Source organism: Apilactobacillus xinyiensis, assembly GCF_019656235.1.
In the GTDB taxonomy this organism is placed as follows: domain Bacteria; phylum Bacillota; class Bacilli; order Lactobacillales; family Lactobacillaceae; genus Apilactobacillus; species Apilactobacillus xinyiensis.
In genome coordinates this window covers 57,672-148,408 of the sequence record NZ_BPLL01000001.1, presented here as the reverse complement: position 1 = coordinate 148,408, position 90,737 = coordinate 57,672, and the positions used below count along the sequence as shown (strand labels likewise).

General features: G+C 30.5%; 85 protein-coding genes, 10 tRNA genes, 1 riboswitch and 3 other annotated features (1 of these 99 only partly in view). Of the genes, 81 read left to right on the top strand and 14 right to left on the bottom strand.

What is annotated here, in order from left to right:
- Position 1: 1 nt before the first annotated feature.
- From K5Q11_RS00770 to K5Q11_RS00725, 10 genes are all read left to right on the top strand, one after another.
- Positions 2-75, top strand: a tRNA-Asp gene (locus K5Q11_RS00770).
- A 56-nt stretch (positions 76-131) separates the two neighbouring features.
- Positions 132-204 (top strand) — tRNA-Phe (locus tag K5Q11_RS00765).
- A gap of 5 nt (positions 205-209) precedes the next feature.
- Positions 210-295: transfer RNA gene (locus K5Q11_RS00760), tRNA-Tyr, on the top strand.
- A 3-nt stretch (positions 296-298) separates the two neighbouring features.
- Positions 299-369 (top strand) — tRNA-Trp (locus K5Q11_RS00755).
- Positions 370-382: 13 nt separating this feature from the next.
- Positions 383-455 (top strand) — tRNA-His (locus K5Q11_RS00750).
- Between the two features lie 8 nt (positions 456-463).
- Positions 464-535, top strand: a tRNA-Gln gene (locus K5Q11_RS00745).
- Positions 536-556: 21 nt separating this feature from the next.
- Positions 557-627: transfer RNA gene (locus tag K5Q11_RS00740), tRNA-Cys, on the top strand.
- Between the two features lie 21 nt (positions 628-648).
- Positions 649-733 (top strand) — tRNA-Leu (locus K5Q11_RS00735).
- Positions 734-816: 83 nt separating this feature from the next.
- A riboswitch (SMK box riboswitch) is annotated at positions 817-899 on the top strand.
- The gene (gene metK, locus K5Q11_RS00730) at positions 897-2,090 is read left to right on the top strand and encodes a methionine adenosyltransferase (RefSeq protein WP_220750869.1); all 1,194 of its coding nucleotides are present in this window, start codon (positions 897-899) and stop codon (positions 2,088-2,090) included. Its footprint overlaps the riboswitch before it by 3 nt.
- Before the next feature lie 61 nt (positions 2,091-2,151).
- Positions 2,152-3,621 (top strand): MDR family MFS transporter, encoded by a 1,470-nt coding sequence (locus tag K5Q11_RS00725; protein ID WP_220750868.1) that lies wholly within the window; start codon positions 2,152-2,154, stop codon positions 3,619-3,621.
- Here the strand turns inward: K5Q11_RS00725 and mnmM are convergent.
- Complete coding sequence (mnmM, locus tag K5Q11_RS00720) at positions 3,618-4,196, bottom strand: tRNA 5-(aminomethyl)-2-thiouridylate-methyltransferase MnmM (protein WP_373311470.1); 579 nt, start codon at positions 4,194-4,196, stop codon at positions 3,618-3,620. The genes K5Q11_RS00725 and mnmM overlap by 4 nt on opposite strands.
- A gap of 106 nt (positions 4,197-4,302) precedes the next feature.
- Positions 4,303-4,513 (top strand) — a binding site (T-box leader).
- 61 nt (positions 4,514-4,574) lie between these two features.
- Here mnmM and leuS point away from each other — a divergent pair.
- Positions 4,575-6,992, top strand: coding sequence for a leucine--tRNA ligase (gene leuS, locus K5Q11_RS00715; protein WP_220750866.1), 2,418 nt, complete (start codon positions 4,575-4,577; stop codon positions 6,990-6,992).
- A gap of 125 nt (positions 6,993-7,117) precedes the next feature.
- Positions 7,118-8,782 (top strand): putative polysaccharide biosynthesis protein, encoded by a 1,665-nt coding sequence (locus tag K5Q11_RS00710; RefSeq protein WP_220750865.1) that lies wholly within the window; start codon positions 7,118-7,120, stop codon positions 8,780-8,782.
- 30 nt (positions 8,783-8,812) lie between these two features.
- Here K5Q11_RS00710 and K5Q11_RS00705 read toward each other — a convergent pair whose 3' ends face one another.
- Entirely contained in the window at positions 8,813-9,640 is an 828-nt protein-coding gene (locus tag K5Q11_RS00705; RefSeq protein ID WP_220750864.1) for an NAD(P)H-hydrate dehydratase, read from the bottom strand.
- A gap of 112 nt (positions 9,641-9,752) precedes the next feature.
- On the opposite strand from K5Q11_RS00705, the gene pepV reads away from it, so the two are divergent.
- Positions 9,753-11,159: a dipeptidase PepV gene (gene pepV / locus K5Q11_RS00700; RefSeq protein WP_220750863.1), complete on the top strand. Its 1,407-nt coding sequence runs from the start codon at positions 9,753-9,755 to the stop codon at positions 11,157-11,159.
- A 44-nt stretch (positions 11,160-11,203) separates the two neighbouring features.
- On the opposite strand, the gene K5Q11_RS00695 is transcribed toward pepV, so the two are convergent.
- Positions 11,204-11,839, bottom strand: a complete 636-nt coding sequence (locus K5Q11_RS00695; protein WP_220728977.1) for a deoxynucleoside kinase — start codon at positions 11,837-11,839, stop codon at positions 11,204-11,206.
- A gap of 102 nt (positions 11,840-11,941) precedes the next feature.
- Entirely contained in the window at positions 11,942-12,310 is a 369-nt protein-coding gene (gene mscL, locus K5Q11_RS00690) for a large-conductance mechanosensitive channel protein MscL (RefSeq protein ID WP_220728107.1), read from the bottom strand.
- A gap of 310 nt (positions 12,311-12,620) precedes the next feature.
- On the opposite strand from mscL, the gene K5Q11_RS00685 reads away from it, so the two are divergent.
- The 12 genes from K5Q11_RS00685 to purD all read left to right on the top strand — a co-directional run bounded on the left by K5Q11_RS00685 (position 12,621) and on the right by purD (position 25,952).
- Complete coding sequence (locus K5Q11_RS00685) at positions 12,621-14,426, top strand: S53 family peptidase (RefSeq protein WP_220750862.1); 1,806 nt, start codon at positions 12,621-12,623, stop codon at positions 14,424-14,426.
- A 164-nt stretch (positions 14,427-14,590) separates the two neighbouring features.
- Positions 14,591-15,073 carry a 5-(carboxyamino)imidazole ribonucleotide mutase gene (gene purE / locus K5Q11_RS00680; RefSeq protein WP_220728105.1) on the top strand — a complete coding sequence of 161 codons (483 nt, stop codon included), beginning with the start codon at positions 14,591-14,593 and terminating at the stop codon, positions 15,071-15,073.
- On the top strand, positions 15,057-16,178 hold the full coding sequence (purK, locus tag K5Q11_RS00675; RefSeq protein WP_220750861.1) for a 5-(carboxyamino)imidazole ribonucleotide synthase: 1,122 nt from the start codon (positions 15,057-15,059) through the stop codon (positions 16,176-16,178). The genes purE and purK overlap by 17 nt, the downstream gene beginning before the upstream one ends.
- An 18-nt stretch (positions 16,179-16,196) precedes the next feature.
- Positions 16,197-16,907: a phosphoribosylaminoimidazolesuccinocarboxamide synthase gene (gene purC, locus K5Q11_RS00670; protein ID WP_220728103.1), complete on the top strand. Its 711-nt coding sequence runs from the start codon at positions 16,197-16,199 to the stop codon at positions 16,905-16,907.
- A gap of 29 nt (positions 16,908-16,936) precedes the next feature.
- Complete coding sequence (purS, locus tag K5Q11_RS00665; protein WP_220728102.1) at positions 16,937-17,191, top strand: phosphoribosylformylglycinamidine synthase subunit PurS; 255 nt, start codon at positions 16,937-16,939, stop codon at positions 17,189-17,191.
- The gene (gene purQ / locus K5Q11_RS00660) at positions 17,191-17,874 is read left to right on the top strand and encodes a phosphoribosylformylglycinamidine synthase subunit PurQ (protein ID WP_285289036.1); all 684 of its coding nucleotides are present in this window, start codon (positions 17,191-17,193) and stop codon (positions 17,872-17,874) included. The genes purS and purQ overlap by 1 nt, the downstream gene beginning before the upstream one ends.
- The gene (purL, locus tag K5Q11_RS00655; RefSeq protein WP_220750860.1) at positions 17,867-20,077 is read left to right on the top strand and encodes a phosphoribosylformylglycinamidine synthase subunit PurL; all 2,211 of its coding nucleotides are present in this window, start codon (positions 17,867-17,869) and stop codon (positions 20,075-20,077) included. The genes purQ and purL overlap by 8 nt, the downstream gene beginning before the upstream one ends.
- Positions 20,062-21,543, top strand: coding sequence for an amidophosphoribosyltransferase (gene purF, locus K5Q11_RS00650; protein ID WP_220750859.1), 1,482 nt, complete (start codon positions 20,062-20,064; stop codon positions 21,541-21,543). Before purL ends, purF begins: the two co-directional genes overlap by 16 nt.
- Complete coding sequence (purM, locus tag K5Q11_RS00645; RefSeq protein ID WP_373311469.1) at positions 21,527-22,555, top strand: phosphoribosylformylglycinamidine cyclo-ligase; 1,029 nt, start codon at positions 21,527-21,529, stop codon at positions 22,553-22,555. The genes purF and purM overlap by 17 nt, the downstream gene beginning before the upstream one ends.
- Complete coding sequence (purN, locus tag K5Q11_RS00640) at positions 22,533-23,129, top strand: phosphoribosylglycinamide formyltransferase (protein WP_220750857.1); 597 nt, start codon at positions 22,533-22,535, stop codon at positions 23,127-23,129. The genes purM and purN overlap by 23 nt, the downstream gene beginning before the upstream one ends.
- Position 23,130: 1 nt before the next feature.
- Positions 23,131-24,660, top strand: coding sequence for a bifunctional phosphoribosylaminoimidazolecarboxamide formyltransferase/IMP cyclohydrolase (gene purH, locus K5Q11_RS00635; RefSeq protein ID WP_220750856.1), 1,530 nt, complete (start codon positions 23,131-23,133; stop codon positions 24,658-24,660).
- A gap of 20 nt (positions 24,661-24,680) precedes the next feature.
- Positions 24,681-25,952 carry a phosphoribosylamine--glycine ligase gene (gene purD, locus K5Q11_RS00630; RefSeq protein WP_220750855.1) on the top strand — a complete coding sequence of 424 codons (1,272 nt, stop codon included), beginning with the start codon at positions 24,681-24,683 and terminating at the stop codon, positions 25,950-25,952.
- A 41-nt stretch (positions 25,953-25,993) separates the two neighbouring features.
- Here the strand turns inward: purD and K5Q11_RS00625 are convergent, their stop codons facing one another.
- Positions 25,994-26,308, bottom strand: a complete 315-nt coding sequence (locus K5Q11_RS00625; RefSeq protein WP_220728095.1) for a hypothetical protein — start codon at positions 26,306-26,308, stop codon at positions 25,994-25,996.
- Positions 26,309-26,436: 128 nt separating this feature from the next.
- Between K5Q11_RS00625 and K5Q11_RS00620 the strand changes: the two genes are divergently transcribed.
- Entirely contained in the window at positions 26,437-28,689 is a 2,253-nt protein-coding gene (locus tag K5Q11_RS00620) for an ATP-binding cassette domain-containing protein (protein ID WP_220750854.1), read from the top strand.
- 84 nt (positions 28,690-28,773) lie between these two features.
- Here K5Q11_RS00620 and K5Q11_RS00615 read toward each other — a convergent pair.
- A tRNA-Leu gene (locus K5Q11_RS00615) sits at positions 28,774-28,857 on the bottom strand.
- Between the two features lie 174 nt (positions 28,858-29,031).
- On the opposite strand from K5Q11_RS00615, the gene asnB reads away from it, so the two are divergent.
- From asnB to K5Q11_RS00560, 11 genes are all read left to right on the top strand, one after another.
- Entirely contained in the window at positions 29,032-30,921 is a 1,890-nt protein-coding gene (gene asnB, locus K5Q11_RS00610) for an asparagine synthase (glutamine-hydrolyzing) (protein ID WP_220728093.1), read from the top strand.
- 12 nt (positions 30,922-30,933) lie between these two features.
- On the top strand, positions 30,934-32,466 hold the full coding sequence (locus K5Q11_RS00605; RefSeq protein ID WP_220750853.1) for a UDP-N-acetylmuramoyl-L-alanyl-D-glutamate--2,6-diaminopimelate ligase: 1,533 nt from the start codon (positions 30,934-30,936) through the stop codon (positions 32,464-32,466).
- A gap of 2 nt (positions 32,467-32,468) precedes the next feature.
- The gene (locus K5Q11_RS00600) at positions 32,469-33,722 is read left to right on the top strand and encodes a carboxylate--amine ligase (RefSeq protein WP_220750852.1); all 1,254 of its coding nucleotides are present in this window, start codon (positions 32,469-32,471) and stop codon (positions 33,720-33,722) included.
- 6 nt (positions 33,723-33,728) lie between these two features.
- Complete coding sequence (locus tag K5Q11_RS00595) at positions 33,729-34,439, top strand: aspartate/glutamate racemase family protein (RefSeq protein ID WP_220728090.1); 711 nt, start codon at positions 33,729-33,731, stop codon at positions 34,437-34,439.
- A 70-nt stretch (positions 34,440-34,509) separates the two neighbouring features.
- On the top strand, positions 34,510-35,442 hold the full coding sequence (locus K5Q11_RS00590; protein WP_220728089.1) for an L-lactate dehydrogenase: 933 nt from the start codon (positions 34,510-34,512) through the stop codon (positions 35,440-35,442).
- Positions 35,443-35,535: 93 nt separating this feature from the next.
- Entirely contained in the window at positions 35,536-35,748 is a 213-nt protein-coding gene (locus tag K5Q11_RS00585) for a DUF2187 domain-containing protein (protein WP_220728088.1), read from the top strand.
- A gap of 41 nt (positions 35,749-35,789) precedes the next feature.
- Positions 35,790-35,860: transfer RNA gene (locus tag K5Q11_RS00580), tRNA-Gly, on the top strand.
- Positions 35,861-36,110: 250 nt separating this feature from the next.
- On the top strand, positions 36,111-37,805 hold the full coding sequence (argS, locus tag K5Q11_RS00575) for an arginine--tRNA ligase (protein ID WP_220750851.1): 1,695 nt from the start codon (positions 36,111-36,113) through the stop codon (positions 37,803-37,805).
- 123 nt (positions 37,806-37,928) lie between these two features.
- The gene (locus tag K5Q11_RS00570) at positions 37,929-40,028 is read left to right on the top strand and encodes a transglycosylase domain-containing protein (protein ID WP_220750850.1); all 2,100 of its coding nucleotides are present in this window, start codon (positions 37,929-37,931) and stop codon (positions 40,026-40,028) included.
- A gap of 70 nt (positions 40,029-40,098) precedes the next feature.
- Positions 40,099-41,268: a metallophosphoesterase family protein gene (locus K5Q11_RS00565; protein WP_220750849.1), complete on the top strand. Its 1,170-nt coding sequence runs from the start codon at positions 40,099-40,101 to the stop codon at positions 41,266-41,268.
- Complete coding sequence (locus tag K5Q11_RS00560) at positions 41,269-43,812, top strand: ATP-binding protein (protein WP_220750848.1); 2,544 nt, start codon at positions 41,269-41,271, stop codon at positions 43,810-43,812. It begins immediately after the preceding gene.
- 50 nt (positions 43,813-43,862) lie between these two features.
- Here the strand turns inward: K5Q11_RS00560 and K5Q11_RS00555 are convergent, their stop codons facing one another.
- From K5Q11_RS00555 to K5Q11_RS00545, 3 genes are all read right to left on the bottom strand, one after another.
- Positions 43,863-44,744, bottom strand: coding sequence for a peptidylprolyl isomerase PrsA (locus K5Q11_RS00555; protein WP_220728083.1), 882 nt, complete (start codon positions 44,742-44,744; stop codon positions 43,863-43,865).
- Positions 44,745-44,857: 113 nt separating this feature from the next.
- The gene (locus K5Q11_RS00550) at positions 44,858-45,178 is read right to left on the bottom strand and encodes a hypothetical protein (RefSeq protein ID WP_220750847.1); all 321 of its coding nucleotides are present in this window, start codon (positions 45,176-45,178) and stop codon (positions 44,858-44,860) included.
- A gap of 2 nt (positions 45,179-45,180) precedes the next feature.
- Positions 45,181-45,612, bottom strand: coding sequence for an HIT family protein (locus tag K5Q11_RS00545; RefSeq protein ID WP_220750846.1), 432 nt, complete (start codon positions 45,610-45,612; stop codon positions 45,181-45,183).
- A 144-nt stretch (positions 45,613-45,756) separates the two neighbouring features.
- Here K5Q11_RS00545 and K5Q11_RS00540 point away from each other — a divergent pair, with 144 nt between their 5' ends.
- From K5Q11_RS00540 to trmB, 3 genes are all read left to right on the top strand, one after another.
- Positions 45,757-46,494, top strand: coding sequence for an ABC transporter ATP-binding protein (locus K5Q11_RS00540; RefSeq protein WP_220750845.1), 738 nt, complete (start codon positions 45,757-45,759; stop codon positions 46,492-46,494).
- Positions 46,491-47,702, top strand: coding sequence for an ABC transporter permease (locus K5Q11_RS00535; RefSeq protein WP_220750844.1), 1,212 nt, complete (start codon positions 46,491-46,493; stop codon positions 47,700-47,702). The genes K5Q11_RS00540 and K5Q11_RS00535 overlap by 4 nt, the downstream gene beginning before the upstream one ends.
- 147 nt (positions 47,703-47,849) lie before the next feature.
- A complete protein-coding gene (gene trmB, locus K5Q11_RS00530; RefSeq protein WP_220750843.1) occupies positions 47,850-48,503 on the top strand; it encodes a tRNA (guanosine(46)-N7)-methyltransferase TrmB in 654 nt (217 codons plus the stop codon).
- A 2-nt stretch (positions 48,504-48,505) separates the two neighbouring features.
- On the opposite strand, the gene K5Q11_RS00525 is transcribed toward trmB, so the two are convergent.
- Positions 48,506-48,769: a hypothetical protein gene (locus K5Q11_RS00525; protein WP_220750842.1), complete on the bottom strand. Its 264-nt coding sequence runs from the start codon at positions 48,767-48,769 to the stop codon at positions 48,506-48,508.
- Between the two features lie 125 nt (positions 48,770-48,894).
- Here K5Q11_RS00525 and K5Q11_RS00520 point away from each other — a divergent pair, with 125 nt between their 5' ends.
- The 25 genes from K5Q11_RS00520 (at position 48,895) to rpmF (ending at position 71,418) form a co-directional block, all read left to right on the top strand.
- A complete protein-coding gene (locus tag K5Q11_RS00520; protein ID WP_220750841.1) occupies positions 48,895-49,218 on the top strand; it encodes a thioredoxin family protein in 324 nt (107 codons plus the stop codon).
- Positions 49,219-49,239: 21 nt separating this feature from the next.
- Positions 49,240-49,878, top strand: a complete 639-nt coding sequence (gene ytpR, locus K5Q11_RS00515; protein ID WP_220750840.1) for a YtpR family tRNA-binding protein — start codon at positions 49,240-49,242, stop codon at positions 49,876-49,878.
- 69 nt (positions 49,879-49,947) lie between these two features.
- Positions 49,948-52,320, top strand: a complete 2,373-nt coding sequence (locus K5Q11_RS00510; RefSeq protein ID WP_220750839.1) for a DNA translocase FtsK — start codon at positions 49,948-49,950, stop codon at positions 52,318-52,320.
- A gap of 23 nt (positions 52,321-52,343) precedes the next feature.
- Positions 52,344-53,675 carry a UDP-N-acetylmuramate--L-alanine ligase gene (murC, locus tag K5Q11_RS00505; RefSeq protein WP_220728073.1) on the top strand — a complete coding sequence of 444 codons (1,332 nt, stop codon included), beginning with the start codon at positions 52,344-52,346 and terminating at the stop codon, positions 53,673-53,675.
- Between the two features lie 72 nt (positions 53,676-53,747).
- Entirely contained in the window at positions 53,748-54,446 is a 699-nt protein-coding gene (locus K5Q11_RS00500; protein ID WP_220750838.1) for a Bax inhibitor-1/YccA family protein, read from the top strand.
- Positions 54,447-54,537: 91 nt separating this feature from the next.
- Complete coding sequence (gene polA / locus K5Q11_RS00495) at positions 54,538-57,186, top strand: DNA polymerase I (RefSeq protein ID WP_220750837.1); 2,649 nt, start codon at positions 54,538-54,540, stop codon at positions 57,184-57,186.
- 20 nt (positions 57,187-57,206) lie between these two features.
- The gene (mutM, locus tag K5Q11_RS00490; protein WP_220750836.1) at positions 57,207-58,040 is read left to right on the top strand and encodes a DNA-formamidopyrimidine glycosylase; all 834 of its coding nucleotides are present in this window, start codon (positions 57,207-57,209) and stop codon (positions 58,038-58,040) included.
- Entirely contained in the window at positions 58,040-58,633 is a 594-nt protein-coding gene (gene coaE / locus K5Q11_RS00485; protein WP_220750835.1) for a dephospho-CoA kinase, read from the top strand. Before mutM ends, coaE begins: the two co-directional genes overlap by 1 nt.
- Positions 58,634-58,653: 20 nt before the next feature.
- A complete protein-coding gene (gene nrdR / locus K5Q11_RS00480; RefSeq protein WP_220750877.1) occupies positions 58,654-59,127 on the top strand; it encodes a transcriptional regulator NrdR in 474 nt (157 codons plus the stop codon).
- Positions 59,127-60,494, top strand: coding sequence for a DnaD domain protein (locus K5Q11_RS00475; RefSeq protein WP_220750834.1), 1,368 nt, complete (start codon positions 59,127-59,129; stop codon positions 60,492-60,494). The genes nrdR and K5Q11_RS00475 overlap by 1 nt, the downstream gene beginning before the upstream one ends.
- Before the next feature lie 19 nt (positions 60,495-60,513).
- Positions 60,514-61,446 carry a primosomal protein DnaI gene (gene dnaI / locus K5Q11_RS00470; protein ID WP_220750833.1) on the top strand — a complete coding sequence of 311 codons (933 nt, stop codon included), beginning with the start codon at positions 60,514-60,516 and terminating at the stop codon, positions 61,444-61,446.
- A 298-nt stretch (positions 61,447-61,744) separates the two neighbouring features.
- A complete protein-coding gene (gene thrS / locus K5Q11_RS00465) occupies positions 61,745-63,691 on the top strand; it encodes a threonine--tRNA ligase (RefSeq protein ID WP_220750832.1) in 1,947 nt (648 codons plus the stop codon).
- Positions 63,692-63,730: 39 nt separating this feature from the next.
- Positions 63,731-63,860 (top strand) — a sequence feature (ribosomal protein L20 leader region).
- A gap of 35 nt (positions 63,861-63,895) precedes the next feature.
- Positions 63,896-64,405, top strand: coding sequence for a translation initiation factor IF-3 (gene infC, locus K5Q11_RS00460; protein WP_220750831.1), 510 nt, complete (start codon positions 63,896-63,898; stop codon positions 64,403-64,405).
- A 33-nt stretch (positions 64,406-64,438) separates the two neighbouring features.
- Positions 64,439-64,633 carry a 50S ribosomal protein L35 gene (gene rpmI, locus K5Q11_RS00455; RefSeq protein ID WP_056966456.1) on the top strand — a complete coding sequence of 65 codons (195 nt, stop codon included), beginning with the start codon at positions 64,439-64,441 and terminating at the stop codon, positions 64,631-64,633.
- Between the two features lie 28 nt (positions 64,634-64,661).
- On the top strand, positions 64,662-65,018 hold the full coding sequence (gene rplT / locus K5Q11_RS00450; protein WP_220728063.1) for a 50S ribosomal protein L20: 357 nt from the start codon (positions 64,662-64,664) through the stop codon (positions 65,016-65,018).
- Positions 65,019-65,129: 111 nt separating this feature from the next.
- The gene (locus K5Q11_RS00445; protein WP_220750830.1) at positions 65,130-65,663 is read left to right on the top strand and encodes a YqeG family HAD IIIA-type phosphatase; all 534 of its coding nucleotides are present in this window, start codon (positions 65,130-65,132) and stop codon (positions 65,661-65,663) included.
- Positions 65,653-66,786: a ribosome biogenesis GTPase YqeH gene (yqeH, locus tag K5Q11_RS00440; RefSeq protein WP_220750829.1), complete on the top strand. Its 1,134-nt coding sequence runs from the start codon at positions 65,653-65,655 to the stop codon at positions 66,784-66,786. The genes K5Q11_RS00445 and yqeH overlap by 11 nt, the downstream gene beginning before the upstream one ends.
- Before the next feature lie 19 nt (positions 66,787-66,805).
- Positions 66,806-67,117, top strand: coding sequence for a ribosome assembly RNA-binding protein YhbY (gene yhbY, locus K5Q11_RS00435; protein WP_220750828.1), 312 nt, complete (start codon positions 66,806-66,808; stop codon positions 67,115-67,117).
- A 9-nt stretch (positions 67,118-67,126) separates the two neighbouring features.
- Positions 67,127-67,717, top strand: coding sequence for a nicotinate-nucleotide adenylyltransferase (locus tag K5Q11_RS00430; RefSeq protein ID WP_251067888.1), 591 nt, complete (start codon positions 67,127-67,129; stop codon positions 67,715-67,717).
- Positions 67,710-68,318 (top strand): bis(5'-nucleosyl)-tetraphosphatase (symmetrical) YqeK, encoded by a 609-nt coding sequence (gene yqeK / locus K5Q11_RS00425; RefSeq protein ID WP_220750876.1) that lies wholly within the window; start codon positions 67,710-67,712, stop codon positions 68,316-68,318. The genes K5Q11_RS00430 and yqeK overlap by 8 nt, the downstream gene beginning before the upstream one ends.
- A 16-nt stretch (positions 68,319-68,334) precedes the next feature.
- Positions 68,335-68,691, top strand: a complete 357-nt coding sequence (rsfS, locus tag K5Q11_RS00420; RefSeq protein WP_220728059.1) for a ribosome silencing factor — start codon at positions 68,335-68,337, stop codon at positions 68,689-68,691.
- The gene (locus tag K5Q11_RS00415; RefSeq protein ID WP_220750827.1) at positions 68,692-69,432 is read left to right on the top strand and encodes a class I SAM-dependent DNA methyltransferase; all 741 of its coding nucleotides are present in this window, start codon (positions 68,692-68,694) and stop codon (positions 69,430-69,432) included.
- Positions 69,433-70,554, top strand: a complete 1,122-nt coding sequence (locus tag K5Q11_RS00410; RefSeq protein WP_220750826.1) for a nucleotidyltransferase — start codon at positions 69,433-69,435, stop codon at positions 70,552-70,554. It abuts the gene before it with no gap.
- A 79-nt stretch (positions 70,555-70,633) separates the two neighbouring features.
- On the top strand, positions 70,634-71,170 hold the full coding sequence (locus K5Q11_RS00405; RefSeq protein WP_220728056.1) for a DUF177 domain-containing protein: 537 nt from the start codon (positions 70,634-70,636) through the stop codon (positions 71,168-71,170).
- A gap of 68 nt (positions 71,171-71,238) precedes the next feature.
- Positions 71,239-71,418: a 50S ribosomal protein L32 gene (gene rpmF / locus K5Q11_RS00400; RefSeq protein ID WP_054657201.1), complete on the top strand. Its 180-nt coding sequence runs from the start codon at positions 71,239-71,241 to the stop codon at positions 71,416-71,418.
- A gap of 76 nt (positions 71,419-71,494) precedes the next feature.
- Here rpmF and adhP read toward each other — a convergent pair whose 3' ends face one another.
- Positions 71,495-72,511, bottom strand: a complete 1,017-nt coding sequence (adhP, locus tag K5Q11_RS00395) for an alcohol dehydrogenase AdhP (protein WP_220750825.1) — start codon at positions 72,509-72,511, stop codon at positions 71,495-71,497.
- Positions 72,512-72,699: 188 nt separating this feature from the next.
- Here adhP and K5Q11_RS00390 point away from each other — a divergent pair, with 188 nt between their 5' ends.
- Both K5Q11_RS00390 and K5Q11_RS00385 read left to right on the top strand, forming a co-directional pair.
- A complete protein-coding gene (locus K5Q11_RS00390) occupies positions 72,700-73,386 on the top strand; it encodes a response regulator transcription factor (protein ID WP_220728054.1) in 687 nt (228 codons plus the stop codon).
- Positions 73,383-74,960, top strand: a complete 1,578-nt coding sequence (locus K5Q11_RS00385) for a HAMP domain-containing sensor histidine kinase (protein ID WP_251067887.1) — start codon at positions 73,383-73,385, stop codon at positions 74,958-74,960. Before K5Q11_RS00390 ends, K5Q11_RS00385 begins: the two co-directional genes overlap by 4 nt.
- 25 nt (positions 74,961-74,985) lie before the next feature.
- On the opposite strand, the gene yidC is transcribed toward K5Q11_RS00385, so the two are convergent.
- Both yidC and K5Q11_RS00375 read right to left on the bottom strand, forming a co-directional pair.
- On the bottom strand, positions 74,986-75,909 hold the full coding sequence (gene yidC, locus K5Q11_RS00380) for a membrane protein insertase YidC (protein ID WP_220750824.1): 924 nt from the start codon (positions 75,907-75,909) through the stop codon (positions 74,986-74,988).
- 73 nt (positions 75,910-75,982) lie between these two features.
- On the bottom strand, positions 75,983-76,264 hold the full coding sequence (locus tag K5Q11_RS00375) for an acylphosphatase (RefSeq protein WP_220750823.1): 282 nt from the start codon (positions 76,262-76,264) through the stop codon (positions 75,983-75,985).
- 80 nt (positions 76,265-76,344) lie between these two features.
- Between K5Q11_RS00375 and K5Q11_RS00370 the strand changes: the two genes are divergently transcribed.
- The 8 genes from K5Q11_RS00370 (at position 76,345) to greA (ending at position 84,117) form a co-directional block, all read left to right on the top strand.
- Positions 76,345-77,121 (top strand): TrmH family RNA methyltransferase, encoded by a 777-nt coding sequence (locus K5Q11_RS00370; protein WP_220750822.1) that lies wholly within the window; start codon positions 76,345-76,347, stop codon positions 77,119-77,121.
- Between the two features lie 84 nt (positions 77,122-77,205).
- Complete coding sequence (locus K5Q11_RS00365; RefSeq protein WP_220728050.1) at positions 77,206-77,694, top strand: HD domain-containing protein; 489 nt, start codon at positions 77,206-77,208, stop codon at positions 77,692-77,694.
- Positions 77,695-77,702: 8 nt separating this feature from the next.
- Positions 77,703-78,023, top strand: coding sequence for a winged helix-turn-helix transcriptional regulator (locus K5Q11_RS00360; RefSeq protein WP_251067886.1), 321 nt, complete (start codon positions 77,703-77,705; stop codon positions 78,021-78,023).
- Positions 78,024-78,064: 41 nt separating this feature from the next.
- Positions 78,065-78,273: a binding site (T-box leader), on the top strand.
- Positions 78,274-78,314: 41 nt separating this feature from the next.
- The gene (gene pheS, locus K5Q11_RS00355) at positions 78,315-79,355 is read left to right on the top strand and encodes a phenylalanine--tRNA ligase subunit alpha (RefSeq protein WP_220750821.1); all 1,041 of its coding nucleotides are present in this window, start codon (positions 78,315-78,317) and stop codon (positions 79,353-79,355) included.
- A gap of 16 nt (positions 79,356-79,371) precedes the next feature.
- Complete coding sequence (pheT, locus tag K5Q11_RS00350; protein WP_220750820.1) at positions 79,372-81,786, top strand: phenylalanine--tRNA ligase subunit beta; 2,415 nt, start codon at positions 79,372-79,374, stop codon at positions 81,784-81,786.
- A gap of 21 nt (positions 81,787-81,807) precedes the next feature.
- Entirely contained in the window at positions 81,808-82,884 is a 1,077-nt protein-coding gene (mltG, locus tag K5Q11_RS00345) for an endolytic transglycosylase MltG (protein ID WP_248702203.1), read from the top strand.
- Between the two features lie 56 nt (positions 82,885-82,940).
- The gene (gene udk, locus K5Q11_RS00340; protein WP_220728046.1) at positions 82,941-83,615 is read left to right on the top strand and encodes a uridine kinase; all 675 of its coding nucleotides are present in this window, start codon (positions 82,941-82,943) and stop codon (positions 83,613-83,615) included.
- Between the two features lie 25 nt (positions 83,616-83,640).
- Positions 83,641-84,117 (top strand): transcription elongation factor GreA, encoded by a 477-nt coding sequence (gene greA, locus K5Q11_RS00335; protein ID WP_220728045.1) that lies wholly within the window; start codon positions 83,641-83,643, stop codon positions 84,115-84,117.
- Positions 84,118-84,139: 22 nt separating this feature from the next.
- Here greA and K5Q11_RS00330 read toward each other — a convergent pair whose 3' ends face one another.
- Entirely contained in the window at positions 84,140-86,746 is a 2,607-nt protein-coding gene (locus K5Q11_RS00330; protein WP_220750818.1) for a YfhO family protein, read from the bottom strand.
- Between the two features lie 106 nt (positions 86,747-86,852).
- Here K5Q11_RS00330 and K5Q11_RS00325 point away from each other — a divergent pair, with 106 nt between their 5' ends.
- From K5Q11_RS00325 to K5Q11_RS00300, 6 genes are all read left to right on the top strand, one after another.
- The gene (locus tag K5Q11_RS00325; protein WP_220750817.1) at positions 86,853-88,892 is read left to right on the top strand and encodes a peptidoglycan D,D-transpeptidase FtsI family protein; all 2,040 of its coding nucleotides are present in this window, start codon (positions 86,853-86,855) and stop codon (positions 88,890-88,892) included.
- A gap of 139 nt (positions 88,893-89,031) precedes the next feature.
- Complete coding sequence (rpmG, locus tag K5Q11_RS00320) at positions 89,032-89,181, top strand: 50S ribosomal protein L33 (RefSeq protein WP_054657162.1); 150 nt, start codon at positions 89,032-89,034, stop codon at positions 89,179-89,181.
- A 55-nt stretch (positions 89,182-89,236) separates the two neighbouring features.
- Positions 89,237-89,770 (top strand): 5-formyltetrahydrofolate cyclo-ligase, encoded by a 534-nt coding sequence (locus tag K5Q11_RS00315; RefSeq protein WP_220750816.1) that lies wholly within the window; start codon positions 89,237-89,239, stop codon positions 89,768-89,770.
- A gap of 16 nt (positions 89,771-89,786) precedes the next feature.
- Entirely contained in the window at positions 89,787-90,464 is a 678-nt protein-coding gene (locus K5Q11_RS00310; protein WP_251067885.1) for a rhomboid family intramembrane serine protease, read from the top strand.
- A 36-nt stretch (positions 90,465-90,500) separates the two neighbouring features.
- Positions 90,501-90,728, top strand: a complete 228-nt coding sequence (locus K5Q11_RS00305) for a YqgQ family protein (protein ID WP_220750815.1) — start codon at positions 90,501-90,503, stop codon at positions 90,726-90,728.
- 2 nt (positions 90,729-90,730) lie between these two features.
- Positions 90,731-90,737: the 5' portion of an ROK family glucokinase gene (locus K5Q11_RS00300; RefSeq protein WP_220728041.1), read on the top strand. 959 nt of this gene lie beyond the right edge of the window; the window shows 7 of its 966 coding nt (coding positions 1-7); its start codon is at positions 90,731-90,733; its stop codon lies off the right edge, out of view.

The following is a 90,737-nucleotide window of genomic DNA, read 5'->3' as shown; positions in this document are numbered from 1 at the left end:
TGGTCCGTTGGTCTAGCTGGTTAGGACGCCTGCCTGTCACGCAGGAGATCACGAGTTCGAGTCTCGTACGGACCGTAGTTACATTTCATGTAACTTTTAATTTAATATTTATCTTATAGCATAAATGGTTTGGCTCGGTAGCTCAGTTGGTAGAGCAACGGATTGAAGCTCCGTGTGTCGGCAGTTCGATTCTGTCCCGCGCCATTTATGGAGGGGTAGCGAAGTCTGGCTAAACGCGGCGGACTGTAAATCCGCTCCTTCGGGTTCGGTGGTTCGAATCCACTCCCCTCCACCATATAGGGATATAGTTTAATGGTAGAACTACGGTCTCCAAAACCGTCGGTGTGGGTTCAACTCCTACTATCCCTGTTATAATGCTATGGCGGTATTGGTGAAGTGGTTAACACATCGGTTTGTGGATCCGACACGCGTGGGTTCGATTCCCACATACCGCCCTTTTGATTGGGTTATAGCCAAGTGGTAAGGCAATGGACTTTGACTCCATCATGCGCTGGTTCGAATCCAGCTAACCCAGTTAGCTGGATTCGTAATTGATGGCGGTATAGCCAAGTGGTAAGGCAGAGGTCTGCAAAACCTTTATCATCGGTTCAAATCCGATTACCGCCTTTATATTACATATATTAAAATGCCGGAGTGGCGGAATTGGCAGACGCGCTGGACTCAAAATCCAGTGACCGTTGAGGTCGTGTGGGTTCGAACCCCACCTCCGGTATAATTACTAAAACGATAACTATAAAAGTTATCGTTTTTTTATTTTAACAAACTTTAAAAAACTTTATAATTATGATATTATTATAAAGTTATGAGTGTATTCCCGATAGGATTCACCTTAGTGAAGATGCCTTGTAACCAAAAAGAGGGGGAATAGTATTAAAATGAGAGAAAAACATTTATTTACTTCTGAATCAGTTTCAGAAGGCCATCCTGATAAAATTGCTGATCAAATTAGTGATGCGATTTTGGATGAATTATTGAAACAAGATCCAGATTCTAGAGTAGCATGCGAATGCTCTGTTACAACTGGTTTAGTATTAGTTTTTGGTGAAATTACTACTAAAGCATATGTAAATATTCAAAAAATTGTCAGAAATACTATTGAAGAAATAGGATATGATAATGATAAGTATGGTTTTGATGGTAATACATGTGCTGTAATCGTTGCTATTGATGAACAATCACCAGACATAGCACAGGGAGTTAACGATTCTTTGGAAAATAAAGTTTCTAAAGAAGATGCTTTAAACCAAATTGGTGCAGGAGATCAAGGACTAATGTTTGGTTATGCTGTTAATGAAACTCCTGAATTAATGCCATTACCTATTTCTTTAAGTCATAAATTAATGCGTGAAATAGCTCGCTTAAGAAAAGATGGAGAAATTAGTTATCTAAGACCAGATGCCAAGGCTGAGGTTACTGTAGAGTATGATGATAACGAAAATCCAGTTAGGGTTGATACAATTGTTCTTAGTACTCAACACGACCCTAATGTAAAACTAGATCAAATAAAAAAAGATGTTATAAATAAGGTTGTTAAGAAAGTTATTCCAGATAAATTCTTAGATGACAAAACTAAATACTTTATAAATCCAACTGGACGTTTTGTAATTGGTGGTCCTCAGGGTGATGCTGGATTAACCGGTAGAAAAATAATTGTTGATACTTATGGTGGTTCTGCTCATCATGGTGGTGGTGCTTTTTCTGGTAAAGATGCTACTAAGGTTGATAGATCTGCCAGTTATGCTGCTAGATATATTGCTAAAAATATCGTAGCAGCAGATTTAGCTGATAAAATAGAAGTTCAGATAGCATACGCAATTGGAGTAGCTCAACCTGTTTCTATATCAGTTAATACTTTTGATACTGGTAAAGTTTCTGAAGAAAAATTAATTGAAGCCATTAGAAGTATTTTTGATCTAAGACCAGCTGGAATTATAAATATGTTAGATTTAAAACGTCCTATATATAAACAAACAGCTGCTTATGGACATTTTGGTAGAACTGATATTGATTTACCTTGGGAACATACCGATAAAGTTGATGCTTTAAAAGAATTTTTGAGTAATAAATAATTGAAATGCGGTATATGTGATTATTTCATATATTCCGTTTTTTTATTTTTAGGAGATATTTATGAATAGTAATTCTAGTAATGTAAAATTAACAACATTTGCATTAATGATCGCAACTTTTATGACAGCAATTGAGGGAACGATTGTTTCTACTGCAATGCCTACAATTGTCAGTGAGCTGCATGGTGTTTCCATAATGAATTGGGTTTTCTCTGTTTTTCTACTAACTAATGCTATATCCACACCAATATATGGTAAAATTGCTGATCAGTTTGGTAGAAAGAACATTTTTGTTTTAGGATTAGTTTTATTTACAATTTCATCTTTGTTTGCTGGTATGTCTAGTTCAATGATTGGTCTTATATTTTGGCGTGGTTTTCAAGGACTGGGAGCTGGTGCTATTATGCCAGTTTCTTATACTATAATTGCTGATATATATCCGTTAGAAAAAAGAGGTAGAATTTTAGGCTTAAATGGTGCTATTTGGGGCATTGCTTCTATAATTTCTCCAGTTTTGGGCGGAATTTTAGTTGATCATTTATCTTGGCACTGGATTTTTTTTATAAATATTCCTACTGGTATTTTAGCTATTTTAGCTATTTGTTTGTTTTTTAAAGAAAACTTTAGTGTTAAGAGTTATAAATTTGATTATTATGGAATGTTTCTTTTGTCGTTATTATTATTTTCAATTATTTACATTGTTAAAGTTTTGAGCAGTAGTTATTTTGATGGTATTGAATTAGCTATTTTTATTAATTTAGCTATTATAGCTTTTACCTTGTTTATTAGAAACGAAAATGTTGTTGAAAATCCAATCATTCCTACTAAATTATTTAGTAATAAAACTTTTTTAATTCAAAATATAGTTGCACTATTGGTTAGTGGTTTCATTATGGGACTTGAAGTTTATGTTCCGGACTGGACTCAAGGGATTATTGGCTTAGGTGCCTCAATGGCAGGTTTAGTAATAACTCCTGCTTCGTTATTTTGGATTTTAGGATCTTTTATTTCTGGATATTTAATAAAAAAAATTCATGTTTTTTATAGTTCATTAATAGGTTTAATGTTAATTCTATTTGCGTCGTTTTGGATAATTAGTTTACCGATTGAAACACATTATGTATACTTCTTTATCATCTCTGCTATTTGTGGAATTGGATTTGGAATTACTATTACTAACAGCACTTTAATTTCACAAAGATTAGTTGATAAATCAGACATAGGAGTAGCTACATCATTTAATACTTTGTGTAGAATTTTTGGTCAAACATTAATTATTTCTATTTTAGGAATTATTATGAATACTAAATTAAAGATTGAAATACTTAATACACCTAAAACTTCTTTAGACATGATTAATCATTTAATAAATCCTAAAGATGCTACTAATTTACCAATAAAATTATTACCAGTACTTAAAGAAGTATTGTTTAATTCTCTAAAATGGGTTTTTATATGCTTGCTTATTTTAATACTTTTGGCAATATGTATTAATATGTTTAATCAAAAAAAGAAAGATAAGATGGATTAAATCTTATCTTTCTTTTTTTGAATTGCAATTAAAATAGGGGGTTCATTAATTTGATTGATGAATTGATATTTTAAAACTGTAAATAATTTTTGATTTAATTTTTCAGCGAAATTAATTACATCATTTTTTTCTTCTTGACCTCCGGGGTGGCCATAATATAAAACTAAAATTATTATTCCATCTTTTTTTAATAGTTTAATGCAATCATTAATTGCTGGTAAAGTAGTTTTTGAATGCGTAATAATCGCTTTATTAGTAGTTGGACCAGGTAGATAGCCTAAATTAAAAATAGCACAACTTATTTTGTCTTTAACAATTCTATGAATGTTTTCATGTCCGCAATTATGCAATTCAACATTATCTATTATGTTATTTTCTGATAGTAATTTTTTAGTATTGTCGATAGCTTCTTTTTGTATATCGAAACTATAAACTTTACCATTTTTACCGACTATACTTGATAAGTATTTAGTATCATGACCATTACCTGCAGTTGCATCGATAACAGTATCTCCAGGTTGAACGATATCGCTAATTAATGTATGACTATAATATAATGATGGTTGTAGTTTCAATATAAAACCTCTTTTCATATAAATCAGTTTAAATTATAACATTTATTTTTGGTTATATTCTTGATTAAAAAAAATCGGTTTGTTATAATTATCGTAATTAAATTTAAATAATAAAATAAAAACGAACTAGTAGATTATATCATTCATACAGAAACTAAATGGTTGCTGAGAATTTAGGTTTGATGTATTTGAACTCATCGTTAAAATTGTTCTGCCGAAATCATTTAGTAAGTGGGAACGTTCATCGCGTTAAGATGTTAAGGGTTTTCAACTTGTTGAAAAAAATTAGGTGGTACCGCGGAATGTTCGTCCTATAAGATGCTTTTTCTTATAGGGCTTTTTATTTTATTATTTAAAAATTATTAGGGGGAATTGCTAATGCCTTATGATCATTTGAGTATAGAAAAAAAGTGGCAAAAATATTGGGATAAAAATAAAACCTTCAAAACTGGTGAAGATAATAATAAAGATAATTACTATGTATTAGATATGTTTCCTTATCCATCTGGACAAGGTTTACATGTTGGTCATCCAGAAGGTTATACTGCAACTGATATTATGGCTCGTATGAAACGTATGCAGGGCAAAAATGTTTTACATCCAATGGGATGGGATGCATTTGGATTACCAGCCGAACAATATGCTTTAAAAACTGGGAATCATCCAGGTAGTTTTACTGAAAAAAATATTGATCATTTTAGAGACCAAATTAAATCCTTAGGTTTGTCATATGACTGGGATCGAGAAATTAACACTACTGACCCTAAATATTACAAATGGACTCAATGGATTTTTGAAAAGTTATATGAAAAAGGTTTAGCATATGAAGATGAAATTGAAGTGAACTGGGCCCCTGATTTCATGGGTGGTGTAGTTGTATCTAATGAAGAAGTTAAGGATGGTAAAACTGAACGTGGTGGCTATCCGGTATATCGTGTTCCTATGAAGCAATGGGTTTTAAAAATTACTGCATATGCTGATCGATTAATTGATGACTTAAATGATGTTGATTGGCCAGAAAGTATTAAAGAAATGCAACGTAACTGGATTGGTCGTTCTGAAGGAGCCAGTGTATTTTTTGACGTTGATGGTTATGAAGATAAAGTTGAAGTATTTACGACAAGACCTGACACATTATTTGGAGCTTCTTACTTGGTACTTGCACCAGAACATGATTTAGTTGATAAGATTGTTACAGCTGACAACAAGTCTACGGTTGATGAATACAAAAAAGCAGTTTCTAAAAAGTCAGACCTAGAGCGTACTGATTTAAACAAAAATAAATCTGGTGTATTTACCGGAGCGTATGCTATTAATCCAATTAATGGTCAAAAGCTACCAATTTGGGTAGGAGATTACGTTCTTTCTAGTTATGGAACTGGTGCTATCATGGCTGTTCCAGCGCATGATCAAAGAGATTACGATTTTGCTAAAAAATTTGATTTGCCAATATTGCCGGTTATTGATGGTGGTAATGTTGCTGAAGAAGCTTATACAGGTGATGGAAAACATATTAATTCTGATTTCTTAAATGGTATGGGCAAAGATGAAGCTAAGACAGCAGCAATCGATTGGTTAAAAGAACACCATGCTGGTGATAAAAAAGTTAATTATAAATTACGTGATTGGATCTTTTCTCGTCAAAGATATTGGGGAGAACCAATTCCGGTTATTCATTGGGAAGATGGAACTACTTCATTGGTTCCAGAAGATGAATTACCATTAAGATTACCAAAAGTTGAAAACATTAAACCATCTGGTACGGGTGAATCACCTCTAGCTAATGTAGATAGTTGGGTGAATGTTGTAGATAAAAATGGTCGAAAAGGTAAACGTGAAACTAATACTATGCCTCAATGGGCTGGTAGTTCATGGTACTACTTGAGATATATTGATCCTAATAATGATAAGATGATTGCTGATCCGGAAAAACTAAAACAGTGGTTACCAGTTGATTTATACGTTGGTGGAGCAGAACATGCTGTATTACATTTATTATATGCTCGTTTCTGGCATAAAGTTCTTTATGATTTAGGAGTTGTACCAACTAAGGAACCTTTCCAAAAATTAGTTAATCAAGGTATGATTTTAGGTAACAACCATGAAAAAATGTCTAAGTCAAAAGGAAATGTTATTAATCCGGATGACATAGTATCAGAATATGGTGCTGATACTTTAAGATTATATGAAATGTTCATGGGACCATTGACTGAAGCTAAACCATGGAGCACTGAAGGGTTAAATGGTGCAAATCGTTGGATTAAACGTGTCTGGAGATTGTTTGTAGATGACAATAATCATCTAAGAGATCGTATTACTACAGTTAATACAGGTGCATTAGATAAGATTTACAATCAAACAGTAAAAGTTGTTAGCGATGATTTTGAACAAATGCACTTTAACGTAGCTATTTCACAAATGATGGTATTTATTAACGATTGTTACAAACAAGACAGTTTACCAGTGGAATATGTAGAAGGCTTTGTTAAAATGTTGGCACCAATTGCCCCACACATGTGTGAAGAACTTTGGCAAATGTTAGGTCACAATGATTCAATATCATATGCTGAATGGCCTAAATATGATGATTCTAAATTGGTTGATGATCAAGTAGAATACGTTGTTCAAGTTAATGGTAAAGTACGTGCACATATTAAAACTGAACGAGATGCTGAACGTCAAAAAGTAGAAGATATCGCTTTAGCTAATGAAAATGTTAAAGAATTTGTGGATGGTAAAAACATTAGAAAAGTTATTGTGGTTCCAAATAAAATTGTTAACATTGTTGCTAATTAATATCTTTAGTAGTGATAAATCTTTTATCACTACTTTTTTGATATGAAGTAAAATCAACATTGATTAGTTATTACTTTTTTATTAAAATAAATAAGTTAAACTAATTTTAAGGTAGGAAGTAAATTATGCAGGTTGAGGAAAAAAATAAAAAAAATGACCTAGATACATCAGGCCAAAGTAAGATGATACAAGGTTCTGCATGGATGACAGCAGGTAGTATTTTATCCCGGATTTTGGGCGCATTATACATTATTCCATGGCGTATGCTTTTTGGAGAAGCGCTGTTTTTACAAGCGAATGCCTTATATGTTCAGGGATATAATGTATATAGCTTATTTTTGATTATATCTATAGCTGGAATTCCTTCAGCAATAGCTAAGCAGGTAGCTCATTATAATGCTTTAAATGAGTATGGAGTCGGTATTAGGCTATATAAAAGAGGATTATTACTCTCAGCAATTATGGGAGTTGTATGTGCCTTAACACTGTATTTTGGAGCGCCCTTACTTGATGGCGGAAATCCTAATGTTATTCCAATAATGCATTCTTTAGCATGGGCTGTTTTAGTGATTCCTACAATGAGTTTGACCAGAGGATATTTTCAGGGCTATCAAGATATGGCACCTTCAGCAATTTCACAGTTTGCTGAGCAACTAATACGTGTTGTATACATGCTTTTAAGTGCTTTTCTGATATTAAAAGTTTTTCATGGAAGCTGGATTGATGCAGTTTCACAATCAACTTTTGCAGCTTTTATAGGTGCATTAGCTGGATTAGCGATTTTGGCTTTGTATTATTTTAAACGTAAAAAGTATTACGATTCTTTAATTGCTAACAGTGATAACAAAATTAAAATTAATACTAATCAATTATATGTAGAAATAATTTCACAAGCTGTACCATTTATTGTATTGGCTTCAGGAATTACAATTTTTCAATTAATTGATCAATACACGTTCTTTAAAATCATGCATTTAGCTACAAATTATTCTGATCAATATCTAAACGCTTTATATACAATTTTTGCTGGAAATGCTAACAAATTAATCATGATTACTATATCATTAGCTTCTGCAATGGCAATAACTGTAGTTCCATTGTTATCTGAAGCTTATACTCGCAAAAATAATGAAGCAATTAAAAAACAAATTTCCAATGGATTTGTATTATTCACATTTGTGATGTTACCTGCTTCATTAGGGATGGCAGCTGTTGCAGGCCCACTTAACAGAGTTTTTTATGGAACTAGTCAAGCTGCTTTATCAGCTAATGTGTTAGCTTTTTCATCAGTAATTGGCATTTCTTTTGGATTATTTACAGTCATTGCGGCAATGATGCAAGGAATATCACAAAATAAACGAGCTGTAAAATTCTTTGTTATCGGAACCATTGCTAAAATAATTACTCAATTTCCATTTGTATTTTTCTTTGGTATTTTTGGGCCTTTATTATCATCGGCATTTGGTTTTATAGTTGCTAACTATCTAATTATTAGATCATTAGATCGACAGTTTGGCATTGAGTATGATTTTATATCTGACAAAATCAATAAGATATTAGTATATTCTATTGCTACTTACATTACAGCCTTAATTGTTGTTCATTTATCTAATAAATTAGTAGGATTGTTTATGAATCAATATAGTAGTGTTGGTAGTTTCATTGTTGTCATTTTGGCAGCTATTGTTGGTGGATATTTATACATTTTACTTTCTTTAAAGAATCGTTTAGCTGATGATATTATAGGTAGTAAGATGGATTCACTTAGAAGAATTTTAAAAATTAAATAAAAATAAAGAAGCTTTGTTAACAAAGCTTCTTTATTTTTTTTCGTATTTTTTCATATAGTAGGGAATTTTTTGAATAATTTGATGTGGTAATACCACATATCGTTCTTTAGCTAATTCTTCAGCTATCTTACTATGCAAGTAAACAGCTGCGGCTACAGCTAAATCCAATTGATTAAACTGCGCTGAAAAGCCAGCTATCATGCCAGCTAAAGCGTCTCCCATACCACCAGTAGCCTGTGCTGGAGTACCGACAGTATTTTGAAAACAATTACTATTAGTATATATTTCTGTACGATGTGATTTAAGTACAATGGTGGATTTAAGTTCAGCTTGTTTTACTTTATTATTTGAATAATTTTGATCTTTTATATCTAATCCGGATAACCTTTGCCATTCCATTTGATGTGGTGTAAATACGATATTTGCTTTAGGTAATTGCAAATTATCATTAGCAATTAAAGTAATTGCTGAACCATCAATAATTAAAACCTGCTTTTTACCAATAATTTTAAATACTTGTTGTAATATATTTTTACTAGTTTGGCTAGTACCTAATCCAGGACCAATCAATACTACATCAGCAGTTTTAATTAAGTTAATATTATTATTTATTTTTTTATAGTTTACATACATTGCTTCAGGAATACTTTGATTTAAAGCCACTTTATTTGCTTTACTGGTCATAGTAGTGACTAAACCGGCACCGGAATATACGGCAGCAGAAGTAGCCATAATAATTGCACCAGCAAAATTTATGTTCCCGCCAATTATAACTACTCTACCAAACATTCCCTTATAGCTATTCTGGGGACGTTTATTTATAACGCTACTTAAAATTTTTTCATCTAATTTAATCATTTTATATCACCTATGATAATTATAGCATTGCTTAATCTGGATTGTGTTATGAAGAAACTTTAGTATGTGCTAAAATATTAATTAATATTTATAGGACAGGGTGATTTAAAAAATGAATTGGAAAGAAGAATCTAAAAAATATAAAGATGCTTATTTAGAAGATTTAAAAGCATTAATATCGATTGATAGTGAAAGAGACGATGAACATGGTAGTGAAGAATTTCCATTAGGTAAGGGCCCGGCAATGGCATTGAAAAAATACCTTGAATTTGGTCAACGTGATGGATTTAAAGTTAAAAATTTAGATAACATTGTTGGATATATTGAATATGGTGAAGGTGATCAAACCTTAGCCATTTTAGCACATGCTGATGTTATGCCAGCTGGTGAAGGATGGCATACAGATCCATTTAGTATGACTATTAAAGACGGTAAGGTTTATGGTCGTGGTGCTTCTGATGATAAGGGACCTGGACTAGCTGCATACTATGGATTGAAAATGCTAAAAGACAATAACATTAAACCCAATTGTAAAATTAGATTTATTATAGGTACTGATGAAGAATCAGAATGGACAGGGATGAAACATTATTTTGATGTTGAACCAGCGCCTGATTTTGGATTTTCTCCAGACGCAGAGTTTCCACTGATAAATGGTGAAAAAGGAAACACTAGTTTTACCATTAAATTCGATGGTATTAAAATTGATGATTCCAAACCGTCATTAACTAAATTTGAATCTGGATTAAGAGAAAACATGGTACCAAGAGATGCTTTTGCAACATTAACTGGTATTTCAGATGCCGATAAAATAATTGCTGATTTCGATAAATTTATATCTAATATGCCTGTAGAAGGTGACATTGCCTCTAAAAATGATAATTTAGATATTCATGTAGTTGGTAAGTCTGCGCATGGGATGGAACCTAAAAATGGTATTAATGGTGGAACTTATTTAGCTAACTTTATAAGTAACTATCAATTAGATAAACCATCTAGTCAATTTATAAAATTTATAAGCGAATATTTGCATGATGATTCTAGAGCTCACAAACTAGGCGTTAATTATGTAGATGATATAATGGGCGAATTAACCATGAACGTTGGAATTGTTAAATTTGATGCAGAAAGTGGCGGAGTTATTAATACTAACTTTAGATATCCTAAGGGTGTTTCAGTTGATGAAATTAACCATAATTTGCAATTATGTGCTGAAAAATTTGATGGTAGCGTAGAAAACATATCCAATATGAATCCACATTATGTTGATCCGTCTGATCCAATTGTAGATAAATTAATGTCAGTTTATCGTGATCAAACAGGTCGTACAGATTCTAATCCTGAAGTTGTCGGTGGTGGAACATATGGGCGCATGATGCCTAGAGGAGTAGCTTTTGGAGCCTTATTCCCTTGGACTGAAGATACTATGCATCAAGCAGATGAATTTCAACCAGTTGATGATTTAATCTTAGCAATGTCTATTTATGGTCAATCTATTTATAAATTATCTTGTGAATAAAGAATAATAAAAAAGCTGCAACGTAAATAATTGCAGCTTTTTTATTATTGTCTAATTTTTTTCAATTCTTGATCAATTTTATCTAAAATTAATTTTTCATTATTTGTATCTACTAAATCATATTTTTGTAGATCTATTTTCATTTTAGGGCTTTTATCGTAATCTTCATACCAATTCTTATAAGCTTTCCACATATGATAATAGTATTCTTTTAATTTAGGATCATTGTCAAATTGTTCATAATCTCTACCTCGTTTTTTAATTCTTTTTAGAATTGTTTCAAAATCAGTTTCTAGATATATCATTAAGTCAGGTGCTTTTTTAGGCAATGATTTTAATTCATTCATCATGTTTTCAATTAATTGTAAGTATATTTTAAATTCAGTATCTGAAATATTACCTTCAATATTATTTTGCCTAGTAAATAAAGCATCTTCATATATAGAACGATCTAAAATGTTATTATCATCCGATAAAGCTTGTTTAATCATAGCAAAACGTTTATTTAAAAAATAAATTTGTAGCAAAAATCCATATTGATCTGGATTTTTATAATATAAGGGTAAAACTGGATTATCACCAACGGGTTCGTAAAACGCTTTAGTCCCTAAATGATTTGATATTTTTTCTGTTAGGGTGGTTTTACCTACTCCAATCATTCCAGCTGTTATTATCACCATAAAATCTCCTCAGTAGTTAAAAATTAATATTAATAGTTTATCATATTTACGGTTATAAAATTAATTTAAATTAAATAAAAAAAGGTGCTAACTAGCACCTTTTTATTTTTGATTTTTAAGTAAATCTCTAATTTCTTCGAGCAATACTTCTGTTTTATTAACTTCGGGAGCAGCTTCTTCTTTCTTCTTAACGAAACTGTTAATAATTTTAATTAAAATAAATACCACAAATGCAATAATTAAGAAGTTAATAACGGAATTAATGAATGATCCGTATTTTAGTTGAGCACTACCAACTTTTAAGACTAGATTAGATAAATCAACTTTACCTAAAAAGATACCAATAATTGGATTTATTAAATCATCAGTCAATGATTTTACGATAGCCGTAAAAGCTGAACCAATAATTACCCCAACTGCTAAATCAATAACGTTTCCTCTTGATATAAAATTTTTGAATTCCTTAAACAAAACATTCACCTCCTTATTATATCCATGAGTTAAATTATATGACAATATAGCAATAATTGCGAATGTGTTATCATTAAATTGAAAGTTATTTTTATACTTAATAATACGGAGAAAAATTATAATGAAAAAAGCGTTTTACTTTATTCTTTTGTTTGTAGTTATATTTTTACTTTTTTGGGTAACCACTTTTTTTGATATTCCGCTAGTTTATTTATTAATCATATGGTTAATTTTATTAATAGCTATACAGAGTGTGCTAATATTTTTAATAATTAAACATCATAAATAATTAAAGGAGTGTTGTTGATATATGCATAATAAAAACAAAGCGATAATAAGTTGTTTATCTATTTTGATGGCAATAGCTAGTTTTAATTTTAACGTTAGTGCTAAAAATAATAAGTCTAAAAAAATAAAAGTAACTAATAAAGTTAAAATGGCTAAAAACCAAGGTAATAGTCAAAATTTAAGTTTTTCAATAATAATGAAAACTAAAGGAAACCTTGATGATTATATTTATAAAACTACTAATCATAATTCATCCTATTATCGTAAATATTTAACACCTAATCAATTTTCTTATAAATATGGTGCAAATAAAGCTCATCTAAATCAGTTTCAAAAATATTTACACAAATACAAAATTAAAACTAATTTCTATCCTGGTAACTTAGTTTTAAAAGTTAACGGTTCAGTTTCTAATCTACAAAAAGCTTTTAAATTTAAGCTAGTTAAAGCTAATGTTAATGGCGCTTACGCTTTAAAGCCTAACCATAAATTAACTTTTCCTAAAAGTGTTAAAAATAGTGTAATTGACTATGTTGGAATTGATAGTTCTACTCAGTTAAAGAGCAATTTAATTACGTCTAATGCTAGTACTAATTCCGAAAACAATATGCAAAATAATGGTCCGCAAAAATTTATTAAACGCTATAATGTTAGTCCTTTGTATAATAATGATAATAGAGGACAGGGACAATCAATTGATATAATCTCTTTTGCAGGTATTGATAAAAACGCTGCTAAAAGTTATTGGAATAGTATGGGAATAAAGTATAATCCAAATCGTATCCATATTTATAACACTGACGGTAAGCATATATATAACAATGATACATTAGAAACAACTATGGATGTTGAACAAGCGGGAGCAATTTCACCTAAAGCAAACATTAATGTTTATTTAGCACAGCCTTCAATTGAAGGGATGGTTTCTAATTTAGCAACGGCAATTAGTTCTAATAAATCTGGTAGTATTGCTATTAGTTGGGGTGAAAGTGAATCAGCATTAAAACATGATATGCAAGCTGGCTTAATCAGTAAAAAATATAACGATATATTGAATGCTCTGTTAAAACAAGCAGCTGCCCAAGGAATCAGTGTTTTTGCAGCATCTGGAGATTATGGTGCTTATGATGGTTTACCTAATGGTTATACTAATTTATCTGTTGATTCTCCATCGTCTTCTCCATATGTCACAGCTACAGGAGCTACGACTTTACCAAGTAGTACCTTTAATGTAAAAAATGAAAGAGCTTGGTCTAACGATTACTTATACAGTTATTTTAATAAAAATAAAGACATGTTTAAAAATCAATATGCTTGGATGAAAGCTTATTTTGCTGGAACTGGTGGTGGTTTTAGTATACTCAATGGTTTACCTAACTATCAAAACGTTAGCGGAGTTGGAAGTTATTCTGCCAATAAATTATGGGAATCTGATGGTAAGTACTTATATCAGCTAAAAGACGCTAAACGAGTTAGTGGCACTAACAGTGGTAGAAATGTACCAGATATTTCTGCTAATGGTGATCCATCGACTGGATATTCAATTTATAATGCTGGAGTTTGGCAAGTTGGTGGAGGGACTAGCGTGGTAGCTCCTCAAATAGCTGGAGTTAACGCTTTGATTAGTAGTAAAATAGGAAAAAGAGCTGGATTTTGGAACCCTCAAATTTATCGTTTTGCTAATGATTCAAATTCACCATTTACGCCTTTAAATTCAACTAATGATAATAGTAATATTTATTATACTGGTCAAAATGGCAAATTGTATAATCAAGCTACAGGTTTAGGAACGGTTAATTTCAACAGTTTATACGATAAAATGAAGTAAATTAAATATAAAAAATACCATACATATTTTGTATGGTATTTTTTATTCCTTTTATCAAACACGAACTATTAAGAATGAAAACTTTTTAATAGTTCGTATTTTTGTTGACTAGTTATAATATCTTTGATAATATATGGTCAATGAGAGAAAGGGGTATACGTTTTATGAAAGTTGCTTTAGTTATGGGCTCTATTTCTGATTGGCCAGTAGTTAAGCAAACTGCCGCGGTTTTAGATGAGCTAGGAATTGATTATGATAAAAAAATAATTTCAGCGCATAGAATGCCAGATCATTTACAGCAATTTGCTAAAAATGCAAAACACGAACATTATCAGGCGATAATAGCTGCTGCGGGTGGAGCTGCACATTTGCCAGGTATGTTAGCTGCTAACACTTTAGTTCCGGTGATTGGTATTCCTGTATTTACGAAATCTTTGAACGGCGTTGATTCATTATTATCGATAGTTCAAATGCCATTTGGAGTACCTGTGGCTACAGTTGCAGTAGGTAATTCTGGAGCAAAGAATGCTGCTTTGCTAGCTGCTCAAATGATGAGTATGAATGATGAAAATATTTATCATAAATTAGTTCAGTATCGTGCAAAACAATCTGAGGAGGCAATTAAGAGCAATGAGCAACTTAAATAAATCTATCTTACCGCCAGCAACGATTGGAATTATTGGTGGTGGACAACTTGGTCAAATGATGGCATTATCAGCTAAATCTATGGGATATAAAGTAGGAATTTTAGATCCGACACCTAATGCTCCTGCAGGCCAAGTTTCTGATTTCCAAATCGTTGCAGAATATTCTGACGAAGCCGCTCTACAACAACTAGCTGAACAATCAGATGTACTTACTTACGAGTTTGAGAATGTAGATCAGCATAATTTAGCAAAGGTTGAAAATATTACTTCAGTTCCACAAAAAATAGATGAATTGGTTATTACTAGTAATCGTTTAAGAGAAAAGAGCTTCTTATCAAGTAATGATATTCCAGTTACACCATATGCACGTGTTACCAATGAAAAAGAATTATATGATGCTGTAGAAAATATTGGTAGACCTGGCATTTTAAAAACTACTGAGGGTGGATACGATGGGCATGGTCAAATCGATATTAATGATGATTCGCTTTTATCAGTAGTTTCAAAAAGTTTAGGTAAAGCTGAATGGATTTATGAAAAGAAACAATCTTTTGTTAAAGAAGTTTCTATGATCGTTACTCGTGATTTTCATAACCACGTTTTAACTTTTCCACTAAGTGAAAATATTCATAGAGACCATATCTTACACACTAGTATTATTCCAGCTCGAGTAGATAATACAATTCATCAAAAAGCTAGTGCTATTGCAACCAAAATTGCTAGTTCACTAGAATTGTATGGAGTTTTGGGAATTGAGTTTTTTGTATTAAATAATGATGAATTATTAGTTAATGAACTAGCACCTAGACCACATAATTCTGGACATTATAGCATTGAAGCTTGTAATGTTTCTCAATTTGAAGCACATATTCGTAGTATTTGTGGATTAGAAATACCATCAATTCAACTATTGAATTCTTCAGTGATGGTAAATATGTTGGGTGATGAATTGACCACGGGAAGAAATAGTTTACCTAATCATCCAGAATGGCATTTTCATGACTATGGTAAAGCAGAAATTAGGCCCAAACGAAAGATGGGTCACATTACCGTAGTAGGAGATTCTGTAGAAAAATTACTTAAATCTGTAGAAAAATTTAGATAGTTATAGGAGATAAATAAAATGAATAAACTAATTGCTGAAGGTAAAACTAAACAAATCTTTACAACTGAAAATGAAAACATTGTTAAAATTCACTATACAAATCATACAACTGCATTGAATGGTAAACGTGAAGAAGATATTGATGAAAAGGGTTCATTAAATAATCGTATTTCTAGTTTGATTTTTACATATCTTGCTAAAAATGGTGTTAACACTTGTTTTTTAGAAAAACTTTCTGAAAATGAACAACTTGATAAAAAACTAACTATGATTCCACTAGAAGTGGTAGTTAGAAATTTTGCTTCAGGTAGTTTTCAACGTAAATTTAACACTGAATATTTAGCACCTTTGGCTAATCCAGTTCAAGAATTCTTTATGAAGAGCGATGAATTAGATGATCCGTTTATAAATAATGATCAAATTAAAGCATTAAACATTGTTGATGATAATCAAATTAAAACTATGCATGCAATGGCCTTGAAAATTAATGATTTATTAAGTGACTTATTTGATAAAGCTAATATCATGTTAGTTGATTTTAAAGTTGAATTTGGGGTAGATAGTGATGGAAACATTGTTTTAGGTGATGAAATTTCTCCAGATTCATGTCGATTAGTTGATAAATCAACTAAAAAATCACTTGATAAGGATGTATTTAGAAAAAACTTAGGTAATTTGGTTGATGGATATAAAACAGTTTTAGCTAGACTCGAAGCTGAAGCAAAATAAATTTATTATCTTTTGGAGGATTTAATACTATGTATTTGGCAAAAATATTCGTAACGCATAAGAAATCAATTTTAGATCCACAAGGTGAAGCTATTAAAAATGCTTTACATCGATTAGATTACGAAGCTGTAGAAAATGTATCGCAAGGTAAATATTTTGAAACTACTTTAAATTGTGATTCTGAAGATAAAGCCAAGCAGATTACTGATTCTATATGTGATTCTTTACTAGCAAATCCTAATATGGAAACATATCGATTTGAAATTGAAAAGGTGGGAGATTAATTTTGAAGTTTGCCGTTATTAGTTTTCCAGGTTCTAATTGCGATTATGATATGTATTACGCCATTAAAGACATTTTAAAAGAACCTGTAGAAATGGTTTCTTGTGATACAGAAAGTCTAGATGGCTTTGATGCGGTTTTAATTCCAGGTGGCTTTTCTTATGGTGATTATTTAAGAAGTGGTGCGATTGCTAAGTTTGCCAAAGTGATGCCGGCTTTAATTAAATTTGCTAATTTAGGTAAACCCGTTTTAGGGGTATGCAATGGTTTTCAAATTTTAACTGAAGTTGGATTATTGCCAGGTTCTCTACAAAATAACCGTGATATGCAATTCATTTCTGAATATGAACCTTTAATAGTTCAAAATAACAAAACCATTTTTACAAACGAGTATGAAAAAGCCGAATCTATTATGATTCCTATTGCTCATGGAGAAGGAAATTATTATTGTAATGAAACAGAACTAGAAAGCTTAAAACAAAACCATCAAATTATTTTTACTTATGAAAATAATCCCAATGGTAGTGTTAGCAATATAGCTGGTATTACTAATAAGAATGGTAACGTTATGGGAATGATGCCACATCCAGAAAGAGCAGTTGAAAAAATTTTAGGTAGTGAGGATGGGGTCAGACTCTTTACATCCATCTTAAAAAGCTTCAAGGGAGGAATATTAGTTGAGTAATGCAGAAATTTCACCACAAGAAATTAAAGATCGAAAGATTTATCAAGAATGGGGATTAACTGACTATGAATATAATTTGATTTCCCAAAAACTTTTGCAACGCTTACCTAATTATACTGAAACGGGTTTATATTCTGGAATGTGGAGTGAACACTGCTCTTACAAAAATTCTAAAGAAGTTTTAAAAAAATTTTGGACCGATGGTAGTAGGGTTTTACAGGGTCCAGGTGAAGGAGCTGGAGTTTTAGATATAGGTGATAATCAAGCCGTAGTATTTAAAGCTGAAAGCCATAATCATCCTAGTTTTGTTGAACCTTTTGAAGGAGCTGCTACAGGTGTTGGTGGCATAATCAGAGACATTTTTTCGATGGGAGCTAAACCAATTGCATCACTGGATAGCTTGAGATTTGGTGAATTGTCCAATCCAAAAAATAAATATTTATTAGAAAAAGTAGTTTCAGGAATTGCTCATTATGGTAACTGTATAGGAGTTCCTACTGTGGGTGGTGAAATTGCTTTTGATGAATCTTATGATGGTAATCCATTAGTAAACGTTATGTGTGTGGGCTTGATGAACCAAGATAACTTAGAATCAGGTTTAGCTCAGGGAAATGGTAATTCAATCATTTATGTAGGTGCAAAAACTGGTCGAGATGGAATTAATGGTGCTACTTTTGCTTCAAGTCAATTTAGTAATGATGAAGATGCTGACCGTTCAGCAGTACAAGTAGGTGATCCATTTATGGAAAAACTATTAGTAGATGCTTGTTTGGAAATTATCAATGGGCATTCAAATGCTTTAGTTGGAATTCAAGATATGGGTGCTTGTGGAATTGTTTCTTCATCAGCAGAAATGGCATCTAAAGCTAATAGTGGAATTCACATTAACTTAGATTTAGTTCCACAAAGAGAACCAGAAATGACACCTTATGAAATAATGCTTTCCGAATCTCAAGAAAGAATGCTACTTTGTGTTAAAAAAGGCAAAGAGCAAGAAGTTATTGATGTATTTAAAAAATATAACCTAGATGCAGTCACAATAGGAAATGTGAGTGATGATGGTCAATATGTACTCACGCAAAAAGGAAAAAAAGTTTGTGATATACCAACCAAAACATTAGTTGATGACGTTCCAAGATATCATCATGAAAGCAAAAGACCAGCTAGATTAGATAACATTACCAAAAATGAAATTACAGTAAAAGATCCTACTGATACTATGCTTAAACTATTATCCGCACCGACGATTGCATCTAAACACAGTATATATCGTCAGTATGATACTAGAGTACAAGCGAATACTGCAGTGGCTCCAGGTAGTGATGCAGCAATCGTTAGAATTCGTCACACTAATAAATCTTTAGCGATGACCACTGATTGTAATGCTAGATACATTTATTTAGATCCATATGTTGGAGGCCAAATTGCTATTAGTGAAGCAGCTAGAAATATCGTAGCATCTGGTGCAACACCAATCGGAATTACTGATTGTTTAAATTTTGGAAATCCTGATAACGCTGAAAGCTTTTATGAACTAGATCAATCCATACAAGGAATTTCCGAAGCTTGTAAGATGTTTGACACACCTGTCATCTCAGGAAATGTTTCACTTTATAATGAAACTGATAATAAAGCGATTTATCCTACTCCAATGATTGGCATGGTAGGTTTAGTTGAAGATAACAATCATATTACTACGCAAGCATTTAAACACAGTGATGATTTAGTTTATGTAGTGGGTAATACTTATGATGACTATAGTGGTTCTGAATTACAAAAGTTATTAAATCAAAAAATTGAAGGTAAAATTGAACACTTTAATTTAGATGTTGAAAGTAAAAATCAAAAATTAGTGCATCAAGCTATCATTAAAGGGTTGGTTTCTAGTGCTCATGATATTAGTGAAGGTGGCTTAGGAATTGCTTTGGCAGAGAGTTGTTTTGAAAATAATTTAGGTTTTGCTGGAATGTTGAACCTTAATGCTAATCAACTATTTTCAGAAACTCAAAGTCGTTTTGTTATTAGTATAAGTGCAGATAATCAAGATGCATTTGAAGAACTAATGGGAAGTAACGCCAAATTTATTGGTAAGGTTACTGATGATGATAGTTTTAACTTAAAACTTTTAGATAATCAAATTAACACCAAACTATCAGTTTTAAAGAGTGCTTGGGAGGATAGTTTAGAATGCTTAATGAAGTAAAGAGTTTGAATGAAGAATGTGGATTATTTGGCATCTGGGGTTCTAATGTTGATGAAACAGCTGGGTTAATTCATGATGGTTTGCATAGCTTACAGCATCGTGGCCAAGAAGGTGCTGGAATTGTAGTAACTGATGATGAGTATCATATTCATCGCCATCGAGGTTTAGGGTTAGTTTCACAAGTTTTTGCTGATAGTCATGTATTTGATGATTTAAAAGGGAATATTGGAATTGGGCATGTTAGATATGCGACTGCTGGAAGTCATGGAATAAAAAATATTCAACCATTCACATTTCATTTAGATGATTTTACAGATTTTTCATTAGCCCATAATGGTAATCTAACAAACGCCGATACTTTAAAAAGTATTTTGAAAGCTAAAGGAGCTAGTTTTAATTCAGACTCTGATAGTGAAATTTTAGGTCAATTAATCAAAATGAGCAAACAGGTTAAATTTATTGATCGTTTAAAAGAGGCTCTTCGTCAAATTAAGGGTGGTTTTGCTTTTATTCTATCGACAGGTAATGAACTTATTGCTGCTTTAGATCCAAATGGGTTTAGGCCATTAGTTATAGGTAGAAGAAATGATGGATCATACGTAGTCTGTAGTGAAACTTGTGCATTAGATCAAGTTAATGCCACCTATATTAGGGATGTTAAACCAGGTGAAGTAGTAATCATTAATCAAAATGGTATTACTAATGATTATTTTACAAAAGAAACCCATCTTTCTATATGTTCAATGGAATACATTTATTTTGCTCGTCCAGATTCAATTATTCATAACGTTTCTGTACATGAAGCACGTATGCGAATGGGTGCCTTATGTGCTAAAGAAAATCCTATAGCTGCAGATGTTGTAATTGGAGTTCCTAACTCTTCATTATCAGCAGCACTGGGATATTCACAAGGTAGTGGCATTCCTTATGATATGGGAATGATTAAAAGCCAATACGTTGCGAGAACTTTTATTGAACCTACACAAAAGAAACGTGAACGTGGTGTTTCTATGAAATTGTCGGTCGTTAGGTCAGTTGTAAAAGGGAAAAAAGTTGTTTTGGTTGATGATTCAATAGTTAGAGGAACCACTAGTAAATACATTGTTAGGTTATTAAAAGATGCTGGTGCTAAGGAAGTTCACGTTAGAATTGCATCTCCAGCTTTACGTTTCCCTTGCTTCTATGGAATTGATATTCAAACGACTGAGGAGTTAATCGCTGCTAATCATACTGTTAATGAAATTAAAGATATTATTGGTGCTGATTCATTAGGTTATTTAAGCGTTGCTAGTTTAGTAAAAGCAATTAATTTAAAAAATGATCATGGTGAGGGTAGCGGATTATGTACTTCATATTTTGATGGTCAATATCCAACTCCACTATATGATTATCAATCACAATTTGACAAAAGTGCTAAAAAATTAGGACTTTATGAGGAGGATAACTATATTGAACGATCAATATAAAGCTGCCGGTGTAAACATAGAAGCTGGAGCCGAAGCCGTAAATGATATTAAATCAGTAGTTAAATCAACTCAAGATTCTAATGTTTTATCTGGCATTGGAGGATTTGGTGCTGAATACGCAATTGGTTCGCTTGTTAAAAATATGAGCAATCCAGTTTTAGTTTCAGGTACTGATGGTGTGGGAACTAAGTTAATGCTAGCAATTCAAAATGATCGAAATGAACACATTGGAGTGGATTTAGTTGCAATGTGTGTAAATGATATTTTATCCCAAGGTGCAACTCCCATGTTCTTTTTAGATTATTTAAGTACTGGGGCACTAAAACCTGATCATGTTGCTAAGATAGTTCAAGGGATTGCTGAAGGTTGCAAACAAGGTCATTTATCATTAATTGGTGGAGAAATGGCTGAAATGCCAGGAATGTATCGCAATAAAGATTACGACTTATCAGGGTTTGCCGTTGGAATGGTTGATAAAGATAAAATGTTGGGAGCTCAAAAAGTGTCCAAAGGGGATATTTTAATAGGACTACCTTCTAGTGGAATTCATTCTAATGGCTATTCTTTAGTAAGAAAAATTATTAAAGACAATGATTTAAATATTGAAGAATACCGTGATGATTTAAAAGAGAGTATTTTAGATGCAGTAATGCGACCTACTAATATCTACTATAGTGATTTGAAGCCATTATTAGATAAAAATTTAGTTAATGCTGCTGCACATATTACTGGTGGTGGAATTTTAGATAACTTAGCTAGAATTATCCCTACAAATTTAACGGCAAATGTTTACGAAAAAGCATGGCATCGCCCAGCTATTTTTGACTTATTACAAAAATATGGAAATGTAAATCATCAAGAAATGCATTCTGTATTTAATATGGGAATTGGGATGATACTAGCTGTAAATCCTCAAAATCTAAACGTTGTTAAAAAGTATTTAGTTGATAAAGGATTAGAAATTGGCGAGGTGGTAGACCAACATGATAATGTCTCAGTCGCAATCTCTTAGAAATAATAGATTGAAAAAAGTAGCAATTTTTGCTTCTGGTAATGGAACCAATTTTGAAGCAATTGTAAATGCAGAGTTGCCAATAAAGGTTTCACTATTAGTTTGTGATCATAGCAATGCTAACGTAGTTCAAAGAGCTAAAAATCATGGAATTCCAGTACTATGTGTTAATTTCAGAGATTTTGATAGTAAAGCATCTGCAGAAAAGTTTATTTTAGATAAATTACTTTCTACAAAAATTGATTTTATAGTACTAGCAGGATATATGCGTATTGTTAGCCCAGTTTTGTTAGATGCTTATCCTAAGAAAATTTTAAACTTACATCCGGCCTTACTGCCTAAATTTCCAGGTAGACATGGGATTGAAGATGCTTACAATGCTGGTGTTGAAACAACCGGAGTAACGGTACATTTTGTGGATGCTGGTATTGATACAGGTAAAATTATTGCTCAACAATCAGTACCGAGATTAGCAGATGATAAGGTTGAAGATTTAGAAAATAGAATTCATAAAGTTGAACATGTTTTATATCCTAAAACCATTCTTGATTTAATAAATAGAGGAGAGATTTAAGTTGAAAAAATTAGCCTTACTTAGTGTTTCTGATAAAAGTGGAATTGTAGAATTTGCAAAAAGTTTGATTGAACAAGGATTCAGTATTATTTCAACCGGTGGAACTCTTAAAAAATTACAAGAAAATCAAGTTGAAGCTGAAGCTGTTGAAAATATTACCAATTTTAAAGAAATGCTAGATGGCCGTGTTAAGACTTTGCATCCTAGAATTCATGCTGGTATTTTGGCTAAGCGTGATAACAAGTTACATATGCAACAGTTGGAGGAAAATGAAATTAATCCAATTGATTTGGTTTGTGTTAATTTATATCCATTTAAGCAAACTATCCAAAAACCTGATGTTACAGACGAAGAAGCTATTGAAAATATTGATATTGGTGGACCATCAATGTTAAGAGCAGCAGCAAAGAATTATAAAGATGTGATTGTAATTACTGAACCTGGAGACTATGATGCTGTGATTCAGAGATTATCAGATAATAGTGTTGATGAAGAGTTCAAACGTCACTTAGCTGCCAAGGTTTTTAGAGATACTGCGGCTTATGATGCATTAATTGCTAAATATATGACTAAAGAAGAATTTCCGGAAAAACTTACTTTAACTTATGAAAAAGTTCAAGATATGCGATATGGTGAAAATAGTCATCAAAAAGCGGCTTATTACCGTGACTCTATTCCAGAAAAATATTCTTTAGCTAATTCACATCAACTTCATGGTAAAAAATTATCATATAATAATATTCGTGATGCTGATGCTGCTTTGAGAGTAGTAGCAGAATTTAATCAGCCAGCGGTAGTAGCTTTAAAACATATGAATCCATGTGGAATTGGTTTAGCTGATAATTTATTTGATGCTTGGAATAAGGCCTACAACGCTGATTCTATTTCTATTTTCGGTGGAATCATTGTTTTAAATCGAGAAGTTGATTTAAAAACTGCTGAAAAAATGCACGCAATTTTCCTTGAAATTGTAATTGCACCATCATTTACTGATGAAGCCTATGATGTTTTAGCTAAAAAGAAAAATATTCGTTTAATTACTTTAGACTTCGATAAAATTGATTCAGCACATAAAGATGAAGTTTCCGTATTAGGTGGAACTTTAATTCAAGAACCCGATTTAGCACATGAAACAGTAAGTGATTTTGAAGTAGTAACTAAGACACAACCATCTGATGAACAATTAAAAGCTTTAGAATTTGGTCAAACGGTTGTCAAACATGTTAAGAGTAATGCTGTTGTAATAACTACTGCTGATCAAACTTTAGGAATCGGTGCTGGACAAATGAATCGTATTGATTCTACCAAGATTGCAATCGAAAAAGCAGAAAATAAACCTGGATATGAAAAAGCCATTATGGCTTCGGATGCATTCTTCCCTATGGATGACTGCGTTGAATATGCAGCTAAACATAATATCAAAGCTATTGTTGAACCAGGTGGCAGCATCAAAGATAAAGATTCAATTGAAATGGCTGATAAATATGGTATTGCAATGGTCTTTTCTAAAAAACGTCATTTTAAACATTAATATTTAGGAGAATCCAAATAATGAGTAATTGGTTAGTTATAGGATCTGGTGGAAGAGAATATGTAATGGCTGAAACTTTAGCTAAAACCAATGATCGACATGTTTTTGTAGCACCGGGTAATCCAATGATGAATAAGTTAAAAAATGTTGAAACTATTAACATAGGTGAAATTGACTTTGTTAAGTTAGCTGAATTTGTTATAAAAAATAAAGTAGTATGTACAGTGGTGGGACCTGAAAAGCCATTATCTTTAGGAATAGTGGACTATTTTGCAGCTCGTAATCTAAAAATATTTGGTCCCTCTAAAGCTGCTGCCAAGTTGGAAAGTTCTAAATCTTTTGCTAAAAACATCATGAAAAAAGCTGGAGTACCGACGGCAAGATATCAAGAATTTACAGATACTCGTAAAGCAATCCACTATATAAATTCAAAGAGTTTGCCGATTGTTATCAAGGCTAATGGTCTAGCAGGTGGCAAAGGCGTAGTAGTTGCTAAGACTCAAATTCAAGCTGATGAAGCTGCCAAATCCCTGTTAAGTAGCAAAAATCAGTCAGCTATCCTAGTTGAAGACTACTTAGATGGTGAAGAATTTTCGTTGTTTGTAATGGCTAATGGGAATGATTTTATTACTATGCCAGTTTCACAAGACCACAAGAGATTGTTGAATAATGATGAAGGACCTAATACTGGAGGTATGGGTGCTTATAGTCCAGTTCCTCAGGTTAGTCAAGACTTAAAAAATCAAGCAATTGAAGATGTTATCAAGCCAGTTTTAAATCAGATGAATAAGGATAACAAAAAATTCACAGGATTTTTATATGCCGGATTAATTATGACTAAATCAGGAACTAAAGTTATTGAATTTAATGTAAGGATGGGAGATCCTGAGACACAGGTGGTGTTTCCACAGATGCAGTCTGATTTAGGTGAAGTGATTTTAAAACTATTAAATAATGAACCAGTTGATGTAAAATGGCAAACTAAAGATTATTATTTAGGTGCAGTAGTGGCTTCTAAAGGTTATCCATTAAAACCGATTGATAGTCAAAAGTTACCGAAAATTATTAATAATTCTGATTTATTAGTTAGTTACGCGGGAGTTAGCTATGACGATGATAATAAAGATTTTATAAGCTCCGGCGGTAGAATAATGATGTTAACGGTTAAATCGTCCTCACTATCAACTGCACAGCAGAAAGTAAACTCATATTTGGAAAATAATATTAATGAAAATTACGTTTATCGCAATGACATAGGTCAAAAGGGTATTAATTATTTGAACAAAAAATAAATAAAAGAAGCGTGAACAATTAGATGTTCACGCTTCTTTTATTACTTCATTTGATTTAATAAATCTTTGGCGATTGTCGCACGTCTGGCATGCTTTTGTAATTGCATTTCTTTTACTTTATTTAAAGCTGCTTCTTCAAAAGCAGCACTATAGTTAATTGATACGGTTTCAGATTGAGAGCTGGCAGGTTCTAGGAGTCGGTTCTTAAAATCTTTGACTTCATCATTATATGCTTTGTCTAAAGTTTTTAAACTTTCTTCGTAATCTTTTGACAAAATACTGGTAGCATATTTCAAATCACTACCTGTGTAATTGTTATAAACATAGATTGCAATATCTAACATTTTTTCATTCATTACTTACAACTCCTTATTAATAATCTATCTTAATTATATATCAAAATAATAAAAATTCATTTGAATGCATTTTTGATTTATTAATTTTATAATGAAAATTAATTATTGAATAATAAGGAGTTTAATTTATGACGAATGATTTTATTCATATAAACGATGCACATCAAAATAATTTACAAAATGTAAGTTTAAAAATACCTAAACATTTAATAACTGTTTTTACTGGCTTATCTGGGTCGGGAAAGTCTTCATTGGTCTTTGATACGTTAGCGGCTAACTCTAGACGTGAGTTGAATGAAACTTTTCCTAGTTTTACCCAACAATATTTACCTAAGTATGGTGCCCCACATGTAGGAAAAATTGATAACTTACCAGTGGCCATTGTTATTCAACAAAAAAAGGTTGGCAAAAATCCTAGATCAACTTTATCTACTTACACTGGAATCTATTCACTATTACGACTATTATTTTCTAGAGTTGGAAATCCTTGGGTTGGTTATTCGGATGCATTTTCTTTTAATTTACCACAGGGAATGTGTGATAAATGTCAAGGATTAGGTTATGTAGATGAAATTAATCCAGACAAAATTTTAGATTATAATAAATCACTTAACGAAGGAGCAATAACTTTTGTTAGTTTTGGGCCTGATACTTGGCGATGGAAAAGATATGCCTATACGGGATTATTTGACAATGATAAACCGCTAAGAGATTATTCAGAAGATGAATTAAATATGTTGTTGTATGCACCACAACAAAAATTAAAGGGTGCTCCTAAACAATGGAAAAATTCAATCCTTTATGAAGGCTTAATTCCTAGAATTAAGCGTTCCATTTTGGAAAGTCGAGAAGGTCAGCATCATAAAAAAGCAATTGCTGATACAGTTACTAGAAAAGTTTGCCCTAAATGTCATGGTAAAAAATTAAATAATGATATTTTGAAATGCAAAATTAATAACTGTAGCATAGCAGATGTTTTACAAATGAACTTAACACAAGTGCTAGATTTCTTAGGTAGGGTGCGTACTTCATTAGCTACTGAAGTTATTCGTGAACTGAAAGATAAGCTACAGGCATTGATTGACTTAGGATTAAATTATTTAACGCTTGATCGTAGTACGGATTCACTATCTGGTGGTGAAGTACAGAGAATAAAAATTGCTAAATTTATGAATAGTTCATTAGTGGATATGCTTTATATTTTAGATGAACCTAGTGTTGGATTACATCCTCAAGATATTGAGTTAATCAAAAAGGCGCTTTTAAAGTTGCGAGATAGTGGTAACACGGTCGTAATTGTTGAACATAATCCAGAACTGATTCCGGTGGCAGATTATGTATTTGAAATAGGTCCTGGCGCTGGAAAAAATGGTGGACAAGTTACTTTTTCTGGCACATATAATGATTTACTTCACTCTGATACGATAACCGGTAATATGTTAAGTAAGAAATTAACTTTTAACGATACACATAAAATTGATAAATATTTAAGTTTAAAAAATGTAAAAACACATAACTTACACTCAGTAAATGTAGATATTCCAATGCATGCAGAAACAGTTATTTCAGGAGTAGCTGGTTCGGGAAAGAGTTCACTAGTTAGTGCAATTAAAGAACATTTAGAAGAAAAATACATCGATCTATCACAAGATGCAGTAGGTGTTAATATTAGGGCAACTTCAGCAACATACTTGAATATTTTGGATTCTATTCGTAAGTTATTTAGTAATGCTAATGGAAAAGTATCTCGATCATTGTTTAGTTATAATGGTAAAGGTAAATGCCCAATGTGTAAGGGTAAAGGAGTTAATATTACTAATATGGCGTTTATGGATCCAGTAATTCAAGTTTGTGAAAAATGTAATGGCAAAAGATATAATGACGAAGCACTTAGTTATTCTTATAATGGAAAAAATATTAGTGAAGTCTTAGATATGTCCATTACTGATGCATACAACTTTTTTGATGGTATAGATGAAATTCATAATAAACTCTCTAATATGATAAAGGTTGGTTTAGGTTATCTTTCATTAGGACAATCATTAGATACATTGTCTGGTGGAGAAGTTCAACGACTTAAATTAGCTAATCAATTAGATAAAGAGGGAACGGTTTATATTCTTGATGAACCAACGGCTGGATTGCATATGCAAGATGTTAAAACCATTGAAAAATTATTTACTAACTTAGTTCATGCCGGAAATACGTTAATTATTGTTGAGCATAATTTGGAAATAATTAGTAAAGCAGATTGGATGATTGACGTTGGACCTGAAGCAGGTAGTAATGGTGGTCATATTTTATACCAAGGAGTTCCTAAAAATTCTAGGTTTGATGAGCAATCGATTACTGGAAGGTATTTAAAACAATATAGTGATTAGATAAAAAAAGAGTGATTTACTATCATAAGTAAATCACTCTTTTTTATGCTTAAAAATGTATATTTTGGTATATAATAAATAATATGCCCCAAGCAGGATTCGAACCTGTACTTGAAAAATCAAACAACGACCTGAACGTTGCGCGTCTGCCAGTTCCGCCATTGGGGCTTAGCAAATTAATTCTACATCTAATTGTAATATTTTGCACGAATAAAGTAGGCATGTCTAAGGTGATGAATGGTACTATAATATCAACTTTGTTACAATGTGAGCAGTATTAATAAAATAAAAAGCAATTAACAATAAAAATAACTTTGATATATCTTAAGAGGAGAAAATATTATGTGTGGATTTTGTGGATATGTTAATCAAAAAGACGTTCCTAATAAAACAATAGAAAAAATGGCTAATCGAATTAAACATCGTGGCCCAGATGATGAAAAATATTTCCAAAACGATAAAGTATCTATGGCTTTTAGAAGACTTTCTATTATTGATTTAGCTCATGGTGCTCAACCGCTATATAGTTCTGATAACAAAAAAGTTTTAACATTTAATGGTGAAATTTATAACTATAAAGAAATTAGATCAGAACTACAAAGTATGGGTTATGAATTTACTACAGATGTTGATTCTGAAGTTTTAATTCGTGGTTATGAAGCATGGGGTAAGGATTTACTTCAAAAATTACGTGGGATGTTTGCCTTTGTAATTTATGACAGTAACAAAAATCAATTATTTGGAGCTCGTGATCATTTTGGAATTAAACCATTGTATTACTATGACGATGGTGAAAGTTTTATGTATGGTTCTGAAATTAAATCATTCTTAGAAAATCCAGCGTTCAAGAAGGAATTAAATGAAAAATTACTACCAATCCATTTAAGTTTTGAATTTATTCCTTCCAAGGAAACTATGTTTAAAAATGTATTTAAAGTGATGCCAGGTAATTATTTCATTCACGATATTGATGCTAAAACGACTGAAATGAAACCATACTTTAAATTTAACTATGATCACATTGATGAAAATGAAACCATTGAAGGTAATGCTAAAAAAATTGAAGCTTTAGTTAAAGATTCAGTTAAAGCACATATGATTGCTGATGTAGAAGTTGGTAGTTTCTTATCTAGTGGTGTTGACTCAAGTTATGTTTTAAATGAAGCTTCTAAGTTAAAACCTATTCAATCATTTTCATTAGGATTTGATAATTCTAAATATAGTGAATTGGCTTGGTCAACTGATTTTGCTCAACAAATTGGTCAAAAAAATACACCAATTAAAATTACTGGTGATGACTACTTTAATTTCTTACCAACTATGATGTATTACATGGATGAACCATTATCTAATCCATCAGCTGTACAATTATTCTATTTAGCTCAAGGTACTAGAAAAAATGTAAAAGTAGCGTTGTCTGGTGAAGGTGCTGATGAATTCTTTGGTGGATATAATACTTATTTAGAAGCAATTCCATTTGAAAGATATCAAAAATTTGTACCACGCTTTGCTAGAAAAGCTTTAGCTAGTGTAGCTGAAAAAATGCCTAGATTCCATGGTCGTCGTTTCTTAATTCGAGGTGCACAACCATTAAGTGAACGTTATTACCGTGTTAACTATGTATTTAATTATGATGATCGTAATCGTGTATTGAAAAATCCATCAATTAATGTTGATTCAGGTGATTATTCCAAACATATTTTTGATGAAGTTAAAGGCAAGGATGAAATGACTCAAATGCAATATTTTGACATTAATACTTGGTTGCCATTTGATATTTTACAAAAAGCTGACCGTATGAGTATGGCTAACTCATTGGAAGTTAGAACTCCATTGGTTGATCGTGAAATAGCTAAGTTTGCGTCAACCATGCCAATTAAGACTCGTATTAATAAAGAAGGAACTAAAATTTCATTAAGAAAAGCAGCTGAATCCGCATTACCAGATAAAGTTGCAATGAAAGAAAAAATGGGCTTCCCTTCACCAATTGCTAGTTGGATGAATGAACCTAAGTACCACAAAAAATTAGTTAGAGCTTTTAATTCTGATGTAGCTGAAAAATTCTTCAACGTTGATGAACTTATGCGCTTATTAAAAGAACATGGTGAAGGTAAATCTAACATGCAAAAGATTTTCACTATTTATACATTTATTTTATGGTATGAAGTTTACTTCCCAGAAAATACTAGTGCTAAAACAATTGATGAAGTACACCTTACTCAAGCTTTATAGGGAGTTTTTAAATTGTCATTAAGACTTACAGAAATATTAACTATTTTAGAAGAGCATGATTTATTGATTAGTGTGGATTCTGATAAAGCATTAACATTTGAAAATGTTACTTATGATTCTAGACAAGTAACTGAAAAAACACTTTTCTTTTGTAAAGGTAATTTTAAGGAAGCATATTTAAAAAATGCCAAAGACTTAGGGGCAATAGCATATGTTTCTGAACATCGTTATGAAGCTGGTAATGGTTTATTAGCGATTCAAGTAAAAGATATTCAAAAGGCAATGTCATTAATTGGGGCTGCTTTTTATGATTATCCACAAAATGAATTATTTATTATTGCCTATACCGGAACTAAGGGTAAAACTACTTCGTCTTATTTCGCTCGCAGTATTTTACAAAATACGACCAATGATAAAGTAGCTCTGTTTTCTACTATCGATACAGTTTTGGGTAATAAACCCAAAGATTGCTTTAAATCACATCTAACAACTCCAGAATCTATTGATATATTTAAAAATATGCGTAAAGCAATCGATAATGGAATGACACATTTGGTGATGGAAGTATCTTCTCAAGCGTATAAGAAAAATCGTGTGTTTGGTTTGAAATTTGACGTGGGAATATTTTTAAATATTTCACCTGATCACATTGGTCCTAATGAACATCCAACATTTGCGGATTATTTACACTGTAAAGAACAGTTACTAGTTAACTCTAAAGTTTGTATAATAAATGCTGAAACAGATTATCTAAAAGATGTTTATTATGCTGCTAAAACTACATCTCAACCTGATGATATTTATTTATACAGTCGAAAGGGTATTAGTAATTCGATGAATTTACCTATTGATTGTGAATTTGAAGGCGTTACTGATAATTTAAACTCTAATATTATTAAGGTTAAGAGCATATCTGATAAATGCAAAAAATTATCTATCGCTGATGATTATCAATTGTCAGTAGTGGGTGATTATAATGAATCCAATGCAGCTTCGGCTATTATAGCTTCAGCTATTGCTGGATCACAAGTTTCTGATGCGCAAAAAGGACTTTCGTCTCTAGTAATACCAGGCAGAATGGAATCCTATCCAAGTGAAAATCATGGAACTATCTATGTTGATTATGCACATAATTATGCCAGTATGCATGCACTTTTAGGATTTTTAAAGAGCAATAGTCCAAAAGGAAAAGTGATTGTAGTAGTAGGAAGTACTGGTGATAAGGGTGTTGATCGCCGTGAAGGATTTGGTAAAGCACTTACAGAAAATGCTGATGAAGCATTTTTAACTACAGATGATCCAGGATTTGAAAACCCGCTAGACATTGCTAAAGAGATTGATTCTTATATTGATCATCAAAAAGTTAATGTTCATTTTGAATTAGATCGTAAAAAAGCAATTAAACAGGCAATCTTATGTGGTGATAAACATTCAATTATTGTAGTTGCTGGTAAGGGTCGTGATCCATATCAAAAAATTAATGGTGTAGACACACCTTATGAAACTGATTCAGTAGTTGTTAATAATATTTTGAAGGGATTATAAAAATGAATGATTTAAAAGAATTTACGCCAATCTTATTAGGTAGTGATTTTAATGTCTATGGAATGGCTAGATCATTATATGAAAAATATCATAAACCAGTAAAAGCTTATGCAGAAGTTCATCTAGCGCCTACTAGATATACAAAAATAGTTGATTTGACAACTATCCCAGGATTTAGTGAAGACCCTAAATGGATTGAAGAAATGCGTGAATTAAAAAAGGTTTACGCAAGTCATAAAGAACCAGTTATTCTTATTGGTTGTGGTGATGGATATGCTGAACTTATTTCTAAACATAAAGATGAGTTAAGTGACGTCTTTGTATGTCCATACGTTGGCTTTGATTTAATTAAGCAACTTAATAGTAAAGAAAACTTTTATCATATGTGTGACAAACATTCTTTACCTTATCCTAAGACCAAAATTATTACTAAAAATGATTTTGAAAATAATGATAAGATTGATCAACCCTTTGGTTATCCAGTAGCATTAAAGCCAACTAATAGTGTTGAATGGTTAGACATTCATTTTGAAGGTAGAAAAAAGGCTTTTGTAATTAAATCGGAAGAAGAATTTAATGATATCGTTGCCAAAGTTTATGAAAATGGCTACACTTCAGATTTAATTCTTCAAGATTTTATTCCTGGCGATGATAGTAACATGCGTGTGTTGAATGCTTATGTTGACAAAAATCACAAGGTAAAAATGATGTGCCTAGGACATCCGCTTTTAGAAGATCCTTCACCTTCGTCTATTGGTAACTATGTAGCTATTATTCCAGAATACAATCAAGCAATTTATGACATGATTCAAAAGTTCTTGGAAGACATTCAATTCACAGGGTATGCTAATTTTGATATGAAATATGATTCTCGTGATGGATCTTACAAGTTATTTGAAATAAACTTGAGACAAGGTCGTAGTAGTTTCTTTGTTACATTAGCTGGATATAATTTAGCTGATTGGGTTGTTCAAGACTATGTTTATGATAGTTTGAAGAACCAAGATACAGTTTATGGTAATAAAGACGTTAATAACTATAGTTTATGGCTTGGTGTTGGTAAAAACGTATTTAGAAAATATGCTAAAGAAAATGCTGAAAAAGATTTAGCAAATAAATTAATCAATGAAGGTAAATTTGGAACAACTTTCTGGTATAGTAAAGACCGTAATTTTAAACGCTGGTTACTAATTACATGGATGAAACATATTTATAAGAAGAATTTTGATCGTTACTTTTCAATTAATAAGGAATGATTTTTTATGAGAAACTTTTTCTCAATTATCGGTGGAATGGGAACCGAAGCTACAGAGAGCTACATTCATCTTTTAAATGAGCGTACTGATGCACACTACGATCAAGAATATTTAAATTACATTTTAGTTAATCATGCTACGATTCCTGATCGAACTGATTATATTCTAGATCACAGTAAACCAAATCCATTAACTGATTTGGTTGAAGATATAAAACAACAAAATTTATTAAAACCAGATTTTTATACATTACCATGTAATACAGCACATTATTTTTACGATGAATTACAATCTGTAGCAAATGCGCCAATTTTACACATGCCTAAGGAAGCAGTTAAGTCTATCAAGAATACATTCCCTAAATGTAAAAATGTTGGATTAATTGCTACGCAAGGAACTATTCATGACCATATCTATGATCATGAGATTAATTCAATGGGATATAATTTAATTAGTCCAACCGAACACATTCAAGCAGAAACAATGGAATTAATTTATAAATGGGTTAAAGAGAAAAATCAAGTTAATACTAAACTTTATCATCATATTCTCGATGAAATGATTAATGATCTAAAAAGTGATGTGGTTATTCTTGGATGTACTGAATTGTCAGTCGCTCAAGAACGTGCATCAGACCATAAATTTAATGTTGTTGATGCTCAGTCTGTTTTGGTAGATAGAACAATTGAAATGGCAAAAAACAAAAAAGAGCTATAAGCTCTTTTTTTATTTTTTCTTTATTAAATTAGAAAATAATGATAAAATTCTTAAAAAAGGAGTTGTTTTTATGTCTAGAAAAGTTGGTATTATTGGTGATGGACATGTAGGTTCTACAGTAGCTCATTATATTGTGGCTAATGGTTTTGTAGATGACTTAGTTTTAATTGATATTAATGAAAAAAAGGTAAATGCAGATGCGATTGATTTTGAAGAAGCTATGCCTAATTTGGAGTATCATACTAACATTATTGTTAATGATTATAGTGAATTGAAAGATGCAGATGTAATTATTTCAGCTTTAGGAAATATTGGTATTTTGGATACACCCGAAGCTAAAGGAAATCGTTTTGCTGAATTACCATTTAATCAAAGAAATGTTGTAGACGTTGCTAACAAAATAAAAGAATCAGGTTTTGATGGGATTTTAATAGCCATTACTAATCCAGTTGATGTTATTACATCCCTATATCAAAAATTTACTGGATTACCTAAAGAACACGTTATGGGAACTGGAACATTATTAGACTCTGCTAGGATGAAACGTGCAGTTGCTAAAAAAGTAGGTGTTGATTCTAGATCAGTTAATGGTTACAACCTAGGTGAACATGGTAATTCTCAGTTTACTGCTTGGTCTACTGTAGATGTTTTAGGACATTCTATTTATGATTTAGTAGATGAATATAATTTAGATTTAGATCAATTAGATAAAGATGCACGTGACGGTGGATTTACAGTGTTTAGCGGTAAAAAATATACTAGTTATGGTGTAGCAACCGCAGCAGTTAGATTAATGAATGTGGTATTAAATAATGCTATGACTGTACTTCCGGTATCTAACTATCGAGAAGAATATGGCGTTTATTTATCATATCCAGCAATTGTTGGACGCAATGGAATTGTTAAGCAATTAAAATTAGAACTTTCTAAAGAAGAATTAGATAAATTACAAAGTTCAGCTGACTATATTAAAAATAAATATGAAGAAGTTTTGAACAAATAAATCATTGAATTTTTAATTGTTTTAAGTCTTGATATGGCGGTTTTTATTTGGTAATATCATATCACGTTAATTCTATTAATTGAGGTGATAATGATGGCTGAAAAAGAACTAAAAATTGGTGATTATGTATCTGCACCAAAATTTGGTTATTTAAAACATGATTTCTTTGGAACGATTGAAAAAATATATGAAAATTCTGTAATGGTATTTATAACTGATAATGATAAAGAAGATTCAATAGTTGTTAATGAATATAACAAAAGAGCGATTGTAAGCAAGAAGAATGCAAAAATTACTAAAAAATAATTATACATGCATATGTTGATTATGTTATAATCATATCATATGCGGGTATAGTTTAGTGGTAAAATATAAGCTTCCCAAGCTTAAGTCGCGGGTCCGATTCCCGTTACCCGCTTTAGAAAATTTAATTATTTAATTTTCTTTTTGTTCAATTATAAAAGAATAGTAGATATACTTAAATTTGATAGCGAGCCTAGGATGATGAGAGCTGGGTAATTTGGTATTTCGAATCGCACTTTTTAGAACACATTTAAATAAATTATAAAGTGGATTTATATCAATTAGAGTGGTACCGCGGGAAAACTCGTCTCTTACAATTTAATAATTGTAAGAGACTTTTTATATTTTAGGAGGTAAAAATTATTATGGATTATAAACAACAAGTTTCACAAGCTGTAAACAAAGCCATTGACAACGAAATATCAGTTGAAGATATTTATAGTAAAATTGAAAGACCTAAAACATCTGAAATGGGAGACTTAGCTTTCCCAGCATTTGCTTTAGCTAAGGTGTTGCGTAAAGCACCACAACAAATTGCTTTGGATATTGTTGATAAAATTGAAAAAGATAGTTTTGAAAAAGTGGTTGCAGTAGGTCCATATGTAAACTTTTTCTTAGATAAGAGCTTATTTAGTAATAATGTTATTAAATCAGTATTAACAGATGGTAGCAATTATGGTGCTAATAACGATGGTAAAGCTGGCAATGTAACTATCGATATGTCATCACCTAACATTGCTAAACCAATTTCAATGGGACACTTAAGATCTACTGTTATTGGAAACTCAATTGCTAATATTTTAACTAAAAATGGTTACCATCCAATCAAGGATAACCATTTAGGTGATTGGGGTACTCAATTTGGTAAATTGATTACTGCTTATTTAAAATGGGGTAACGAAGAAGATGTTAAAAAAGACCCTATTAACTATTTAGTTAAGTACTATGTAAAATTCCATAAATTAGACAAAGAAAATCCAGAATTAGATGACATTGCTCGTGACTGGTTCAAAAAACTAGAAAACGGAAATGAAGAAGCAATTAAGTTATGGAAATGGTTCCGTGAAGTATCTATTGAAGCCTTCGATAAAATTTATGATAAATTAGGGGTTAAATTTGATACTTACAATGGTGAGGCATTTTACAATGATAAAATGCAAGAAGTTATCGATATTTTGAATGGCAAGGGACTTTTAAGTAAATCACAAGGTGCAACAATTGTTGACTTGGATAAATATGACTTAAACCCAGCACTTATCCTTAAGAGTGACGGAGCTTCACTATACATTACTCGTGATATAGCTACTGCCTTATATCGTGATCGTACTTATAATCCAGCTATGAACTTATATGTTGTAGGTTCAGAACAAACTTATTACTTTAAGCAATTGAAAGCAGTACTTAAAGAAATGGGAGTTCCTTCAGCTGAACATTTATACCATGTTCCATTTGGTTTGATTACAGTAAACGGTAAAAAACTATCAACTCGTTCTGGAAGAATTATTCTATTGGATGAAGTTCTAAATGATTCAATTGAGATTGCTAAAAAACAAATTGAAGAAAAGAATCCAAGTTTACCAAATAAAGAAGAAGTTGCTAATGAGGTTGGAGTTGGTGCAATCGTCTTTGGTGATTTGAAGAATGAAAAAATCAATAATATTGATTTTGTTTTAGAAGATCAATTACGTTTTGAAGGTGAAACTGGTCCTTACGTGCAATACTCTCATGCTCGTGCAGAAAGTATTTTGAGAAAAGCTGGTAAAACAGATTTCAGTGGTGATGAATCATACAAACTTAATGATGTAGAATCATGGGACACTAGTAAGTTACTAAATGATTTTCCAAATATTATTAAAATGGCATGTAAAGAATTAGAACCATCAGTTGTAGCTAAATATTCATTACGTTTAGCTAAATCATTCAACAAGTACTATGCTCATTCTAAAATTCTAGCTGATGACAGCGAATTAAATGCTCGATTAGCATTGGTTAAATCTGTTTCTATTGTGTTGAAAGAATCATTAAGATTGCTTGGTGTTAAAGCTCCAGACGCAATGTAATGAACTAAGTACATTTAACATTTTTGTTAAATGTACTTTTTTATTATGAATAATTATATTAATTTGTTGTAAAATAGTCATTGTTTAAAAGTAAAATTCCCTTATAAAAGGAGAACAATATTGATGGAAGAAAATAATAATTTTAGTTATTTTTTATCTAAAGTTAAATCATTTTGGCGAAGATATTTTATAACTAAATTTTTAATTATATTTGTACTTACTGCAATATTTATTATTAGCTCTTATTGCACTTATGTAGCTAAAACTATTGACGTTGGAACTTTACATTCTTCATTGGAAAAAACAACGAGAATATATGATTCTAATGATGATAAGGCAGGTAGTATTTATTCACAAAAGGGGACTTATGTAGGCTTTAAGCGAATATCCCCCAACATTCCAAATGCTATTTTATCTACTGAAGATCGTAATTTTTATCATGAACATGGCTTTTCAATTAAAGGAATTGGTAGAGCGATGTTATTAGTTGTTAAAAACAAATTGATGCATCGTGATTACATTAGTGGTGGTGGTAGTACTTTAACTCAACAACTAGTTAAAAATGCATATTTAACCCAAGAACAGACTTACAGTCGAAAACTTAAGGAGCTTTTCATATCCATTCAAGTGGAAAATGTTTACTCTAAGAATGCAATATTGTCTATGTATATGAATACAGCATATTTTGGTAATGGGGTTTATGGAGTGGAAGATGCGTCACAAAGATATTTTGGGATGCCAGCTAAAAATCTTTCAATTCAAGACTCGGCAGTTATTGCCGGAATGTTAACTAATCCAGGGAGATTTAATCCTATCGACCATCCTGATTTAGCTAAGGCTAGACGAAATGTGGTATTACAATTAATGGTGGAAAATAATAAGCTATCTCAAAGCAAGGCTAATTATTTAAAAACTTTACCGATTAATTTGAAAGATAACTATTCATATAAGGATAAATATAAGTACCCATATTATTTTGATGCAGTCATTGATGAGGCTGTTAATAAATACCATATATCTGAATCTGATATTATGAATAAAGGATACAAAATATACACTAATTTAAATCAACAACAGCAAACAGCTATGCAAAATTCATTTAATAATCCTAGTATGTTTCCTAATAATGCTGCTGACGGTACTAAAGTTCAAGCAGCTTCAGTCGCTGTTAATCCTAAAAATGGAGGCGTTATGGCTGTTGTAGGTGGTCGTGGAAGTCATATTTTTAGAGGCTATAATCGTGCCTATCAAATTAAACGACAACCTGGTTCAACTTTAAAACCAATCGCTGTTTATGCTCCAGCATTGGAAAATGGATATTCTTATGATTCTAGTCTAGTAAACAAGAAAAAATCATATGGATCTAATCACTATACACCTAAAAACTATAATGATCAGTATACAGGAACGATTCCAATGTATAAGGCTTTAGCCGATAGTATGAATGCACCAGCGGTTTGGCTTTTGAATAAAATTGGAACGGATGAGGGTTATGAATCAGTTAAGAAATTTGGTTTGCCAATTGGTAAAAGCGATAACAATTTAGCTTTAGCGCTAGGAGGTACCTCTAAGGGAGTTTCTCCACAAGAAATGGCAGGCGCATACACTGCTTTTGCTAATGGCGGAACCATGACTAAACCTAACTACATTAGAAAAATAGTAGATGCATCTGGTAATACAGTGGTTGATAACACAGATAATGGTAATCCTACTAAAGTTATGAGCAGCAAAGTAGCTGACGAAATGACTAGTATGATGCTTAACGTGTTTAATGAGGGAACTGGAGTAGATGCTAAGCCAGATGGATATCAAGTAGCTGGTAAAACTGGAAGTACCGAAGCTGATTATGCTGGTGATAGTAATGCTACTAGAGATAAATGGATAATAGGTTATACTCCAGATGTAGTGGTGGCTACTTGGGAAGGTTTTGATAATACTAATGCAACTCATCACTTAGAAAATTTAAGTGGAACAGGAGTTGGTCCGTTGTTTAAACAAGAAATGCAACAAATTATTCCAACCACTAAAAACAGTAGTTTTGACGTTAAAGATGCATCTTCTATGGTTCAAGAAAAAAATAAAACTTCTAGCGGATCTGATACTTGGGAAAACATAAAAAATGGTGTTTCTAAGTTTGGTTCTAGCATTAAAGATGGTTTTAACAATATAAAACAAAATACTGAAAATTGGATTGAAGATGCTAAAAAAATGATTGAAAAATAGAGCTTTTGACTATTGTAATTTAAAAGTCGTATCATAATTAAATGATACGACTTTTTTTAAGGAGAAATTTATGAAATTTATGCATGTTGCGGATTTACATCTTGAAAGTCCTTTTAAAGGAATGTTAGGTAATGATATACCTAATCAATTAAACAAAGACATTTTGAATTCAACATTCGATTCTTTTGCTAGTGTGGTTAAAGATGCAATTAATAAAAAAGTTGATTTTTTGTTAATTGTTGGAGATCTATTTGATAGCGATAACCCATCACCTAAAGCTAAACTATTTTTGCAGGAACAATTTGAAAAGTTAAATGAGTTTCATATACCCGTTTTTATGAGTTATGGGAATCATGATTATCATAGCAATGAGTTAGGAATATATCCCAAAAATGTATATGTTTTTCCCGATAAGGTTACTAATAAAATAGTTCAAATTAAAAATAAATCTGTTGGAATGTGTGGTTTTAGCTATACTGATAAATGGATAGATGCTATCAAAATAAATGATTATCCAATTAAAAGTAATGTAGATTACCAGATTGGTATGTTTCATGGAGACGATGCTACTGAATCTCATTATGCTAATTTTAGCGTCAATCAATTATTATCAAAGAATTATGATTATTGGGCCCTAGGACACATTCATAAAAGACAACAATTAAATGCTAATCCACCAATTTGGTATTCTGGAAATACTCAAGGTAGACATCAAAATGAATCCGGTGATAAGGGATATTTAATCATAGATACTGATACTAATAAAGTTCAATTTAACGCAACTTCTAAAATAAATTGGTCTAATCTTGAACTGCAATTAGACAATATGTCTGAAATGCAGTTAATACAGGTAATTCTTAATGCTATTATTAAGCAAGGCTTTAAGAAAATGAATTTATTGAAATTAGACATTTATTTTCAAAAATTACCACAATTAAGTAATGATGATTTATTAGAAATGTTACAAGATAATTTAAAAGATAAATATCAAGATTTAAACGCTTGGGTTTATAACATTAATTTTAGAAGTGTTAAAAATAACTTTAACTTAATTGGTGATAAATATTGGAAATTAACCCAAGATAAAGTTTTTAATACAGATAATATTTCTGATAGCGCTAGTTCACTATTTAAATATTCATTTATTAAAGAATATTTTTCTAAACATGATAATATTTTAGAATTAAATCAACTTTCTAAAAATATTTTGATGGGTGATGAAATGAAGGGGGATGAATAGATGCTAATTAAGCAGTTAAAAATATTTGGATATGGTAAATGGCAAGATGACGATATTATTTTAAAAAGCGATAAGTTAAACGTTATTTTTGGAAATAATGAATCTGGTAAGACGACTTTAGTTAGCTTTATAAAGGGTATATTATTTGGATTTAAAGATGGTCATAATACATATGAACAGTATATTCCTAAAAATACTAAATCATATGGAGGCGAATTATTAGTTGATATTGATGGTCAGTTATTTATATTGAAAAGAATAGCTGGTGCTCACGGTGGAGAACTATCAATAATAAAAAATGATTCTGGTGATAAAGTATCTAATGATTACTTAAAAAATATATTAGGTCCAATCAATCGTGATGCTTTTGACAATATTTTTTATTTTGGAAATTTTGATACAAAAGCTTTTTCTAAAGTTAGTGATGAGCAATTAGCCTATATTATTCAAAAAGTAGGGTTTGCTGGTAGTGAAAAATTTATTCAATTAAAAGATGATTTAGTAAAACGTAATAAAAAAATATATGCAAAAACTGGTAGGAAACCATTATTAAATAAAAAATTAAAAGAATATGAATCACTTTTGGATAGAATAAATCAAGCTAAATTAAAGCAAAATGATTATACTAATTTAGAAAATAGTTTAAATCATGTAAAACTAGAATATAATAGGGCAAATGATGAATTTAAGTCTATAAGTACTAACCTTAATCAATTACAAAATTTTAAAAATAATTGGAATTTATGTCAAAAGCTAAAAAAATATAATGATTTAAAAAAGATTAATTTACCATCTGGATTTGATGAAGAAGATAAGATTGTCTTAGATAATATCTATAATCAATTGAATAATTTAAATGACAAGATAAAAAATTTAGAAGATCAATTAAATGTAAATGATAATGTTAAACTTACAAAACAAAATAACGAGTTTAACAAAGCTTATGCCGATATTGAAAAATTTAAGTCACGATTAGATTTGATTGAAAAAAATATCATTGAATATAATTCAAATATTCATAACTTAAATTCTTTAAAAAAACAAATTGCAATTTATAAAAAATATTATTCACAAAATTTGAATTCTAAGCCATTAAATGATGTTCAAATTTCAGAAATAAAATCTCTATTAAAAAGCAAAAGTGATTTATTAACTCAAACTTCAAAAAAAGATCCTAAGTCTGTATTTACTTTAAAAAATAATTATTTATATTCACTGTTATTGATTTGTGCCATACTAATGATGGCAGCTGGATTATTTACAAATTTATTAATTTCTGCGATTGGGAGCGTTTTATTAGTTGTTTCAGGTTTTAAAATGCTTTACGATAATCACAATCGAAGTTTGCAAGCGGAACAGGAGTTATCTCAACAACTTAATGATATTAATATTAAACTTGAATTTTACAAAAAGCAGTTTAACTATGAAAGTGATAACCCAAATGATTGGATTATGCTACAACCCAACCTAAAAAACTATAACAAAATATTAACGAATTATAATCATTTGAAAATTGAGGTTGATACATTATTGAAAACGTTAAATACGTATTTTGATAATTTTAACAAAATTACTCATGTTACTGATTCAGAAGACAGCTATTCTGATAAATTACTAAAAGTAAAATCATATATTAATAAAAACGAACACGAAATCTATCTTTACCAAAATAATGCTAATCAAAATAATGCTTTAGTTTCCAAACAGAAGCAATTAACTTCTAAAATTACAGAAATTAAGCATACTTTAAATGCATTTTTTAAGAATCGTAATATTAAGAATCGCAATGAATTCAATGAAGAATATGCTCGTCAATTAAAAATTAAACAAGAGATGAATGACTTATCTCAAATTAATCAGCAGATTTCTGAAGAAGTATATTGTTCAATCAATAAATATGATAGTTTAACGACTCTGAATAATGAATATAGTGATGTTAATGCAAAATTAAATAGTTTACAAAAAAATATTTTGAATTTAACTAAACAAAAAACAGAGTTACAATCACAAATTTCTTTATTAAAAGCAGATGGAACTTATTTAGAACTAGTTCAACAAAAAGCTAATTTAGAATCAGAAATTATTCATCTAACTAAAAATTGGTTATCATTGGAATTATCAAATCAATGGATAGATAAAATGTTAGATTTAGCAACGGCTGATTTAATTCCTAACATTAAATCGAGAGCTCAAGAGTATTTTTCAATATTGACTAATGCCAACTATATAAACATTACTTACTATAAGAGTAAACTAAAATTAACTCGTTTTGATAAAATTAAATTTGATGTAGGTGAATTGTCGAGGGGAACTATGCAACAATTATATTTTGCAATTTTACTTTCTATGGCAGTTGGCTTTAGTCAAAAGTATAGTTTGCCTATTTTAATTGACGATGGTTTTTATGAGTATGATAATAATCGGTATAATCAAGCAATGAAACTAATTAATGAGGTTAGCAAGGATGTACAAGTTATATACTTGACGGCTGACAGTTCAGTTAAAGACTATTTTGATAGTCAATCTATCATTGAAATTAAGTAAATTAAAAAGACACTCTCTACTAATAGAGAATGCCTTTTTAATTTACTTAATTATTTTTTAGAATCGCTAGTTAGATATGAACTTAGAATGTTTTGTAAGTCTTTATCTTTAATTTCTACTCCACCATTCTTAAGTACCTTAGATACTACAGAACGAAGAGTTGTACTATCATTTAACTTGCTATCAACAATTTGGTCTTTAAGTTCATTAACGTGATCTTTGTAAGAACCTTTCTTAGGATGGTTAACCATTTGGATAATTTGGTAACCATATTGGGTCTTAACAGGTGTCTTGGTGTATTCACCATTTGATAGTTTGAAGGCAGCTTCTTTAAAGTTACTGTCTAAAGTAGTGTTAGTATTATCAAATGCATCTAAACGACCACCATTGTTTTTGTTAGATGAGTCTTTAGAGTATTTCTTAGCTAAGTCAGAGAATTTCTTACCATCTTTAAGTTGGCTAATTACTTTTTCAGCATCGCTCTTGCTTGATACTAAAATTTCATTAACAGTAACTTTTGGTTGGAAAGATTTAAATTGATTTTGTAAATCTTTGTCAGAAACTTTGGTGTTAGCTTTTACAGCTTCCTTAATCAAAAGATTTGACTTGATTTGGTCTTTTAATGAAGCTAATGTTAAACCTTGTTGTTGTAACATAGCGTCAAATTGTTTACCATATGTCTTTTTATAAGTATTTACTTGAGCGTTAATATCTGATTTAGATACTTTATCACCGTATTCTTTGTTCAATACTTTGTTTAAAATCATTTGTTGTAAAACAGCTTTACCGTTTGAAGTATCCTTCATACTGCTGTAGTATTCACTTTCAGTAATTTTACCACCGTTAGTAGTTGCAACAGTTTTGCTACCACAAGCAGCTAATGTACAACTTAATAAAACACCGGCAATTCCTACTGCCCATTTTTTATTCATAAATCTACACATCCATTCTTAAAATAATTACATTTTGTCGTTGGTTAAGCACCAACGTATTACTTCTAATATAACATAACATTATATTTTCTTATAGTAATTTAAAAAAATCTTTAATGAGAGAATTTATGGTTTAATTCATTTACTTTTTCATTTATTTTTTGGATATGAGGTTTAATTTTAAATTCAAATCTTTCAATGTCCTTATTAACTAAATTTAAAGTATTTTTAGATTTTAAAATCTCTTTGTTTAAATTTTTGACACTATCATTCAATTGCTGTTTTTTATCATTCCAATTTGAAATATCTGTAATAGTTTCATCCAGCGTATTTTTACTTCGATAGATGAATTCTTTAGGACTTTCTTTTTTTAAAAATAAATATGCACCTAAGGCTGCCAGAGAAATTCCAGAAAATTTAAAAAAACTATTCAAACTTATGCCCCCATATGTTTAGAAATTTCATTCTTAATCTTAACCAAAGTTTCTTCGTCATAGTTTTTACCGTTGTCTTGAAAACTCATTTCAAAACCATCTTTTTCACTATATCTAGGTATTAAATGGAAATGAGAGTGAAAGACTGATTGATAGGCCACTTCGCCATTATTATTAACAATATTCATCCCTTTAATATCTGGACTAGAAGCTTTGATTGCTCTAGCAATCTTAGGAATTCTAGAAAATACTTGCTCAGCCAATTTATCATCATATTCATAAATGTTTTGTACATGCTTTTTAGGTATAACGAGAGTATGACCAGGTGTGGCTTGTGAAATATCTAAAAATGCTTTAACCACATCATCTTCGTACACAGTATAACTGGGAATGTCTCCGTTTATAATTTTACAAAAAATACAATTATTATCCATAATATTCCTTCTTTCAAGCAGTGATTAATTTTGTAATTTTGATTATACACTAATGTTAAAAGCTATTTAAGTTTGGCCTATGTTTGATTTCAATTTATGATCTATCGCTATGCTATAATGATATTTATAAAAGGAGTGAGTTTAATGTCTTTAAAAGTATCCAATCTAGTTGGTGGATATTCACAAGTTCCAGTTCTAAAAAAAGTTTCATTTGATATCAAAGATGGAGAATTGGTTGGACTAATAGGTCTGAATGGAGCTGGTAAGTCAACGACTATTAATCATATTATTGGCTTATTGCATCCCTTTTCAGGCGATATTAATATTAATGGAGTATCATCTAAGGATGATATCGAAAAATACAAACAACAAATAGCATATATTCCGGAAGCTCCAATTTTATATGAGGAATTAACTTTAAAAGAACATATTGAAATGACAATGATGGCATACAATTTAGATGCTCATGAAACATGGAATAAAGCTAACGATTTACTGAAACGATTTAGATTAGATAATAAATTAGATTGGTTTCCTTCTAATTTTTCTAAAGGTATGAAGCAAAAGGTTATGATTGTTTGTGCCTTTATTACAAATGCTAAGTTATTTATTATTGATGAACCGTTTTTAGGTCTGGATCCGCTAGCTGTTAATGATTTATTAGATTTAATTAACAAGCAGAAACAAAACGGAAGTAGTATTTTAATGTCTACACATGTATTGGATACTGCTGAAAAGTTTTGTGATCGCTTTGTTTTAATTCATAATGGGCAAATTAGAACTGAAGGCGATTTTAAAACTTTAAGAGCAAAATATGGTAATGATGATAGTTCATTGAACGATATTTACTTATCCTTAGCTAAGGAAGAATCCAATTCATGAAGAAATTATTTTCAAAACGATTGTCTGCCCATGTTACAGAAATTGCAAGCTATTTGAGATATGTTTTAAATGATTTTTTTGTAATTGCTTTAATGTTTTTCATTGGTGGCTTAGCTTTTGAATATTCAAGAGCTTTGCGTCACCTTAATTATGAAATGTGGTGGTTAAAGCCATTAGTATTGATACTGATGTTGTTATCTGTCCAAATAAGTCATTTTGCCACATTAGTAAAAAAACCAGATTATGTTTTTTTGTTACCTAAAGAAAGCGATTTTTATAACTACTTAAAAGCTGCATATAGATATAGTTTAATGATGGCGGTTCCAGTACAAATTGCCTTTGGGATTATTTTAATTCCTTTAATTAATATATCCAGAAATAGTTATGATATATTGGGTATAATAATATATATATTAATGCTGGTGCTTATAAAGTTAAGCATGATGAGTCATGATTTTCTAAACAGTTATCATGTAACCAAAAACTATCTATCTAGTAAACTAATTAATCGAATGCTAATTTCTTTGTTAACTTTAAGTCTATTAGTATTTATAAATTCTTACTTTGCATTGGCTATAATCTTAATTTATAACATCTTATTAGCTTACTTAACCATTATTAACAAGCATAATTCATTAAATTGGTCCAAAATAATTGATGTTGAAAATAGTCGAATGTTGAATGTTTATAAGTTCTTTAACATGTTTACTGACGTTCCACAACTTACAATTTCAGTTAAGCATAGAAGATACTTATCACCAATGATGAACATTTTTAAAAATTCATCTGGTAATACTTTTCCATATTTATATATAAGAGGACTATTGAGGAATAATGAATTTAGTGGATTATATATAAGACTAGTTATAATAGGGGCAGTATTGTTAGCATTTATAGATAATAATATATTAAATATAGGCTTAGGATTATTATTTCTATATTTAATTATTTTTCAACTTATCCCATTTTATAGTCATTTTGATAGTAATGCTTTTATCCATATATATCCTATTGATCAAAATAAGAAACTAATTGGATTTCAAAAAGTTATTAAACTAATGTCAACGATGGTTGTTGTAGTATTTTTTGTTGCTAGTTTGTTTGGAACTAAATCATTATTTTACAGTTTATCATCACTGATTCTAAACATTTTGCTATCAGTATTTATGATATATATATATATGCCTAGAAGAATTAAAAAATCTTAATCATAAAGCCTTTTAAGGCTTGACGTTACCGCATTTATCAAAGTAGAATAGCAATAGTTATTTATTTTGATATTCAAGTAATTTTGATAGTCAAAACGATTGCGTTTTGGCTATTTTTATTGGATTTTTATATAAGGAGGCAACAATTTGCGAGTAAGAAATAAACCTTGGGCTGATGACTTTATTAAAGATCACCCTGAATATATAGTTGAAGATCCAGAAAAGTGGATAGGCAAATGGTCACAAAAGTTTTCTAAAGATCAACCCATTCATATTGAAATTGGTATGGGTAAGGGTAAATTTATAATTGAAATGGCTAAAAAATTTCCTAACATAAACTTTATAGGTGTGGAAATTCAAAAATCAGTTATTGCATTAGCGTTGAAAAAACTTGTTAGTAAAAAGTTAGATAATGTTATTTTAGTTCATACTGATGGCGCAGGGGTAAATACTTTCTTTAATCATCATGAAATTTCAACTATTTATCTGAACTTTTCTGATCCATGGCCTAAAAAGCGACATGCTAAACGTAGACTAACATCACCTAAATTCTTGGATAGTTATGCAGAAGTACTTAAAAAAGATGCTCCATTAGTTTTTAAGACTGATAATAGAGGACTTTTTGAATATTCTTTAGTTACCTTTAATAATTATGGGATGCACTTTGATTATGTATCTTTAGACTTACACAATAGTCCAGAAAATGAGGATAACGTTGAGACTGAATACGAAAATAAATTTAGTAAAAAAGGTCCTATTTATAAAGCAATTGTGAGATTTAATAATAAAAAAGAAGACTAAATTTAGTCTTCTTTAATTGAAATTAAATTACCACTGGCGTTACCTTTGAAAGTGTATGATTTTGACGTATTTATAAAAATTTGTCCATTAAAAATTTTAGTGGATTTATCGAAGTAGATCCATGAACCATAGATATTCGATAATGATAATTGCTTTTTTACTTGTTCGATTAATAAAGTTTCCATTTTCGAACGTTTATTAAATAGATATTTTTGTTTAATGATACAACTACTTGTTACTAAAATTGTTATTCCCATAGTAGTCAATGTTAATTTTTTTAAGTTGATAAACATCACCTCTGAATATAATTTAAGTTTATTATATAATTACGTATGACTTTTAGCCAACTATCAATGGTTGGTATATACTAATATAGAATTGAGTGATAAATATGGAAAAACTAAACAAGATGAATTTAGATGAATTAAACAATAAAATTAGTAATGGTCAATATGTACTATTCTTTTCAGCAGATTGGTGCCCAGATTGCTCATTTATTAAACCGGTATTACCGGAAATAGAAAAAGAATATTCAGAATATAACTTTTTAGCAGTTGATAGAGATGAAAATATTGACTTAACTGCTGAATTAGATGTTTTTGGTATTCCTAGTTTTATTGCTTTTAAAGATGGTAAAGAAATAGGTCGTTTAGTTAATAAAGACCGTAAAACTAAAGAACAGGTCGAAGAATTCTTAAATAATTTAAATAAATAAAATATTAGGAGATGATTTCCAATGCTAATTGCTAGTTATAATCCAAGCCAAATGGGTGACATACTAGTTGTTATTTTAGGTGAAGATGTTGAAAATCAAGCCGAAATAGAAAAAAATGATGTTGTAAAAATATTTGATAGTGAAACTAACAAAACACTTGGTTTCAATTTCTTAAACGTTAGTAAATTTTTACCACATATAGCCGAACTTAATGGTCAAATTAAGTTAAGTCAACAAGATATAGATACGCTAAATAAAGTTTTGACTGATAATGATTTGAAAGCTGAAATTTCAGCAGATGATGATCCTAAATTTGTAGTAGGTTATGTTAAATCAGTTAAACCACATCCAAAATCTGATCATTTGAAAATAACTGAAACAGTAGTTAATAATGACGAAGTTTTACAAATTGTTAGTAGCTCACCTAACATGCAAGAAGATATAAAAGTAGTAGTTGCTAAAGTTGGAGCTATGATGCCTAGTGGTTTAATTATATGGCCTGGTGAATTAAAAGGCGAAGCAAGTAATGGGATGATTTGTTCTGGTCGAGAACTTAAAATTCCTAATGCACCTCAAAAACCAGGTGCATTGATATTACCTGATTCTTATAAAGTAGGCGATGCTTTTGATGCCAGTAAAGCTAGTGACCTATTTGAATAGTCTTTAATTTTAGAAAAGCAAAATGCTTTTCTGTACATAAAATTTTAATAAGTTGAGGATGATTTTTACATGAATCATTATGACGGACCAGCTTTTTTTAGAAAATATCCTATTAACCATAATAAAAACTTTTCTAAAAAAGCTAGAGTGAAAAGTATTGCTGAACAAGTAAATAAAAATAATAATGAAAATACAAATAGCAAACCGTTAAATCGAAGTCAACCAACAAGCAAGTTAGTTGACAATGAGGTTTCAGTAGATAAAAATAATCCAATTTCTAAACGTGTAGCAGCTTTTCAACCAACAAAAATATATGAACAAAAAGAAAAGCAAGTTAGTTATTATCAAAGACCAATTTCAGATGAATATATAAAATTAAAAAATCAGTTAACAAAATCTCAGGACACTTTTATTTTAATTAATGATAATGTTTCGCTTGATTCAGAACATATGATTAAAAAAGCTCCTGAAATTACAATTGAAAATGTTCAAGATGTTGATGGCCTAGACGATACTAAAGATGATTTTATAGAATCCTCAGATAAAGCTAAAGTATTATCAAATAATTCAAAAGAAATAATAGATAATCAGTTTGATGGTACAAGAAATGATTTAGACGAAAAAAATAGTGACTTGGATGCTTCTAAAACAACTACGTCAGATGAAAATCAAGTTTTCAATACTATTAACAAAAAAATTGATGAACATGAAACTACAAGTGATAAAGTAGTTGTAGATACTCCTTCAGAAGTTAATAATGATGATCAAAATCTTACTGATGGTACTGAGAGTGTTGAACAAATTAATGAAGTATCAAATGAGATTTTGAATGATACTAATAAAAAAGATTTAAAAAATGATAATATTTCCAATGAAATTAAGCATGTAGACAATGATAACGATTCTAAAACTAATCGACATGGTGGACTTGGTCATTCATTAAATTCAATTTTAGGTGAAGAAAATAATGCACAAAAAGATTTAACATTATTTAAAGATAAACCAGTACAGGAATCTAACTCACAAAATTATCAATTTCCATCTTTAAATATTTTAAATGAACCTAAAACTGCCGATGATGAAGGGTTAGACGATTGGATTGAAAATCAGGCTGAAATTTTAGATGAAACGTTACAAGCATTTCATGTCAAAGCAAATGTTGTAGATTGGGATAATGGGCCTACAGTTACTCAATTTCAAGTTAAACTTAAGTTAGGAGTTAAGGTTAATAAAATTACTAATCTAACTGATGACTTGAAATTGGCTTTGGCTGCTAAAGATATTAGAATCGAAGCTCCAATTCCAGGTAAAACAACTGTGGGAATTGAAATTCCTAATCCTAAGCCGAGACCAGTAATGCTGTCTGAAGTATTATCATCTGATACGTTCCGTAATAATAAAAATCCATTGACGGTAGCTTTAGGAGTTGATTTAACTGGTAATCCTCAAGTAACTGATTTAAGAAAAATGCCACATGGGTTAATAGCTGGTGCTACTGGATCTGGAAAAAGTGTATTCTTAAACAGTTTATTAGTTTCGTTATTATATAAAGCTACTCCAGCTGAATTAAAAATGATTTTAATTGATCCTAAGGCAGTAGAAATGGCTCCATACAATGACATTCCACACTTGATATCACCAGTTATTTCTGATGCTAAGCAAGCATCTGCTGCTCTAAATTGGGCTGTAAAAGAAATGGATCAAAGATACGAAAAGCTAGCAGCATCTGGAGCTAGAAATATCGAACAATTCAATAAAATGGCTGAAGAACATAAGCAATATGGATTAAAAATGCCTTATATTTTAATTGTTATTGATGAGTTGGCAGACTTGATGATGGTAGCATCGGCCGAAGTTCAAGATTATATTGTAAGAATTACTCAAAAAGCTCGTGCTGCTGGAATTCATTTAATTGTTGCGACTCAACGTCCAAGTGTTGATGTTATTACAGGAACTATTAAAAATAATATTCCTACTAGAGTTGCTTTTATGGTTTCAAGTCAAGTTGATTCACGTACAATCATTGATACTGCTGGTGCTGAAAGGTTATTAGGTAAAGGTGACATGCTTTACTTAGGTAATGGTTCTAGTCAATCTATGCGTCTTCAAGGAACCTTTATTACTAGTAAAGAAATTGAAAAAATTACTGAAGAGGTTAAGTCCCAAGGTGAACCTAACTATGCGTTTCAGCCTAAGTCTTTATTAAAAAAGGTTAGCCAAGTAGAACAACAAGATGAATTAATGCCAGAAGTTTTGAAATATATTTCACATGAAGATACTATTTCAACTTCAAAACTACAACGTGTGTTCTCAATCGGATATAATAGAGCTGCAACCTTAATTGATGATTTAGAAACACATAATTATGTTTCAGGTCAACATGGTTCTAAGCCTCGCGATGTATATCTTAGTGAGGAAGATTATAAAAAATTAAATGTTTAGTTTACCGAAAGGAAATGTAAATAATGAATAAAAATGACGTTTACCATTTTGTTGGTATAAAAGGTACAGGAATGGCTGCAATGGCTTTGATTCTTAATGATCGTGGATGTAAGGTTCAAGGATCAGACATAGAAAAATATACTTTTACTCAACGTGGATTAGAACAAGCTAACATTGATATTTATCCATTTGATGAAAAAAATATTCATGATGGATTAATTGTAATTGCTGGAAATGCTTTTAAAGATGATCATCCAGAAATTAAAAAAGCCCATGATATGGGACTTAAAGTTTATCGTTATCATGAATTTTTAGGTAAAATGATTGAAGGACATACTAGTATTGGAGTTTGTGGTGCGCATGGGAAAACTAGTACTACAGGACTATTAGCTCATGTATTATCTGGAATTGCTCCAACTGATTACTTGATTGGTGATGGAAGTGGTAAGGGAGTTCCTGATGCAAGATTCTTTGCTTATGAAGCCGATGAATATCGTCGTCATTTTCTTGCAACCAAACCTGATTATGCAATTATGACTAATATTGATTTTGATCATCCTGACTATTATACAGGGATTGATGATGTTAGAGATGCCTTTCAAACTTTTGCTAATCAAACTAAAAAAGGTATTTTTGCATGGGGAGATGATGAAAACTTACGCAAAATAAAAGCTAATGTTCCTATATACTATTATGGTGTAAATGAAGACGATGATTTTAGAGCTGTTAATGTTAAAAAAAGTACAACTGGATCTGAATTTAACGTGCTTTATAGAGGCAAAGATTTAGGTAAATTTAGTATCCACATGTATGGTGAACATAATATATTAAATTCCTTAGCTGTTATAGCAGTAGCATATTTTGAACACGATAACTTAGATGAAATTAGACACGAACTAGAAACTTTCAGAGGAGTTAAACGTCGTTTTGCTCAAAGAAAAGTTGCTGATATGACTATTATTGACGACTATGCTCATCATCCATCTGAAATCGATGCTACTCTAGATGCAGCTAGACAAGAATATCCTAACAAAGAAATCATTGCTGTTTTTCAACCACATACATTTAGTAGAACAATTGCTTATTTAGATGATTTTGCTAAGAGTTTAAATAAAGCTGATAAAGTTTATATTACTAAAATATACGGTTCTCCACGTGAAAAATCCGGTAAAGTATCTAGTGCTGATTTAGAAGCCAAAATTGTTAAAGATGGTGGATTAATTGAAGCTGAAAACATGTCACCACTGCTAGATTATCATGATGCAGTTGTTATTTTTATGGGTGCTGGTGATATTCAAAAATATGAAAAAATTTATGAAGATTTATTGAGTCATTTAAGCAATAAGTTGAATTAATTGCTTGCCTTTTATTATTGTTTTGATAAAATGTTTCTTAATAAGATTAGTGTAAATCAAGGAGGAACATGCATGAACAATTATGATTCATCAACCGATAGAAAAATATTTAATAATGCTTTTGGTTTAAATAAATTTCTTACCAAAATGTACGGTTGGATGGCACTTTCTGTTTTAGTTTCAGGATTAGTTGCTTATATAACAGGTAGTGTTTATCACGTTACTTTGAGTGGTATCCAAACGATATTAGCTTTCATAGTTTGGTTTGTCCTTTCAATGACAATTCAATCAACTTCTTTGAAAAATCCATTAGTTGGGTTTGTTCAATTAATGATATTTGCATCGCTAACGGGAGTTATATTTTCAGGAATAGTTTTAACCTACACGGGGGCTACAATTTTTTCAGCCTTCGTTACAGCTGCAGCTGACTTCATTATCATGGCTTTTATTGGTGTGGTTACCAAAAAAAATCTAGATAAGTTAGGAACACAAGCCTATTCAGCTTTAATTGCTGTGGTTATAGTTAGTATCATTAATATTTTTCTAAAAGTTAGTTTATTTGAAATTGTATTATCAATAGTGCTTGTTGGAATTTTTACAGTTTTAACAGCATATGATGCGCAAAAAATGAAAAATTTATATAATCAATATAATGGACAAGTTTCTGATAGTGGTCTAGCTATCAATGGAGCTTTAATATTATACTTGGACTTTGTTAACTTATTCTTACAACTTTTACAGTTGTTTGGATTAGGAGACAATAGAGACTAATCTAAAAATGGTGTTTAATGACACCATTTTTTTATTACATAGATAAAAATGTTAAAATTATTATAATTAATAAGCTTTGAGGGAGATATTTATGGCAAATAAAAAATTACTTTTAATTGATGGTAATAGTATTTTATATAAGGCTTTTTATGCTCTTTACCGTTCAATTGACCGTTTTACTAATAGTGATGGCTTACATACTAATGCAATTTATGGTTTTAACAACATGCTTCAAACGATGTTGGATAAAGTACAACCTGATATGGCTTTAGCAGCTTTTGACTTTGGTAAGATTACATTTAGGACCGAACTTTATTCTGATTATAAGGGTGGAAGAAACAAAACACCTGATGAATTAATAGAACAGTTTGATGGAGTTAAGGAACTACTTTCAGCTAGGGGAATTAAAAGTTACGAACTAAAAAACTATGAAGCTGATGATATTATTGGTACTTTATCAAAGCAGGCAGAAAATAAGGGTTATGAAACTACTATTGTAACGGGAGATCGAGATTTAACACAACTATGTTCCGACTTAGTTACAGTTAGCATTTCTAAAACGGGTACTTCTAATATAGTTCATTACGATGCCAAATATGTAAAAAAGAACATGAATATAACTCCTTCACAAATAATTGATGTAAAAGCTTTGCAGGGAGATAATTCTGATAATTATCCAGGAGTAGAAAAAGTAGGACCCAAGACAGCTTTAAAATTAATTAATCAATATGGAAACATAGAAAATTTATATGATAATATCGATGATATTAGTGGTAAAAAGCTGAAAGAACATTTAATCGATGGAAAACATAATGCCATATTAGGGAAAAAACTAGCTACGATTAAACGTGATGCTCCGCTAGAAATTAGTGTTAACGACATACCTTATTTGGGTGATCAAATTGATAATTTAATTGCCTTTTATAAGAAAATGAATTTTAGAAAATTTTTAAGTAGTATGAGTTCAAAGGATGAAAGAAAGTTGTTGCCGGTTGATTATGTAACTTTAAACGCCGATAATTTAATAGATTTAGAAAAAATAAACTTTAATGAATGCTCATTTTATTTAGAAATGGATGGAGATAACTATCATAATGCACCAATTGTTGGATTTGTAATTGGAAGAGGTAATCAATGGTTTGCTAGTCGTGATACTACACTCTTGAAAAGCGATCTAATTAGCAACATTTTAGAGAGTGACGAAATTCTTAAAAACGTTTTTGATGCTAAAAGAACATATGTGGGCCTTAATCGTTTAGGAATTAAATTAAATCACGTTAATTTCGATATGTTAATAGCTTCTTATCTTTTAGATACTAATGATAATAGTAATGATTTGGGTAAAATAGCTAATTTGCATGATTATTACGATATTAATTCTGATGAAGATGTTTATGGTAAAGGGGCCAAACGCTCAATCCCTGAAGATGATAATGTATTTTTATCACATTTGGTTAGAAAAGCTAAAGCAGTTGATGAGCTTAAAAATCCACTTTTTGAAAAATTGCAACAACACAACCAAAAAACGTTATATCAAAAGATTGAACTTCCAGTTACTTTTGTTTTAGCAGATATGGAAATTAACGGGATTACAGTAAATAGTGAATATTTATCAAATATGGGTAGTAAACTAAAAGAGCGTATTTCTGAAATTGAACAATCTATATACAACATGGCTAACGAAAAATTTAATATTGGTTCACCTAAACAGCTTGGAGTAGTTTTGTTTGAAAAGATGGGATTACCAGTGATTAAAAAAACTAAGACTGGATATTCCACAGCAGTAGATGTGTTAGAACAACTTGCTTCTGAATACCCAATTGTTCAGGAAATTTTAAATTATCGTCAATTATCAAAAATATTATCTACGTACGTAGATGGTATTTTAAAAGTCGTTAATTCTGGTGATAACAAAGTTCACACTAGATATTTACAAACTTTAACGCAAACTGGTAGATTATCATCAGTAGACCCTAATTTGCAAAACATTCCAGTTCGTACGAATGAAGGACGATTAATAAGAAAAGCATTTGTACCACATAAAGAGGGTTGGAAAATTTTTTCATCTGATTATTCACAAATTGAATTGAGAGTTTTAGCATCTATAACGGGTGATAAGAACATGCGAGAAGAATTTATGAATAATGATGATATCCATGCTTCTACTGCACGCAGAATTTTTGGACTGAGCTCAAATGATGAGGTAACGCCTAATATTAGAAGACAAGCCAAAGCGGTTAATTTTGGGATTGTTTATGGAATATCAGATTTTGGGTTAGCTAAAAATACAGGTATATCTAGGGCCCAGGCTAAATCTTTCATTGATAAGTATTTTGCTGAATATCCAGGTGTTAAAAAATATATGGATGATGCCGTTGAAGATGCTAAGAAGAACGGTTATGTTGAAACGATTGCACATCGAAGAAGATATATACCAGAAATTAATTCTAAAAACTTTCATCAACGTTCATTTGCTGAACGTACTGCAATTAATAGTCCTATTCAAGGTAGCGCAGCCGATATTATTAAAATTGCAATGATAAATATGGCTAAAGCTACTAAAAACATGCAAGCACAAATGCTTTTACAAGTTCATGATGAACTTATATTTGAAGCTCCAGTTGAGGAAATATCTAAATTGGAAAAATTAGTACCTTCTATTATGGATTCGGCAGTGGAACTAAATGTTCCATTGAAGGTTAAAAGTCATTATGGAAACAATTGGTATGATCTTAAGTAAAAAGAATCGAGGTTTTTTAAATGCCAGAATTACCAGAAGTTGAAACAGTAAGAAGAGGTTTAACTAGTTTAGTAGAAAATAGCGAGGTAAGTAGTGTAGATATTATTTATCCTAAGATGATAAATGTATCACCAGAAAAATTTAAAAAATGCTTATCTAAGCGCAAAATAATAAAAATTGATCGTAGAGGAAAATATTTATTATTTAGGTTTAATGGTGATATTACATTAGTTTCACATCTTAGAATGGAAGGTAAGTATGATGTAGAATCAGATGGTACTACTCCTGGTAAGCATACACATGTTATATTTCATTTATCAGATGGCAGAGAATTAAGATATAATGATAGTCGAAAGTTTGGTCGTATGTATCTTATTCATAATGGTGAGGAACATACATTATCCGGTCTAGGGACTTTAGGACCTGAGCCTACCGAAAATGATCTTACATTTGAATATTTAAAAACTATAATGAATAAGTCCAGAGGTAAAATTAAACCATTTTTGTTAAATCAAAGTCATTTAGCAGGCTTGGGTAATATTTATGTTGATGAAGTGTTGTGGATGAGTAAAATACATCCTGAAACCATGACTTCTTTAGTTACTGATGATGAAATAAAAGCATTAAGAATGAACATAATCAAAGAGATTAGTGATGCTATTAAGGGCCATGGAACTACGGTACACTCTTATTCTAATGCTTATGGAGAAGCGGGACAATTTCAAGATAGTCTTAAAGTTTATGGTAGAAAAGGACAACCTTGTTTTAGATGTGGTACTAAAATTGAGAAAATTACTGTTGCTCAACGTGGAACTCATTTTTGTCCTAAATGTCAATTAAGGGTAACTAAATAATGTCTAAAATGATTATAGGAATTACTGGTGGGATTGCTACTGGGAAATCTACTATTTCTAAGTATTTGTTAGAATTAGGCTACGAAATTATTGATGCCGATAAAATTACTCACATGGTGCAATCAAAAAATAGTGACGGTTTAAAAAGTATCATGGATTATTTTGGAAAAGATTATTTATTACCTAATGGTGAATTAAATCGTAAAAAATTGGCTAAGACAGTTTTTAATAATTCTGCATACTTAAAAACTTTAACCAGAATTATAGATCCGTTTATTAGAACAGAAGTTCAAAAACGTATTAATGATTTTAGCAATAACGATGCACAGTTAATATTTTTAGATGCACCGACATTATTTGAAAATGGTTATCAGATTTATTGCGACAAAATAATCACAGTTGCTTGTTCTCCAGAAAATCAATTATCTAGATTAACTGAACGTAACCAAATATCCATAAGTAATGCAGTTGAAATTATGAAAAAGCAGTGGCCTTTAGATTATAAAGAAACTTTATCTGATTTTGTTATCAATAGTGATGGTTCGGTTTTACAAACTAGGTCTAAGTTAATGCTTATATTAAATAAATTATAAAATGTGTTGAGGTGAAACGAATGCAATGTCCTCATTGTCATAAAAAATCTTCTAAGGTTATTGATAGTAGGCCAACTGAAAATGGTAGAGTAATTAGAAGAAGAAGAGAATGTGAAAATTGTGGTTATCGATATACTACTTTTGAAAGAATTGAGGAAACACCACTTTTAGTTATAAAAAGTAATGGTAATCGTGAAGAATTTAATCGCGAGAAAATTCTTAAGGGAATTATTAGATCAGCTGAAAAACGTCCGGTTCCTATGATTGAAATGACTAAAATTGTTGATCATGTAGAGAATAAAATACGCTCCGCCGGTGATAACGAAGTTTCTAGTCAATTAATTGGTAGATATGTAATGAATGAATTAGCTGATATTGATGAAATTTCTTATATTAGATTTGCTAGTGTGTACCGACAATTTAAAGATATGACAGTTTTTTATAATGAACTAAAGGGTGTTCTAGAAAAAGATAAGAAGAAACGTGATAAATAATGGTTGATAGTGAACTAAGAAATATAAACCCTAATTCAGGGTTTATTGTTACAGCTACAGAATACATTTCTGATTTGCAACGTAAAACATTAGATTTGTTATATCAGCCAATTATTGGTCCCGTTGCGTATGCATTATTTAATATTTTATGGAGAATGGAGTTTGATAATGATAAATTTCAAATCAAAAATAATTTTGAACTTTTATCACTTTTAAACATTGATCTATCCCAGCTTTACGATGCTAGAGTTAAGTTAGAAGGTTCAGGTTTATTAAAAACTTATATTCAAGAAACTGAATCCTTAAATAAAATATATGTATACAAATTATTTCCGCCACTTAATGCAAGAGCCTTTTTTAAGGATGATTTATTAAGTGTAACGCTTTTACAAATTATTGGCGAAAAGCAATACTATGCTTTAGGAACTAAACTAATCAAAAAAGTTTATGATGATGACAATATGAAAGACATTTCTAAGAATTTTTTAGATGTATTTGTTGTCAAAAAAAATGACTTATCTAATACTCCCAATGTTACTAAAAAAATAAGGGCTAATTTTTCTAATCAAAACGATACTAAACAACAAGTTGTTAGGGATGTTAAGGATTTTGACTTTAACTTGTTATTGGATATATTGGGTCAATCCTATGTTAACTTAGATAGTGTTAAAAAAAGTCATGATTTAATTTTATCTGAGCATTTATTGTATGGTATAGATGAAATTAGTATTTCAAGATTGATTGAAAAAGCTACAAACATTAGCACGAATATTTTGGATGTTAATAAATTTAAACTTTTGGTTTCTAGACAATTTGAAAGAGCCAATAATTCTAATGCCAATGCTTTTCAAACAGTTACTAAGAGTGACGATATTAAACTTAATGCGGCCGAACAAAGCTTGGTTAAGTCGGCATCATTTTATTCGCCAATCGATTTTTTGATTAAGTTGAAAGGTGCTAATAAAGGATATATTTCTGCCAATGAAGAAAAAACTTTACGTGATTTAGTTCATCGAATGGTTTTACCTAAAGAAGTCATTAATATGATTACCTATCATATTTTAGTGGATCAAGATCATGCCAGCTTAAACAAAAGTTTAGTTGACACAATTGCTAACGATTGGGCTAAACATGATATTAGTAATGCTGCTGAAGCTATTAAATATATTCGTAATCGTAAAGATAGTCTAAAAAATAAATTTAATAAAAAAAGTTTTAATAAAAATAATAATAGAAAACAAATTAAAGAATCTTTACCGGACTGGGCAAGAGACGATTACAATCCACATAAAGATAGTAAGCCTATTGATAAGGATAAAAAACGTCAATTAGAATTAGAGTTAGAAGAATTAGACAATAATCAATAATTGGTTAGGTGGTGTTTTTTTGGAAAGTGTTAGCCAGAGTATGAAGCAAATGATGAGTGAATTAAATGGTGGATCTGACCGCTATCGAGAACTTATTCATAAGGTTTTAAATAATGATGACGTTAAAAATTTTTTAGAAAAAAATAATGATAGTCTAGACAAAGATGCAATTATTAAATCTTTATCAAAATTATATGAGTTTGTATCTGAAAAAAACAAAATAAATAGCGGTCAAGCAAGTACTATTCCGGGATACGAACCAGAATTAAAAATTAATAATCATCTGATAGACATATCTTATTGTCCCACCGAAGCCACCATTAAAGCTAGAAAGCAGCATGCATTACAAAAAAGAATAAAAACGCTTATGATGCCTAAAGATGTAAATAATGCTAGTCTACATGACTTTGACATGGATGAATCTTCTTCAAGAATGAATGTTTTAGAACAAGCACTTAATTTTATTAAAAATTATCATAAAACGGATAAGTGGCTTCCTGGCTTATATATCTATGGCAGCTTTGGAATTGGTAAAACCTATCTTTTAGGTGCTATAGCTAATAAGTTAGCTGAAAATGGAGTAGATGTAACAATGTTGCATTTTCCTAGTTTTGCTGTTGAAATGAAGAATTCGATTGGTAATAATAATGTTGCAGATAAAATAGATGCAATAAAAAGGGCTTCCATTTTAATGCTGGATGATATTGGGGCTGACTCTATGTCTTCTTGGGTTAGAGATGATATTTTAGGAGTAATTTTAGAATGGCGTATGCAGAATCACTTACCTACTTTTTTTAGTTCTAATTTTTCAATGGATAAATTAGAAACGGAACACTTGAGCGTTAATAATCGTGGTGATGATGAACCATTAAAAGCTAAAAGAATTATGCAAAGAATTCGTTTTTTATCTAAAGAATACTTGATGACAGGTTCTAATAGAAGACCTCAATAATTATTTAGATTTCATCCTTGACATTTTATTGTAGAATGATGATAATATTAACCAAGGAAGACAAAACTTAATGTTTATCATTTCAGGGAGAGAAAACAATAACTGCAAGTTTTCTTAATTGTTAACTTTAAGCTACCACTTCTTGAGTATATTTAATATATATGCCGTTTTTGGCTTAATATGAGGCTTACATATTTTTAACTATTGTAAGTAAATATGGGTGGAACCACGTTAATAACGTCCCTAGTACTATTTTATAGTGCTAGGGCTTTTTTATTTTATTTAGGAGGTAATTTATATGTCTAAAATTTCTTTTGAATTTCCAGATGGTAGTGTAAAAGAATTTGATCAAGGTTTAACAGTTGAAGATGTTGCTAAAAGCATAGCTGTTAGTTTAGCTAAAAAAGCTGTAGCCGGAAAAGTAAATGATAAAATGTATGGTATCAATGAAGTTTTACCTAATGGTGGTAAAATTGAAATCATTACAAAAGATTCTGATGAAGGTTTACAAGTTTTAAGACAAACTGCTTCACAATTGTTGAAAGCAGCTTTAGCTGATCAATTTGTTGGAATTGAGTTTGGTGAAAGTGCTTCTGATGAAGATGGATTCTTTGTTGATACTGATAAAAAAGATACGCAAGTTAGTGCTGACGAACTTAAACCTCTAGAAGATAAAATGCGTAAAATGGTTAAGGACAACGTTTCCATTGAACGTAAAGTTTTAAGTAAAGAAGATGCCTTAAAACAAGTAGATGGAGATCCATATCAAGCAAAATTAGTTAACAAATTTGTTGAAAACGATAAAGTAGTTTTTTATCAAATTGGTGACTACTTAAGTCTAGGTGAAGGCGTTGTACTTCCATCTGCTAAACTAGTTAAAGAATTTAAATTATTATCAGTTGCAGGTGCTTATTGGGAAGGTAAGTCTTCTAATCCAATGCTTCAAAGAATTTTTGCAACTGCTTTTTATAAAAAAGCAGATTTAGAAGATGATTTAAAACGTCGTCAAGAAGCCAAAGAAAGAGATCATCGAGTAATTGGAAATAAATTAGACTTATTCTTTGTCGATCCTAAAGTTGGAGCAGGTTTAGCATACTGGATGCCAAACGGTGCTACTGTTAGAAGAGTTATTGAAAGATATATTGTTGACAAGGAATTAGCTAATGGTTACCAACACGTAATTACTCCAGTTTTAATGAACCTTGATGCTTATAAAACATCTGGTCACTGGGCTCATTATCGTGAAGATATGTTCCCTCCAATGGACATGGGTGATGGTGAACAACTAGAACTTCGTCCAATGAACTGTCCTAGCCATATCCAAATCTTTAAACATCACATTCGTTCATATCGTGAACTTCCTATGCGTATTGCTGAATTAGGTATGATGCACAGATATGAAAAATCTGGTGCATTGTCTGGTTTACAAAGAGTTCGTGAAATGACTTTAAATGATGGACATACTTTCTTAGCAATTGAACAAATTAAGGAAGAATTTAAACGTATTCTTCATCTTATGGTTGAAGTTTACAAAGACTTTGACATTGAAAATTATCATTTCAGATTAAGTTATCGTGATCCTAAGAATACTGAAAAGTATTTTGATGATGATGAAATGTGGAATAAATCTCAATCAATGTTAAAAGGTGCGATGGATGAATTAGGTTTAGATTATGTAGAAGCAGAAGGTGAAGCAGCTTTCTATGGTCCAAAACTAGATGTTCAAACATATACTGCAATGGGTAATGAAGAAACATTATCTACTATTCAATTAGACTTTATGTTACCAGAAAGATTTGACCTTCATTATGTTGGTGAAGATGGTAAAGAACATAGACCAGTTATGGTTCATCGTGGTTTAGTTTCTACAATGGAAAGATTTGTGGCTTACTTAATCGAAGTTTATAAAGGTGCTTTCCCAACATGGTTAGCTCCACATCAAGTTAAAATTATTCCAGTAAGTATGGATAAACATGGTGATTACGCTAAAAAAGTTAATGAAAAATTAACTGCTTTAGGTATTAGATCTAGTGTTGATAGTCGTAATGAAAAAATGGGTTATTTAATTAGAGATGCTCAAACTAACAAAGTTCCATACACGTTAGTTGTTGGTGATGATGAATTGTCATCAAATAAAGTATCTGTTCGTCGCTATGGTGAAGACAATAGTTCAGAACTATCCATTGATGATTTTATTAAGGCTATTCAAGAAGATATTAGTAACTATTCAAGAAAAAACAAATAGTTATTGACAATTTATGCTTAAATTGTTATTATTAAACTAACATAAAAGCAGAAGCATCCCGCTTCTCGCCTCAGTGATTATAATTGCTAGGCTAAATTTCGGATGGAAAACTCATTTTTTGAGTTATGAGAGCGGGTATATATCTATGTATCCGCTCTTTTTCTGCTTTTAATTACTTGGAGGTGAATTGCCATAGCAAACGATATGATGGTCAATGATGGAATTAGAGCTAGAGAAGTTCGTTTAATCGGTGCAAACGGTGATCAATTAGGAGTTAAATCAACGGCTGAGGCTTTAAAGATGGCTGAAGATGCAAGTTTAGATCTTGTTGTAGTTGCTCCTAAGGCAAAACCACCCGTAGCTAAGATATTAGATTATGGGAAATACCGTTTTGAACAACAAAAGAAGGCTCGTATGTCTAGAAAGAAACAAAAGGTTGTTAGTGTTAAGGAAATAAGACTTAGCCCTACAATTGATACAAATGATTTTAATACTAAGCTTAAGAATGCTAAAAAGTTCTTGAGCAAAGGTGAAAAAGTTAGAGTATCTATCCGTTTCAAAGGACGTGCCATCACACATAAAGAAATTGGTCGTGATGTTCTAAACAGAATGGCAGATTCTACATCAGATGTTGCTAATGTTACCCAACGAGCAAAAATGGACGGTAGAAGTATGTTCTTAATGCTCGCACCTAATTCAAGCGATAAAAAATAATTTTTTTACTATAAAAAGGGAGGATATTTTCTAATGCCTAAGATTAAAACAAACCGTGCTATAGCAAAACGTTTCAAAAAAACTGCTAAAGGTGGTTTAAAGAGCGCAAACGCTTTTACTAGTCACCGTTTTCATGGTAAAACCAAGAAACAACGTCGTCAATTACGTGGTACAAGCATGACTGGTGCTACTATGACTAAAAAATACACACATTTATTACACAAATAATATTTTTTAATATCGGGAGGAATTTAATATGCCACGAGTAAAAGGTGGAACAGTCACTCACGCACGTCGTAAACGTGTTTTAAAACAAGCTAAAGGTTACCGTGAAGGTAAACACAGTCTTTTCAAAACTGCTAAAGACCAAGTAATGAAATCACGCGAATATGCTTTCCGTGACCGTCGTGCAAACAAGAGCAACTTCAGAAGATTATGGATTGCTCGTATCAACGCCGCTGCACGTATGAATGGTTTGAGCTACAGTAAATTAATGCACGGTTTAAAACTTGCTAACATTGAAGTTAACCGTAAAATGTTAGCTGATTTAGCAGTTAACGATGAAAAAGCATTTGCTTCATTAGCTGATGCAGCTAAGAAAGCTGTAAAATAATTTTTTAAACTTTCACCACTTAGTTTAAGTAGGTGGGAGTTTTTTTATTAATATATATGCCGAATATTTTTTCGGTTATACATAATATTTTATAATAAGGAGATTTTTAAGATGTTATCTAAATTTAAACCAACTTGGATGATTCCAACAATATATCAAATATCACCATCAAAGTTAAATCAAATGGGCATTAAAGCGGTGTTTACTGATTTAGATAACACTTTAATTCCTTGGAATAATACTTATGGTACTACACAGTTAAAAAATTGGATTAATGCATTATATAAACATGGTATTCAGTTAGTTGTTATTTCTAATAATAGCCATAAAAGAGTAAGTAAGGCTGTGCAACACTTTAATATAGATTATATATCTAGGGCATATAAACCATTACCTTCTGGAATTATAAAAGCTTTAAAAAAGTATAATTTAGATAATAAACAAGTTATAATGGTTGGTGATCAGCTTTTGACTGATGTAGTTGCTTCTAACAATGCAAAAGTAAGAAGCGTACTTGTAAAGCCAGTATTACCTAGTGATGCTTGGAATACAAAATTAAATCGTTATATTGAAAAGAAAATATGGACAAAATTATTAAAAAAATACAATAATTTAACATGGCAGGAGGATATTGATGAGCGATAATAATCAAGCAGAAGATAGCTTACAATGTATTGGTTGCGGTGCTTTTATTCAAACCCAAAATCCAAATGAATTAGGTTATACACCTAATTCAGCTTTAAAGAAAGCACAAGAGTTAGATAATGATATTTATTGTCAAAGATGTTTTAGATTAAGACATTATAATGAAATTGCACCAGTGAGTTTAACTGATGATGATTTCTTGAAATTATTAAATAAAATTAGAGATTCTGAATCTCTAATTGTTTATGTTGTAGACATTTTTGACTTTAACGGTAGTGTTATTCCAGGATTGCATCGTTTTGTGGGTGATAATGAAGTCTTGTTAGTTGGTAATAAAGAAGACTTACTTCCACAATCACTTAAACGTAGAAAACTAAAAGATTGGTTGAGACAACGTGCTAATGAGCAAGGGATTCGTCCAATAGATGTTGCTTTAGTTTCTGCTAAAACTAATCGCTCAGTAGATGGATTATTATCAAAAATCGATGATTATCGTCAGGGTAAGGATGTTTACGTTGTAGGAGTAACCAATGTAGGTAAATCTACACTAATTAATCAAATTATTCGACAAAATACTGGAATTCAAGAGTTAATTACTACTTCAAAATTTCCAGGTACAACGCTAGATCAAATTAATATAAACTTAGATGATGGTAGTAAAATAGTTGATACTCCTGGAATAATTCATAAAGAACAAATGGCACACTATTTAAAGGGAAAAGATTTAAAAATTGTTGAACCACAAAAGCAAATTAAGCCTAAAGTTTACCAGTTGAATCCTGAACAAACTTTATTTTTTGGTGGAGTAGGTAGATTTGACTATGTTCAAGGAAATGCAAAACATGGTTTCACAGTGTACGTAGAAAACAATTTATTAATTCATCGTACTAAGCTAGCTAATGCGGATAATTTTTATGAAAAGCATTTTGGAGAATTACTTACACCACCTGACGCTTCATATATCGATGATTTCCCTAAATTAGTTAGGTATGAATTTAAAACAACTGAGAAAAGTGATTTGGTAATTGAAGGCCTTGGATGGATTACCGTGCCAGAAGACGTAGTAATAGCAGGTTGGGCTCCAAAAGGAGTATCAGTTTTAATTAGAAAATCAATGATTTAAAACAAATTAAGGAGAACTTATGAAACTTAGAGGAAAACAAAAGAGATATTTAAGATCACAAGCTAATCGTATGAAACCTATATCATCAATTGGTAAGAATGGATTAACTGATATTTGGTTAGAACAAATTTTAGATGCTTTGCAAAAAAGAGAGTTAATTAAAATTAATATTCAACAAAATGCTGATGTAGATACTGATGATGTAAAAAACTTTTTGGAATCAAAAAGTGATATTAACGTTGTTCAAGTAATAGGTAAAACTTTATTATTATTTTTACCTTCTAATGATGAAGACAACCAAACTGTTTCTGTAGAAGTAAAAAATATTTAAGGTGATATTTTGATTTCTTTAAATAATAAAGTAAAACACAAAATTGGTATATTTGGTGGCACATTTAATCCCATTCACAATGAACACTTATTTATAGCTGATCAAGTTTGTGATAGTTTAAATTTAGATCAGGTTTATTTAATGCCGGATTATATTCCACCACATGTAGATAAAAAATATGCTATAGATGCTAATTTAAGAGTTGATATGATTAAATTAGCAATTCAGGATAATGATAAATTAGCATTGGAATTGTCTGAGGTAAATAGAAAGGGTACTAGTTATACCTATGATACGATGCTTAACTTGTGCAATCAAAATCCTAATAATGATTATTATTTCATTATTGGTGGAGATATGGTAGATTATCTGCCTAAGTGGCATCGAATTGATGAATTATTTCAACTAGTACACTTTGTAGGAGTTAAACGAAAAAACTATATTCCTGAAAGTGATTATCCAGTTATTTGGGTAGATTTACCTGATATAGATATTTCATCAACTATGATTAGAAATAAAATTAGTTGTAATGAGTCGGTTAGATATTTAATTCCAGATAAAGTTAATTGTTATATAAAGGAGCATTCAATTTATCGATAATACAATAGTTTACACACAAAATATTGTTCCATTTAGTCGTGAAGAATTAGTAATTCGTTTAAAAAATGCTTTAACAAAATCTAGATTTGAACATGTTTTAAGAGTGGAACAAATGGCAATTAAGCTAGCTAAACTTAATGATGTTGACGTTGAGTTAGCTAGTATAGGTGGGTTAGTTCATGATTATGCTAAGCAAAGACCAGATGATGATTTTATTAACGCTATTCATAAATACCATTTAGACAGTAACTTACTTAATTATGGCAATGCTATATGGCATGGAGAAGTTGGATTTTTATTTGTTCAACATGAGTTAGGTATTCAAAATGTTGATGTATTGAATGCTGTAAAACACCATACAGTAGGCGCTAAATACATGTCTAAATTAGAACAAATTGTTTATATGGCTGACTATATAGAAATGGGCAGAGATTTTCCTGGTGTTGATGAAGCTAGAGAAATTACTTATAAAAATTTGGAGTTAGGTGTAGCTTATCAGACTAAGCATACTTTAGAATACCTAATTTTAAATAACAAAAACGTATATCCTAAAACAATTGACACTTACAATCAATGGGTAGTAAATTCTAATTTAAAATAATAAAGGAGAAATTAAATTGAATAGTAAAGATATTTTAAAAGAAGTAGTATTAGCTGCTGATAAAAAAAGAGCACATGATATTGTTGCTTTAGATGTTAAAGAAGTTAGCTTAATGGCTGATTATTTTGTAATAATGGATGCTACATCTAATCGTCAAGTTAAATCTATTGCTGATGAAATTGTTGATGCTGTAGAAGAAAAAGATATTTACATTAAACAAGTTGAAGGTAAAAGTACTGCTAAATGGATTTTAATTGATTTAGGAGAAGTAATTGTACATGTATTTCAAAGTGATGAAAGAAGCTTTTATAACTTGGAAAAATTATGGTCAGATGCCGATTCAGTAGATTTAAGTGATTGGATAGAAGAATAGATGATTTACACTAGTTTTGCACAGCTTTATGATGAGCTCTTTGATTCTAATATGTATAATCATTGGCTACAATTTGTGAAAGATAACGTTGATACTTCGTCTAACATTATTAATATTGCTTGTGGAAATGGAAGATTAGATTGTTTATTGATTAGTCAGGGATATAATGTTACAGGCTTAGATTTATCAAATGACATGCTTTCAATTGCTAGTAAGCACGCTAATGATATGAACTTGTCTTTACCATTAATCGAGGGTAATATGTTGGATTTATCAACTATTGATAATTACGATGTAGCTACTTGTTTTGATGATTCTTTATGTTATTTAAAATCAGAATCAGAAATTGAAACAGCTTTTACTAATGTCTTTAAGCATTTAAATAATGGTGGTAAATACTTGTTTGACGTAATTACACCTTATAAAACAGATGTTTATTATCCAGGATACATGTATAACTATCATGACGAATCAAGAGCTTTTATGTGGTCAAGTTACATTGGTGATGCTCCACATTCAGTTGAACATGACTTAGCTTTTTTCTTTTACAATGAAGAAATAGAAGCCTATGATTCTTTTAATGAAATTCATTATGAAAGAACTTATGATCTAAAAGTTTATTTAGACCTACTAAAAAAAGTAGGTTTCAAAAATATTAAAGTGTCAGCTGATTTTGGTAAAAAAACTCCAGATAATAAGACTGACCGTTGGTTTTTTGTTTGTGATAAGGTGATGTCATAGATGCTCAAAGCTGTGGGAATAATATCTGAATACAATCCATTTCATAATGGACATTTATACCAACTAAAAGAAGCTAAACGTTTAACTGGTGCTGATTTAGTTGTAGTGATTATGAGCGGTAATTGGGTTCAAAGAGGAGAACCAGCATTAGTTGATAAGTGGACACGCACTGATATAGCAATACGCAACGGTGCTGATTTAGTAATAGAATTGCCATTTCAGTGTGCAGTTCAACCGGCGGACTTATTTGCTAAATATTCGGTTAATATTTTGGGTAATTTAAAATGTTCTTATTTAAGTTTTGGATGTGAAAATAATCAAATAAACTTTAATGAATTAAGTCATTTTAAAAAAATTAAGCAAGATATTAAATCTTATTTAGATGCAAACACACCTTATTCTGCGTCTATTAGGGACTATGTGTATTCTAAGACGGGAAAAAGAATTTCTAGTCCTAATGATGTGTTAGGGATGAATTATGCAATTTCTAATTCTGCTTTAGAATGTCCAATGAAATTGTATCCAGTAAAACGCTTGGGAGCCAATCACCACGATAGTGATTTAAATTATAAAGCTGACATTTCTAGTGCTTCGGCAATTCGTTCAGCCATACTTAAGCATGATAATGATTTTAGTAAATTTTTACCGAATTACAACATTCATTTTGATGAAATAATTACGTGGGATTCATTTTTCCCATACTTAAAGTACATGATATCAATGTCTTCCACAAACGAATTAAGCCAAATATATCAGATGAATGAAGGTTTAGAATTTAAATTAAAAAAAGAAATTAATGCTTCTAATAGTTTTGAAGAATTTATTTCTAAAATAAAATCAAAGCGATACACTTATGCTAGGTTAAAAAGATTATGTTGTTACATCCTATTGAATTATCAAAATGATGCAATATTTGAATATATTAGGGTATTAGGATTTAATAATTTAGGAAAATCATATTTAAAGCAAGTTAAGAAATCTATCGATATTCCTATAATATCTAGAGTAAACAAAAGCAACCTGAATAATGAACTTAGATATGAATATCGAGCAGGATTTATGACAGGCATAATTACTAATGAAAATGAAGATTTATATCGATTTCCGTTGATTTATAAGTGATTTTGCTATCAAGGTAAACACCTTGACAAGCATATTTGTAATATGTATAATAAACATCGTTGCATTAGGGGGACTACACATGAAATGGTCATTAAATGAATTATCTAGTTATCAAGATGCTCCGCTTTCAGTTACTGAAAAGCTTGACTTGGAAAAAGATTTATTGGATAGATATCCTAAGTATATTTTATCAGTAGATCCAGTAACAGTTAGTGCACATGTTTTTTATGATAGCGGTAATGTGATTGTTAATGCTAAAGTTACCGGTAAGATGGTTGTTCCGTCTTCACGTTCATTAGACCCGGTTAATGTTGATTTAGATTTTAATATTAACGAGGTATATGTTAAAGATGAATACAATCTTAAAAAGTATGAAGAATTAGGCGATGTAGCATTTTTAATTGAAAATCAAAAAATTGATTTTGATAAATCAGTTGCTGATAATATTATCTTACAAATCCCAATGCATATTCTCTCTCCTCAAGAAGAAGAGGGTAAAGAAATGCCTGAAGGAAGTTTTTGGAAAGTTATTTCTGAACAAGAATACAACAATCCTAAGGCAGAAGATAAAACTGTTGATCCACGTCTTGCTAAATTGAAAGATTATTTTAAATAGTGATTTTCTTTGGTAAGGCTATAAAATTTTTCACTAGTGGATATTTTTTATAAAAGGGGGTTTTTATATTGGCTGTACCAGCAAGAAAGACTTCAAAAGCTAAAAAGAATATGCGTCGTGGTCATATCAAATTAGCTAATCCAGGTTTAAGTGCTTGCCCAAACTGTGGTGAGTTACGTAAATCACACGTAGTTTGCCCAAACTGTGGCTTCTACAATGGTAAACAAGTTATTAAAGTTAATAACTAATTTAAAAGCTAAATAAAAAAGGTTCAGAACACCATGGGTTCTGAACCTTTTTTATTTAGCTTTTAATTTCTAATGATTATTTAGTGAAATCTACTACTACACGACCAACAATCTTGTTTTGTTTCATTTCATCAATAACATCGTTGATTTCATCTAATTTACAAGTTCTAACGATTGGTTTAACTTTACCTTCAGCACCAAATTGGAATGTTTCAGCTAAATCTTGTCTAGTACCAACCAATGAACCTGCTACTTGAATACCATCAAGAACAGTTTTATCGATATTTAATGCCATATCACCCTTAGGTAGAGCAACAGCAACTAGTTTTCCATCTGGACGAAGTGCATTAACAGATGTAGTGAAAGCATCTTTATTAACAGCAGTAACGATTGAACTGTGAACTCCACCAACTTTTTCTTGGATTTGTTCAGCAACGTCTGAATCATGACGGTCAATTAATAATTCTGCACCATTCTTTTTAGCTGCTTCTAGTTTTTGTTCGTTTCCATCTACAGCAACTACATGAGCTCCAAAAACGTTGTGAGCCAATTGTACGGCAATATTACCCAATCCACCAGCACCAACGATTTCAATCCATTGTCCTGGGCGAGCATCTCCTACTTTAAGAGCTTTGTATGTTGTAACTCCAGCACAAGTTAATGATGTTGCTTCAATTGGATCTAAGTTTTCGGGTACTTTAACAGCGTAATTTGCATCAACAATTACTTGTTCGGCCATAGCACCATCTACTGTAAAACCAGCATTTTGAACATTTCTACATAAAGTTTCACGACCAGTTAAACAATATTCACAATGTCCACAACCCTTAAAGAACCAAGCGATAGAAACTCGATCGCCAACTTTTAAGTTAGATACTCCTTCAGCAACTTTTGATACACGACCTACACCTTCGTGTCCAATAATTCTGCCAGGAACTTTTCCAAAGTCTCCAGATGCAACATGTAAATCTGTGTGACAAAGTCCACAATATTCTACATCGACAAGAGCTTCACCATATTTTAAAGGTCTTAAATCAACATCTTTAATATCTACATAACCATCTGAGTTATCTCTTACTACAGCAGCTTTCATACTAACAACTTCTTTCTTTAATTTATAATTTCATTATATTAGATGTTATAAGTAAAATCAAGTGAAAATATTCACAAAAAAATTTAATATGTAACTGAGATAACTACTATTAATGGCATTATTATGCTAAAATGTAAAATGATTTGTTGATTTGAAAAAAGAATAATATATAGAGGTGTATTTACCTAATGAGTCGTATTTTAATTATTGAAGATGAAAAGAGTTTAGCGCGTTTTGTTGAACTTGAATTAGAACATGAAGGTTATGAAGTTACCGTTAGCCTTGATGGACGCGATGGTTTAGATGAAGCCATAGAAAATGATTATGATGTTATTTTACTAGATTTAATGTTACCTAAATTAAATGGAATGGAAGTTGCTAGAAGACTTAGAGAAAAGAAGTCAACTCCAATTATAATGATGACTGCTAGAGATTCTGTAATTGATAGAGTTTCTGGTTTTGATCATGGTGCTGATGACTACATTGTTAAACCATTTGCTATCGAAGAATTATTAGCAAGAGTTAGAGCCTTATTACGTCGTATTGAGATAGAAGGCGACGAGAAAAAAGAAAGCCAAAAAGTAGTCCATTTTAAGGATATTACGGTTGAAAAAGAAAGTCGTATTGTTAGACGTGGTGACGATATTATTAACTTAACTAAACGCGAATACGAACTTTTGTTAACACTTATGGAAAACGTAAACGTTGTATTAGGTCGCGATGTCTTATTAACTAAAGTATGGGGATATAACTCAGAAGCTGAAACCAACGTTGTTGATGTTTACGTTAGATATTTAAGAAATAAAATTGATCGTCCAGATCAAAAGAGTTATATTCAAACTGTTCGTGGTACAGGGTACGTGATGCGTTCATGAACTCATTAAACACTAAAAACCTTAGTGAAAGTAGCATAGATAATTCTAAAATGTTTCACAATAAAAGAAGACTATCATTAAAATGGAAATGGTCTGCAGGGACTTCTTTGATTGTTTTTGTAATGCTGTCAATTTTTTCATTTTTAGTTTATAATCGTTTTTCAGATGTCTTGATACATCAAGAAAGAGTGCACATTAGCGAAACGATGGGTACTATTTCAGATAAATTAGGGGATTTTAGTCGTCCTTTGGTTGGATATAAGGTAGACGATGTTTTAACTGCTAAAAATAGTGAAAATAATAAACTTAAAGAAAAATCTAATGACAGCAATGTTTCAAGTGCCTATTCAAATTCAGTTTTTGCTAGTTTGGCAAAAAACAATAATATAATAAGTGTATTTGACAAAGATAATAATCCTGTTTTTTATTCTAGCTATGTTCCTCAAAACTATTCTAAGATTAGTAATGTAAATAGAGAACATATATTTATGGATAAATTTAATAATGATAATTCATTGATAGGTGAAACACCTGTTTTTTCAAAAGTAAATGGAAAAAGAATTGGGACTATTAGAGTTATAAATAAATTAGGCGATTATCATTACTACACTAAAAAATTAACGTTTATTTTATTATTCATTTTAGTGTTAGGTGTGTTTGTAGCAGCGTTACTATCTTATATTTTAGCTGCATACATGCTTAGACCCATCAGCGTCATTTCTAAAACTATAAACAGAATAAATGATTCTCCTGAAAATGAAGTTAGAGTTCCTAAAATGCATAGTAATGATGAGTTAACTGATTTAGCTTCTTTGTTTAATGATATGTTAGATACTATGCAAAGATATATTGAACAACAACAGCAATTTGTGGAAGATGTTTCACATGAATTAAGAACACCAGTTGCTGTAATTCAAGGACATTTAAATATGTTATCTCGATGGGGTAAAGATGATCCACAAATTTTGAAAGAATCGATTGATGCTTCGGTTTCTGAAATTAATCGTATGAAAAGTTTAGTTCAAGAAATGCTTGATTTATCTCGTGCAGAACAAGTTGAAATTAATTACAATGATAAAATTACCGATGCACAAGATTTGGTATTTCAAGAATATAATGACTTTAAAATGATACATCCAGATTTTATGTTTACATTAGATAATGACATAAAAAAAGAAACCCTTGTTCAGATTTATCGAAATCATTTAGAACAAGTATTAATAATACTTTTAGATAACGCAGTTAAATACTCTACGAAGCGTAAAGAAGTACACATTTCAATTTCCAGAAGTACTAAGAACGTAGATATCGCTATTCAAGATTTTGGTGAAGGAATTTCACCCAAAAATATGAATAAAGTATTTAACCGATTTTATCGAGTTGATAAGGCTCGTAGTCGAAACCAGGGTGGTAATGGTTTAGGTCTATCTATTGCTAAAAGGTTAATTGAAGCTTACAATGGTCATCTTTCTGTTGAAAGTTCAGTTGGACATGGATCTATTTTTAGAATTACATTACCGATATTGTCTCAAGCAGATAAAGAGAGAATTCAAAACAAAAAAAGCAATCAATAATTTTATTGATTGCTTTTTTATTATTTTAATCATTACGATTTTGTTTACCAGAATTTCTTTGACGATTTTTATTTTTATTGTCTTCAGATTTTTCTATTTCTGGACTCTCATTGTTTTTATCACTTTCATGAACTTCTTTTACCACTTTTTTTGGAGGATTTTTTTTAGCTTGTTCTAAAATTTCTCTTCTAATTTTAGGTCTGTACATATTAATTATTAAAGTTTGAATACAAATGAATATTCCACCGATAAAGAAGTATATTCCTAAACCTGCAGGAGATTGCAAAGTTGCAATTAAAATAACAATAGGATTTAATAAAATCATAAATTTCATTTGCTTCTTTTGTTCTTCTGGCATTCCTTTAGTCATTAAGAAACCTTGAATTAGGTATGCAATTAATGAAAGGATTGCCAAGGTTATGTTTTTATCTCCTAAACGAATACCCATAAATATGGTATGAGATACTTCCGGAGAAAATCTAATGGCATTATATAAAGCAATAAATACAGGGGTTTGAATAAGTAATGGTAAGCATCCAATTCCACCCATCATGTTAACGTCATTATCGCGATATAAAGCCATCATATCTTGTTGGATTTGCATTCTTTCTTCTTGAGTTTTAGCGTTTTGTTGACGCTTTTGAATTTCTTTCATTTGTGGTCGAATTAAATTCATTTTTTCTTGCATTTTTGTAGATTTAGTCATTTGATTAACCATAATTGGTAACAAAATTAATCTAACAATTACTGTCAATACAATTAATGCCCATCCGTACCCACCTACAAATTTAGCAATAAAATCTAAAATATGTTCAGCCGGTAATGCTAAATAGTTATAAATAAATCCTTCTTTAGGAGTACCGTCACTATTAACTCTTACACATCCTGAAAGCGTTACTGCTATCATTGCAATAGCAATTAACGAGTATAATTTTTTTACTTTTTTCATTAAGATAAAACCCTTCCTAAAATAATATACCTTATAATAATAACAGAAAAAAGCTACATTTTTTAGTTGGCTTTTAAATCTTAATTTTAAAATCAGAATAATTATGATTTTTTTCATTACTATTAATTAATAATTTAGTTACCTTGCAAAAAGGCGTAGGGTTATTTTTTATTAGTTTTAATAATTGCTGGATTTTCTTATCATTACCTTGAGCAGTTATTTTTACGCTTCCATCGTTTAAATTTTGAACATTTCCAGTTATTCCTAAGCTATTTGCAATGTTTTGAATAGCTGCTCTAAAACCAACTCCTTGAACTTTGCCTTGAGCAATTATTGTTATACATTCTTTAGACATTTATTTTCCTCCTAAAAATTAAATAAATTGTGATAGAATATGGAATATGAAATCATTCATATAGGGAGAATAAACACGGTATGGAAAAGATTGTGTCACCTAAAAACGATCGCATCAAAAACTGGTCTAAGTTGAAGACTAAAAAATATAGAGATAAGATGAACCTTTATATTCTAGAAAATTGGCATTTAATTAAAGAAGCGATAAATTACGATCAAGCTGTAGAAACGCTTTTATTCACTGAAAATCAATATAAACTTCACCATAATGAGATTCAAAATATTGAGGCATATGAAGTAATCATTATTTCAGAAGAAATCGCTCTTAAATTGGGATCTACTAAGACGCCTCAAGGAGCATTTGCCATTGTAAAATTACCGCATACTAATAGCATCATAGATAATGAAATTATTAATGGTAAATGGCTATTACTGGATAATGTACAAGATCCAGGAAATATTGGTACTATGATTAGAACTGCTGATGCTGCTGGCATGAATGGGGTTGTTTTTGGAGATGGGACTTCAGACATATTTAATTCTAAAGTATTAAGATCAATGCAGGGTAGTAATTTCCATATTAAAATTATTAAGTATGACCTTAATAGTTGGGTGGATACTTGTAATAATTTAAGTATACCGGTTTATGGTAGTGAATTAAATCCACAGGCTGTTGATTATAATAGTATCAAGTCCAGTGATTGTTTTTCTTTAATAATGGGGAATGAAGGTAATGGAATGCAAAAGTCACTATTGGCTAAAACCACCAATAACTTATATATTCATATTAAAGGGAACGCCGAATCATTAAATGTAGCAGTAGCTGCTGGAATATTAATGTTTAGTTTATGTAAGTAATATTACTTGCATCTTGTATTCTTTTGTTTATTATATAAAACACAAAATGTTACATTTGATTTTTAGAAAGGGAAACCTCTTTTTATGAAAAAAGAAAATTGGCAGTTAGACACAAAATATTTAGCATTAGTAGATGATATTCTATCTAATGAACAATTTAAAAAATTGGATAATTATATTCAACATCATAATTCTACTAGAATGATGCACTGTATAAGTGTTTCATATGCTAGTTATCAGATAGCTGAAAAGTTGCATCTTGATGTTAAATCTATAGCTAGAGCAGGATTATTACACGATTTATTTTATTACGATTGGCGTGAAACTAAATTTAACTTAGGTTCCCATGCTTTTATGCATCCTAGAATAGCTGTTAGAAATGCAGAAAAAATAACTAGTTTAAATGAAAAAGAAAAAGATATTATCTTGAAACATATGTGGGGTTTTACTTTAGCTCGACCAAAATATGCGGAAAGTTATATTGTTTCTTTTGTGGACGATTATGAAGCTGTGAGTGAATATTGTAAATCTTTAATGAAAAAACCTTTAGTGAAAAAGATATTAAGGAGGTAGTTTATCCATTGACATCTGAAGATTGTAAAGTATGTCCAAAGTTCGAACAAACTTTTTCTATTCTTGGTAAAAAATGGAATGGACTAATTGTTGAATCTTTATTAAATAATAGTCCTCAGCGTTTCAAAACTTTGTCTCAAGCAGTTGAAAAATGCAGTGATCGAATGCTAGCAGAGCGTTTAAAAGAGTTGGAAAGTAAAAGTATTGTTAAACGAAAAGCTTTTGATAATTCTAATCTAATTGAGTATTCTTTAACTAAAAAAGGTGAAGATTTAAAACCAATAATGAATGAAGTGCATAATTGGTCTGATAAATGGTGTCATAAGTAAGAATACTCTTGACCATTTATTAAAAATATTTTATTATCAAATTAAGAGTTTTGACGAAAAATTAGTAAGCTATTCATTACAGAAAATTCACATTTAGATGAGAGTGGATACAATATAGCTGAATTCATTTTCCGAGCTAATGTTGGGAGCTTTTGCGAAAAACATTTCGGTCGTTCACCGTTACAGAACTTTAAGTTGTATACAATACTATGTATAAACTAGGGTGGTACCGCGATGCTTCGTCCCTTTTTGGGGCGGAGCTTTTTTTGTTGAATTTAAGGAGGAAATAAAATGTCTTTACAAGATGAACTACAATCGGTCCTTGAAAAAGGTCTAGAAAAAATTAATAATTCTACTGATCTTAAAGAAATCACTAACGATATTAAAGTTAATTTGTTAGGTAAAAAGGGTGCAATAACTAAAGTTTTAAGAGGAATTAAGGATCTTCCTAATGAAGAAAAACCTTTAGTTGGTCAATATGCTAATAAAGTAAGGGATGAAATTCAAACTGCACTTTCTAAAAAACAAAAAGTTTTAGAAAATGAAGCTTTAAATGCTAAATTGAGTGCTGAAAAAATAGATGTTACTTTACCAGGCTCTGCAACTAAAATAGGTCATCCACATGTTATACAAGCTATCATTGACCAGATTTGTGATATGTTTATGGGAATGGGATATGAAGTTTTGAGTGGCCCTGAAGTTGAAGAAGATAAATATAATTTTGAAATGATGAACTTACCTAAAGACCATCCAGCTCGTGATATGCAAGATACTTTTTATATTACTAAAGAAATTTTGATGCGTACTCAAACTTCACCAATGCAAGCTAGAACCTTGGAAAAACACGATTTTTCTAAAGGACCATTAAAAATGATTTCTCCAGGAGTTGTTTATCGACGCGATACAGATGATCCTACTCATTCTCACCAATTCCATCAGGTTGAAGGAATTGTTATAGATAAAAATATTACAATGGGTGATTTAAAGGGAACTTTGGAATTTTTAACACATCAATTGTTTGGTGATAAATTTGACGTTAGATTAAGACCAAGTTATTTCCCATTTACTGAACCATCCGTAGAAGCTGATATTACTTGCTTTAAATGTAATGGTAAGGGTTGTGATGTATGTAAACATACCGGTTGGATTGAAGTACTAGGTGCTGGAATGGTTCATCCTAATGTTTTAGAAATGGCTGGAGTAGATTCTAAAGAATACGGTGGATTTGCTTTTGGTTTAGGACCTGATCGTTTTGCAATGCTTAAATATGGTGTTGATGATATCCGTGATTTTTATTTGAATGATGTAAGATTCTTATCACAATTTAACTAATAAGGAGAGATATTAAATGCAAGTTTCTTATAAATGGCTAAAAGAATATATTGATTTAGATGTTTCAGCTGATGAATTAGCTGAAAAAATTGAACGTTCCTCAGTTGAGGTAGATTCAGTAGTTAAACCCAGTGCTGGCTTAAAGAAAATTGTGGTTGGTCAAATATTGTCATTAGAAGATCATCCAGACTCAGATCATTTGCACATTTGCCAAATAGATGTTGGTGAAGATGAGCCATTACAAATTGTTTGTGGTGCACCTAATGTAGCTGTTAATAAAAAAGTAATTGTTGCATTACCAGGATCTAGAATCGCTGATAATGTAAAAATTAAAAAATCTAAAATGCGTGGAGTGCCTTCATTTGGAATGCTTTGTGCACTGGATGAAATCGGTTTTCCAAAAGATGTTGTTCCTAAAGAATGGGCTGATGGAATTTACTTTTTACCAGATGATGCCAAATTAGGTGATGATGTTTACGATTATATTGGTATGAATGATGAACTAATAGACTTAGATGTAACCCCTAATCGTGGTGATATGTTGAGTATGTATGGTACTTTACGTGATTTGTCGGCTATCTATAATAAACCTGTAGATTTAACTTACAACAAATTAAACAATTATTCTGATACATCATCTGAAAAGCAATTTTCTAATGCTGCTAATATCGATGCAGTTAAAAGCTATAAAAACAGAGTTATTAATAATGTAACTGTAAAGCCTAGTCCTTTATGGTTACAAATTAGACTTTGGAATGCTGGAATTAAACCAATTAACAATGTTGTAGATATTACTAACTATATTATGATTAAATTGGGTCAGCCAATGCATGCTTATGATTTGGATAAAATTAATGGTAATAACATTACTGTTAGAAATGCTAAATCTGACGAAAAAATAATAACTTTAGATGAAGATGAAGTATCTTTAAATGATACAGATTTAGTCATTGCTGATGACAAACAACCTATTGCAATGGCTGGAGTTATAGGTGGATTAAACACTTCTATTACCAGTGAAACTAAGAATGTTGTTTTAGAATGTGCAGTTTTTGATCCTATAAAAGTTCGTAAAATGGCCCGTAAACATGTTATTCATACCGAAGCATCTCAAAGATTTGAAAGAGGCGTAGACGTTAATAACTTGGATAATGTTCTAGAAGAAGCTAGTTTTATGATTAATGACTTAGCTAATGGGGATGTTTGCGAAGATATCTTAACAGCGGTAGATCATCGCGAAAAAAATACCAATGTAAATATTTCATTAGAAAGAATTAACCATGTTTTGGGAACTAACCTTGAACTAAAACAAGTTATTGATATTTTTGAAAGATTAGGCTTTGGAGTTAAAGCAAATGGCAATGAATTAGATGTAGATGTACCAACTCGTAGAGGTGATATTCATATAGACTCTGATTTAATTGAAGAAGTTGCACGTATTTATGGATACGATAACTTACCAAGTACTTTACCAAGTGGTAAAACTACTATTGGAATGTTAAGCCCTAAGCAACAATTAATTAGAAATAGTAGAAATGAATTACAAGCATTAGGTTTAACCCATGCCATTTCATATTCACTAACAACTCCTCAAAAAGCTAACATGTTTTTGATGCAAGATACTTATGAAACTGATTTAAGTTTTCCAATGAGTACTGACCATTCAGTTTTAAGAATGAACTTAGTAACTGGATTGTTGGACGATGTAGCTTATAATCAAGCACGTAACGTTAAAGATGTTGCATTGTATGAACAAGGTAGAGTTTTTTATAAAGATAGCGCAGATCAAGTTCGTCCTAATGAAGTTGAACATATAGCAGCAGCTATTTCTGGTACTTTAGATAATAAGAGATGGAATAATGCTCCTAAAAATGTTGATTTTTATGACGTTAAGGGTATTTTAGACAGCTATTTAAAGAGCCTTCAACTAAATGGATCGATTGAATATGTAGCAACCGATAGATATCCTGAAATGCATCCGGGTAGAACTGCAGATGTTTTAGTACATGGACATTATGTTGGTTTTATTGGACAGGTTCATCCAAGAACTGCTAAAAAATTTCATATTAAAGAAACATATGTATTTGATTTGAATTTAGAAACACTTATTGATTTACCTAAGCAAGAACAACAATATGACTTAGTTTCTAAATATCCTTCCATTTCAAGAGATATTGCTATGTTAGTAGATGAAAACGTTACTAACCAACAAATTATGAATGTTATTGTTAAACGTGGTGGAGCTTATCTAACTGACGTTAATTTATTTGATGTTTATAATGGTAAGAATGTTCCTGACGGTAAAAAATCAATGGCATATAGTTTGACATATCAAAATAAAAAAGATACTTTAACTGATGATGAAGTAAATAAAGCTTTCGATAAAGTAGAACGAAATCTAGTTAAAGAATTTGATGCAGAAATTAGATAGAATTGGATGGAGGAAGTTACTTTGAATACTGATTCAAATCATTCCCAAAAGAACAACAATATTGGTAGAAAAATATTTTTATCAATAGTTGGAATTCTACTCGTTTTAGGATTGTGTATTTTTTTAGTTTTTCATAATTATCTTAAGACTTCTTTGAAACCTCTTAATTCTAGTGATAAATCTTTTAAACAAATAAAGATTCCAATGGGTGCTTCAGATAAAAAAATTGGTTCTATTTTGCAGGACAATGGGATTGTCAAAAGTGGAATGGTTTTTGACTACTATGTAAACTCACATAATTTATCTAAGTTTGGAGCAGGATATTATCGTTTATCTCCGTCAATGAGTTTAAAAAAAATAGCCGATAGTTTGCAAAAAGGTGGTTCTGCACAACCGTTAGAAGGTAGTTATGGTCGAGTGCTAGTTCGTGAAGGGGCTTCTGTTGATCAAATTGCTTTAGCAGTTGACAAGGGTAGCAAATACTCTGCTAAAGATTTTATAAATCTTATGAAAGACAAAAATTTTATAGATTATTTAGTTAAAAAATATCCTAAATTGCTTAAATCTGTTAATAGAAGCAAAGATGTAAAATACCCATTAGAAGGTTTCTTATATCCAGCTACTTACAATGCTTCTGATAACATTTCACTTAAAAGTATTGTTGAACAAATGGTTTCTAAAACTAATTATGAATTAAATCCTTATTACAAAAAAATAAGTGAGAATAAACTAACGGTTAGAAAAGTTTTAACAATTGCGTCTATAATCGAAAAAGAAGACTTTTCATATAGTGATAAGCGTAAAATTGCGGGTGTGTTGTTTAATAAGATTAAAATGAATATGCCTCTAAGAGCTAGTACTTCTATTTTTTATATTTTAAACAAGAATCATCTAAAATTAACTAATAAAGATTTAAAAGTTAAATCTCCTTATAATTTATATAAGCACACAGGTTTTGGACCCGGTCCTTTTAATAATCCAAGTATTGCATCTATTAAAGCGACAATAAATCCAGACTATCAAGATAAAATGTACTTATATTATGTTGCGAATTCTAGTAATGGCAAGGTATACTATTATGAAGAATTAAATAATTAATTATTGAAAAAATTATTATTATAAGATAAAGTTACTACAGAGAGGGTAAATTAGTTATGTTGAATAAGAATAAGCGTCCGGTAGTTATTGGAGTTACAGGTGGTTCTGGTAGTGGGAAAACTACGGTTAGTAGAGCTATTTTTAATCAATTGTTGGGTCATTCATTGATGATTTTACAACAAGATTCTTACTACAAAGACCAATCAAATAAAACCATGGAAGAAAGAGCTGAAACTAACTACGATCATCCATTGGCTTTTGATTCTGATTTATTATTAGATCATTTAAATAAATTACTTAACTATGAATCTATTGAAAAACCAGTATACGATTACAAAAAATTAAATCGTAGTAAAGAAACTGTTCTTCAAGAACCTAGGGATGTCATTATTGTTGAAGGAATTTTGATTCTTGATGACCAAAGATTACGTGATTTAATGGACATTAAAGTTTTCGTAGATACTGATGATGACATTAGAATTTTAAGAAGAATTCAACGTGACACAAAAGAACGAGGTAAAACTCTAGATTCTGTTATTCAACAATATTTAGAAACAGTTAGACCTATGTATCATCAATTTATTGAACCAACTAAACGTTATGCTGACATAATCGTTCCTGAAGGTGGAAAAAATCAAGTTGCTATTGATTTATTAACTACTAAGATTCAATCCATTTTACTAAAACATGGTAATAATCGTATTGCTAATAATATTGATACAACAATTTAATATAAAAATTTGAGGTGTTTTGTATATGGCTGATGAAAAAACATATCCAATGACAATGGATGGTAAAATTAAGCTAGAGCATGAACTAGAGGACTTACGTTTAAACCAACGTCCTAAAATAATTGAAAGAATTAAAATCGCTAGAAGTTATGGTGATTTATCAGAAAATTCTGAATATGAATCTGCTAAAAATGAACAAAGTATGTTAGAAAGTAGAATTGCTACAATTGAACATATGCTTCAATATGCAGAAGTTGTTGATAATGCAAATGTTGAAAGTGATGTAGTTAGTGTAGGTAAAAAGGTTACTTTTAAGGAATTACCTGATGAAGAACCTGAAGAATATCAAATTGTTGGTGCTGCTGAAGCAGATCCAATGTCTGGTAAAATTTCTAATGATTCACCAATTGCTAAGGGTCTTTTAGGTCACAAACTAAATGAAGAAGTAACTATTGAAATCCCTGCTGGTGATATGAAAGTTAAAATTATAGAAATAAAATAGATAAATAAAAAAGCGATTGAAATTATTTCAATCGCTTTTTTATTATACAATAGTAAATTAATGTTGCTAGTGAACTACCCATCGTAACCATAATGCCTATATAAATATTATGGTTTATATATTTAAGTTCAACATAATGATGTCCTTTATTGACAGTAGCTGCTATAAAATAATTATTCCATTTTTTGATTTTAGTTTTATGTCCATCAATGAATAAATTCCAATTTTTATCATATGGAATAGTTGTAAATAAGTTCTTATTTTCTGCATTGTTTATTTTAGCTTTAATAATATTGTTTTTAATATTTAAATCATATGCTTCGTATTTTTTGATGTTTTGAACTTTGCGTTTAAAATTATTGATGTTGATACTATATATACTAAAATCTTGTAAGAATAAATTATTAGAGTTTTTTAAGTTTATATCTATATATCCATTCTTTTGTTTTGGCATACTTACAATTAAATTATTTTGTAAATAATTAGGCAAAACAACATTTTGATTATTTATACTAACTGAACAATTTTTTTGATTCATATTTTGACTAAAGTTTAGGTAGTTAACCGAATTATTGGGTAAGGTATAATATATTCTTATTTTAGCTGGTTTTAAAAGATTCTTCTTATTTAAAATAGCATTACTAATATTACTATTTGATTGTATATTATCGAATTTTACATCTTGAAAATTAAGTTTTTTGAATATATTTGTATTTTTCCCAGTGACCATATTAAACATTTTATTTTGATATAAAATTGGGTTACTATTTGAATTATTTTCAATGACATGATTTGCTTTAGTGCTAAATATTAAAGATAATGCATACGGATTATAAAGATTTTGTAATTTATATGAGTATTCTTTATTATAAATATTTATGTCATATCTTCTACCTATTTTTTGCGCCATATTTAAATTATTATATGGATCATCAATTACATATCGATATCCTAAAATTTCATCACTAACGATGGTTCCATTTGAATATTCTATTGATCCAGAAGTATTGGGCATTCCCATATTATTAGCAAAAGCTTGTGTTTCTGGAGATAGCATAGAATTGAATGTTGATCCGCCATAGTAATTTAATTCAAGGGGGTCATCTTTAGTTCTAAAAAATGTTTTAGCTATACGATAAAATCCGGAATTATATTTTTTTAACTCATTTATATTTTCATTTACATAATTATTATATTTAATGTAGTCTGTATTTGATACATATGAGATTGAATTTAAGGAGTTAAAAACGTTTATTGACATATCTGAAATGGCAATTAGTATGAATAAAAATTTAAATATTTTTTTATCTTTTTGAAATTTAACAAATAATATTAATGTTATTCCAACTAGTAATAGTGAAGTAGTATACTTATTAAGTGATAAATATTTGAAATTATTAATGTTTAATCCGACATAAATCAATGCTACTAATATAATTAATGCGGTTTTTATAAATAATTTAATTGAAAATTTATTTGAAATATTGGACCAATTGATTAATGATGTATATATCATCCAAAAACAAAATATGAATGAAAATCTGTATGGGTACCAAATAGGAAATTGCATAGCATGCCATAACAAGTCTAATGGTTCAAAGCACATTGATATAATTAAAAATAAAGTTAACAGGGCATTAAGAATGCGATTTTTTAGCTTTATTTTGTTATTGAAAAAATATGATATGAACAATATGCAAACAATGCATCCAACAAAAACATTAGGTGTACCGCTAGGCATTTGACTAAAATCAAAAGCACCATTGAAAAATTTGCCAATCATATTTAGTGGGAAGTACTCAAAATGCCATTTAACATCATTTACGGTATGACTGCCTTTGCTATTTGCTAGTTCTGCAATTGTAGGTATTAATGTCCATGCAGCTATAGCTACAGCTGTAATAGAACTTATTATAAAATTTTTGATTGTTTTAAATTTATTTTTTACATTTATATCTTTAGGCTCCAATATAATCTTATATCCAAAGTACAATGCAGAAAAAATGCATAGCATATAAGCTATATAATAATTAATCATTATCATTATTGAAAGTGAAATAATGTATGTTTTACAGCTTTTATGTTCAATAATTTTATTTATTCCTAATACTATTAAAGGTAGAAAAATCATCCCATCTAGCCACATTATATTTAACTGATTGGCAATTATCCAACCGTTAAGAGCGTAAATCGATGAAAATATAGGAATATATATTTTGCTAATGGTAATTTCATTATCTTTATTTATTAAATATGCAAAACTAGCTCCTGAAAGACCATACTTTAATATTGTAATTATAAAAATAGCGAGATTTAAATTTTGCGATTTAAACAATAACAATATAAGGTTTAGAGGGCTCATTAAATAATAAGTCCAGGTTCCCAGCATTGAGTTACCATATCCGTTTGAGAATGAGTACATCATTTGCTGCCAGTTGCCAAATTCATTTTGATAATATTTAAAAAAGTCGACATATTGTTGCCCTAAATCTACAGTTAACAAACTGCTGTTTCCAAATGGAAACATATTGCGGTATGCAAAGTAAGATGTCATAATTAATATTGGTATTAAAAAACTTAAAAAAATCGATGTTAATTTTCTTAAGTTTTTTTGCGAAAATTTAAACACAATTTCACCTCATAAAATGTTTTTGTATGCTATATTTATTGTACAATTTGATGTCTAATACATACAATATAAATATTAATACAAGATACTAAGGAGACTCATTGAATTGAATAATTTTTTAAAAAAAGTTTTTAATAGTGATGGTGGTAGTAATAAATCACGAATCCCTTTTAGATTAAACTTTATATTTATAATAGTTGGAATTTTGTTTGCCGTGTTGGTTGCACAGCTAGCTGTTTTACAAATAATCAATGGAAATAAATATAAAGCTGAAGTCAATCGTTCAGATAATGCCACTAAATTAGGTAATGTTCAAAGAGGGATGATTTACGATTCAGCTGGTAGAGTTTTGGTTGGAAATAAGTCACACCAAGCTATCCAATATACTAAGGCCTTAAATGTTACTAGTTCTGAATTATATAATATTGCAAATAATTTGAGTAAGTATATAAGTCTAGACGATATTGCTTTAACAGCTGGACAAAAAGCTGAGTATTATCTAGCAAATCCAGTGAATTTAAAAGCAGTATCCAGTAAGTTAACTTTTGCTAAAAATGCTACTCCAGATGATCAATATCAAAAAGAACTAGAGTATGTTAAAAACGATAAAGATATTAAGTTTAATAAGCGTGAGAAGAATGCAGCAGCTATTTTTCAAAAAATGAGTGGTGCTTATCAATTATCTACCACTTACATTAAAAGTACAGGTGTTACTAGTAGAGAATTAGCAGAAGTAGGTGAGCATTTATCTGAAATGCCAGGAGTTCAAGTTGGTGATAGCTGGACTAGGGATTATCCTAATGGATCATCTATTCAAAGTATTATAGGAACGGTATCTTCTGAAAAAGCTGGTTTACCATCTGATAAAATTAATTCACTACTTGCACAAGGTTATTCAAGAAACGATAGTGTTGGTCAAAGTTATTTAGAAGCTAAATATGAACCAGTATTACGAGGATCTAAATCTCAAACACAAGTAAAAATCAGTAGTGAAAACTCATCTATGACTAATATGATTAAAAAGTATGGTGGACAAAAGGGTGACAACTTACAGTTAACTATTAATAGTCAATTCCAAAAGAAATTGCAAGAATTAGTTGCAAATGCTGATCGCGGAACTGGTTATTCAACAGGAGCTTATGCTGTAGTTATGAATCCTAATACTGGGGCTGTTATTGGTTTAGCCGGGGTTGACCGAAATCCTTCAACTGGTAAAGAAACACCTAATGCATTAGGAACTATCAATAGCGGAATTGTTATGGGGTCTGTAGTAAAGGGAGCGACTGTTTCAGGAGCCTTGATGGATAAAGTTATTACACCTACTAATTCAGTATTAGTAGATAAACCAATTTTTGGCAAATCATCATGGTTTAATCATGGTGGATCTAATAATGTAGCTGTTGATGCTTCAACTGCCTTAGAAATATCATCTAACTCTTACATGATGCAATTAGCAATGAAAGAGGGAGGATATAAACCAGGTGGTCCACTAACTAGTATGAGTCCCTCAATATTTGGTACTTTACGAGGCTACTTCAATCAGTTTGGTTTAGGTGTAAAAACAGGAATTGATTTACCTGGTGAAACAACTGGTTTTAAAGGCCCAAGTGGAATTAATAATTTAGGTAAAGCGCTAGATATGTCTTTTGGTAACTACGATTCTTACACTATGATGCAAGTAGCTCAATATATGTCAACCATTGCAAATGGTGGTTATCGCATACAACCACATATAGTTCAAAATATTAGAGGAACTAACAAAGATGGCAAAATGGGTCCGGTAAAATATTCCGTTACACCTAATGTTTTAAACAAAATTGATATTAAACCTTCAGAGTTAGCAGTTGTTAAAAAAGGATTATACAATGTTGTTCATGGAACTAATCAATTTAGAACAGGGATGCAATTGAATGAAATTAAACCAGAAATTTCTGCTAAAACTGGTACTGCACAATCTTTCTATAATGGAAAAGAAACTGTAAACTTGACGTTAGCTTCATATGCACCTTCTAATAATCCTCAAGTAGTAGTTGCGGTTGCAATTCCAAACTTACCAGTAGACTCTGAAAGTAATAATATTGTTTTAGCTAAACAAATTTATCAAGCTTACTGGAAGTATGTTCAATCTAGTGAAGATTTTAAATGATAAAAAGGTGTTAAGTAAATTTCCTTAACAATGTTTGTAATAATACTGGTAAAATTAACAAAAAAATGATAACATATTAAAAGTTGACAGTTGTTTATATCTATTAAATTAAAAAATGTAATTTGGAGGTGTAGAACATATGCGAGTACACATTACTTTAGAATGTACTGAATGTCATGAACGTAATTACTTATCTACTAAGAGTCGTCGTAACAACCCCGACCGTTTAGAATTAAATAAGTACTGCCCACGTGAAAGAAAAGTTACATTGCATCGTGAAACAAAATAAGGTTTTGGGTTTTTACCCAAACCCTTTTTTATTACTCAAAAGTTGGTGAACGATTATGGATAAAAAGCAGTTTAGAAAAACATTTTTGGATAAACTCAACGTTCTTGACATATCTAAAAAAGATTGTTCATCATTATATAAAAAATTATTTGAATCAAAAGAATTTAACTTTGCTTCTACAATTGCGGTTACTTTAAATTCTAAAATAGAAATTAATACTCTTCCGATTATTCACGAATGTTGGAAAATGGGGAAAAAAGTAGTTATTCCTAAGACTTTTCCTAATCGTAAAATGTTTTTTTATATTTATAATGAAAATACTAAGTTAGTTAAAAGTAAATTTGGTATTTTGGAGCCTATTAATAGTCAGATGGTTTTAAAAGATGAAATTGATTTAATGATTATTCCAGGTCTTTGCTTTGATAAATTAAATCATTATCGTTTAGGATTTGGCGGTGGATACTATGATCGCTTTTTAAGCGATTATAATGGATATACAATTTCTTTAGCAACTAAGCATCAGTTATTAGAAACACCTGAATGGGTGGTTGACGATTTTGATCAACAAATTAACAAAATTATTTATTAGATAGATTGGAGATATTTTGAAAAAATATATAAATCATATCAAAAATAGACCTTTTATAAGTGAAGGACTATTAGGTATTATGATTATCATATATCTTTATATGCTAATGTCTGGAAATGATAATCTTTATGGAATGGTTAATTACGGTGCTAATGTTCATGAGTTAGTAGCTAGTGGACAGTATTGGCGATTATTAACAGCAATATTTTTGCATTGGGATTTTACACACATCCTTTTTAATGGAATTACTCTTTACTTCATTGGAGTGCAATTAGAAAGCTTTTTTGGACATACCAGATTCTTATGTATCTTCTTACTTTCTGGAATAATGGGGAATATGGTAAGCTTTGCTTTTAGCAGTAACTCAATTAGTGCTGGAGCAAGTACTTCACTTTTTGGACTTTTTGGTGTTTATTTAATGTTAGGTGAAAACTTTCATAACAATATTTTTATAAGAAGCCTGGCTAGAAGTTTTTCTTTCTTGATTATTTTAAATATAGGAATTGATTTAATGATGCCTAATGTAGATATTTATGGTCATATTGGTGGCCTTATCGGTGGTTTCTTATATGCTTATGTTTTTAGCTTGCCTAATAATCCAAACATTAGTAAAATGAAGAGAGTTGTTGCATTTATTATGGTTTTAATAATTAGTGTATCAATGCTTAAAATAGGTTTTTCATCAAGTTATTAAAATTATTTAGTGCATTTTTCTTTAGGATGTGGGACAATGAAAACGTTGTATGATGTTCAACAGTTATTGAAAAAATTTGGAACATATGTTTATGTTGGTAAAAGACTATGGGATATTGAAGTTATGGCTTTAGAAATAGATCATTTGCATGATGCTGATCTCATATCTAAAAAGCAATTTATTCAATCAAAACTAGTACTGAATCATGAACATAAAATTGAAGAGAACAAGGCTAATAATAAAAGTCACTTAGGAGGAATTTGATCATGGTAA

Coding starts and splice junctions, on each gene's coding strand:
- metK (WP_220750869.1), top strand. CDS start 897: ATGAGAGAAAAACATTTATTTACTTCTGAATCAGTTTCAGAAGGCCAT.
- K5Q11_RS00725 (WP_220750868.1), top strand. CDS start 2,152: ATGAATAGTAATTCTAGTAATGTAAAATTAACAACATTTGCATTAATG.
- leuS (WP_220750866.1), top strand. CDS start 4,575: ATGCCTTATGATCATTTGAGTATAGAAAAAAAGTGGCAAAAATATTGG.
- K5Q11_RS00710 (WP_220750865.1), top strand. CDS start 7,118: ATGCAGGTTGAGGAAAAAAATAAAAAAAATGACCTAGATACATCAGGC.
- K5Q11_RS00705 (WP_220750864.1), bottom strand. CDS start 9,640: ATGATTAAATTAGATGAAAAAATTTTAAGTAGCGTTATAAATAAACGT.
- pepV (WP_220750863.1), top strand. CDS start 9,753: ATGAATTGGAAAGAAGAATCTAAAAAATATAAAGATGCTTATTTAGAA.
- K5Q11_RS00695 (WP_220728977.1), bottom strand. CDS start 11,839: ATGGTGATAATAACAGCTGGAATGATTGGAGTAGGTAAAACCACCCTA.
- K5Q11_RS00685 (WP_220750862.1), top strand. CDS start 12,621: ATGCATAATAAAAACAAAGCGATAATAAGTTGTTTATCTATTTTGATG.
- purE (WP_220728105.1), top strand. CDS start 14,591: ATGAAAGTTGCTTTAGTTATGGGCTCTATTTCTGATTGGCCAGTAGTT.
- purK (WP_220750861.1), top strand. CDS start 15,057: ATGAGCAACTTAAATAAATCTATCTTACCGCCAGCAACGATTGGAATT.
- purC (WP_220728103.1), top strand. CDS start 16,197: ATGAATAAACTAATTGCTGAAGGTAAAACTAAACAAATCTTTACAACT.
- purS (WP_220728102.1), top strand. CDS start 16,937: ATGTATTTGGCAAAAATATTCGTAACGCATAAGAAATCAATTTTAGAT.
- purF (WP_220750859.1), top strand. CDS start 20,062: ATGCTTAATGAAGTAAAGAGTTTGAATGAAGAATGTGGATTATTTGGC.
- purN (WP_220750857.1), top strand. CDS start 22,533: ATGTCTCAGTCGCAATCTCTTAGAAATAATAGATTGAAAAAAGTAGCA.
- purD (WP_220750855.1), top strand. CDS start 24,681: ATGAGTAATTGGTTAGTTATAGGATCTGGTGGAAGAGAATATGTAATG.
- K5Q11_RS00625 (WP_220728095.1), bottom strand. CDS start 26,308: ATGAATGAAAAAATGTTAGATATTGCAATCTATGTTTATAACAATTAC.
- K5Q11_RS00620 (WP_220750854.1), top strand. CDS start 26,437: ATGACGAATGATTTTATTCATATAAACGATGCACATCAAAATAATTTA.
- asnB (WP_220728093.1), top strand. CDS start 29,032: ATGTGTGGATTTTGTGGATATGTTAATCAAAAAGACGTTCCTAATAAA.
- K5Q11_RS00600 (WP_220750852.1), top strand. CDS start 32,469: ATGAATGATTTAAAAGAATTTACGCCAATCTTATTAGGTAGTGATTTT.
- K5Q11_RS00595 (WP_220728090.1), top strand. CDS start 33,729: ATGAGAAACTTTTTCTCAATTATCGGTGGAATGGGAACCGAAGCTACA.
- K5Q11_RS00590 (WP_220728089.1), top strand. CDS start 34,510: ATGTCTAGAAAAGTTGGTATTATTGGTGATGGACATGTAGGTTCTACA.
- K5Q11_RS00585 (WP_220728088.1), top strand. CDS start 35,536: ATGGCTGAAAAAGAACTAAAAATTGGTGATTATGTATCTGCACCAAAA.
- argS (WP_220750851.1), top strand. CDS start 36,111: ATGGATTATAAACAACAAGTTTCACAAGCTGTAAACAAAGCCATTGAC.
- K5Q11_RS00570 (WP_220750850.1), top strand. CDS start 37,929: ATGGAAGAAAATAATAATTTTAGTTATTTTTTATCTAAAGTTAAATCA.
- K5Q11_RS00565 (WP_220750849.1), top strand. CDS start 40,099: ATGAAATTTATGCATGTTGCGGATTTACATCTTGAAAGTCCTTTTAAA.
- K5Q11_RS00560 (WP_220750848.1), top strand. CDS start 41,269: ATGCTAATTAAGCAGTTAAAAATATTTGGATATGGTAAATGGCAAGAT.
- K5Q11_RS00555 (WP_220728083.1), bottom strand. CDS start 44,744: ATGAATAAAAAATGGGCAGTAGGAATTGCCGGTGTTTTATTAAGTTGT.
- K5Q11_RS00545 (WP_220750846.1), bottom strand. CDS start 45,612: ATGGATAATAATTGTATTTTTTGTAAAATTATAAACGGAGACATTCCC.
- K5Q11_RS00540 (WP_220750845.1), top strand. CDS start 45,757: ATGTCTTTAAAAGTATCCAATCTAGTTGGTGGATATTCACAAGTTCCA.
- K5Q11_RS00535 (WP_220750844.1), top strand. CDS start 46,491: ATGAAGAAATTATTTTCAAAACGATTGTCTGCCCATGTTACAGAAATT.
- K5Q11_RS00520 (WP_220750841.1), top strand. CDS start 48,895: ATGGAAAAACTAAACAAGATGAATTTAGATGAATTAAACAATAAAATT.
- ytpR (WP_220750840.1), top strand. CDS start 49,240: ATGCTAATTGCTAGTTATAATCCAAGCCAAATGGGTGACATACTAGTT.
- K5Q11_RS00510 (WP_220750839.1), top strand. CDS start 49,948: ATGAATCATTATGACGGACCAGCTTTTTTTAGAAAATATCCTATTAAC.
- murC (WP_220728073.1), top strand. CDS start 52,344: ATGAATAAAAATGACGTTTACCATTTTGTTGGTATAAAAGGTACAGGA.
- K5Q11_RS00500 (WP_220750838.1), top strand. CDS start 53,748: ATGAACAATTATGATTCATCAACCGATAGAAAAATATTTAATAATGCT.
- polA (WP_220750837.1), top strand. CDS start 54,538: ATGGCAAATAAAAAATTACTTTTAATTGATGGTAATAGTATTTTATAT.
- mutM (WP_220750836.1), top strand. CDS start 57,207: ATGCCAGAATTACCAGAAGTTGAAACAGTAAGAAGAGGTTTAACTAGT.
- coaE (WP_220750835.1), top strand. CDS start 58,040: ATGTCTAAAATGATTATAGGAATTACTGGTGGGATTGCTACTGGGAAA.
- nrdR (WP_220750877.1), top strand. CDS start 58,654: ATGCAATGTCCTCATTGTCATAAAAAATCTTCTAAGGTTATTGATAGT.
- K5Q11_RS00475 (WP_220750834.1), top strand. CDS start 59,127: ATGGTTGATAGTGAACTAAGAAATATAAACCCTAATTCAGGGTTTATT.
- thrS (WP_220750832.1), top strand. CDS start 61,745: ATGTCTAAAATTTCTTTTGAATTTCCAGATGGTAGTGTAAAAGAATTT.
- infC (WP_220750831.1), top strand. CDS start 63,896: ATGATGGTCAATGATGGAATTAGAGCTAGAGAAGTTCGTTTAATCGGT.
- rpmI (WP_056966456.1), top strand. CDS start 64,439: ATGCCTAAGATTAAAACAAACCGTGCTATAGCAAAACGTTTCAAAAAA.
- rplT (WP_220728063.1), top strand. CDS start 64,662: ATGCCACGAGTAAAAGGTGGAACAGTCACTCACGCACGTCGTAAACGT.
- K5Q11_RS00445 (WP_220750830.1), top strand. CDS start 65,130: ATGTTATCTAAATTTAAACCAACTTGGATGATTCCAACAATATATCAA.
- yqeH (WP_220750829.1), top strand. CDS start 65,653: ATGAGCGATAATAATCAAGCAGAAGATAGCTTACAATGTATTGGTTGC.
- yhbY (WP_220750828.1), top strand. CDS start 66,806: ATGAAACTTAGAGGAAAACAAAAGAGATATTTAAGATCACAAGCTAAT.
- K5Q11_RS00415 (WP_220750827.1), top strand. CDS start 68,692: ATGATTTACACTAGTTTTGCACAGCTTTATGATGAGCTCTTTGATTCT.
- K5Q11_RS00410 (WP_220750826.1), top strand. CDS start 69,433: ATGCTCAAAGCTGTGGGAATAATATCTGAATACAATCCATTTCATAAT.
- K5Q11_RS00405 (WP_220728056.1), top strand. CDS start 70,634: ATGAAATGGTCATTAAATGAATTATCTAGTTATCAAGATGCTCCGCTT.
- adhP (WP_220750825.1), bottom strand. CDS start 72,511: ATGAAAGCTGCTGTAGTAAGAGATAACTCAGATGGTTATGTAGATATT.
- K5Q11_RS00390 (WP_220728054.1), top strand. CDS start 72,700: ATGAGTCGTATTTTAATTATTGAAGATGAAAAGAGTTTAGCGCGTTTT.
- K5Q11_RS00385 (WP_251067887.1), top strand. CDS start 73,383: ATGAACTCATTAAACACTAAAAACCTTAGTGAAAGTAGCATAGATAAT.
- yidC (WP_220750824.1), bottom strand. CDS start 75,909: ATGAAAAAAGTAAAAAAATTATACTCGTTAATTGCTATTGCAATGATA.
- K5Q11_RS00375 (WP_220750823.1), bottom strand. CDS start 76,264: ATGTCTAAAGAATGTATAACAATAATTGCTCAAGGCAAAGTTCAAGGA.
- K5Q11_RS00370 (WP_220750822.1), top strand. CDS start 76,345: ATGGAAAAGATTGTGTCACCTAAAAACGATCGCATCAAAAACTGGTCT.
- K5Q11_RS00365 (WP_220728050.1), top strand. CDS start 77,206: ATGAAAAAAGAAAATTGGCAGTTAGACACAAAATATTTAGCATTAGTA.
- pheS (WP_220750821.1), top strand. CDS start 78,315: ATGTCTTTACAAGATGAACTACAATCGGTCCTTGAAAAAGGTCTAGAA.
- pheT (WP_220750820.1), top strand. CDS start 79,372: ATGCAAGTTTCTTATAAATGGCTAAAAGAATATATTGATTTAGATGTT.
- udk (WP_220728046.1), top strand. CDS start 82,941: ATGTTGAATAAGAATAAGCGTCCGGTAGTTATTGGAGTTACAGGTGGT.
- greA (WP_220728045.1), top strand. CDS start 83,641: ATGGCTGATGAAAAAACATATCCAATGACAATGGATGGTAAAATTAAG.
- rpmG (WP_054657162.1), top strand. CDS start 89,032: ATGCGAGTACACATTACTTTAGAATGTACTGAATGTCATGAACGTAAT.
- K5Q11_RS00315 (WP_220750816.1), top strand. CDS start 89,237: ATGGATAAAAAGCAGTTTAGAAAAACATTTTTGGATAAACTCAACGTT.
- K5Q11_RS00305 (WP_220750815.1), top strand. CDS start 90,501: ATGAAAACGTTGTATGATGTTCAACAGTTATTGAAAAAATTTGGAACA.